Here is a 115,343-nt window from a genome sequence, read left to right as displayed (position 1 = left end):
TGTACAACAAGTGGTTGCATCAATGAAGTATTATAAAGCAACTGATGCAATGGTTATTACTAATAACTATTATAGCCAAAATGCAATTAATCTTGCAAAAGTTAATAATGTTAGATTATGGGATAGGGGAGATGTTATAAAATTAATAAAAAATGGAGAGTGTCCTAAATGTGGGGCAGATTTATTAGTAAGAAAAGGACCATATAGTGAGTTTTTAGGATGTTCAAATTATCCTAGATGTAAATATACAGAAAAAATTAATTAAGGAGAGAAAAATGGAAGTGAAAGTTTTTTTGATAGGAAGAGTAGATCCAATAATATATAAAGCTGATAGAATTGATGTTTTAGATTTTGAACTTAATGGAATTAAATATAAACAGATAAGATGTTTTAAAGGAGGATTTAGCAAAAGTGAATTGTTAAAATCAGACCTTATTAAAGAAATAAAGTAGTTTATAAGCAAATTTTACTAAAAAAGTTACCAAAAAGTAATATCTTAAGAAAGTTTTAATAAATTTCTTCGGTAAAAGTATGAAATCTCTAGTAGAATAAAATTACAGGAATTGTTAAGAGGTGAGAGAATGAGAAAAAAAGTGTCGATATTATTTATGTTTCTATTTATTTTTTCTATATTAATACCTTACAAAGCTGTAAAGGCTGCAAAAGGTGAAGAGGAAGTAATAACAGTTAAACCTACATTTGGAGTTGATGGCGTTTATAAATCATATAGAGAGATGCCTATAACTTTAGAGGTGGAAAGTTTAGGGAAAGACATACAGGGAGAGCTAGACGTTATTTACCCAATACAAGATGGAAGAGGAATGGATATTTCTCAAGAAATTAGTATTGCTTCTGGTGATAAAAAGACGTTAGTTTTAAGTATTCCAGTATGGGATAGCCTAAATAAGATAGTGGTGAAAATAAATCAAAATGATAAGGTTATATATGAACAAGAGTTTCAATTAGGCAATAGTAGAAGAATTTCAGAAAATAAGCTTATAGTAGGAGCCTTATCTGAAGATAGCGAAAGTTTGTCCTACATGAACTCATTAAGTCTAAGTCAGAGTCAAAATAATGCTTCTAAAGTTAGTGGGATTAATTTTGAGACTACAGTTATGGCGGTTCCAGTGGAATTTTTGAAGGAAAATTCTAAGATATTAGATATTTATGATGTAATAGTAATTGATAACTTTGATACTTCTAAATTATCTAAGGGACAGATTACCGCAATAAAGCAATGGGTAGAAAAAGGAAAATTACTTATTGTAGGAACTGGAGTGTATAGTAACAAAACCTTATCCATGTTCAAGGACGGTTATCTAGGAGTAAGTACAGATACCCTAAAAACTATAAATGGTTATCAACTTTTACCTTTTACTATGAAAAATGGGGAAAAAATTATTGATGATCAAGGATATTTTCAAAAAGAAACTAAAAACTCTGGAGCTATAGTAATTTCTTCATATGCCTTAGGTTCAGAACCATTTAAAACTCAAATAGGTAAAAGTAGTATTACTAAAGTTCTTGAAGACTCAGTAAGTTCAGCTATGTTAGAGGCAAATTATCAATATGGAGAGATGGATCATAGAGTTCAAACTATGGTTGGTAACGTAGTTGATATTAAGTTGCCTAATCTAAAAGTACTCTTTGGTTTATTGATACTTTATGCATTAATAGTTGGACCAATAATGTTTATAATATTTAAGAAATTAAAAAAGAGTAGTGGATTATGGATTGCTATTCCAGTTATGGGACTAGTATTTACGGTGATTATATCATTGGTAGGAGGAACTACGAGACTTAGAAATCCTATAATGAACATAAAAAACTTTATACAAGTAGATGATGCTGGAGAAGGTAAACTGAACTCTGTAGTTGGAATTATGTTTCCTTATAAAGGTGATTTATCTGTTGAAGAACCAGAAAACTCTAAACTTGATACTTTACTTATGAATCAATGGTATGGACAGGGAGATCAGGATTCATTTAAGAAAAATATAGCTCAAAAAGTATCTTACGTTGATGGTAAAAGAATATATAAAAATAATGGTATGTCTCCATTTTCACCAGCTTATTTTTCACTAGCAGGAGAAAATAAGAAAATAGGTAAAATAGATAGTAATATTTATTTTAGAGAAGGGAAAATAGAAGGGAACCTAAAAAATACTTTAGACTTTCAACTTGAAAGTAGCTATTTATTAACTGCTTCTGGAATTTATGATTTAGGGAATTTAGAAAAGGGGCAGTCTATAAATTTATCTGAAGTAAAAGATAAGTATAAGAATCTTAATGACTTTAATTCCGCTATTAATAATTTTAGTGGTGCTCAAACACCAGAAGATATGGAAGAAAGATTAAGAAATAATATAAAATATTCAGATTTAGAATACTTTACTAATAAGTATCTAAAAATCTATGGAGGTAATAATATAACCATAGGAAAGAACTACCTAATTGGATATATTGATGGAGTAATGGCTGAGAACTTAAATATCGGTGTAGCTAAAGTTGATAAAAAAGAGAAGACATTAGTAGCTATTCCAATAAATTTAAGTTATGAGAATAATGGAGTTATAGAGTATCCATTTGGATTAATTGCTCCAGAACTTAATTCAAAAAGCACTGTACGTGGATTTGATAGTTATAACGGATATATTTATGAAAATGGAGATGCTTATCTCGATTATACTGTGGAAAAGAATTTAAATGTTGAAAGCATATATTTTATGCAAGATACTAGTTCAAATAATAATTATGGAGGAAATCTTCAAAAAGTAAGTAAATTTGAAGTTTATAATTATAAAACTAATTCTTATGAGGAACTTAATATAGATTTAGGAAAAGTAGAAGTAAAGGGAGACTCTTATTCAAAAGATGGTAAAATAATGACTAAGGCAACTGTAAATAATGCTAATAATGGACCAGTAGCTACACCTCAAATAGCAGTTAAGGGGAGGGCTAAATAATGTTAGAAATTAAAGATTTAGAAAAATCATATGGTAAGTTCAAAGCTCTAAATGGTCTTAGTATGGAGATAAATAGAGGAGAAATATTTGGATTTGTTGGACCTAATGGAGCAGGGAAAACAACTACCATGAAGATAATATCAGGACTTTTATATCCAGATAGTGGTGATGTTTTTTTAGATGGTGTGGATGCAGTAAAAAATAATAAGTTATTAAAAGATAAGATTGGATATATGCCTGATTTCTTTGGAGTTTATGATAATTTATCTGCAATAGAATATTTAGAGTTTTATGCTTCTATTTATGGAATATTAGGTGATAAAGGAAGAAAGCTTGGTTATGACTTACTTGAATTAGTTAACTTAAGTGATAAAAGTGATTCAAATGTAAATGGTCTTTCTAGAGGAATGAAGCAAAGGCTTTGCTTAGCAAGGTGTCTTGTTCATAATCCAGATTTATTAATATTAGATGAACCAGCCTCAGGAATGGACCCAAGAGCTCGTTTTGAAATGAAAAATATTTTAAAAAATCTTAAAGATATGGGAAAAACAATATTAATATCATCTCATATACTACCTGAATTAGCTGAGTTATGTACTAATTTAGCTATTGTAGAAAGAGGCAGGGTAATAGTTCAGGGAACTGTAGATGAAATCATGGTTAATATGAATCATGCAAGGCCAATAAAGGTAAGGGTACTTACTAAGGTAGAAGAAGCTTTAAGAGTTTTAGGAGAAATACCAGGATTAGATAAACCAATATTAAATGAAAAAGAATTGGTATTTGGATTTAGTGGTAGTGAAGAAGAATCTCATGGTATATTAAGGACGTTAATTGAAAAGAAAATAGATGTAGTTTCATTTACCCAAGGTAGTGGAAATTTAGAAGAAGTATTTATGAAAATTACTGAAATGAGTGGAGGAGGAGAAAAAAATGAAAATTAATCCAGTGTGGAGAAAAGAACTAATGCTGTCTATGAGAAGTATTAGATTTCCGTTGACTCTATCCATTTCAATAGGTGTTTTAAGTGGGTTACTTATACTAGTTTTTGATGGTATTTTATCAAGTGTAAGATATGGAGGAAATTTAAGTGGGCTTGTAGGGCTTTATTTTACAGTTACTTTAATAGAATTCATATTGATAGGTATGATTAGTCCTACACTTACAGCTTCAGCTATATGTGGGGAAAGAGAAAGAGGTACATTAGATATATTATTATCTACTAAAATGTCACCTTTATCTATAATATTAGGTAAACTGTTGGCGTCTTTAAGTAAAGTAGTGTTACTAATAATTGCATCTACACCTGTATTTGCAATAACTCTATCTTTAGGTGGAGTTAGTATAGTAAATATAATTCAAATGATACTTTTATATATAATGACAGCTATATTTTGTGGCAGTGTGGGATTATTTTTTTCATCAGTCCTAAAAAGCACAAAATCTTCTACAGCAGCATCCTATGGATTATTGATATTTTTAGCTATAGGAACCTTGATTATAACTGTTTTATACTATTCTATTAAATCAAGAGCTGCTAGTATGGCAGGACAAATGTTTGAACCTAATATACCTTTTTGGTTATATCTAAATCCTGGACTTGGATATGGATCGGTAGTTTATAATCAGTTAGGAATAGGAACAACAAGTATAATAAATGGATTAAACCAATTTAAAGCTATAGGAAGCGCTTGGATATATAATATAGCTGTTGAAATTGTGCTAACTATATTACTTTTATGGGGTGCGGCAGTTAAGCTAAATCCATTAAAGAAAAGGAGAAAGAAAAAATAATGGAAGATAAAGAAAGGCAGATATTAGGGTATATAAAAAAAGCAGGCAAAAGAATTAAAGTACAAATACTTATTGATAAGACTTTACTTGGAATTTTTGTAGGCGCTCTTTTAGGAGCAATTCTAACTTTATTATCCCTTTTTACGCCTTTTTATGAAGGTATCTTCTTAGGTATATTTTTTCTGACAGCAGGTTTAGTAGGAGGGCTAGTTATAGCCCTTTTTACATTTCCTAATATAAAAAAGCAGGCTTTAATATTAGATTCAAAGGGGCTAAATGAAAGAGTTACTACTTCTTTAGAACTTATGGGTCAAGAAGATGGATATGGAAAGCTTCAAAGAGAAGATACATTAGAAGAGCTAAAAAAGTTAGACTTCAAAAAAGCATTTCCTATAAAAGTGAATAAAAAAATGATAACATACCTATTAATCGTGTTAACTTTATTTTCTTTGGGGGTATTTTTACCTACAAGTGCAAAGAGCCAAGGTAAGGAATTATGGAATTTGAAAAAAGAACAAAAGGAATTAACTAAAAAGATAGAAGAAGAAAAAAAGAAGGTTGAAGAAAATAAAAAACTAACAGAAGAAGAAAAGACAAAACTTAAAGAAATTTTAGAGAAAAATAAGATGGAAATAGCTAAAGCTCAGAATAAAGAAGAGCTTAAAAAAACTATGGAAAGGATAGACAAAAAATTATCTCAAGAAAAAAAGGAAAGTAAAAATGAAGAGGTTAAAAAAAGTCTAGACTCCATAAGAAACTCTCTAAATCCTAAAGCAGAAGAAGAGCGAAAAAAGAATAATGAAAAAGACTTAGAAGCATTAAAAGATGCTTTAAATAAAAATAAAGATACAAAAGAACTTGCAAAGGCGTTAGAAAGTAAAAACCAAGAGGATATAGATAATGAACTAAACAAATTAAGCGACGCACTAAAGAACATGGGGGATTTAGAAAGAGGAGAAATTTCTAATACCTTAGGTGAAGCTAGTTCAGAAGTATCTGATGAGGATTTGAAAGAGTTACTAGAAAATTTATCGAATGAAGCTAGACAAGGACAGCTAAGTGATAAAAACAAAAAGGCTACTGCAAAAGCTATTAAGGATGCTCAGGATGGAAGCTTATCTGAATCTAATGGTTCTTCAGAAGGTGAAGGAGAAGGTAGCGGGAACGGACAGGGAAATGGTCAAGGAAACGGTTCAGGATCAGGGCAAGGGTCAGGAAGTGGTTCTGGAGCTGGTCAGGGCTCAGGGTCAGGTCAAGGATGGAATTATGGAAGTAAAAATGGGAATCAGGGAGATTCATCAGATAAATCTGGAGAGCAGGTATATATACCAGGCAGAAATGAGGGAGGAGATGAAAATCTCACTGGAGAAAAGGGTCAAACAGGAAACTCTCAAACAGGATATTCTAATAATGGAATTAATGAAAGAGGTGGATCTGTAAACTTAGATAGTATAATAGGGGATTATTCTAAGGAAGCAATAGAAGGCTTAGAAGGAAATTCTATACCTGACTATTTAAAAGACATAATAAAAGAGTATTTTGAAGAATTACAGTAGTGGAGGGTAAATATGGACGTAGATAACATAAAAGATGTTTTAGAAAAAATAAATGAGTGTAAAAGAGAAATAGGTAAAGGAATAGTTGGCCAAAAAGATATAATAGATGGAGTTTTAATGGGGATATTTGCAGGTGGAAATATCCTTTTAGAAGGAGTACCTGGACTTGGAAAAACCCAGTTAGTTAAGACTTTATCTAAAGTTTTAAATCTTTCTTTCTCAAGAATACAGTTTACTCCTGATTTGATGCCAGCAGATGTTGTTGGAACAAATATCATAGTTAATGAAGAAGGAGTAAATAAATTCAAATTTGAAAAAGGACCTGTTTTTACAAATCTTTTATTAGCAGACGAAATAAATAGAGCAACTCCTAAAACTCAGTCTGCGCTATTAGAAGCTATGCAGGAGAGGACAGTAACTGTTGGTAATAATACCTATAAGCTTTCAGAGCCATTTATGGTTTTAGCAACTCAAAATCCTATAGAAATGGAGGGTACTTATCCTCTACCTGAAGCACAGTTAGATAGATTTTTATTTAAACTACAAGTGAAGTTTCCAAACCTTGATGAGCTTATGCAGATAATGGATATAACAGTAACAAACAAAAAAGTGGAGTTAACTGAGATAATATCCGGTGAAGATATATTAAATATAAGAAGTTTAGTTAAGGATTTACCTATGGCAGAAGGGGTTAAGGAGTATGCCCTAAAGCTTGTACTTGCCACTCATCCAGAGTTAGAGGATTCTCCAGAAATAACTAAAAAGTATGTGGCTATAGGTTCAAGTCCAAGAGGAGCTCAAGGGATATTTAATGCATCTAGAGTTAGGGCTTTGATGGAAGGAAGATATAATGTAAGTTTTGATGATATTAAAAACGTAGCTTATCCAATTTTAAGACATAGGATACTCCTTAACTTTGAAGGAGTTTCAGAAGGTATAACTCCAGATTATATAATAGATAAAATTATAGAAGAAATTAAGGTCATATAGTTATGCAGGAGAAAATTTTTGACAAAGATTTTTTTAATCAGCTTAAAAATCTAAAAATTATCATGAAAACTCCTATTAATTCTGCTTATGCAGGTGGAAGAAGGTCAAAAGAAAAAGGAGTTAGTGTAGAGTTTTCTGATTTTAGAGAGTATAGCCCAGGTGATGACTTTAGAAGAGTGGATTGGAATGCTTATGGAAGGTTTAATAAGTTATATCTTAAGATATTTATGGAGGAAAGAGAAGCCTTATTTAATATTTTTATAGATACAAGTAAATCTATGCACTTTGGTGCTCATAATAAAGGGATTTTTTCTTTAAGATTAGCAGGAGCTATAAGTCATATTGTATTAAATGGAAATGATAGAGTTAAATTATTCCCTTTTAATAGTGAAGAAAATAAAGAAGGTATAACTATTTCAGGAAGAGCAGGTATAAACAGAATACTTAAATACTTAGAAGCTATAGAATTTAATGGGACTACTAATTTAGGTAGAAATATTAAAACTTTGCCTATCAAGGGAAAAGGCATTAGCGTAATTTTATCTGATTTTTATAATTTAGAGGAATTAAAAGAAACTTTGATTTTTTTAAAACATAAGGGTCAGGAAATAATATTAGTTCAAGTATTGAGTCAAGAGGAGCTTGAACCAACCTTAAGAGGTGATTTAAAGCTAAATGATATAGAAGAAGATAATAAAATGGATATAAGTCTCTATGGAAAAGCAATGGAAATATATAAAGATAAACTTGATGAGTTTATTAAAGATATAAAAACCTTGAGTAGAAAATATGGAGCTACTTATATTTTGGCTAATACTAAAGATAATTTAGAAAAAATAATATTCAAAGAATTTACCTCTAGAGGAATAATTAATAGAAAATAAGGAGGAGAATATGAGCTTTGTAAGACTATGGCCATTGTTATTTTCTCTAAGTATAGCAGGCGTTATATTATTATACATGCTAAAACAGAAGAGAAAAAATGAAGATGTTCCCTCCTTAGTTCTTTGGAGGGAAGTATTTAGAGATGTAAAAGCAAAAACCCCTTGGGAAAAACTAAGGAAAAATATTCTTATGTTTCTGCAAATTTTAATATTAATCTTTTTAATATTTTCTTTTTTAGAACCACTAACTCTTTTTGGAGGCAGAGAATTTAGGAATTTAATTTTAGTATTTGATACTACTGGCAGTATGAAAGGGAAAATAGGAGAGCTAACAAAGTTTGAACGAGGAAGAGAAGAGATAAAAAAGCTTATTAATTCAACTAAAGAAGGAGCAAATATCACTATAATAACTTCAGGAAAAGAAAGTAAAGTTGAACTTTCAAATGGAAGAGATAAAAATGAAATTATAAAGAAGATAGATGATCTTAAAGTTACAGATAGCTCGGGTAATATAGAAGATTCATTATCTTTAGTAAGAAGTCTAAGTAATTCAGGAGAAGGTAGTGAGGCTATCTTCGTAACTGATAAAGAATTTTCTTTAGAGGATATTAAAGGCAGTATATATAATTTAGCCAAGAAAGGGAAAAATGCAGCGATTGATTTAGTAAGCTATAAGTTAGAAAAAGATAATATTTCTGTTGTTGCTAGGATTAGTAATAGGGGAGCAGAAAGTTATGAGGGAGACTTCTCACTTTATGGAGATAATAAAATTCTTGAAGTAAAGTCTTTAAACTTATCTTCAGGAGAAAGCATCAATATTTCCTTTAAGGTTACGGATAGAAATATATCTATATTTAAGGGAGAACTATCAGAAAAAGATGACCTTATGGAAGACAATATATATTATTCATTGGTTAGAACTGAGAAAAGTCAAAAGATATTATTGCTTTCAGAAAAGAATATTTTCATGGAGAAAGCATTAGCTACTGTCCAAGGAATAGAGGTATTTAAAGTTAATTCTTTAGATAATTATAATGAAAAAGATGAATATGATATTTATATATTTGATGGAATTGTTCCTGATTCACTACCTGCAAAAGGAAATTTAATATTTATAAATACCCCTACAAATGATTTGTTTACAGTAGGAGAAGATATTGAAGGTGGAGAAGGTAATGTAACAGAAAGTAACACTATAACAGAGAATATAAAAAATATTAAATTTGGGGTTAGAAGTTTTAAGGATATACAAAAAGTAAGTTATTTAAAAAGCTTTCTAAACATAGGTGAAAAAGAAGCAGCCTTTTATGGTGAAAAGGATGGAAGAAAATTAATAGTACTTCCATTTAAGTTAAATGACAGTGATATAGTATTAAAACCTCAGTTTCCTATTATGGTTCACAATATGATTAATTACTTAAGTCTTAGTGGGATATTAGAAAAAGGAGATTATATAGCAGGAGAAGAAGTGGAGCTTACTCCTAATATTAACGGAGAAAATATAAGAATATATACTCCTGACAACGAGGAAAAAGTAATGGCACTAAGATTTCCTATGAAAAATTATGATGGCACATTAAATACTGGGATATATACAGTTAAACAAAAGGTTTTGGAAGAAGAAAAAGAAGAAATTTTAGCTGTAAACTTCCCTTCTCAACTAGAGTCTGATATGAAGGAAGAGGGCGTAACAGCTGAAGGTAAAGAAGAATTTAAAATTAAAGGTGGAAGAAATCTGACACCTATACTTATTATTCTATCCATTATAATTCTCATGGTAGAATGGTATATCTACGGGAAAAGGAGCTGAGGTAATTAATTATGAGTATAGAGTTTTTAGCACCGTTATATCTTTTATTAATACCTTTGTGTCTGATTTTCGTTATATATTTTAGTAAAAACATAGGAGAGACAAAGGATAGAAAACTTTTAATTGTTATAACAAGATGTTTAGTTGTACTATTTTTAATATTATCTTTAGTTAATATTAGAATAAGTAAGATTACAAAGGACACCGCCACAGTTTTTCTTTTAGATTTATCTTATTCTAATGATGAATTTAAAGATAGTGGAGAAACTTTTATAAAAGATGCACTTAAAGAAATGGGAACAAGAGATTATTCTGGAGTAGTTGTTTTTGGTGAAGATGCTAAGGTTGAAAAATTTATTTCGAACAGTAAAGGGATAAATTCAATAGAGTCAAAACCAAAGGCTGTTGCAACTAATATTCAAAATGCAATAAATACCTCACTTTCCCTTTTCCCAGCAGATAAGGGAAAAAGAATTGTTCTTATAACTGATGGAGAAGAGAATCTAGGAGAGATAGAGAAGACTGTTCCATCAATAATAGAACAAAACATAGATATGAAAATATTTAAGGTTGAAAAGGCTGTGAAAAATGAGGTTTATGTAGATGCTTTAAAACTTCCTGAGAAAATAACTATGGGTGATGAATTTTCTATAGGAGTTAACATATACTCGAATATTCAAACTAAATCTAAGGTGTTTTTATATGCTGGAAGAAATCTTAAAGGAGAAACAGAAGTAAATCTTCAAAAAGGTAACAATAGCTTTGTATTTAAAGATGTGCAAACTACAGGTGGTTTTAAAAATTATAGAGTAGTAATACAACCAGAAGAAGATACAGAGCTTAAAAACAATGAGTATATAGGGTTTACTAACGTTGTATCAAAAGAAAAAGTATTTATAGCTGAAGGAACTAAAGGAGAAGCTGATAATTTAGTTAATATGTTATCGTCTTTAGGTTATAGTTATGATAGAGGGTTAGCCAGTGAAGCTCCAAGTGACTTAAAAGAGATGTTAGAGTATAAAGGTATAATATCTGTTAACTCACATGTGGACGACATTCCTAAAGGATTTAAAAATTCCCTAGAAACATATGTTAAGGAGTATGGGGGGGCTTTTATAACCACAGGTGGAGAGAACTCCTATGCATTAGGAGGTTACATGGACACTCCACTAGAGAATGTTCTTCCTGTATACATGGATATGAGAGGGAAAAAGGAAATCCCTAAGATGAGTATAACACTTGTCATAGATCACTCTGGTAGTATGAGTGGGGGAAATGGTCAAGTTTCTAAGCTTACTCTTGCAAAAGAAGCAGCTCAAAAGGCTGTTGACACTATTAGAGAAGGGGATGAAATAAACGTTATAGCCTTTGATGATAAATATGAGTGGGTGGTTAAAGGTGGTAGTGGATCTAATAAAGAAGAAGTTAAAGAAAAGATAAGTGGAATTCAAATACAAGGTGGAACAAGTATATATCCGGCATTAAAGGAAGCTTATGAATATGAAAAAACAGCTGATGCGAAAATAAAACATATTATATTATTAACAGATGGGCAAGACGGATTTAGAGAGTATACAGATATATTAAGTGGTCTTGAAGAAAATAAGATAACTTTGTCAACTGTATCTGTTGGTGAAGATGCAGATAGAAGTCTGCTTCAAAGATTAGCTGAGGTAGGTAAAGGAAGAAGCTACCATACTGATATTTATACAGATATACCTAGAATATTTGCCAAGGAAATATTTATGGCAGCAAGGGTATATGTTAATAATAGAGAATTTACTCCAAAACTTGTAAGCTCTCATGAGGTTGTAGATGGAGTATTTAATGATAATACAGCTCCAAATCTTCTTGGATATATAGGAACATCCCAGAAGGAGCAAGCAACGGTAATTCTTAATTCTGATGAGGATGATCCAATTTTAGCCCTATGGCAGTATGGACTTGGAAGAACTGTAGCATGGACTCCAGACGTTTCAGGCAAATGGGATGGAAATTATACTAGTTGGGAAGGATACAAAAAGCTCTGGAATAATATTCTTAACTGGAGCCTTGAAGATTATTCCTCTGAAGGTGGAAACTTAAATATAGCTGTAAGTGGAAATGAAGCTAAAATTGAGTATAAAACTAAAGAGCTTCCTGATAGTAGCAAGGTAACAGGAATATATACAAAAGAAGATGGCACTCAAGGAGAGTTTGAACTTGAAATTAAGGCTCCAGGAGTATATGAAAAGACTGCTAACTTAGATGAAACTGGATTCTATTCAATAAGTGTTAGAGAAGAGCTTGATGGAAAAATAAATGCAACTAAAAATGGAGTTATAGCACTTCAATATCCAATAGAATATAAACTTGTTGAAGATAGTAGTGTATTAGAGAGATATGTTGATGAAACATCGGGAACCTTCATAAAACTTCCTAAAGAAGTATTTACAGGAGAAGTTAAAAAGGTAATGGGAGGAGTAAATTTATCACTGCCATTATCAATATTAGCGATGTTGTTATTATTATTTGAAATAGCTTATAGAAGACTAGATTTTAATATAAATATTAATTTCTTAAAAAAGTTTATAAATAAAAAATCAACAAAAAACACACCTTTGGTAAAGAAGGAAGTTAAGATAAAAGAAGAGGTTTCTAAGGAATTGCCCCCAGAACCAAAAAAGAAAGCAATTCCTAAAAAGGAAAAAAGTAAAGAGAAGGATAAAAAGGATGTTCTTGATACCTCCTCATTATTAAAGAAAAAACAAGATAGAAACAATAATAAATTTTAAAAATAACAGCAGATAGGATTACAAGACCTATCTGCTGTTATTTTAAGATAATTTAAAAGTATTAACTCTATTAATCATTTCTTGAGTTATTTCAGTTAGTTTTTGTGAGGATAAAGCAACTTCATAAGAAGACTTATTCATTTCACTAATTGAAGCTGATATTTCTTCAGCTGAGGCAGAGTTTTCTTCAGATATTGATGAAGCTGAGTCTACATTTGTAATTATTGAGTTTCTTTCTGTATCTATAATAGAAGCTTGATTAGCTACGCTTTTAATTTCAGGTAGCATATTTGAAAAAGAATCAATTATAGACTTAAAAGAATCAGTTGATTTTTTTACTATAGTTAATTGTTCCTTTAAAGTTGAATTAACATTGTTTGTTGTATTAATTACTAAATCCGCTTCATTAGAGACTGAACCAACTAAGTCATTAATATCTTTAGAAGAAGTTTTAGTTTGTTCAGCAAGTTTTCGAATTTCATCAGCTACCACTGCAAATCCTCTTCCTGCCTCACCTGCTCTTGCAGATTCTATCATGGCATTTAGTGATAAAAGATTAGTTTGATCTGCTATATCTTGGATAATGTCCGTAATTTTGTTTATTTGACTAATATCATTACCTAAAGTAAGAATTTTTTTGGATACCTCATTAAATTCAAAAGTAATTTTATGTATGGAATTTAGTAAAATACTTAGGTCTTCATTACTGAGTGAAATCTCTTTGTTTATTACAGAGGCCTTTTCATCTACGTTATGAATAGAAGTTAAAATAGAATTCATATTGTTTGAAAAATTATTTAAAAGTTCTGAGGTATTCATAAGCTCCTGAGATTGATTAGTTGCACCATCTGCAACCCCTTCTATTGCTGATGATACCTGTTCTGCTGAAGAGTTCATCTCTTCAGAGATAGCTGATAGAGAACTGCTTTGGTCAAAAACCTCACTTGAGATAGCTTTTATTTTATTTAACATTTGAGATATAGCTTCTATTGATTTGTGAAGCTCTCTACTAACTAACCCAAATTCATTATTAGAGTGTGTATCAAATTGAACTGTAAAATCTCCACTAGATAAAATCTTTACTTTTTCATATATATTTCTAGACATATGTTGTACTAGTTTTCTAAAAACTACTGTTGTTAAATATCCAATGATTACAATTATTACAAGTAAAATTAAATAAGCGTTTGAAGTTCTTTTATATGTACTTTCTCCGTTTTTATTAAGTTCGTCAGCTGAATTAATTTCATAATTTTTAAGATTTTTAATATTTTCAAGTATGTTATCTTCGGCTGATGTAATTTGAGTAATTTCATCTTGATTTAATTCTTTAGAGTTTTTTAATTTACTAACTGAATTATTTATTGATAAAAAATAAATATCTATTGATTGAGTTAAGCCTACATATAATTTATTTTCTGTTTCATCTATTTTAATATTTTTTGAGAAAGTATCCATATTTTTAGTTATATTTGATTGAAGAGTAGAGAGTTCTGATTCTTTAACAATAGTATAATTACTTAAGATTTCTTTTGACGCTATCTTAGCTTTTAAAATGGAACTTTCAATATTTTGTATGGAGGTAATAGGAATTAGGTTGTTGTTATATATTTCATTTTGATATTTATTAATTTTTTGAATATTAGTGTATCCTATAAATCCTATAATAAGTATAAAAATTACAGCAATTGTTGAGATACTTCTTAATATGGTTTTTATGCTAAGGATTTCTAAAGAGTTGTAAAATTTATTTTCTTTAGTTTTAATAAGATGGCTTGTACTGTTTTTAGATTTTTCAAATTTATCTTTTTTATTAGATATTTTATTCTTATTTCTCATTTTTTCTCCTTAATTTATATTGTAAATATTTCTATTTTTTTATATAAAGCAAAACTGGTAATAAATCCAAATTATATCAACAGTATAATTAAATAAATATCTTTATGTCAAGCTTCATTAGGATATTTAATCTAGTTTTAATAAAGTTATAAAGTTGAAGTAAAAAACAAATTGAATAAAATACATATTAGTGTAGAAACTACATTTTAGATACTTGATGGAGGTGAGATTATGGCTAAAAAGGATCAACAATCTTCATGGAATAGTAAGAGGTTTGAAACACCTAAAAAGAACACTGTAGAACCAGTTCCAGAAATTCAAAACAAAAGAAATAAACACTAAAATAAAAACTGGGAACTATTCTCAGTTTTTTTGTGTTATAATAGGAATTAATGAAAGGAAGAGTGAAATGTCAGGAATAAATTTAGAAAATATAATAATATTATTAGTTGCAATTATATTATTATATATAGCTGTAAAATTTATTAAAGGAATTATAAAATTTATTATATTAGTTATACTTATATTGACTCTAGGGGTTAGCGCGTACAATATACTAATTACTAAAAAATCTATAAGCTATGAAATCAATAGATATAAGGTGGACTATGGATATTTTAAAAATATAACTTCAATATCTAAAGAATCAATAAATCTTGTAAATGATATTAAAGAAGGTAAAAACGTTAAAGAAAATACAGATAGATTAGTAGAAATTAAAAGTGAGGTCGGAAAATTAGAACATAGCAGTGAAATAAATCTTATAAATGATAGATATTTAAATGCATTAGATACAGCAATAATAGTTGGAAAAGGTTATGAGACAGCCAATAATGTAAAAGAACAAACTAAAAAATTAGATGAGGTTACAAAATCTCTTGACTTAAGTTTGAAAGATATATTAAATTAATACTTGATTAAAAGCAGATATGAATGTATAATTAACGAAAAGTAATAGTTTTGAGATAGAGGCGCGATGTTTAATAGTATCATTATGGAGGTAAGCACTGAGAAGTAATGAGAAAGGAACCATCGCCGAAGTATGTAACCTACGCTTTAAGGGTTATATCGCTGGTCTTGCATAAAATATATGTAAGATTGTCACAATTTTTTGTGGAGAGCTATCCAATGGATTTTATTCTTATTTTGTATGAGTAAGAAGCCTTGGATTTTTTCCAGGGCTTTATTTATTTTAAATTTAATTTAATGCTTTAGGAGGGTAATATATTATGTCATTAAGAGGAGTATTTGTTCCATTAATCACGCCATTTAAAAACGATGAGGTGGATTTTAATTCTTATAAAAAAATGGTGGACAACTATTTAACAAAAGGAATTCATGGATTCATACCACTTGGAACTACTGGTGAAAGTCCAGTAATATCAGATAGAGAATATGAAGAGATAGTTGAAAAAACTATGGAATATGTAGATGGAAAAGTTCCTGTTTATATAGGATTAGGCGGTAATAATACTAAGAAGTTAATTGAAAAACTTAAAGTTGTTGAAAAATATAAAGTAGATGGGATATTATCAGTATCTCCATATTATTCAAGACCAGATCAAAGAGGGATATATGAGCATTTTAGAACTATATCTGAAGCAACTTATTTAGATATAATCTTATATAATATACCATATAGAACAGGAAGAAATATCGAAAATGAAACTATTCACAAGTTAGCAGAACTTAAAAATATAGTAGCTATTAAAGACTCGTGTGGTGATATGAAACAAAGTACAGATTTATTATTAGATCCTCCGAAAGATTTATCTATATTAACAGGAGAAGATGCTTCTTTCTTCTCAACTCTTGCATTAGGTGGAGATGGAGGAATATTAGCTTCTTCACATATGAGAACGGAAGAATTTGTTAAAGTATATAATGATATTAAAAACAATGATCATTTAGCTGCTTTAGAAACGTGGAAAGAATTATATAGTTTTGTTCCGCTTTTATTTAAGGAACCAAACCCAACACCTTTAAAATATTGCTTATATAAATTAGGTCTAATAGAGTCGTCAGAAGTGAGACTTCCACTACTTGAAATAACAGATGAACTTAAAAAAGAATTAGATAAAGTTTTTAAATTTTAATAAAAGCTACAAAACTAGTTGATGATTAGTTTTGTAGCTTTTTTGTTAAAAAAATACATACTTAATATATTATCTCTTAATTACCTGTAAAAAAGTATTATGAATAACTTTAAAAAGCTCACAATAATTGTAGGAGGTGAAGTAATGAAAAAATTAATTTCTTTAATTATGAGTGCTATGCTTTTAGGTTTGCCTTTATATGGATGTAATAAAGCTAATAATCCTAATGATGTTACAGAAGAGACAACACCAGAAACTATAGAAAATCCAACTAATGAAAATGCAACTGAAGTACCTGGAACACCAGATTCTAATCTACCTGCTCCTGGAGTGACAGGTGACGGAACAGCAGCACCAGGAACGGGAACAACTACTCCAGGAACTGGTACAGCAACACCAGGAACCGGTACAACACAACCATCAACAAATAATAATACGCAAACTCCAGCTGCTGGGGACACTAATAAGGATGTAAATCAAGCATCAGGAGATCTTGTAACAGACATATTAAACAGCACTAATGCAGAGAGACAAAAACAAGGGCTTCAACCATTAAAGTTAAATAGTGAGGTATCTAAGCTTGCAGCTATGAAATCCAAGGATATGCATGACAAAAATTATTTTTCACATACATCTCCAACCTATGGAGATCCAGGAAAAATGTTAACTGATAATGGTTTAAGATATTCTGCAATGGGAGAGAATATATATACGTCAACAGGAATGACTCCTACTGGTGCATATACAGTTAATCAATGGATGAACTCACCAGGACATAGAGCTAATATACTTTCTAATAATTATGATGAAATAGGTATAGGAGTCTACTATAATAATGGAAAGTATTACGCTACACAAATATTTTATAAAGCTTAATTATAAAGCTTAATTTTTGGAGGTTTTTTTATCTATGAAAGAAGGAACAATAAAATGGTTTAATTCAGAAAAAGGTTTTGGATTTATTGAAATTGAGGGTGGAAAAGATGTATTTGTACATTTTTCTGCAATTAAAGGAGATGGCTACAAAACTCTTCAAGAAGGTCAAAGAGTAAGTTTTGACGTGGTTGAAGGAAACAGAGGACCACAAGCTGAGAATGTATCTATAATGTAAAAATGCAACAAAAAAGCTGTTAGGTTACTAACAGCTTTTTTGTTGCATTTAATTATACACTGAACTACATAAAAGAGTATTAGCTTCTTCTTCAGTTAGACCTTTAGCTAAAGAAATTTCGCTAAGTAAAAGTTTTTTTGCACTGTTTAACATTTGTTTTTCACTGCTATTAAGTGCTTTCCCTTTTTCTAAAATCATTAAATCATGGATAACTTCTGAACTTTGAATAAGATCACCAGATTTAATTTTGGTCATATTAATAGTGTATCTTTCTTTGTATGTAAGAGATTCGTTTGTATATAAATCAACACTACGAAGATTTGAAAGTACAGTTTCTAAGGTGTTAGAATCAGTTACAAAGCGTATCCCTATAGCAGATATTTTCTCGGATGGTATCATAATTTGCATATTATTAAGTAAGTTTATTATATAATAGTTCTGTTTTTCTCCGAATAAGTCCTTTTCTTCTATAGCAGTTACAGTACCAGCACCTTGCATTGGATAAACAATATTATCACCAATCTTAAACAAATAATCACGCTCCAATTGTATAATTTATATATAGTATACCACATATCGATAAAAATAACAAATTTATAGAATAACATAGACTTTATAGAGGTGTCAATATAAAAATACAGAAAAATAGGGATAAGGTAATGAGTTTTAAGTTATGGTATAATAATTTTAATTTAGTTGGGGAGGAAAACATATGAGTACTATAATTGATACAAAATTTGATGATTTTAAATTAAGATTTGCAGAAGAAAAGGATACAGAAATAATATTAGGTTTTATTAAAGAACTAGCAGAGTATGAAAATTTATTAAATGAGGTTTTGGCTACAGAGGAGATATTAAAGAAATCTATTTTTGAGCGTAAAGTTGCTGAGGTTGTTATTGGAGAATATCAGGGTAAAGCAGTTGGATTCATATTGTTTTTCTATAACTTCTCTACGTTTATTGGAAAACCAGGAATATACTTAGAAGATTTATATATACAGCCACATATGAGGGGAAAGGGCTTTGGAAAAGTATTTTTAAGCTTTTTAGCAAAGTTAGCAGTAGAAAGAGATTGTGGTAGACTTGAATGGTCTTGTCTTGATTGGAATGAACCTTCTATTAAGTTTTATAAAAGCTTAGGAGCTATTCCGATGGATGAGTGGACAGTTTATAGATTGCATAAAGATTCTCTTAATTCTTTGGCAGAAAAGTTTTAGTAATTAAATGTCCGAACATTCGAATGTTCGGACATTTAGCATAATAAGGATTTTATTTAGTAATTTTAAGTTATTTTCTTATAATTCTCAAATATTAAGTTAAAACTAAATAAAATAAATATAGAACACTGGTACAGAGTTTTTGAGATAGAGTATTCTTGGGAAATATTATGATAATTATGCTATAATATATTAAAGTTTAAATATTAGCAAAGTGAAAAAATAACATATATTAAAAAAACTACTTTTTAAGTAGTTTTTTATTACATAGGAGATAGGATGATAAATAATCTGGTAAAAATAAAGTTTACTCCTGTTAGGATATTAGCAATTGGATTTGGATTAATAATATTAAGTGGAGCAATGCTACTTACCCTTCCAATAGCATCAGCTTTAGGAGAAAAGACTCCGTTTATAGATGCATTATTTATGTCAGCCTCTGCTGTATGTGTAACTGGATTAACTACACTTGATACAGGAGTATATTGGAGCTATTTTGGTAAGACGGTTATAATAGTACTTATTCAGATAGGCGGCTTAGGATTTATGTCTTTTGCTACCTTAATTGCCGTAATGTTAGGGAAAAAAATAACCTTAAGAGAGCGCTTGGTTATGCAGGAGGCTATGAGCTCTTTTGGACTTCAAGGATTAATTAAACTTGCACGATATATAATAATTTTTACATTTGTAATAGAAGGTATAGGAGCAACACTTTTAGCTACAAGATTTATACCTGAATTTGGTTTTAAAAAAGGTGTTTATTATAGTATATTTCATGCTATAGCAGCTTTTTGTAACTCAGGAATAGATTTATTGGGTGATTTTAAAAGTTTGATGCCTTATTATGATGATATTACAATAATATTGACTATAAGTGTTCTTATAATTGTTGGAGGACTTGGATTCCCTGTATGGCATGAGATATATGTTAATAAGAGATTAAAAAGAATGTCTTTACATAGTAAGGTAGCTTTACTTACTACTGTGACTCTTATTGTTTTGGGAACTATTCTTATATTTTTATTTGAATATAATAATTTAGGTACTATGGGAAGTATGAATATTAAAGACAAACTACTGTCATCATTTTTCTCATCTGTAAGCTTAAGAACTGCCGGATATAGTTCCATTTCTGTTAGAGATATGACTATGGCTGGGATATTTTTAACAACTATTTTGATGTTTATTGGAGGATCGCCGGGATCAACTGCTGGAGGAATAAAAACTACAACATTAGCAACTATATTATTTACTATAGTTAGCTTTATCAAAGGAAAAGATGATACTGAAATTTTAAAGAAAAGAGTAGCTAAAGATTCTGTTCATAAAGCTTTTATAGTTTCTATATTAGGTTTTATATTAGTAACTGTTGTAACCATGATACTTTCCTTGACAGAAAAAGGTGTTTCTTTTCAATATCTGCTTTATGAAGCTACTTCAGCATTTGGAACTACTGGATTAACTTTAGGATTAACTACAGAATTATCCTTTATAGGCAAGTGTATTATATTGATTACTATGTATTTAGGAAGACTTGGACCAATAATGGTGGTTTTATCAGTTGCTAGAAACACAAAAGCAAACCCTATAAAATATCCTGAGGATAAAATATTGATTGGATAACATGGTTTTCGCCTAATTGTAATGAATAGTAGATTTTGATATAATTTTGATTGGATAGGGTTTATAAATGACGTTATTATAGAGGAATTATAAAGGGGGATTAATATAGTGGAGTATGAAAATAATTATAGAAATGATGACTATATTAATATAGAAAATTTCTCTAGAAAAATAGGAGAAAAGATTGGCATAGGAACCTCTATAGTTAAGGACTATATATTGGCTAAAGTAAGTATAGGTTTAGCTTCTAGTAGTGATGCAAGAGTTAAGATAGATGAAATATATAATAAAGATAACGATAAATATTATGGTGCTTCAATAAAATCTTCAACTATAAATTATATTTTGATGAATCAAGGTGATTTAGAAGAAGAGATATACGCAAGAAAAGTTCTTGGTATTTTATTAATAGCTGAATATGATTTTAACCTAAGAAACAGCATTATAAAGATTTTGAGGATTTACTATCCAGAAGTCTTTAATTCAGTTAAAAAGGTAGACAAGAAAAAATTAGTTAACAAGTATTCAAAGATGGATAAGATAACCAGAGAAATTGAGGCTAAATTAGATTCAGCAGTATATTTTTACATAACCATATATAAATCCCCAAATTGGTTAGATGAGGGATTTATAACAGCTATTATAGATGACATAATGAATTTTGAGTTTGAGGACTTTATTTCAGTAGATATCCAAGAAGAGATAAGAACTAAAAGCAATAAAATTTATAAAATTAAAGAAGAATTTTATAAAAAATATGGTGAGATTAATGACTATAAGGATTTTATAGCTTTTATTAATAAATATGATGAAGAAAAGTTAAGTATTTTAAAGAATATATTTAAAGTAAATAAATTAGATATAGATTATTTATTTAAGAATGATGAGTTTAACATTGATAAAATAATTTTAGCTTACATAAAAGTAGATAAAGCAGCATTTAAGTTAGAAGATATTCTTATAAATAGTGTTATAATGCAGCTTTTAATTGATAAATATAAAGAATCTAAGGAAATTTATTTTAATAACAATGAGGAGACGGTAAATTTCAAGTTAAAGGATTTAAAAAGTATAGTAAATGAGGTTAGGGATAAAAACATAAATTTAAATCTTGAGGTTAAAGATCTTGAAGAATATAAAAATCAAACAGAAAATATACTACATAATGAAAGAAATAAATTAATCAAAGAACATAATATAGAAATAAATTATCTTAAAAATAGAATAAAAGAGCTAGAAAATAATCTATATGAAGAACAAAAGTATAAAATTGAATTGAATGCTTTAAGAGAGTATGTATTTGAAAAAGATAATAACTATATACCAGAAGAAGAGGATAAAAGTTTAGTTGATCATATAAATGGTAAAAAGATCATAATCATTGGTGGAGCTAAAGAGTGGAGAAGAAAATTTAGAGAAAAGTACCCAGAAATAAGAAGTCTTAATGGGTTTAATGAAAACTTTGATGTTACAGTTTTAGGTATGGTTGATTATATATTCTTTTTTACTGGACATATGAGTCATGCAACTTATTATAAAGCTATAAACTATATAAGATTAAATCAGATCCCTTTTGGTTATATAGGTAAAACTAATTTGGATTTAGTTGAACTTGAGCTTATAGATGAACTAGAAAAATATAAAGCTTAGAGGAGAACCGTATGGTAAATGAGTTTAATGTAGAAAAATTCCTAGATACATATCCAACTATTGAAGAGGAAATAAAAGAGTATGATATTGATACAAATATTTTAAAAGATATATATGAGGATTATGTTTTATATGTAGATACCTATGAAACACAATCAGAGTTTATATCAACCATTCTTAGAACCCATTCTAAAGTTCATTCTGTTAAGTCTAGGGTAAAAAGACCATATAGGCTAATAGAAAAGATTATAAGGAAAACACCTGAGAGAAGAGAGATATATGGGGAGAGTTTTAGATTTTCTCTAGAAAATTATAGAGATGAAATAAATGACCTTATAGGTATTCGAGCTATTCATATTTTTAAACAGGATTGGGAGAGTATTCATGAATTTATATTAAATACTTGGAAAGTGGTTGAAATTACAGCTAATGTAAGAGATGGGGACGATACTAGACGATTTGAAGAGCTTGATATACAGATTAAGTCAAGAAAATCAGGATATAGGTCAGTGCATTATTTAATAGAATTTTATCCAACAAGCCAGAAGGTTATAGCAGAAATACAGGTTAGAACAATTTTTGAAGAAGGTTATGGAGAAATAGATCATCAGCTTAGATATTCTCATAATAAAATACCAGAGGTATTAGAGTCTAATTTATTATTATTTAATAGAATATCAGGAAGTGCAGATGAAATGGCATCATTGATACATCTTCTTAATAAAAATCTTTGTGATATGGAAAGTAAGTATAAAGAAATAATAGAACAAAAAGATGAAGAGATTAAAAGACTAAAAGAGAATATTAGATAAATTTTAAACCTAGATGCATTGGTTCATCTAGGTTTTCTAAGCTGTAAAGGTTCTGAAATGATTTGTAATAGTTTTGTTAGTAACGATATAGAAGGTGCTTGTGGTAAAATTTATGATATTGAATGTTTTCTATAAACAAGGAGGGAATATTATGGATGCTAGAATAATAATTGTTTTAGTGATGAATTTTATAATTTCTTTAATCGGTACTTTAGCTTATTCTGTGAGACTTGTTGGGGTTAGAACTGGTAAGATAGCAATATCTTTTGCTTTATTTAACGTACTTATGCTTGTATCTAGATTGGCAGTTACTATACAAAATCCTATATTATCAAAGTTTGTAGAAACAGGTGCTGAAAATATAAATATAGTTAATTCCTTTAATTTAATTATAATAATTTCAGGGGTAGCTTCTATAGTGGGAGCCTTTCTTATTCCATCTTTTCAAAGAATATTAGGAAAAGGGGTAGAATCTTTTTCAGAAGAAAGGTCTTTTCAAAAATTAATTATTCATAGTTTCTCTAAATCTGGAATAAAGTATGTTAAAAATTCTATAGCTATTCCAGTAAAAGAAAGTATTACATCTATAGATTTTAGAAAATTTCCAAAGAGAATAATAGTACTTAATATAATAATTGTAGCTGCATCTACGGTAGGGGCACTTGCACCTATATATGCAGGAAGCCTACAACCAGACTTAGGGAAAACATGCATGTCTTTATCAGCATTAATAAATGGGGTAGCTACAATATTAATGACCTTAGTAACAGATCCTCAGTTATCTATGATGACGGATGATGTCATGGAAGGAAAGTGTACAGAAGAAGATTTTAGAACTTGTGTTATTGGTATGGTTGGAAGTAAAGCAATAGGAACATTTTTAGCATTATTTCTATTAATACCAGCGTCTTATATAATAATATTTGTAGCTAAGATAATATAAATTTAGATTTGAGGTAGTAGAATGAAATTTTGCATAGTTTCAGATATACATGGAAATCTTAGGGCTTTAGAGTATATAATTAATTATGCCGACAAAGAAAATATTAAAACCATTCTTAATTTAGGAGATATCTTTGGAGGGGAAAACGATAAAGAGGTTTTCTTAAAGATAATAAATGATAAAAGATTTATAAATATAAGAGGGAATCATGATGACAATATATTAGAGTATATTGATGATAATCTTCTTAAAGAATGTATACTTATGTATAAAAATATTCCTATAAAACGAGTAGTAACTCTTGAGGAGAGAAAGTTTCTTATGGTACATTCAAGAGAAACTTCAAACAGAGATATTCCTATTATTTATAATGGAGGTTCCATAGAAGAGTTTATAGATGATTATTCTGAGGAGGTTGATTATGTTTTGATGGGACATACTCATCTTCAAATGTTGTTAACTTATTATGGGAAAAAGACTATAATAAATCCAGGATCTTTGGGATTATATTACGATAACTCAATATCTTTTTGTGTAGGATATATAACCGATGATGAAGTGAGTTTTGGTTTTAAGAAAATTAATTTAAACTCTTAGAATTTTTTAACAAAAAATTACTCATACTAAAAGTGAAATATTTAGTAGAAGGAGTGATTTTTTTGAAAAAAATATTTATAGCAGTTATTATAGCAGGTATGGCAATATCTAAACCTGTATTTGCGACAGAAATTAATGTTTTGACTAGAAGTGAAATAACAATACAAGCTGATGAAGGACAAGATAAATTTAAAGAATTCAAAGAGGCAAATAAGGCTGATTTTGAAGAGGTATTAAGTGAAAAAAGAGCAATTAGGAAAGAAATGCAACAGCTTTATGAAAAAAGACTAGGAATGAAAAAAGAATCTAAAGATGAAATGCGAACTTTTATAAAAGATATAAAAGATAGAGTTGACAAAGGTGAATTAACTAAAGAAGAAGGAATTCAGATAATTAAAGATAAGAGAATAAGTGATCAAGAGTATTTAAAGAATTTTAGCGAAGAAGGCAAAAAAGAGCTAAAAGCTATAGATGAAAAGATTAATGAACATTCTCAAGAGGTAAAGAAATTAAAAAAGGAATTAGAATCAAGTATAGAGGAAAAAGACTCAAAGAAAATGGAGTCAGCTAAGAAAAAGTATATTGATGCTATGAAAGACCATAATAAACTTCTAAAGCAAAAATTGGAGGTTATAAAGAAGTATTCAAAGAAATAGAAATGTTAAAAGAGGGAGAGGTTAATATTGAATATTAGAGAGAAAATCAAAAAGTTACCTAAAGTTGAACTTCATCTTCATTTAGATGGAAGTGTTAGAGAAGAGACTGTTTGGGAGTTATTAAATAAACAGGGAGAAAACACTAATTATAAATCATTTGAAGAGTTTTCAAAAATATTAAGTGTTGATGGTAAATGTGAATCACTTAAAGAATACTTAAAGGCTTTTGATTATCCAATTATGGTAATGCAAAATAAAGAAAATTTAAGAAGAATCTCTAGAGAACTTATAGAGGATTTAAGCATAGAAGGAGTAGTATATGGGGAAATACGATTTGCGCCTATATTACACACCTCTAAAGGATTAACAATTGAAGAGGTTATAGAGGCTGTTATCGATGGTATAAACGAAGGCGAGAAGTTATATGGAGTAAAGAGTAATTTAATTTTATGTGCAATGAGAGGATTTCCTTTAGAAAATAATATAAATGTTATTAAAAAAGGAGCAATATATTTAAACAAAGGTGTAGTTTCAGCAGATTTAGCTGGAAATGAACATGACTTTCCTCCGGAGGAAAGTAAAGAGGTTTTTGATTTAGCTAAGTCATTAGGTTATCACATAACCATTCATGCAGGTGAAACTGGGAGAGAAGAGAATATAATTAAATCTATAGATATAACACATGCTGAACGTATAGGTCATGGAATGTATGCTTACAAAAATCCTAAGATATATGATATACTTAAGGAGAAAAATATTACCCTTGAAATGTGTCCTACTAGTAACCTAAACACCAGTGCTGTTGATAGACTTGAGGATCATCCTATAAGGAAGTATTTTGATGAAGGAATTAAAGTAACTGTAAACACTGATAATATGACAGTATCAAGAATTACTTTAGAGGAAGAATTATATAATTTAAATGAAAAATTAGGATTTTCATATGAAGAGATTGTAGAATTAATGCAAAATGCTATTGAAGCATCTTTTTGTGACGATGAAACTAAAAAGTGGATAAAAAATAAATTTTAAAAACCTAATATTAGTAGTATAAATGAATGAAGAATAGATGATACTATCAGGGAAATTAAAAACAGAGTTTTGCCATAACCCTTTATAAGTATCCTCAAAAAACTCCTATATTATAGGGGTTTTTTATTTATGGATTTTAAGATAATATATTAATATAAGAAAATAAAAGAATAGGAGAAGAATTATGGAAGAACTTAAAAGCGCAGAAAATGTTGAAGAATCTTTAGGGTTTATGGTCTATTCGAGTAAAGAACAATTACAAGATGAAAAAGATGTTATAGCTAATTTATCAAATATATCAGCTATAATTAAATTTTACTTAGATAGATGTAACTGGGCAGGATTTTATTTAATGAAGGATGGAGAATTGGTTTTAGGACCATTTCAAGGACTACCAGCTTGTATTAGAATACCTTTAGGAAAAGGTGTGTGTGGTAATGCTGCAGCTGAAAAAAAGATTCTTAGAGTAGATAATGTTCATGAATTTCCAGGACATATAGCTTGTGATGGAGCATCAAATTCTGAGATAGTAATACCTATAATAAAAGATGGTGAAGTTTATGGTGTGCTTGATATAGACAGTCCAGAGCTTTCTAGATTTACAGAAGTGGAAGAGAAATATTTAACTGAAGTTGTTAAGTATATAGAAGCTTCAATATAATAATTAAAACCACCCTAAAATAAGGGTGGTTTTAATTAGACAAAGGAGGTGTAATGTCTAATTCAGCTTTAATTAAAATGAAATCAATTCAGGTATATTGCCTAGAAGAATTATGATTAAATAATTCTAAAGAGGATAGATTAATAGTAATTTTATATAATCCAGTATCTTTCAAATAATCCTTTAAAGGTTCCCCATTAATATCCTTTAAAAGAAACGTTGCATTTGAAGGAATTGGTATATAAAATTGCTATTAATTACTGCAAAATGATCTCAAGTAAGTGCACTTACAATAATATAATATTGAATAATTGAATGTATTGTTACAATTATTTGAAAAAATAAGTAGGTATTTAGGAGGAAATTTATGAACAGGGAAGAAATATTTAATAGAGATGTTTTTATACTTATAAGTATTGTGAATATGAAACTTAGAGATTCTTATGGAAGCTTAGAGGATTATTGTTATGAGGAGGAAGTTGATAGGGATGCCCTTGTAGAAAGATTTAGTGAAGAGGGGTATGTTTATAATAGTGAAACTAATTCATTTACAAAAGCTTAGTTGGTAATTATAATTAAAATATATTATTGGCGTTATTTACTATATGATAGGAGTGAGTGAGATGAAACCAATAGGTAAAGGGAGAATTGCTGTAGTACTAGTAGCAACTGCGGCTTTAGTAGCAAGTATAATAAAAGATAAAAAAGATAAATAAAAATATAATTAGAATAGAGGGCGTACTATTATCCACGTGGAGGGAGCATTTTGAAAAGTAGGGTTGTAATTATTAGGGGAATAATAGCAATAGGCGTTATATTAGCTATAAATGTTTATGCAAGATACAGTACATATGGGAATGTCATAAGTAATGTTTTATTAGTAGGGATAAGTGCGTTCTATTTAAAACTATATCTTGAAAAAGAGGCGTTTAAAAGTAAAAATGAGGTTTTAGAATCTGAACAAAAAACGTTAAAAGATAAAGAATCGGCACTAGATGAAATTGAACGTAGACATAAATTAGCTATAGAAGGTTCAATAGATACTATTAAAGAAAAAGAATTGAAGATAAGATATATGAGTTATTATGATTCCGTAACGGGATTATATAACAGACATTATTTAAAAAAATCAATAAATAAATACATTGAGATTCACAAAAAAGAAAAAAATAGAGCCGCATTGATTTTTATAGATTTAGACAATTTTAAGTATATAAATGATTCTTTTGGACATGAGTATGGAGATATACTTTTAAAAACATTGTCTGATAAATTAAAAAAAACAATCAACGAAAAAGATTTGTTAGGTAGATTTGGCGGCGATGAATTTATAATATTTTTACCTAATATTGAAAAGATATCACAAGTTGAGGATGTATTAAAAGGGGTAACGAATGTATTTAAGTATCCAAAAAACATATTAGGAAACTATATATATACTTCAGGAAGTGTAGGTATATCAATGTTTCCAGACGATGCAGCTGACTTTGCTACGCTTCTAAAAAATGCTGATGCAGCTATGTATAGAGCTAAGAGCAATGGTAAAGATACATATCAATTTTTTAATGATCAGATTGCAAATGAGATAATAAGACTATATGAAATAGAAGAAGGCCTTAGGGAAGCTTTGGATAATAATGAACTTTATGTGGAGTTCCAACCCAAGGTTGTGTTAACAGACAACAAAATTATGGGATTTGAAGCTTTAGCTAGATGGAAAAATAAGAGGTTAGGATTTGTCTCGCCAGCAGAATTTATTCCTATAGCTGAAAATAATAGGATGATATTAAAAATAGGAAGTTTTGTTTTAGAAGAAATATTTATTAAATGTAAGCAGTTTATAGAATTAGGGCATGATAATTTTAAAATAGCTGTAAATTTATCAGAAGTACAGTTAAGAGAAGGCGATATTGTTGAGGAGTTTAAACAACTAATTGCACAATACGAGATATCTCCTAAATTTATAGAAATAGAGATAACCGAGAGTATGTTAATGAAGTCATTTGATAATAATATAAAAATACTTATGGCTTTAAAAGATTTAGATGTTAGTATAGCACTAGATGATTTTGGAACCGGTTATTCTTCTTTAAATTATCTAACTAAGCTGCCTATAGATATATTAAAAATAGATAGAAGTTTTTTATTAGATATAATGGAGAATAGTAAAAGTAAATTTGTAGTAGAAAATATAATCCAGCTTTCACACAAATTAGGAATAGAAGTTGTAGCTGAAGGGGTGGAAGTAAAGGAACAAGTTGATTATCTAAGAAGTATATTCTGTGATTTTGTTCAAGGATATTATTTTTCTAGACCACAAAGCTTTGAAAATGCAGCTATTATGATGAAAGATAGATATATAGCTGTTTAGTTTATTAAATAATATAGTTAAGGATGTTTACTAAAAAATTAGCTATAGTAATTGTATAGCTAGAAAGTAAATATCCTTTTTATTAGTTCTGGAGGACAGGTTTTGAATAAAAATATAGATTTAACAAAAGGAAAAATATTAAGTGTATTATTGAAGTTAGCGCTCCCTATAATGGGGACATCATTTATTCAGATGTTTTATAATATGGTAGATATGTTATGGATAGGAAGGCTTGGAAGTGGAGCAGTAGCAGCTATAGGAACAGCAGGTTTTTTTAGCTGGTTTGGAGGATCTTTTATTTTAATATCTAAGGTTGGTGCAGAAGTTGGAGTTGCTCAATCTGTTGGACTGAAGGATGATGAAGGTGTCAAAAAATACATATCAAATAGTATAATAATCAACATCATACTTGCTTTTGTATATGGAATAGTATTGATTATTTTTAGAAACCAAATAATAGACTTCTTTGATTTAGGAGATGAAGGAATAGTAAGGGATGCAATTATATATTTAGTTATTATAGCATTAGGAACTGCTTTTAACTTTATAAACCCTATATTTACTTCTATATTTAACGGAACTGGAGATTCAAAAACACCATTTATAATAAATACAGTAGGATTAGTGTTTAACATAGTATTTGACCCTGTATTAATATTTGGCTTTGGACCATTTCCTGCTTTAGGTGTAGCAGGAGCAGCAATAGCTACAGTACTTGCACAAGTTGTGGTAACATTAATATTTATATATCATATATTTAAAATGAATCACTATTATTTCAGATTTAATTATTTTAAATATTGGGATAAAGAGTACGTATATAAGATTAGTAAAATGGGATTTCCAGTGGCAGTTCAAAATGGACTTTTTTCCTTTTTCTCTATGGTATTAGCAAAAATAATAGCTGGTTTTGGACCTACGCCTATAGCAGTACAAAAGGTAGGCTCCCAGATAGAAGCAATTTCATGGATGACAGCTGGAGGGTTTTCTACAGCAATAGGAACTTTTATAGGGCAAAATTATGGAGCAAAAAAGTGGGATAGAATAAAAAAAGGTTATATAGCGGTTATGGGAATGGCAATAATAACGGGCTTAGCTGCAACAATATTATTAGTGTTTTTAGGAGGGGAGATTTTTTCATTATTTTTACCTAATGAAGATGCTATAAGACTAGGGGAAACCTATTTAAAAATATTAGGTTACTCTCAGTTATTTATGTGCGTAGAAATAACTGCTGCAGGAGCCTTTAATGGATTTGGGAAAACTACAATTCCATCTGTAGTAAGTATTGTTTTTACAGCTCTTAGAATTCCATTAGCATTATTTTTATCTAAATCAACAGCATTAGGTTTAGATGGAGTATGGTGGAGTATTAGTTTAAGTTCTGTTGTTAAAGGTATATTAGTAACTTTTCTGTTTTGGCTTTTAATTCTAAGACCTGTGATAAATAACCAAATATCAAAATATAAATAATTATTGACAACAATTTGTATATAGTATAATATTATATAAAATAAAGATATATAATAATCCTGTGATAAGGAAGAGTAGTTTTAGATGTATGGTTCTAGAGAGTTGAGAATGGTGGGATCTCAATACCAAAGTTTATTATGAATGGGCCTTTGAGGAATAAAGTGAAATCTTTTTGGAGAGTAGCCTAATCGTAAATCCCACGTTATAGGGATAAAGATATGTTAGTATCTTTAAGAGTGGCGTATTTACGCAATTTAGGTGGCACCACGGATTATAGTCTCCGTCCTATTATTTTATAATAGGACGGAGTTTTTATTTTACCTTAAAATAGTAAGTTTATTTCTTTAATAAGGGGGCAGAACCATGAAATGAAAGGCAGCTTTAGAAAATCCATAGAAAATATATAAAAAATATAAAAACTTAGGGGGCAATTTATTATGAAAACAAAAAAATTAGTATTAAACTCAATATTATTAGCGATAGGACTTATGTTACATCAATTTACACCAGCATTAGGTTTTCCAATGCAACCAGATTTTGCACTTGCAACATTATTTATCATTATGATTTTAAATAAAGATTACAAAACTGTTTTAATAGCAGGGATAGTTACAGGAATATTTACAGCAATGACAACTAAATTCCCGGGTGGACAAATTCCTAATATAATAGATAAAATAGTTACTGTTACTATAGTTTATGGAATTTTATATATAATAAGAGAGAGATTGAATAAGAACGTTGTTTTAGGAATAATACTTCCTATAGGAACTTTAATAAGTGGAACAATATTTTTAGGATCTGCGTCTATACTTGTAGGGCTTCCGGGGGGAGCATCATTTGGGGTATTATTTATGGGAGTTGTTTTACCAGCGGTTATAATCAATTTAATTGCAGGTTTCGCATTATTTAAAGTATTTGAAACATCTTTAAGAAGAAGTGGTCTAACAAGAGATTTTAATATATAGTTAAAAAGTCATGAGAAAATTTTCTCATGACTTTTTATTAAAGTAGTCCATAATTTTGGGAACATGATAATCTTCTGTCAAAACAACCATAAAATCTCCTGGAATCAGTTCAGTGGTACCATTAGGAATTATTTCTTTTCCTTTACGATTAATAGAAACTAGAAGAGCCTCCTTTGGTATAGAAAGGTCTTTTATTAGATAGTTATCCATTGAAGATCCCAGCCTAACAGGAATTTCTAGTAAAACTTTTTCTCCATTACCTAAGTCACTATCTTCATTTTTGCTTAACATGTTATTAAGCAGCATTTCATAAACAGGTTCGCCATTTAATAAATCAGAGATTATATAAGAAGTTATACAAACAACACTTAAGGACAGTAGATGATTAAAAGAACCTGTCATTTCTGATATTAGTATTATACCTGTAATAGGTGATTTAACCACTGATGTAAAATATCCTGCCATTGATAAAAGTACTAAGTTATGAGTGAATTTAGGATCTAATCCTAAAAAGTTAGTAAATATTATTCCAAGTATACAACCAGTAATTGAACCTATAGATAATAGTGGAAGAAATATACCCCCAGGGGTAGAAGATGAATAAGAAACTATAGTAAATAGAAATTTTATTATTAGTAATAAAAATAGAAAGCCTAAAGTAAAGCTATTATTCATCAAGGATATAATTAAACTATGACCTCCTCCTAAAAGTTCAGGGATAGTTAGTCCTATAATTCCGCAAAATAAAAAAGGGATTATAGGCTTAAACTCTATAGGAATATTAAAGAGTTTATCATACTTATTCATAAAGGATAATATAGACTTGTTAAATAATACTCCAAGACAACCTAAAACAACTCCCAATAAAATAAGATAAAAGTAATTATTTAATGGGATTATATTAGAGATAGAGAAATCTAAAACTGGAGTCATACCAAAAAAATTCTTTGATATAAAATCAGCAGATATAGCAGATGCCATTACACTTAAAAGTAACAAAGGAGAAAAACTTTTATGAATTTCCTCTAAGGCAAACATAACTCCAGCTAGCGGAGAGTTAAATGCAGCAGCTAGTCCACCAGAAGAACCACAAGTAACTAAAAATCTTTCTTGAGTCTTGTTGTTTTTGAAAAATTTTGATATACCTAATCCAGTAGCCGATCCTATTTGGACAGAAGGACCTTCTCTACCCAAAGAAAGACCTGCTCCTAAGGTTATAATTCCACCTAAAAATTTTAAAACTATTACCCTAAGCCAATTCATATTAAATTTTCCTATAAGGTATCCTTGAACTTGAGGAATACCGCTCCCTTTAATCATAGGATCCATTTTTACTAGTAATCCTACAATATATCCAAGAAAAGCTAATACTATAAATAATATTATTATTTTAAATGGTGCTTCTTTAGCTTCTTCATATAGTGGAAAAGTATATTTAGTTACTATTTCAAGCATAAATCTATAAAATACTATTATTATTCCACCAAACAATCCTGTTAGTATACTTTGAAGAATTAGGGAAAGTTTAATTTTTGAGAAGCTGTGTATTAAGTTTTTTGTTTCAGAAATATTTTGTTTTTTCATATAAGCCTCCTTACAAATTAGTATTATACACCTATTTATTTTATTTGTAACTTATGTTACTGATAAAAATTTGAGAATGAATTATACTATGATTAAAGAAGTCAAGGAAAGAGGTTGAATAGAATGAGTTTATTTTTAGGAAAAGTTCATTTTTGGTTATTTAATAAAATAGTTTGGTTTGAAGGTTTAGAAAAAGAAGTAGAAAAGGTAATAGAAGAAAAAAATCTTCCTTTAAATAGTTGGAGAGAAGATATATATAACAAATATGGAAAACCAACAGAAGATAAACCTTTAGAAGATATGATAGATACATCTAATATTCATGGCTGGTTACAAGGGAAAATAGCTTCAGCAGAAGGAAGACAGGCAGCTTTTATTACTAAGGGAGTAAATGAATTAGGGGAAGGGTTCCTAGATTCCATAAAAGTAACGTATAAAGAACAAGGTGATAAAGCAGCTAAAGAATATTTAGAAAGTGGGGCTAGTGTAGAAGACCCAGCAGAAATATTTACAGCATTGAATAACTATATTTTAGATGGGATGCCTTGTGATAGAGCTAATGAAATATTAGAAAACTCAGAAGTAAAACTATCATGGGAAACAACTCTAGATGTTCATGAAGATTATTGGAACGCAGAAGGTGGAAATGTGCAATGGTTTTATGATGCAAGAGATTTCTGGATAGAAGCTTTTGTAAGTGGATTAAATGAAGCTTTTGGATTTAGAAAGACAGCTGACAATGTAAGAGAAATTTATAGAAGATAGGTGATAAGTATGAATGCTATTGATATTATGGTAGATGAACATAAAAATATCAAAAAGATGCTTGTTATAACAAGAAAGTATTGTAGAATGCTTTTAAATAATGAGGATTTTGATTTAGATGTATTTAATGAAATAATAGATTTCATTAGAAACTATGCAGATAAACATCATCACGGAAAAGAAGAAGAAATGCTATTTAATAAGATGGAAGAAGAATGTGTGGAAGCTATTAAAAAAACAATTAGATATGGTATGTTAGTAGAGCATGATATGGGAAGAATGTATGTTAGAGATTTAGAAGAGGCACTTAAGAGATACAAAGATGGTGACGAAGATGCTAAACTTGATATAATAGCTAATGCTATATCATACACACATCTTTTACAAAGGCATATTGATAAAGAGGATAACATATTATATAAATACGCTATAAACAATTTATCCAAGGATACTTTAGATAAATTAAATAAAGAATCTTTAGAGTTTGAAGAAAATGCTAAAAAGAATGGTACACAGGATAAATATATTAAGTTAATTGAAAAATTATCTTAAAAAGGTAGATTAAAAGATTAATAAATCTTTTAATCTACCTTTAATTTATTAGATATATATTCTCATAAAATACATATTTAATAAAAAATATTCTGGATTAATTTTTTTGTTAATAGCATCAATACTATGTTGTGTTATTAGAGGTTCTCGTCTAGTTGTGAAAGATGTGATTATAGCTGAATGGAAAACATGTCCGTTTTTGTGTTGAAAAAATACTAAATCCCCAATTTCTATTGAATCATCATTAATAAGTACTCCTTTAGGACCTTGGTGTAAATACTCTAAATTCTCTCTTAAAAGCCAAAATAGACTGTGTGCAGTAGACCACGAAACTGAATAATCTTTATCAGATTTATAGTACCAATAAGGAGAAATATATCTCATAGGAGCACCAGCAAAATGTATTATCTGAGATATAAAATTGGAACAATCATTTCCACCTGTGCTTTTAGACCCTAAATAAACATATTTATCATTTGGAATTAAAGCATATTTATATGCGTAATCTACCATTTTATTTCTACTTAATTCCTTCATTTAAATAACACTCAATTTATTGATTTATTTAATTATATGGAACTGTTCTTTGGTTTGTTCATCTATAGTTTTGAAAGTATATCCCTTTTCTTTATAGTATTTAATAATATAAGGAAGTGCTTTTACTGTATTTTTATGTTTATTACTACAATGAAGTAATAAGATGATTGAATCTTTTTCACTAATTGAATTTTTAAATATTTTATTTGGTTCAAGATTATAATTAGCGCCATCTCCACTATCTTGAGTCCAGTCATAAATTTTTAAGTTTTCTTCATGTAATAATTCAACCATAGAATTATTAATTTTATAGCTAATATTATTGCAACCAAAAGGAAATCTTAATATATTTGTTTCTAGACCTATTAAGTCCTTGATTTCAGACTGAGTTTTTTTCATTTCTGATAAAAAAGAAGCTTTACTTAAATAAAGGTTTTCTCTTTTATGAGTATAAGAGTGTAAACCTATACTATGACCATCGTTGTTCATACGTATGAGGGTTTCTTTATTGTCTTTAATTTGTTCTCCGATAACAAAGAAGGTAGCTTTAACATTTTCTTCTTTTAAAATGTCTAAGATATCATTCGATAGTTTAGTAGGGCCATCATCAAATGTTAAGTATATGGTTTTTTGAGGATTTTCTTTGGATAATTCTTCTGCAAATACTATATTAGAATTTAAAAGTAGAGCAACTATGAATAATATTAGAAACTTTATTTTTGACATCTCAATTACCTCCATTTCATTTTTATAGTATGTACTATTGAGTAAAAAATATTAAATATTAAAATTAGTAAATAAAACTATAAGAAGTTTTAATATTAATTTATAATAAAACAATATAGACACTTTAGAAATTATAAAAAGTAACGAAATATTAATTAGAGTAATAAAGAATAAATGCAATTGGTGGTGCTTACGTGGGTAGAATTAATTTTAGAAGTGCATTTATAGGTTTTTGTATATTATTTTCTATTATAATAACTTATATTTATAAAAAAAGTATGTTTAATAGCATATTAATGATAGTGATTTTAGGGTTTGTATTTTTCGAAATATATAAATTGTTAGTGAAAAAAACTTATAATTTAAATAATGAGAAAGATCAATATTATTATAGGTTTAAGACAACCCTAGATTCTTTAAATGCAATGTTAATAGAGGTTTATGAATCAAATAAAGTATTATATATTTCAGAAATTATAAAGAAAGAATGGCTTATTAGTGAGGATATAAATTATAAAACTTTATTATCAATGTTTTCAGATGAGTATAAAGAAGCTTTGCAGTACGTTTTAGATGATTATATTTTATATAAAAAACAAGAAGAATTTAGCTTGTTTAGTGAGTTATATACTAAAGATAACAAAAAGAAATATTTATCCATAAAAGGCAAAGGTCAAAAGAATAGTCATGGTGAATATCATATAAGTGTGGTTATTTTTGATATAACCCATGAAAAAGAGCAAGAAACCAAGATAGAATATATAAAACTACATGATGAAATAACAGGTTTACCAAATAGACATCATTTCAAGCAAAAAGCTAATAGTATTATTATGGAGATAAAAGATACTTACGAAAATATAGCATTAATATTTATAGATATAGATAATTTTAAGTATATTAATGATGCATTTGGAAGTGAAATTGGTAATAAAGTACTGAGAAAAATAGGAAGTTTATTAAAGGAAAATGGAGATGCTGATAGTTTTGTATCCCGTTATGCCGGAGATGAATTTATAATATTAAAAAGAAATATTTTAGACTTAAATATATTAAATACCTATTTGAAAAAATTAATAGAGGACTTAGGGAATTGCATAAGAGTCGGAGATAAAGAGATTTACACAACTATTAGCATGGGAGTAGCGTTATATCCTAAAGATGGTGAGGATTTAGAAACCTTATTAAAGAGGGTAGACGTGGCTATGTATAGTGCTAAAAATGAAGGTAAAAACACATATAGATATTTCAATATGGACATACTCAACTCTATAAACAGGCAATATTTAATTGAAAAAGGTTTGAGAAATGCTATAAAAAATAAAGAATTGTATTTAGTAATGCAACCTAAAGTTAGAAGTAATGATGAGAGCATAGAAGGTTTTGAATGTTTAGTAAGATGGAATAGCGAAGAATTAGGAGTAGTTTCTCCAGCAGAGTTTATACCAATAGCTGAAAGTTCCAGTATAATTATTGAATTAGGGAAGTATATTATAAAAGAAGCCATGGAAAGATGTAGAACCATGATAAATGAAACCAATAAAAAATTTAAGCTATCAATAAATTTATCAGAAGTTCAATTAAGAGACGAGTCATTATTAGAATTTATAAATCTTGAAGCTAGTAAGTGGGATATAGATCCTTCTTATATAGAATTTGAAATAACAGAAACGGTATTAATTCAATCGGCTGAAAGAAATGTAACTATTCTCGAGAGATTAAAAGAAAGAGGTTTCTCTATAGCTCTAGATGATTTTGGAACAGGATATTCCTCATTAAATTATTTAAATATACTGCCTATCGATATCTTGAAAATAGATAGATCTTTTATAGTAGGTATTGGAGTAGATAAAAAAAGCGAATACATCATAAGAACCATAATAAATCTTTCTCACGATTTAGAAATAAAGGTAGTCGCAGAAGGAGTAGAAACAAAAGAGCAGTTAGAATTCCTTAAAAATTGCAAATGTGATATTATACAAGGATATTTTTTCTCTAAACCACAAATGTATAATAAAGCTCTGTTTATGCTAAGAGAAGGTGTAGTTGGAGTAGCTGAATAAATAAGTACCATGTAGATAAAGGTTTTTAAAAACCATGAAATGTGATATAATAATTATATAAATAATAAGAAAAGGATGATCTATATGGGAAGAGGTTTTAGTAATATTGTCTATATAATACTAACTATAGTTGTAATATTAGGAGTAATAAACCTTCTGGCTGTATTTCTTCCATACATAATCATTATTATAGCTGTTTTATGGTTATATAGACTTATAAAAGGAAAGAAATATAGTAAGAGAGAAAGAAATTCAAGTAACTATAGATATAATAGTAATCAAGCTAATGACATTCAACATAATGAAGATGGGGATGTTGTTGACGTAGAGTATGAAGAAATAAACAAATAATTAAATAAAAAAATGCTGTACTTTTATATAGTACGGCATTTTTTTATCGCCAATTTTAGACACCAAAGCTGTAGTTTAATCATAATATGTAGGGAAAGTAAACCTAAGGAGGAATTAAAATGAGTCACAATCATCAAGACGGATACTATAATATATACGATGGATACAGTCCATGTGAGGAAACAGTTAATAGCTGTGAGGACACAAATGATACAATACCAAATCCATGCCCAGTTCCACCAACAAGAAGAGGAACTATAACTGTATTTTCTAAACTTGGAACTCAAGATGGAGAACCTTTAGAAGGCGTTAAAGTAAATCTTTATAGGCTTGGAGATTGCCCTAAATTAGTTCAATGTGAAGTAACAGATTGTCAAGGGAAAGTAGTTTTTAATAATTTAGAAGAAGGATCATATAGAGTTATCCAAATAATTGATAGAAACTATTTCCAAAAACCATGCTATATTCCTTGGAATGAAGTAAATATAGATGGAAATACAAGAAATTCAACTATTACAGTAGTAAATAGACTTAACCCATCAGTAATAAATAGACACAGATGTAATTGTAATAATAACTGTGATGACGGTTTAGGATGGCTAGCATTAATACTTTTATTTGGCTTCTGTGGATTTGGCTTCTTCTGGTAATAATTTTATACTATATTGAAATAAGCGCAGTTTTAAACTGTGCTTATTTTATTGAATAAAAAGCTTTTTTAATATACAATTTTATATGTATTTTAATGAAAAGAGGTATATGATATGGAAAATAATATTGATGTATATATTAAGCTAGGAGAGAATGGGGTTATACCTAAATATGGGTCTATTAATGCAGCAGGTTGTGATTTATACGCAGCTAGTGACTTAGTAATAAGACCAGGAGAAATTAAGGTGTTATCACTGGATTTTATTATGGCAATACCAGAGGATTGTGAAGCGCAAGTGAGGCCAAGAAGCGGTTTATCATTAAAAACAACACTTAGGATTCCTAACTCACCTGGAACTATAGATGCTGATTATAGAGATAATGTTGGGGTAATAATAGAAAATAACTATAGTATAGAAAACTTGCCTTATGAAATAATGAAATCTCCTGAATTAATAGAGGTTTTAGAGAAAGAATATAGAGAAGTAAGTTTATCAGAGATAGTTAAGAGTAATAGCAATTGTAGTATTTTAAATAACAAAATTTATTTAGATAAAAATGATAATCCTTATGGAAGTATATACATAAAAAAGGGAGAAAGAATTGCTCAGATGATTTTCTGTAAATATAAGAGAGCAAATTTTATAGAGCATGAAAACCCTAAAGCTATAGGTGAAAATCGTGGTGGCGGTTTTGGACATACTGGAATATAAAGAAAGCAGGAATATATCCTGCTTTTCTAATCTTCTACAAGAGTTTCCCATTCCTCATAAAGAGAGGATATCTTATCTTGAGTTTCAGAAATTTCTTTATTGATTTTTACAATTTCATCACCATTAGAAAACACTTCAGGCAAACATTGCTTTTCCTGCAAAGCTAATAGCAATTCCTCAGCTTGACTTATTTCTTTTTCAATGGTCTGCAGCCTTACTTTTATAGCTTTAGATTCTTTTTCTATTTCCTTTTTCTTTTTTCTTTCTTCTCTTATTTGGGTTTTAGTTTTTCCTTGAGAATCTTCAAGTATAGACTCGAATCTATTAGGATTACTTTTCTTTTCACTATAATAAGTATAGTTACCCAAATACTCCTTTATTCCATCTTCCTTCAACTCATAAATTTTAGTTATGACTTTATTTAAGAAATATCTGTCATGAGATATAACCATAAGAGTACCATCATAAGTTAAGATAGCATCTTCTAAGGCCTCTCTAGAAACTATATCTAAGTGATTGGTAGGTTCATCTAGAAGAAGGAAATTGTCCTTAGCTAGCATAAGTTTAAGTAAATTAATTCTACATTTTTCTCCACCACTTAAGAGATGGATTTTCTTAAAGGCATCCTCTCCTTTAAAAAGGAATGCAGCTAAAGCGCCTCTTACTTCCGAAGTAGTAAGCTCTGGAAATTCACTCCATACTTCATCTAGAATTGTATTATCAAGGTTAAGGTCGGATTGTTCTTGATCATAATATCCGATCTCTACATTCCTACCTATTACTTTAACTCCAGTATCAGCTTTTATTTTCTCTAAGATTATCTTAAATAAAGTAGTTTTACCTCTTCCATTTTCTCCGATTAAGGCAACCTTATCTCCTCTTCTTAAATCCATTGAAAGGTTATTGAACAAAACCTTATCGCCATAAGCTTTTTTCAAGTTTTCAATATGAATTACATCATTACCACTTTTTACTTTAGTTTCAAAACTAATTTTAGAGGCTTCTTTTTCTTTTTCAGGAGCATCAAGTAGTTCGATCTTATCTAAAGCCTTTTCTCTACTTTCAGCAGCTCTTATGCTTTTTTCTCTATTAAAAGAACGAAATCTATCTATTATTTCTTTTTGTCTTTTAATTTCTGCTTGTTGAAGATTATAGGCTTTGGCTCTAGCTTCTTGATCTTTTTTTCTAAGTTCTAAAAACTTAGTATAGGATGCATTATAGCAATATATAGTGCCCTGAATTACTTCAAAGGTGGAAGCAGTTACTTTATCTAAAAAGAATCTATCATGGGATATAACTAAAATAGTGCCTTTATATGTAGATAGGTATTCTTCTAACCATTCTATTGCATCTAAATCTAAATGATTTGTAGGTTCATCTAAGAGTAATATGTCTGGGTTTCTTAAAAGCAGTTTTACTAAAGCAATTCTGGTCTTTTGTCCACCGCTTAAAGTAGAAATATATTTATTAAAATCATTTTCTGTGAAGCCTAATCCTTTTAAAATTCTCGAGATTTCACCTTTATATGTATATCCACCCCTATGAGAGTAAATATCTTGTAGAGTTGTATAGTCATTAATTAATTTGTCATGATAAGAAGAGTTAGATTCATCATAGGGTTCTTTTAACCTTTCTTCTAAGGTTAGAAGTCTTTCTTCTATATTTAATAGTTCTTGAAAAACTGTTAAAGTCTCATCATAAATTGTGTTTTCTTCAGAAAGTTCTAGATGCTGAGAAAGATAACCAAGGGTTTTGTTTTTATCTAAAAAGACATCACCTGAATCGGCAGAAAGTTGACCAGTTAAAATCTTAAATAGAGTAGATTTACCTTCACCATTTCCACCTATAATACCTATTTTATCCCCTTCATTTATAGAAAAACTTATTTTATTTAAAACAACCTTCGTTCCATAACTTTTTTCAAGATTTTTACAACCTAAAATAATCATAGTTAATACTCCTTTATGGAAAATAAAAATACTTATACCATTATACTATCCTCACATGATTTAATCAAACAACACAATATGAGTAGATAAAAAAATTAAGCATCCAATAAAAAGAATATTGGGTGCTTAATTTATAAAAAACTTTATTATGTTCTTAGAAGTTTATTTCTATGTTTATTTTTCTTCAAAATAATTAATAAGTGATTTATTATGATGTTCCAATGTTATTGAAATTATTTTTTTAGTAAATAACTTAATCATATGATCAGGCATTTTATAGGATCTAAAATTAGAAATAATACTTTGATAGTCATTTTCTATTATATCAAAAACTGTATCAGTTTCTTTTGAGTTATCTTGACGAAAATCTAAGTCATCATCTTCATCTAAACTTCTTATTAATGAAAAAGTATTAGGAATATCAGTTACTATAGTATTTGGGGCAGAGCTTGAGAATACTTTGCCATTAAACTCTCCTATTAAATCTTTAGATTTTGTTATGGTAGAAGAAAACCCTTTGGAAAACATCATTAAACTTAATGGATCTCTAAACACTTCAAAAACAAGGTCATCACTCATATATTTATCTGCTGGAACCATTGTATACCTCCTTAGAAACTTATTTTATTATTAAAGATTATGAAATTAATTTATTTATTAGAACTTTTAATTCAACAAAAGTTTTTCATAAGAATATGATGTTTATAAGGAGGTAATGAGCATGTATCCTGAAGATAAAAGAATAAGAGAAACCTTTATTGGTATAGAGGAAACAGTAAAAATAAACAATGGAAAATTCACAAAATCAATAAATTTTGATAATGCAGCTACCACTCCTGCTTTTAAAAAAGTTCTAGAAAGTGTAAATAATTTTATACCTTATTACGGAAGCGTTTCTAGAGGGGAAGGGTTTAAATCTAAAGTAAGCACAGATATATATGAAAAGTCTCGAGAAAAAATTCTTGAATTATTTTCTTTATCAGGTAGGACAGATTATGAAGTAATATATGTAAAAAATGCAACAGAAGGACTAAATAAGTTATCAAATAGATTGATAACTTCCCCAAATGATTTAGTTATAAGCACTAGAATGGAACATCATTCAAATGATTTGCCATGGAGAGGAAAATGCAGATTAGATTATATTGAGGTGGATGAATACGGAAGATTATCAGTAGATGATATAGAAAAAAAGCTTAAAGAAAATGAAGGACAATTTAAATATTTAACTATTACTGGAGCATCAAATGTAACTGGATATGTAAATCCGGTTAATAAGATAGCTAAATTAGTTCACAAATACGGTGGTAAAATCATAGTTGATGGAGCTCAACTTATTCCGCATGAAAAAGTTAATATGGCAGGATTAGAGCCTGGGGAAGAGATAGATTACTTGGTATTTTCAGCTCATAAAATGTATGCACCTTTTGGAATAGGCGTTATTGTAGCTTTGAAGGAAGGGCTTATACATGGAGAGCCTGATTATAAGGGTGGCGGAACTGTAAATTTTGTAACTGATGATAATGTTATTTGGGGGGAAGGATCTAGTAGAGATGAAGCTGGAACTCCAAATCTTTTAGGTGTAATAGCTTTACTTGCTGCAATTGATGAAATTAATAAAATTAGTTACAGGACAATAGAAAAAAGAGAAGAGTGGCTAACAAGAGAACTATTAAGAGGATTAAATAATATTGGTAATATTGATATATATGGATATCCATATTATGATGGCAATAGATTAGGAATAGGGGCTTTTAATGTAAGAGGTTTATGGCATGGGCACGTAGCTAGTCTTTTATCTGAGCTTGGAGGAATTAGTGTCAGAAATGGATGTTTTTGCGCTCAGCCATATGTCCAAAGATTATTAAATATAGATAATGAAACTATTGAAGAACATTTTAGAAATCCTCATAGAATAAAGGAAGGTATGGTAAGAGTAAGCTTTGGAGTTTATAATACCTTAGATGAAGTATGGAGGTTTTTAAATACACTAGAGTATATTGCAAAAAATTATAGGTAAAGGTGATGGATTAATCCATCACCTTTTAAAGTGGGTTTATTTGTTAAAAGCTTTATACTTTGGAAGACTATTCTCAAAGTGTAAAGAAGGATTACCTGAAATCAAAGGATTTAAATAGTCTAGGGCTTTTTCAGTTACATGATTTCCAGCCTCATTAATCCATTCACTTGGGAAATACTTAACTTTATTAGCAACTTTAGTAGTCTCTATAGGGAAAGTTGAGTATTCGTAAGGAGTGTTAGACTCTCTTTTTATAGCAACCATCATACCTGTTAAGCCCTCTAGAGCATACTTTAATGCATCATAGCCTACTTGGTAAGCTTCGTCAATATCAAGGTCAGAAGCTGAATGCATAGAGCATCTTTGAAGTATTCCAAGCTCTAATGCTTTAACTCTAGTTGTTATACCAGCATCAACAATGGTGGATTTTAAGTAATTTCCTACACCACCTAACTGAGCATGTCCAAAGTTATCATGTAAGCCAAGTGGGTTAATTTGAGCTAAAAAGTCACCTTGTTCATTTATTAAACCTTCGGATGCAACCACATAAACTCTGTTCTTTTCCTTAAAACGAGTGTTAACATCTTCTAGAAATTTTCCTACAACGAAAGGTTTTTCAGGTAAATATATAAAATCAGCAGCTGAAGAACCATTCTCTTTAGCTAAAGCAGCAGAAGCAGCTAGCCATCCAGTATCTCTTCCCATGGTTTCTAAAATGAATATTCCGTTATTCATATAAACAGAAGCATCATAATTTGTTTCTAAAACTGTAGTAGAGATAAACTTTGCAGCAGAACCAAATCCAGGGGTATGATCAGTATACATTAAATCATTATCTATAGTTTTAGGAATACCTATAAACTTTATATCTATATTATATTCTTTTCCATAGGCGCTTAATTTTGAAATTGTGTCCATAGAATCATTTCCACCTACGTAGAAAAAGGCCTTTATATCTAATTCTTTAAATATTTCCATTAATTTTTCATATTCTTCAAGGGATTCTGTGTGACTTTTTAATTTATATCTACAAGAACCTAAGCCAGAAGATGGGGTGTACTTAAATATATCTAATTTACTTTGTGATACATCACTTAAGTTAATAAATTTTTTATTTAAGATACCTTCAATTCCATGTAGTCCTCCATAAACAGTATCAAATGCATTTAAATTATGGTTTGCTTCAACTAAACCTACAACACTAGAATTTATTACTGACGTTGGTCCGCCAGATTGTGCAATAATACAATTAGCCATTTTTTCCTCCCTATATTAAATGGTATATCACTCTAAATGTGCTATACTATTTCTTTTAAATGTTATCCTATTATATGATATATGTATTATTATAATATGTCAAAGGAATTTTGTTGAAAAAACTCAGAATTTACATAGTTAATATAAGAAAAAGAGTTAAATGTGCTATACTATATAAATTTAATAGAAATTAAAAATATTAAAAATTTCGAGAATAATTATGTTAATGTGAAATATTATATAAAGATAGTATTAATGAGGAGATTAGACGGAAATGGAGAAGGTTTTAATTATTGCATTAGCTCTAGCAATGGATGCGTTTGGAGTTTCTCTTAGTATAGGTATAAATTGTGCAGTAAAAAGAAAAAATAAATTTTATTTTGCATTATCATTTGGAGTGTTTCAGTTTTTATTATCATTAATGGGAGCTGTAGGGGGATACTTCTTCAATAATTATGTAGCAGACATACCTAATATATTAGGAGGAGGGGTTATCGCTATAGTTGGTGTTATGATGATAAAGGAGGGAATGGAAAGTAAGGATGAGTGTATTTTATTAAATCCTAAAATGTATATAATATTAGGACTGTCTGTAAGTATAGATGCATTAGTAGTAGGATTCACAGCACTACATGATATAATAAATCCTGTGCTTATACTTATGGATACACTAGTTATAGGAGGGGTAACATTAATACTTTGTCTCTTTTCTTTTTACTTATCTAGATATGCTAAAAGGATAAGCTTTGTAGCTAAATATGCAGATTATTTAGGTGGAATAATATTAATGTTTTTTGGAATGAAAATGATGTTTAATATGTAATCATAATAATAAAAATTTGAATACAATGACATATACTTATGATATAATGAAAAGAAAAGTAACAATAGAGGGAACGTATGAATTGGGAGAATTTATTAAAAGATAAAAAAATAAAAGTTACTAGAGCTAGAATAGATATTTTAAAAATACTACAAGAATGCCAAAAAAGTATAACAGCAGAACATATCTACTCTATATTTTGTGAGCATAATAAAGATGTAAACATATCGACTATATATAGAAGTCTAGAATTATTTGAGGAAAAAAATATTGTAGACAAAGTGTTCCTTCCAGAAGGTGTTAATGGTTTTTCATTAAAGAAGGATGATCACAAACATAGATTAAAATGTGAAATTTGTAATAAGGAAATATTAGTTCATTGCCCATTTAAACAAATAGAAGAACTAATTAACTCAGAAGCAAATTTTAAGATAACAGATCATTCTATAACCCTAAAAGGAATATGTGAAGACTGTAATGATAAAAACAATAAAGGAAAACATAACTAAAGGCACAAAATTATTTTGTGCCTTTAACTATTATATAAGTACTTGTTGAGTATATATTGTATTTTTAAAATCATTTATAGTATAAAGATTAGCACAGCAGTCTTTAACGTTTATTATATGAGTAGAATAAGCTAAAGCTTTAGAAATATTATGTTCAACAGAAAGAATTGTAATCCCTTTTTCTTTATTCAAAGTTCTAAGTAGTTCATAAAGTTCTTGTTGAGTTTTAGCATCTAATCCTGAAGAAAGCTCATCTAGCGCAAGTAGTCCTGGATTACCTAATAAAGCTCTTCCTATAAAAATTCTTTGTTGCTGTCCTCCAGATAAGGAACCTATGAGACTATTTTTAAAAGCGGTCATATTAACATATCTTAAAACTTCATCTATGGCTTTATTATCTTTAATACCTAGAGTTTTAGCGTGAACTTTTAATAGTTCTTTTACAGTAATAGGGAAACTGCTATTAAAGCTGTCCATTCGCTGAGGAACATAACCTACAGAGTAATTAGAAGTATTTATAATACCTTTAATAGGTTTTAGTAGTCCTAATACTAACTTGAGTAAAGTAGTTTTTGCACTACCGTTTTCACCTATTATAGATAAAAATCCACCTTGGGGAATGTTAAGATTAACGTTATTTAATATATAAGGATCTTTTCCAGTATAAGAAAAGAAAAGTTCTTTAACTTCTAGCAAAATTTATCAGCTCCTGTATTTATAATTATATATTAAATTATATAACTAAATGCGAATTGTTTGCAACAATAAAAAGTTAATCCACGGAAGCAATATTTTCTAGTTTCCAATATTTTTTTTCAGTTTTAGATAAAGAGACTCGATAAGTTAAATATTTATGAGGTGATTTATCATCTAAACCTGAGGCAATAACAACAGCAGTTTTATCATCTGAATAAAGTACATTCATTTCCTTAACTCGTAGGAGCCTGTTATCTTTAGAGTAAGAGGATGTCATGTAGTAATCTATAGAATAATAGATGTCCTTGCATTTATTTCTTATATATAAAGCTTTAAATGTAACAAATAGAGTAATTAACATTATTGAAGTTATTAATATTTTTAATAATCTTCTTTGAAGTCTAATTTTTTTATATTTATGAAACTTATAAATCCTTTTTTTCTTTCTAAGTTTTTTTGAATATTTTCTTTGGACTTGAACTTGAGAATTTAACATAATATCCACCTCCTCTAAATATATTACCAAATAATGGAATAAAAATAAATGAATAAATCTTAAATATTCCAATAATTGTAAAATAAAAATACAGTTGTTGCATAGAAGTGGCAAAAAACAATATAATAGAATCATAACATTTGTGAAAGGTAGGTATTTGAAGATGGATTTTTCGGCATTAGTATTAATGGAAAAAGATAAAGATACAGGTCACCTTATAAAAGAGATAGGAAGTTATGCAGTTAATGAAGGTGCTGTGTATGTTAATAAACTATATGTAATAGATGGAGAAGTAAACTTATATTTTCAGGTAAATAAAGATGTAGAGGATTGGGAATACTCAGCAGTATATGATCTTTTTGATGTTGAGGCTTTTGAAACCTTAGGATATGACATTGAAGAAGTTGATGATGAGTTTAATCCAACTTGGATGATATCATTTCCTTTTGATGAGGAGCATGAAGAAGTAAGAGCTATATTAAATGAATTATGTACTTTAATTAAGGATAATATAGAAAAAGTTTTTGAAAATATACAAGATAAAAAAGCAGAATATGAAGAATAATAACTAAGAGGTGAAATTTATGAGTGAAACAAAAAAAGTTAAACTTAGAGAAGAAATTCCTAGTGAATATAAATGGAAAATAGAAAAGGTTTATGAAGATACCACAGCTTGGGAAAATAACTTCAAATCTTTAAAGGAAGAGGGAATTAAGCTTAAAGAGTTTTCTGGGAAGTTAACTACGGGAGAAAAGATATTAGAATATTTAAAGTTAAATGAAGTAATATCTAGAAAAGCAGAGAAATTATTAATTTATGCTCACTTAAGAAGTGATGAAAATACAGCTAATTCGGAGTTTCAAGTTTTAAAAGATAAGATAGATACATATCTTTCAGAACTTGGTAGCTATGGAGCTTTTTTTGTACCAGAGATATTAGAATTATCAGAAGAGTTTTTAATGGGAGAAATAAATAAAATCCCAGAACTAAAAGTATATGAGTTTTTATTTAAAGATATACTTAAGGAGAAACCACATACTCTTACAAAGGAAATGGAAGAGTTAATGGCTTCAGTTTCTGATTGTTTAGATGCGCCATATAATATCCACAATATGCTTACAAATGCAGATATGACCTTTGGAAACATAAAAGATGAGGATGGTCATGATGTTGAGTTAACAGAAGGTAACTATTCTTCTTTCGTTAGAAGTAAAAATAGAGAGGTAAGGGAAACTGCTTTTAAAACTTTATATACTTCATATAAAGGACTTCAAAATACTTTAGCAACAAGTTTAAGTGCATCCTTAAAAAACTTTATATTTGGTTCTAAAACTAGAAACTATAAAAATTCTCTAGAATATGCTCTAAAACCTAACGACATTCCATTAGAGGTTTATCATAATGCAATAAATACAATCAATAAGAACTTACCATTACTTCATAGATATATAGGACTTAAAAAGAAGTTACTTGGATTAGATGAAATGCATATGTATGATTTATATGTTCCTGCTATAGAGGTTCCAAAGGAACACATAGAATATAAGGCTGGAATAGATATAATATTAGAAGGATTAAAACCATTAGGTGAGGAATACTTAAGCATTTTTAAAGAAGGAATAAATAATGGCTGGATTGATGTATATGAGAATAAAGGAAAAAGAGGCGGAGCTTACTCTTGGGGTGCATATGATACAATGCCTTATGTACTTTTAAACTACAACTATGACATTAATGATGTATCAACTTTAGCTCATGAAATGGGTCACTCTATACATTCATATTATTCAAGAAAATATCAACCACACTTTTATTCCTCATATACAATTTTTTGTGCAGAGGTTGCTTCAACTACCAATGAAGCTTTATTAATACATCATCTTATAAACAAAGAAACTGATAAAAATAAAAAATTATATCTGATTAATCAAGAACTTGAGCAAATAAGAACAACAGTGTTTAGACAATTAATGTTTGGAGAATTTGAGCTTATAACGCATGAAAGTATAGAAAAAGGAGAACCTCTATCATCAGAAAGTCTTAATAAGATATGGTTAGATTTAAACAAGAAATACCACGGAGAGCATATGGTGGTTGACAATGAAATAGAAAGTGAATGGAGTAGAATTCCGCACTTCTATACTGACTTCTATGTATATCAATATGCTACAGGTTATGCAGCGGCATCTGCTTTTGCTAATTCTATACTAGATGGAGAAAAGGATGCAGTAGAAAAGTATATAGGCTTCTTAAAGAGCGGTGGATCAGATTATCCAATTAATATACTTAAAAAAGCTGGAGTTGATATGACTACACCAGAACCTATAGATGCTACTATGGAAAGATTTAAAGAATTATTAGATATGCTTGAAAATGAAATCAAATAAGAATTTTAGGTGCTGCATAATTTGCAGCACTTGTTTTTTATAAAAAATATCTATAAACTTAATTTAATGATAGAATGAGGTTAAGTAAAACAGTCTATAAGAAGTTGAAAGGAATTTATTAGATGAAGAATTTTGAAAAAAGATTATTTGATACTTTAGTAAACCAATATAATTTCTACATAAAAGAGATTGAAAATGAACACTTAAAGTGGGTAGCAAAATTAAAAATTGATAATGGGGAACTTGCTGTAGGAGTAGTAGATAAAACTTATAAGGATTTAGAAATAGCTGTAGAGGAAGGTTTTTTTATTAGGGTTATATATGGAAGTTATGATGGAGAACCTTTAAAACAAGGAGATATATACTTTTCTCCAGAAGAAAAAAGAGTAGTAGCTGCTTGGAATAATGAGACTCCATTTATACAGATGATAGATTCTATTTATAAAAAGACATCTCGAGATTCAGAAGATAAAAATTCTACTATAACCTTTGGACTTATAGCAATTAATGTTATAGTGTTTTTAATATCAGCTTATTTTTCAAAAAGTATAGTTAATATAGATTATAGTGTTCTTTATATAATGGGGGCCAAATTTAATTATGCAATATTAAACTATGGAGAGTATTGGAGACTTATAACATCAGCTTTTTTACATGGAGGGATTGTACACATAGCTGTGAATATGTATTCTCTATATTATGCTGGAAACCAAGTAAGTAGGATATATGGTAATAAAAAGTATCTACTTATGTATTTATTAAGTGCTGTAGGCGCCTCAACTTTATCTATGGTGAATAGCCAGTCACTTTCAGTAGGGGCTTCTGGTGCTATTTTTGGGTTGCTTGGAGCAATAGCTGCTTTTGCATTTAAAGAGAGAAGTAGAATAGGTAAAGGGTATTTAACGAATCTGATATCTGTTATAGCAACCAATCTAGTAATAGGATTTATGCTTCCAAATATAGATAACTTAGGACATTTAGGTGGATTAATTGTTGGTGTCTTATTAGGGTTTGCATTATATAAAAATCAAACAAGGAAGTAAAGAATTTAAGCACCAAAGAACTTAAGAAGCAAAGAACTTAAGTTCCGAAGAATTAAAGAATTCTCCTAAGAAGCATGCAAAGACTTGGTAGAAAAGTAAAAAATGCAGAAGAACTCTCTGTACAAAAATTCTTCTGCATTTTATTTAAGCCATAGCAACTAAATCATCGTAGTAAATAGTTTCTTCTTTTAGTAGCATTCTAGCTATCTTATCAAGCTGATCCATGTTTTCATTAAGTAAAAGTTTTGTATCCTCGTAAAGCTCTTCTAAAAGGGTTTTAGCTTCTTCAATTACTACATTTCCATAGGAAGTAGAAAGTGAACCTAAAGAGGACATTTTTAATAAGCCTAAGTTTTGTCCCATTCCATACTCAGATATCATAGACATAACTATCTCAGTTGATGAATTTAAATCTCCATATGCTCCTGTAGTAATATTATCTTTCCCAAAGATTAATTCTTCAGCAGCACGTCCAGCTAGTAAAACCATTATTTTATTTTTTAAATTTGTAATAGTTTGATAAGCTTTATCCTTAGGAACTGTTAAAGTATATCCTCCGGCACCTTTTGTGGTGGGGATAATAGTAACCTTTGATACCTTATCTTCAGGCGTTTTTAATAAAGAACAAAGAGCATGTCCAGCTTCGTGATAAGCTGTTATTTTTTTCTCTAAATCAGTTATATGAGATCTATTTTTTTTCTCATAACCTGCAATTACTATATCGTAAGCTGAATTTATATGCTCATTAGTTAAAAATTCTGTTTCTTCCTTTGCTGCTAATATAGCTGCTTCGTTAGTTAAACTTTCAAGTTTAGCACCAGAAAAATAAGCTGTTTTTTCAGCTATATCCTTAATATTTAAATCTTTATAAGGTTTATTTTTTAGATGTAGATTAAGTATATGCTCTCTGGCAGTTATATCTGGAAGAGAGACTTCTATATGTCTATCAAATCTTCCAGGTCTTAATAGTGCAGGATCTAATATATCTAATCTGTTCGTTGCAGCGATAACTACAATACCTTCTTTTTCAGTAAATCCAGACATCTCAGTTAATAAGGCGTTTAATGTTTGATCTCTTTCATCTGTACCAGAAGAGTTTTTAGAACCATCTCTTTTTTTACCGATAGCATCAATCTCATCTATAAATATTAAAGCTTTTCCTTTATCCCTTGCTTTTTTAAATACAGAACGTACTCTTGAAGCGCCCACACCTACATACATTTGCATAAAGTCTGAACCACTCATAGCATAAAAGGGAACATTACTTTCTCCAGCAACTGCTTTTGCAAGTAGTGTTTTACCTGTTCCGGGTTCACCATATAAAATGACTCCTTTAGGAATTCTAGCTCCATAACGTGCGTATTTGTCAGGGTTTTTTAGAAAATCTACCACATCTTGAAGACTTTCTTTAGCTTCATCGTTTCCAGCAACTTTTGAAAAATCATATTTTGTCTTCATATCAGTTGAAACATCTTCAGGAGAAAATGAAGATCCTATAGGTAATCTCTTAGTATTAACAGAATATAATACTATAAAAAGTATTGAAGCAACTAAAGTTAAAGCAGGGATAGTCTTAACCAAGGGGGTGCTACTTTGTCTTTTTACTATAACTCCGTTACTTAGAAGTTCTTCCTGAAAATCAGGGCTTTGAGGGTTAGTTGTTATATATTTTTCACCAGAGTTTAAAATTACAAGGATATTATCTGTGTTATTTAATTCAACTTTTTGAATATTTCTACTTTGAAAGTCTTCCTTAAAGTTTAAATAGGATTTTTTTTCATAAGAGTTAAAGCCTAAATCTACATATATAAGAGAAACTATAGAAAGTAAGGCTGTTATTAATGGTATTATAAGTATTTTCTTCTTTAGTTTATTCATAATTGCCCCCCAGTTTTTAGAATATTAACGATTATATACTTTAAATTATATATTTTTAATAGATATTGTCTAATGAATTACATAAGTTTTGGTAATGTAAGTTATGGATAATTGACCAAATATGAGTTATACTTAATTAAGTTAAAATGTGTAATTGTAGGGGGAACCATGAACATATCAGAAGTAAAAGTAAAACTTACAAAAGAGGATTTGTTAGATTTATTAAGAGAGGTAATTGATTTAAAAGGATTGATTATAAACTCAATAGAGCTAGATAATAAAATAGGAATAAAAGGTACATATAAAAAATTATTTAATATAAAATTTTCGATTTTCTTTAATATAGTGGAAGTAAGGGAGCAGGATTTAGTTATAAAGTTATCAGAATTAAAAGCTCTTGGAATTCCAGCAATAAAGCCAGTAAGAAAGTTGATCCTTAGAAAAATACTTACTGATTTTAAAAAGTTAGGAATCGAAGTTGAAAATGATACTGTAATTATACACTTAAATGAGTTAATTAAAGATTTTAAATTCTTAAGATTAGGTTCATTAAATATAGTTCAAGACAAAGATAGCTTAGCAGTAAATTTATATAACTCAAAAATTGAAGTAAAGAAGTTAATGGATAAAAGTCTTGTAGAGAAATCAGAAGTTATAGAGGAAATATCTGAAGTAAGAGAAGAAGTGAAAACTTTAGAAGAGACTGAGAAAATTGAAGAGAAAGTGGGGGTTGTTTCTACTGAAGTTATAGTAGAAAAGACAAAGGATTACTATAGTGAGGGAAGAGATTATGTAGAGAATAAGATTCCTGAAAGGTTTAAGTCTGTTGAGGATTACATATTATTAGTTCCAGATATACTTGCATTAATAGTAAGGCTTATGAAAGACAACAGAATTAATAATCAAACAAAGATAGCAGTTGCAGCATCAATTGGTTATATTGTTGTTCCTAAAGATATTATTTTTGATAAAATACCTATAGTGGGAAGTATAGATGATATGGCTGTAGTATTATTTGCATTAAATAAGTTAATAAATGATGTTCCACTAGAGATTATATTAGAGAATTGGGCAGGTAATGAAAAGAATATAATAGTTTTGAAAAATGCTTTAGAGTACGTAAAGAGATTTACTAAAGCAAATAACTTGGATAAATTTTATTCAGTAGTTGAGGCTTTGACTTAGTAAGGAGGATAAAATGGGAAAGTTTTATGCTGTAGCACAAGGTAAGAGTAATTTACCTCTTATTCTTGAGAGCTGGGATGAATGTAAAAAAGAAGTTATAGGGTGTAAAGGAGCTATTTATAAAAGTTTTGGAAATAGAAAAGAAGCAGAAAATTTCATAGCACTTCATCTAGGGGATAAGGTTGAGGGTGAAGAGCCTGAAAATGGAGTTTTGATATATGTTGATGGTAGCTTTATGGAAGCTAAAAATAATTATTCTTATGGATTAGTAGTTGTAAAAGATGGGGAAGTAATTCATAAGGATAAGGGTGTAGGTTATAAAAAAGAAGATATTTCTCTAAGAAATGTTGCGGGAGAAGTTATGGGTTCCATGAAGGCAGTTGAATATGCCATTAACAATGATTATAAGGAAATTACAATATGCTATGATTATCAAGGAATCGAGTGTTGGGCTAAAGGAACTTGGCAGAGGAATAAGGATTTAACTAAATATTATCATGAATTTATGAAAAAAAATATGCACCTTATTAATGTGTCGTTCAAAAAAATCAAAGGTCACAGTGGCGATAAATATAATGATTTAGCAGATAAACTTGCAAAGGAAGCACTAGATAATACAAACAATTAATCCAAAATTTTCAGTGAGTATTAAATTTATTACTGCATATACTATAATCGACAAAAAAAAATAAAATATTACAGTGAGGTGCAGTAGTATGGGAAAATTTGTGAGCGGAATAACTACAGGGGCAATAGTAGGAGCAGCTTTCGGTATGATGGTCCTACCACAACTAGATAGAAAAACACAAAAAGCTTTTAGAAAAGCTGGCAAAAAAGTCATGAATGCGGCAGGCGATACCTACGGAGACATGATGGGATGGATGAAATAGTTCGAGAGATTCTCTCGAACTTTTTTTTTGACAGAATTAAATCTTTTTCATAGAATTTTGTAGAAAATTTAAATTTTAACAGGTAATTTTTTTATAAAATATATTAAAAAATAAGGTTATATGGTATAATTTAAATAAATTTTTAGAATAAATTTAATATTTTCGTAATGCTATAGCAATGATATAAGAGAAGGAAGAGTGATTTATGGAAATTCTTTCATTAGGGGAAAAAATTAAAAGAAAAAGAAAAGAGTTAAATATGACTCTAAAAGATTTGGCAGGGGATAGAATAACTCCAGGACAGATATCTTTAGTTGAATCTGGGCGTTCAAATCCATCAATGGATCTTTTAGAATATTTAGCAGATGCTTTAAAAACCTCTGTAGAGTACTTAATGGAATCTGAGGAAACTCAAGCAGAGAAGATATGTATGTATTATGAGCAGGTAGCTGAAGCATATATACTATCTGGAGATTATTTTATGGGAGAGAAGTATATAGAAAATGGATTATACTATTCTGAAAAGTATAATCTTGAATATAGAAAAGCTAGAATATTATTTTTAACAGGCAAAATTCATATGTTGAAAGATGAACTGGTTGCAGCTCAACAATATTTCTTGTCTTCTAATGTAATCTTTATAAAAAATAATAATTTTGAAGAGGTAGTTAAGACATTTCTTTGTTTAGGAAAAATAACACTAAAGTTAAAAGCATACCATTCTACAAGCTCCTATTTAAAACAAGCAGAAAAAGTTTATATAGATAATAATATAGGTAATGATCAGTTGCTTGGAGAAATATATTATTATATGGCAAATTCGTTTTTTAAGACGGATAATATTAAGCAGTCAATAGATTACGCTTTTTTAGCTAAGGAAAAATTCCAAAAGATATATAACAAAAAAGATTATGCTAGAACACTTTTATTGCTTTCAGATGAATATAGTGAAAGTGGAGACCTTATTAATGCTATTAAATATTCTAAAAAAGCTTTAGAAGTATATCAAGAGTTAGAAGACATATCCAGTATAGCAGAAATAGAAAATAGCTTGGGAAGGCTATTTTATGAATTCGAAAATATTGAAGAATCCTTTATTCATTATAACTTGGCTAAAGGCATCAGACTTAGTAATAATGATGAGAAACTTGTTAATACACTTCTTAACATATGCGAAAACTATTTAAAGATAAAAGATGTGGAGAAATGTGAAGAGGGTATAAAAGAGATATATAAACATATTAGAGATGATGACCATGAAAATAGAATAGAATGTAATTTATTACAGTATAGAGTTAACTTAATTAAAGACATTCAAAATGAAGCTGAAAACATACTTATAGATACATATAAATATGCAATTAATAATGATTGCAATAAGAGAGCAGGACAAATTGCTATAATGTTAGGGAAATTCTATATGGATAGTAAAAGGGAAAAGGAAGCTGCTAAATATTTGGATTATGGGATTGATATATTTAATAGTATTGGGTTATTAAGAAATTAATGGCAGATGGGTGGTAAGTAATGGAGATACTTTCAACAGGAGAAAAAATAAAACGTGCTAGGATATATAAGGGGATTACCTTAAAGGAACTTTGCGGAGATAAAATATCTATATCAAAGATGAGTTGTATTGAGAATGAGAAGATAAAAGCAGAAATTGAAATCCTAGAATATGTTTCATCTAAACTCTTAATTGATGTAGATTATTTATTAAAAGATGTTAGGGAGCAGTTAATTTCTAATTTAGAATTATTGAAGGATGGTCTTTTCTCAGATAAGGACATAGAAAGTAAGATAAAGTATAATCTGGATTTTGCGCAAGCATATAAATATTATGATCTTGCTTTCGATTTAATGCACTTATTATTTAATTATTACTTGGAAGAAGGGAAATATGAAAATATACAAATAATAGTATCTCAATATTATTTCCTTCATCAAAATAATAAAAATTCTGAGAAAGTAATTGAGTATTTTTATGATATGGCTAAATATTTCTTTAATAACAAAGAGTATATGGAAGCTTTATCATACTATTCAAGGCTTAAAGAAATTCTAAAAGAGAATGGATTAAATGATAAAGGTGAATATGCATATGCACTTTACAGTGAAGGGTTATGCTACTATAAACTAAAAGATAATAATCAAGCTTTTGAAAATATGAAAGAAGTAGTTCAATATATAGATTATGTTGAAGACAATATAAGTAAAGGGAAAATATATAATCTGCTAGCAACACTTTGTATTAAATTAAGAAAACCAGAAGCAGGAGAGTTTATAGAAAAAGCTTATGAATATCAAAAGGATAATCCAGTTTATTTAGCTTTGTCTAAAGGTAATTATGGAGAATGTTATTTTGAAATAGGTGAAAAAGAGAAAGCTAAAGCTGAGTTTAATGAAGGTTTAAATATTTTTCCTAAATTCAACAAGGTTAGATATGTTGAATTTATGAATAATTTCATCAAGCTTTTTATAGAGAATGGTGAATATGATGAAGCTTATAAGGTTTCAGATGAATCTTTAAATTTAGCAATAGATTGTAATAATATAAGATTAATTGAGCAATCATATTACTTAAAGGGAAGTATTTTACAAAAGCAAGGTAAATATAAAGAAGCTGAAATGTATATGAATCTTTCTTTGGACTCATTATTTAAGTTTGGAAGTAAAGAAGAAAGATATAATAGATATATAGATATGGCAAATATGTATTATCATTTGGGAGATATAAGAGATGCATTAAAATATTTCTCATTAGCATTTGCATTAGAAAAAAATTTATAGAATATTTAAAAGGGAGCATATTAGGTGTACTGATTAGCTCCCTTTTGGGCAAGTATTAAAATATAAACGTTATAGAGAAGAGGAAGGAATTTGAATAAAAAGATGATGTTTTTAGTTGTGGCAGCAATGCTTATTGTGTATACATTACTGAACTATTACATAGGAATAAGAGGTTTAGAATTAGTAGGGATTTTTAATAAAGACATTAATAGGGTAATATATTGGGTTATATTTTACTTATTTGCTTTTAGTTACATTGTTAGTAAGCTTTTAGAGAGATATATGCCTAATAAGATTTCAGGGGTGTTTAATTATTTAGGTTCCTATTATATGGCTGTACTTTTATATTCAATTATAATAATTGTAATAGTAGATTTATTTAGGTTGGTTAATTGGAAATTTAATATTTTAGGAGTAAATGATACCTTTAAAACCTATATGGGGATAGTAATAGTTTGTATATTAGCCTTTGTACTTATATATGGAACTTGGAGTGGATCAAGTACAGTAATAAATAAATATACCTTAAGTGTTGATAAAACTGCAGGAGATATGAAAAAGTTAAATATAATAATGGCTTCAGATATACATATAGGAAGTGTAGGTTATAGAAATAGAATGGAGAAGTTAGTTGAATTAACTAATTCAGTTAAGCCAGATATTGTTTTATTAGCTGGAGATATTATAGATGACAGGGTAGAGCCCTTTATAGAAGGAAATGTTGGAGAATATTTTAAACAAATTGAAGCTCCATTAGGCATTTATGCTGTAACTGGTAATCACGAATATATAAGTGGAAAAGTTGATGAGTTTGTAAAAATTTTAGAAGAGAATAATGTTAAAGTTCTTAGAGATGATTATTCAGAGATTAAGGGAAGTTTTTATGTTGTTGGAAGAGATGATGTTTCTGGAGGAAGTTATCAGGAAACAAAGAGAAAAGATTTAAGTGACATAACAAAAAACATCAATAAAGACTTACCTATAATAGTTATGGATCATCAGCCGAAGTATCTTCAAGAGGCTGTAGATGCAGGGGTAGATTTGCAAGTATCAGGACATACTCATAGAGGACAGTTATCTCCTAGTAATCTAATAACTAAAAGATTATTTGAAATAGACTGGGGATATCTTAAAAAAGAAAATTTAAATGTTATAGTTTCATCAGGATTTGGAACTTGGGGGCCACCAATAAGGATTGGAAGTAGATCTGAATTAGTAAATATAATACTTGAATTTAAATCAAGTGAAACTTGATTCAGGTGGGGTTTGATCTCCATCTGAATCTTAGTTGAACTTATCTAGGGTCGTGCCACTGCTAACTCCCATTCACACAGCGTGTGGGAGTGGTACAGTGGCTAGACATCAGATAAAAAAAGCTTTAGCTGCATTAAGTGGCTAAAGCTTTTTTATAAAATATATAATTTAAGTTTAATTAATATCTTTTGCTAATTAAGTCAAAGGTTAATTGGAATAAACTTAACTTAGGACTAAATGAACTTAATTTAACTGATTTAAACATGTTTTTTAGTGTTTTCATAAATCCACACTCACTTTCTTACTTCTTGTATCTATTATATTTCTAATCATTATAAAAATCATTGATAGTTATGATGAATTATAGGTACAATTAAGAGGTTTTAACTTATTTATAATTAATAAAAAAACAAAAAAACACCTTATTTAAGGTGTTTCTGTACTTTTTTTATTAAAATAAGTTGAGCTCCATAACCTTTTAGTTTCGGTAATAGATTTAGGATTGTACTTTTATTGTTATATATAAAATTTATACCTGGGAAGGATGCTTTGTGAAGTATCTCACGTTCTTCCTTATTTAATCTATTTGGTTTTCCCATACCAAGCCAATAGTTATAAGAAGAACCTATTTTTTCATTAATCATATAAGTGGTAACTTGGTTAGCACTATTTATATTAACTATATTTAAAGAAATCTTTTTTTCAGTAGTATTTTTTATTCCTCTTCTTTTTTCTAGAGTTTCAGAACTTATTAAATAATCAAGTTCTTCTCCATAGTTATATAATAATATTTGGAATTCATCATCGCTTCTAGTAACTATATAACCATCACCTTTTTGAACTAAAACATCTCCAAGTTTACTTAGAAGATAAAAGGCGTAATAAGAAGGCTTTTTTATTCCCATATCATTAACTAAACCAGAAGAGCCAAAAAACACTTCGTTTGTAAGCATAACTTCTTTCTCTAAAACATCAAAAGCCCTTATAAAGTTCAGCGGAGTTTTGTAGTTTATCACTTGATGAATAATGTAAGGTATCATATAAGCTGTATCATATATTTTATTTATTTCTAAATGATTGCCTTCATAATCATCACTAAAATAATCTAAACCAGCATCTTCTAAAATCTCAATTATAGAAGCTTTGAATGCTTTATCAAGAGAATTTTTAAACTGATATTTAGTATTAAAAAAATCTACAGTTTCGATTTCAGAGAAATATTCTATATAACTTTTTAAAGCATTTATAAACTCTTCTTGCGATAAATCCCCTTGATCTATAAGTATAAGTGCTTTAAGTTCTATATACTGCATAAATTCTAAAACTGTTTTAGTCTTATTCCAGTTGTAAAATTGACTGCCAGGGAAAATACCCATGTCTCTATCAAACAAATTAAATATTCTTCCATACTCAAAAGAGATTTCTTCTTGAAGTTCTTCTAAATTATCCTTATTTTCTTCTATAAGTAAATCAAAAGCATCTCCAACGTTTATTACTTCTTTAAACCTATGAGTCCATTCAGAAGACTCCTCATCCATATTTATATTGATTTTATGAATTTTATTTTCATAATTAAATCTGTCGTAATCCTCTAAGTAAGGGTATAGATATTTTAAAGAATCATTAATTTCTAATTGGGTAACTTTTTTAGCTTTTTCATAAGCTTTTTCATCTAACTTAAATCTCTTTCTGTATTGAAGAGGAGTTAGTTTATAGTAAAATTTAAAGTTTTTATTATAATATCTAGCATGAGAAAAACCAACCTCATCTGATATTTCAGAAATACTTAAATCGCTATCCAAAAGTAATTTTATTGATTCTTCTACCCTTGTAAGATTAAGAAGATCCGTAAAACTATAACCAGTAGCATTTTTTATCTCATGAGAGAGATAATCTGCACTTAAAAATTCCTTTTTAGCAATTTCCTGAAGACTTATCTTGTTGTTATAGTTATTAAAGATATATTTTGCTATTCTGTGATAACGCTCTAATTGTTCTTCATTTTCCCTAAGCTCTTCCTTTTCATATATTAAATAATGGAAGTTATTAATTAAGTGATACAACAAATCGATTAAATTATCTTCAATTTCCTCATCATAATCTTCTCTTTTTTGAATTGCCTCGCAAAGAATTATTGATAAAAATATTCTAAAATCATCGTATTCTTCACTTTCTTGGGCACCTTCATCAGATGTATTTACATAGAAAAACATGTTTTCTATATCGCTATAGTATTTTTCAAAAAAGCTAGGGTCAATATGAAACATAAGAACCCTGTTATCTGGATCATCAGAATAAATTCTATGTGCTTCATCTATATTTATTATCTCAAGTTCTTTTTCTTCAATTTCATAGGTATCTGAATCTATAGTAATGTTTACTGTACCTTTAAGTACAAATATTATCTCTATAGCATTATGCCAGTGGATAGGATATTCCTTAATGGAACTGTAGGAAATAGAAACTGGCATATCTAAGGGATAACTAATGTGTTCTCTTCTCAAAATCTCACCTCATTCTCATATCTCCTAATATATATTATATCATATAATATATATTATAATAAAAAGAAAAAATACACTTTGACTTTCTTTGACCTTTGTATTATTATTTTAGTAGAGTAAAAAATAAGAAAAAAGCTAAGAGGTGGTTATATGAATATTGATAAAATGACTAAAAGAGTGCAGCAAAGCTTAAATGATGCCCATGTAGCTGCTGTTAAATTTAATCATCAAAATTTAGATGTTATTCATCTATTTTATGCGCTTGTAAATGACAATGATGGATTAGTTCCTAACTTATTAGAAAAAATGAATGTAAATATCAATTTATTGAGAAATGAATTAGAAAAAGTAATAGATAAAATGCCTAAAGTTTTAGGTAGTGGAGCGTCTACTTCAGGAGTATATGCAACAAGAAAAATAGAAGAGGTTCTTATTAAAGCAGAAGAATATGCTGATGAATTTAAGGATTCTTATATAAGTGTTGAACATGTTATGCTGGGTATTATGCAGATAGAAGCTAAAGGGCAAATAGGAGAAATTCTTAAGAATTTTAATATAGATAAAAATAGTTTTTTAAAGGTATTAAAAGAAATACGAGGAAGCCAAAGGGTGGAATCACAAGATCCAGAGGGAACTTATGATGCCTTATCAAAATATGGAACTAATTTAGTAGACTTAGCTAAAAAACATAAGTTAGATCCTGTAATAGGAAGAGATGAAGAAATAAGAAGAACAGTAAGGATTTTATCTAGAAGAACAAAAAATAATCCTGTACTTATAGGTGAACCAGGTGTAGGTAAAACTGCCATAGTAGAAGGATTAGCAGACAGAATCGTTAAAGGAGATGTTCCAGAAGGATTAAAAGATAAAATAATATTCTCTCTAGATATGGGTGCATTAATTGCTGGAGCAAAGTACAGAGGTGAATTTGAAGAAAGACTAAAAGCTGTTCTAAAAGAGGTTCAAACTTCTGAAGGAAGAATAATATTATTTATAGATGAAATTCATACTATTGTAGGTGCAGGTAAAACAGAAGGGGCTATGGATGCTGGGAACTTGATTAAGCCTTTATTAGCAAGAGGAGAGCTTCATTGTATTGGAGCCACTACTTTTGATGAATATAGACAGTATATTGAAAAAGATAAGGCCTTAGAGAGAAGATTCCAACCTGTAATTATTGATGAACCTACAGTTGAAGATACTATTTCAATTCTTAGAGGATTAAAGGAAAGATTTGAAATACATCATGGAATTAGAATACATGATTCAGCTATAGTTGCAGCAACTAAGCTATCTCATAGATATATCCAAGATAGATTTCTTCCAGACAAAGCAATTGACTTAATAGATGAAGCTGGAGCTATGATAAGAAGTGAAATAGATTCTCTGCCAACAGAACTAGATATGATAAGAAGAAAGATATTTTTATTAGAAACAGAAAAAGAGGCCTTAGGTAGAGAAAAAGATGCTGCATCACAAGCTAGGGCAAAATCTATAGAGGATGAGCTTAAGGAATTAAAAAGTAAAAATGACGAAATGACTGCTAAATATGAAAAAGAAAAAGATCATATTACTGAAATAAGAAACTTAAAGAAAGAACTTGAGGATGTAAGAGGAAAAATTGAAAAATATGAAAGAGAATATGATTTAAATAAGGTAGCAGAATTAAGATATGGATTAGTTCCAAATCTTGAAAAGAGAATAGAAGAAAAAGAAGCTCAGATGAAAGAAAACTATAAGGGAGCCTTATTAAAAGAAGAGGTTACTGAAAATGAGATTTCAGATATTGTTTCGAAGTGGACTGGAATACCTGTAACTAGATTAGTTGAAGGGGAAAAACAAAAACTGTTGAGACTTGAAGAGGAGCTTGGAACTAGAGTAGTAGGTCAAGAAGAAGCAATAAAATCAGTTACAAATGCCGTAATAAGGGCAAGGGCTGGTTTAAAAGATGAAAATAAGCCAATAGGTTCATTTATATTTTTAGGACCAACAGGAGTAGGTAAAACTGAGCTAGCTAAAACATTAGCAAGAACTTTATTTGATTCTGAGGAGAATATAATAAGAATAGATATGTCAGAGTATATGGAGAAGTATTCAGTATCTAGATTAATAGGAGCCCCTCCAGGATATGTAGGTTATGATGAAGGGGGACAATTAACAGAAGCTGTAAGAAGAAAACCTTATTCAGTTATATTATTTGATGAAATAGAAAAGGCCCATGAGGAGGTATTTAATATATTTCTTCAAATTCTAGATGATGGAAGACTTACAGATAATAAAGGAAAAACTGTAGATTTTAAAAACACCATAATAATAATGACATCTAATATAGGAAGTTCTTATATACTTGAAAATGGAGAGAACATTGTAACTAAAGAAGCAAAAGAGAAAGTTATGATGGAAATGAAAGCTAGGTTTAAACCAGAGTTTTTAAATAGAGTTGATGATATAATAACCTTTAATCCATTATCATCAGATAGCATAAAGCATATAATAGATATCTTCTTAGAAAAGGTTAGAAATAAGTTAACAGAAAGAAATATACACCTAGAAATAACTGATAAAGGAAAAGAAATTATAGCTAATGAAGGATATGATCCTATATATGGTGCTAGACCTCTAAAAAGATATATAGAAAACACTCTTGAAACGAATTTAGCTAGAAAGATAATAAGCGGGGAAGTATATGACGGCGTTAAGGTTGTTATTGATGGAGAAGATGATAATTTAAAGTTCACAGTAGTTTAAAGAAACAGGGTTAATTATTTTATTAAAATAATTAACCCTGTTTAAGTATGTCAGACATATAATAGAATTTTTTTGCTTTTTCCTCATTTTCTTGAAGTTCAGATATTCTCCCAATCAGATGATATATTTCCCAATTTTGATTATCTATAGTTAGCGCTTTATTTAAAACTTCTTCAGCTTTTGGGTAATCCTCTTCTTCTATGAGTTTTTTAGCCAAAGTTATATAAGAATTTAAATCTTTTTTTAATGTATCTTTTCTTAATACTTCCTCTAAAACCGCCTTGACTCTTTTAGTCGTAAATGGTTTTTGTAAGTAAGCAGCAGCACCGTACTTAGTACATTCTACAGCGTTTTTTATAGTTCCAAAGGCAGTCATAACTATAATTGTCACAAAGCGATTATTTTTCTTTATTTGCTTTAATAACTCTGTTCCTGAAACATTTGGAAGTTTTATATCTGTAAATATTAAATCTATATTTTCAGTGTTAAATATATTTAAAGCTTCTTCAGCATTTTTTGCCTCAAAAACAGTAAAACCCTCCATCTCCAAAAATGTTTTTAACATTTCTCTAATATTTTTTGTATCATCTACTACTAAAATCTTTTTCATAAATTTCCTCCTGTAATTGGTATGTTTACCTCAAATATACTACCTTCTCCTAGTTTACTTTCACATGTGATAGTTCCGTTATGTAATTCAATTATTTGTTTGGATAATGGGAGACCTAGACCCGTTCCATTAGAAAGTTCATTTTCTCTATAAAATTTATCAAATATTTTTGGTATACTTTCAGGACTAATTCCTATACCAAAGTCCTTTATTGTAAGAATTACAACTTTTTTTCTATATTTTAATTTTATAATAATCTCTCCATATTGAAGAGAATATTTAATGGCATTGGAAAGTAAGTTATTTATAACCCAAAAGAACTTTTCCCTATCAATATTTAATAGAGGAATATTTTTATCTTTTTCAAAAACTATCTTTATATTTTTTGAAAGTGCAATAGTTATAAAGTTTCTTATAGAATTATTTATTATTTCAGATATGTCGGTTGCTTCTAAGTTTAAGTAATTTTGTTCATTTTCAAGTTCAGTTAATCTTAGAAGATTATCAATCATATCTAAAAGTTTCTGCGAGTCTTCTTGAAGTGTTTCAATTATTTTTCCACTTTCTTCTTCGTTTTTTATGATACTGTCTTCTTCTAACATGGAAGCTCCCATCATAATAGAAGTAAGCGGTGTTTTAAGTTCATGAGATAAAGTGCTTATAAAATCAAATTTAACATGGTCAAGTTTTTTGATTTTAGTTATATCTTGAAAATATATAATGATTCCGTTTAAATCAGAATTCATGCTTATAATTGTAGATATTGATATGTTAAAGACATATTTTTCTTCATCAAAACTCATGATCTTAGTTTTTCCTTGAACCCTTTCTTTTTTTGATTCATATATAAAATCATATAAATCCTTATTAGGGATAAAATTTAAAATGTGCTCTCCAAGTATATTTTGTTCCTCAATATTGAAATAATTTTCACATGAGTTATTTACTAAAATACATTTAAAATTACTATCTAATACTATTAAAGGGTTTGATATACTTTTAACAATTGAAAGAGATTTGTTTTTCTCTTCAACTAACTGACCTAAGGTTGAATTTTTAAATTCAACTATTTTATCGGACATATTTTTGAACTCCTTATATAATTCACCTATTTCATCTTCTGAATATACTTGTGATTCAAAGGAAAAGTTACCATCTTTAAAACTCTTTATAGCTTTATGCAAAGTGGATAAAGGAAGTAAAAGCTTATTTAAATATCTGTTTGATACTATTAGACTAAAAACAACTGTAAATAAACATATAAAAAGTAATAAATTAAATGACAAACGAATTTCTTCTTGTGCATGAGTCATTTTAATAGTGAGAGCGTTTTTATTTATATCATATAAATCTTTTAAATGATCTTTTAACTTTATGTAATTAACTTGTATTTTATCATAATAATCTGTTAAATGTACACTAACGATTTCAGAAGTTTCTTTAGAGAAAATATCATCACATGAATTTAAATAAATTCTATAACTATTATATATTTCTTTTGTTATTTCTGGCTCTCCAGTTTCTTTTGCTCTACTTATTTGAAATTCGTAGCTATTAATAAAAGAATCCTCCATATTATAAAAATCCATTTTGTAAGAAGGATTTTGAGTAGCTATGTAATTTAATAAAGCTATATTTTGTTTTTCACTATAGTTTATCATATCGTTTATAGCAATTATGCTTTCAAAGTTATAAGTCATAAGTTCGTCCACAGATTTTCTTATATTAAATAATTTAAATATAGATAGAAAAATCATTAATCCATTTATTGCAATTAATGAAAATAAGAGAATTTTAAATTTATATTTTAAATTTTTCTTCAATATAACAGCTCCTTAAGGAAAGATTATTTCTATACTATTATAAGATAGAAAGATAAAATAAAAAAGGTGTTTTCCAATTGGAAAACACCTTAAAATTTATTATTGGATTGATTTTTCGTATTGTTCAACCATTCTCTTAACCATTTCTCCACCGATTGATCCGGCTTGTTTTGAAGTTAAGTCTCCGTTGTAGTCTTTTAATTGAACACCTAATTCACTTGCTACCTCATTTTTGAACTTAGAAAGTCCGTTTCTTGCCTCTGGTATTAAAGTTTTATTGTTTCTTGCCATAATAGTTTCCTCCTTTTATCCTTTATAGGATTTATAATTTTTTTGTTTTTGCTAAGCTTTATTTGCTTTGCACTATTATTGTGTGCACAGATTAAATAAATAATCTATATAACTAAAGGCAATGGAGGAAAAGTGTACATGTATACCCAAAAAACTGGAAAGTTCTTTTTAATTAATAATTTCTATTAATAATTTTTTGTTTTTAAATCTTTAAAGGAAGCTATTCCGTGTAGTGTATCAGCTTCTTTTATAGCTCTGACTATAGCTTTTTCCATAACTTTTGCAGCAAGTAAACCTACAACATTAATATCAGCTTCAATCTTATTTGTGCATAAAGAGAAGATTGTATCACCATCAAACATGGTGTGAGCTGGTCTTATAGCTCTACCAAAACCATTTTGAGCCATTGTAGCTATTTTATTAGCTTGAGCTTTATTTAATTTAGCATTTGTAACTATAGCTCCAATAGTAGTGTTACCTGAAAAAACATTTTTTTGATTATCATATTGTGAAATCATAATATTCTCTGTATTGTCTAAACTTAATTTATCATCAGCTAAAACCCCTGCTATAAAGGAGTTTTTTTCGTTATCTAAAATATCACCTAAAGCATTAACTGCGACCATTGCTCCTACTTGAAGCTCTCCAACTTGAAGAGCATAGGTTCCAAGACCACCTTTCATAGAAAATGAAGGTCCTTTAATCTTACCTACAGTAGCACCCATACCGGCACCTATATTACCATTTATATCATCAAGATTTTGTTCAGAGTTTATACAAGCCTCATATCCCATAGTTTTGTCAGGGCGAATACTAGAATCACCTATAACTAAATCAAAAAGTACAGCGCTGCAGACTATTGGAACTTTTGTAACACCTACATCAAACCCAATATTATTCTCCTCTAAATATTTCATCACACCAGCAGAAGCATCTAAACCAAAAGCACTGCCTCCAGATAAGACAACCCCATGAACCTTATCTACAAATTCAACAGGATTCAAAAGATCAGTTTCTCTAGTTCCAGGCGAGCCTCCACGTACATCTACACCACCAGAAGCACCTTCAGGACATATAATTACTGAACAACCAGTAGCAGCATCTTTATTGTGAGCGTGACCTAATTTAATACCATCTATATCATTAAATTTAATTTCAAACATATAAATCTCCTTATTACAAAGGCATCCAAGTATACATAACCTTGGATGCCATAAATTTTATATTAAGTTTACATTCTAATTTTTTTTAAGGTAGTTATTACAGGGATAGCGATTAATGCAGAAATTATAGCTTCTGGAATACCATTAATAACTCCTGTAGTTAATAATACTTTTCCAACTGTATCAGGATTTATACCAACTGCCTCAGCAAACTTTGCTGCATACAATATATAGGCTAGTCCTAAAACTAAGATAGTGTTAGTTAAAGTTCCAGCTAAAGCGGCAACACCTATACTAAGCTTAGGGAATTTCTTTTTAACTAAAGTATATACATAATAAGCAACTAAGCCAATTAATACTCTAGGTACTATTGCAATAATAGGATTCCAAAATAAAAATGATGTTGGAAGTGGATTTGCAAAAGCTTGATACATAGAAAATAATCCAAAACATAGTCCGACAGCAGCGCCAACAAGTGGTCCTTCAATAATTGCACCTATTATTACTGGTATGTGCATGATAGTTGCTTTTACAGGTGGAATAGCTATAAAGCCAAGTCCTGTAAGTCCCATAAAGATAGTAATGCCTGTTAGCATTCCTGTTACTACAAGCTTTCTTACATTCATAGTAGTAGTTTTTCCTCTTTCCATTGATAAACCTCCGTTCTTATTCCTTTTATAGATATAATTCGGTTAAAGGAATTGAAATAAATTTAGTTCAGTTTCAAAATGAATACCGACAATTAAATTTTATCATCTTTATTCAGAAGTTCAAGAGAAAAATTGTTAAAAATTTATCTAAGTTATTATTTTTCTGCTGAAACCTAGTAAATAAGAGATGTAGAAGCAATAAAGAATATATATTCTGAAAATTTAAATATTATAAAATATCCTAGTTAAGTAATTGCTTTTTACATAAGGTTGGAATAAAATATTTAAGATGAATGATTTTAGTAGGTGAAAAGATGAAAGAAGAATTAGTTCCAATATATAAAAAAATAGCCTTAGACATTGCAAGTAAAATAGTAAAGGGAGAAATCCAAACAGATAAGAAAATTAGTGGGCGTTCTACTTTAGCTGGACTATACAATGTATCTCCAGAAACAATCAGAAGAGCAATAGCCCTTTTAGAAGGTATGGAAGTAGTTAAAGCTAACCCAGGAAGCGGAATTCAAATATTATCAGTTACAAATGCAGAAAGGTTTATTTCTTCAAACCAAGATAGAAAGTACATATCATCAATAAGAGAAGATATAGTAGAAATAATAAATACAAGAAATGACTTAGATAGAAGATTAGAAGAAAACTTGAATGAAATATATGACTATTTAGAAAGATTTAAAAGTATATCTCCATTTTTGCTTATTGAGATACCTATAAAGAATACATGTAAATTTTTAGAAAAAAGTGTTAATGATAGTAGGTTTTGGCAAAATACTGGGGCAACAATAGTAGCCTATAGAAGAAATAAAGAAATAATAGTATCTCCTGGTCCAAATTACACTTTTATAGAAGGGGATATTATAGTAGTAATAGGAAAAGATGATGTTTTTGAAAAGGTAAATGAATTCCTGTATGAGTAAAAATAACATAGTGATGTAAGGCAAAAAAGCTGTTAGATTTTATTGAAAAAATAAAATTTAACAGCTTTTTACATTTGAAAAGGAGATATAGTGATTTGCAAAAGAAACAACTTTATGATATCATAGAGTTGCTAGTTGGAGACAACTTACATTTATAAAAAAGTTGTCAGTTTAAAAGGGGGAAGAATATATGCTAGAATTTAAAAATGTTTCCAAAAGCTACGGGAAAACAAAAGTACTAAAGAATATAGATCTAACCATAAACACAGGCGAGTTGATGGTGCTAATTGGTCCTAGTGGATGTGGAAAAACAACTTTATTAAAGATGATTAATAAATTAATACCAACATCTGAAGGAGAAATATTGCTAAATAATACAGCAATTAAGGATATAGATACCATAGCTTTAAGAAGGAATATGGGGTACGTAATACAGCAAACTGGATTATTTCCTCATATGACAGTAGGTGAAAATATAGCTTTAGTTCCAAAGTTATTAAAATGGGATGAAGAGAAAATAAAAGCTAGAACTGAAGAGCTATTAAATATGGTAGGACTAGAGCCAGAAAAATATATAGATAGATATCCAAGAGATTTAAGTGGTGGTCAGCAGCAAAGGGTAGGAGTAGCAAGAGCCTTTGCAACAAATCCAGAAGTAATACTTATGGACGAACCATTTAGTGCACTTGACCCTATTACAAGAGCACAATTACAGGAAGAGCTTTTTAATATACAACAAGAGTTTAAAAAGACAATAGTGTTTGTTACTCATGATATGGATGAGGCAATAAAAATAGGAGACAGAATCTGCATAATGAAGGATGGAGACATACTGCAGTTAGATAAACCAGAAAATATTATTAAAAATCCAGCAGAAGGATTTGTAGAAGAGTTTATAGGAAAAAGCAGAATTTGGAACAATCCTGAGATGATAAAGGCTACAGATATAATGATAGAAGAGCCTGTAGTATCTAATAAAGCAAGAACTCTATTCCAAGCGCTTGAGTTAATGAGAGGTAAAAAAGTAGATTCTCTACTACTAGTAAATAAAGAGAGAGAGCTTGAAGGTATAATAACCATGAAATCCATAAGAATAAATCAAGATAAAGAATTTGTGGAAGAAGTTATGGAAAAGGATATAATATCAGTATCTAAGGATGCCTCAATAATAGAGATATTAGAAACTATGAATGAAAAATCTATTGGGTATGTACCAGTAGTTGAAAATAAAAAGTTATTAGGATTAATAACCAAATCAACATTGGTATCAGTACTATCGAATCAATATTTAGAGTAGGGGGAATATCTTATGAAGGCATTTATAGATTTTGTAATAAGTAGAAAAGATCAAATTATAAGTTTAGTAATTGAGCATATACAGCTTACTTTTATAGCAGTTCTTTTAGCTATAATAATAGGTGTACCATTAGGAATATTTATAACTAGAAAGCGTTCTTTGGCAAAGCCTATAATTGGATTTGCTAATTTAGTTCAAGCAGTACCAAGCTTAGCACTATTAGGATTTTTAATTCCTATACTTGGGATTGGATCTAAGCCTGCTATATTAATGGTACTACTATATTCACTTTTACCTATACTTAAAAACACCTATGCAGCAATAAATAACTTAAACAAAGATACTATGGAAGCTGCAAGAGCAATGGGAATGACCAAAACAGAAATGTTATTAAAGGTTGAATTACCACTATCACTTCCCTTAATAATGGCAGGTATTAGAATATCAGCAGTTACAGCTGTAGGTTTAATGACTATAGCAGCCTTTGTTGGAGGTGGAGGTCTTGGATACCTAGTATTTTCAGGTGTACAAACTGTTAATTCAAATATGATTTTAGCAGGTGCAATTCCAGCCTGTATACTTGCTTTAGTCATAGATTTCTTAATAGGTAAGATAGAAGATGTTGTTACTCCAGAAGGAATAGCTGTAGATAATACTATTAAAAATAGAAAGCTAACTAAAAGAATATTGGCTGTTACATGCGGAGTATTGACTTTAGTTATATTATTTAATTTTTCAAAAACAATGTTTGTAAATAAAGATAAAATTGTAATAGGTTCTAAAAACTTTAATGAGCAGTTAATATTAGGTAACATGGTAGCAACTCTTATTGAAGAAAATACAGATATAGAAGTAGAAAGAAAAATGAATTTAGGAGGTTCATCTATAGCATTTAATGCCTTAAAAGCTGGTGGAATTGATATGTATGTAGAATATACAGGAACAGCCTTAGTTAATATACTTGGGATGGAAAGTACAAGCGATAAGGATATAGCTTATAATACAGTTAAAGATGAATTTGAGAAGAACTATGGGTCAACTTGGCTTGAACCATTAGGTTTTAATAATACTTATACACTTGCAGTTAAACAAGAAACAGCAGACAAATATAATCTTAATTCCTTCTCTGATTTAGCTAAAGTAAGTGGTGAACTTAGGTTAGGTTCAACTATGGAATTCTTAAATAGAGAAGATGGTTATTTAGGACTTCAAAAGACATATAACATGAACTTTAAAGATACAAAGGGAATAGATGGAGGTTTAAGATATACCTCTATACAATCAAATGAATCAGACGTAATAGATGCTTTCTCAACTGATGGATTACTGGAAGGCTTTAAGTTAAAAGTTTTAGAAGATGATAAACACTTTTTCCCACCATATGATGCAGTTCCAGTTGTAAGAGAAGATACTTTAGAAAAATACCCAGAGCTAAAACCATTAATAAATAAGTTAGCAGGGGTGTTAACAGAGGAAAAAATGAGAAGTTTAAATTATAAAGTTGATGAAGAGAATATGGATCCAGATGCAGTTGCAAGAGAGTTCTTAAAAGAAAATAATTTAATTTAGATGAAAAGTTGTAGAACTAGTTATATAATAGTTCTGCAACTTTTTTTTGCTTTTTGAGCCATTGAATACAGCTAAAGAGCTTAGGTAATAATAAGAATAAAGAATATTAAATTAGTGAGAGGTAAATATGGACAATAAAGAAGTGTTTAATAAAATTGAAAAATATCTTTTGGAAGAAGAAAGACCATCAAATAAGCTTAATGAATTAATTGCATCTAAAGAAACAGATGACACATCATTTAGTATAATACGAGAACTAATGGATATACCTCAAGAACCTAAATATCATCCAGAGGGAAATGTGTGGAACCATGTTATGCTGGTTGTAGATGAGGCGGCTCTGCTTAGAGAAAAGAGTACAGATAAAAGAGCCTTTATGTGGGGAGCTTTGTTACATGATATAGGCAAGGTTAAAACAACTGTCAAGAGAAAAGGGAGATGGACGTCTTATGACCATGATACAGTAGGTGCAGAGATGGTTATAAGATTATTAAGAGAAGTTGAGGATGACCAGGATTTTATAGATAAAGTTAGTAAGTTAGTAAAATATCATATGCATTATCTTTATGTTGAAAAAAATCTTCCTTTTGGGAACCCAAGAAAACTTGTTGAAGAAACTTCTGTAGAAGAGATTGCCTTATTATCTTATGCAGATAGATGTGGTAGAGGAAACTTATCAAAAAAAGATAGAGAAGAAACAAAAGAGGCTATAGACCGATTTAGAGATAAACTAAACAACATGTGGAGTTTATGTTAATATATTAAATTATAAAACAAGCATTTACATATAAAGTTATAAGATGTATAATGTACCAAAATAGAATAATTTTTTGCTAGGGGTGCCTTTTGGCTGAGAGGAATTGATATTCTAACTCTAAGAACCTGACGTGGTTAGTACCACCGTAGGGAAGCAGATTTATAAGTGTATACACATAGTATCTACTTTTAGAAAACTTTAGGCTTCCTTCGGGAAGTCTTTTTTTTATGATAATTTGACCGGTCAAGTAGTCAACCGGTCAGGTTCAAGATATATAAATAAAGTTAGAGGAGGTGATAAAATGCAGGTTAATGGAAAAGAATATGCACTTAAAGAGCGTAGAAGTTTAATTGACTTACTTAGAGATCTTAAGGTAGATCCAAATAGAATTGTAGTAGAAATTAATTATGAAATAGTTAATAGAGAAGACATTGAAGGCAGATTATTAAATGAAGATGATTCTATAGAAATAATTAGTTTTATGGGCGGAGGCTCAAAATAAAATTATTAAATGAGGAGTTTTAAAATGGATAAGTTAGTTATAGCAGGTAAAGAATTAGATAGCAGATTATTAATTGGAACAGGAAAATATTCATCAAACAAATTAATACCAGAAGTAGTTAAAGCATCAGGTGCAGAGGTTATTACGTTAGCTATAAGAAGGGTAGATTTTGATAACAAAGAGGAAAACATACTAGAACATATTCCTAAAGATATGGTATTACTTCCTAACACTTCAGGAGCAAGAAATGCTGAGGAAGCAATAAGAATAGCTAGGATAGCTAAGGCTATGGGCTGTGGAAATTGGATAAAAATCGAAGTTATATCAGATTCAAAATATTTAATGCCAGATAACCTTGAAACCTTAAAGGCTACAGAAGTTTTAGCTAAAGAGGGATTTGTAGTTTTACCATACATGAATCCAGATATATATTTTGGAAAAATGATGATTGAAGCAGGAGCTGCAGCTGTAATGCCTCTAGGTGCACCAATAGGATCAAATAGAGGCATTAAAACAAAAGAAATAATAAAAATAATGATAGAAGAAATAAATGCCCCAATTATAGTAGATGCTGGTATAGGGAAGCCATCTCATGCAGCAGAAGCAATGGAAATGGGAGCAGCAGCCTGTTTAGTTAATACAGGAATAGCTTCATCAGATGACCCAGTACTTATGGGAGAAGCTTTTAAGTTAGCTATTAAAGCAGGAAGATTATCTTACTTAGCTGGAGCTGGACATGTAGCAGATTTTGCAAAGGCATCATCCCCATTAACAGGTTTTTTAAAGGTAGGCGATAGAAATGAATAATTATAGTAGCTATGAAGAGGTAGTAGATAGTTATAAAGATTTTGATTTTGATGAATACTTTTCTAAGGTGACTATAGAAGATGTTAGAAAAAGCATTTATAAGGATAATTTATCACCAAAGGATCTTTTAAATCTTCTTTCACCTAAGGCTGTAGAAGTCTTAGAAGAAATAGCTCAAAGAGCTAATAAATTGACTAAACAGTATTTTGGAGGGGCAGTTTTACTTTACACTCCTTTATATTTAGCTAACTACTGTGTTAATTTATGTGCTTACTGTGGCTATAGTGCTAAAAATAAAATAAAAAGAAGAAAGCTAACTATGGAAGAAATAGAGGTTGAAGCTAAAGTTATATCAAGTCAAGGGTTTAAGCATATATTGATTCTTACGGGGGAAAGCGAGTACCATAATCCAACTGAATATATAGTAGAGGCTACAAAGATTTTAAAGAAATACTTCCCATCTGTATCTATAGAAATATATCCAATGAATGAAGAGAGTTACAGAAAAGTAGTAGAAGCAGGAGTAGATGGACTTACAGTATATCAAGAAGTTTATAATAAAGAAATTTATAAAAAGGTGCATATAAAAGGACCTAAAAGCAATTACAGCTTTAGAATAGATGCTCCAGAAAGAGGGGCAAAAGCTGGAATGAGAACTTTAGGAATAGGTGCACTACTTGGACTAGAGGACTTTAGAAAAGAAGCATTTTTTACAGGGTTACACGGAGATTATTTACTTAAAAAATATCCAGAGGTAGACATAGCTTATTCCTTTCCTAGGATAAGACCTTGTGTTGGTGGATATGATGATATTCTTCCTTTAAGTGATGTGGATTTAGTACAAGCTATATTAGCCATGAGAATATTTAAACCTACAGCTTCCTTAAATATTTCCACAAGAGAAAGTGGAGAGCTAAGGGAACACTTAATACCTTTAGGGGTTAATAAGATATCAGCAGGCGTTTCTACTCATGTTGGAGGACATTCCTCTGATGTAGAAGTTGGTGAAGAACAGTTTGAGATATCGGATGGAAGATCTGCATTAGAAATAAAAAATATGCTTATAAATAAAGGTTATCAACCAATATTTAAGGATTGGGAAACTATATAAATTTTTAGGAGGGCGTATATATGAACTACACTACTCAAATGGATGCAGCAAAAAAAGGAATCATAACAAAAGAGATGGAAATAGTAGCGGAAAAAGAGAAAATGAATGTTGAGGAGCTAAGAAGATTAGTTTCTGAAGGTAAGGTAGCAATACCAGCTAATAAAAATCATAAGAACATATCTCCAGAAGGTGTAGGACAAGGACTTAGAACTAAGATAAATGTTAATTTAGGTATATCAAAGGACTGTTGTGATTTTGATCAAGAGTTAGAAAAGGTTAGAATTGCAATTGATATGAAGGCTGAAGCTATAATGGATCTTTCTAACTATGGAAAAACAGAGGGGCTTAGAAGAAGAATAGTAGAAATGTCTCCAGCTATGATAGGGACAGTGCCTATTTATGATGCAGTAGGATTTTATGACAAAGAACTTAAGGATATAACAGTTGATGAATTTTTTAGAGTTGTAGAGAAACATGGAGAGGATGGAGTTGACTTCATTACAATTCATGCTGGATTAAATAGAGAATCAGCTAATACTTTTAAGAGGAATAAAAGATTAACCCATATAGTTTCAAGAGGAGGTTCTTTATTATTTGCATGGATGGAACTAAATAATAAAGAAAATCCCTTCTATGAACATTATGATAGGTTATTAGATATATGTGAAAAATATGATATGACCATATCCCTAGGAGATGCATTAAGACCAGGGTCAATAAATGATGCTACAGATGCTTCTCAAATTAAAGAATTAATAACTTTAGGAGAATTAACAAAAAGGGCTTGGGAGAGAAATGTACAAATCATTGTAGAAGGTCCAGGACATATGGCTATTAATGAAATTGAAGCTAACATGCTACTACAGAAAAAGTTATGTCATGGAGCTCCATTTTATGTTTTAGGGCCATTGGTTACTGATGTAGCGCCAGGATATGATCATATAACTTCAGCTATAGGAGGAGCTATTGCAGCAACCTATGGAGCAGACTTTTTATGTTATGTAACTCCAGCAGAACATCTAAGACTTCCAAATCTTGAAGATATGAAAGAAGGAATTGTAGCTTCAAAAATAGCTGCACATGCGGCAGACATTGCAAAAGGTATAAAAGGGGCTAGGGAATGGGATAACAAAATGAGTAAGGCAAGAGCTGATATAGATTGGGAAGAGATGTTCAATTTAGCTTTAGAGCCAGAAAAGCCTAGAAGATACAGAGAAGAATCTATGCCAGAACATTCAGATTCCTGTACAATGTGTGGGAAAATGTGTTCTATGAGAAATATGAAAAGAATTCTTGAAGGTAAGGATATAAATATTTTGAGAGAAGATGCTTAAATTATGAAAATATATTTAATAACTAATAGAAAACTCGTAAGTAATGAAGAGGAGTTCTTACAAGTAATTAAAGAATGCTCAGAAAATGCAGTAGATAATATAATACTAAGAGAAAAAGATTTAGGTTTGGATGATTTAGTTAAGTTAGGGAATAAGATAAAAGAAGTTATAGATGAAAATAAGACAAAACTTATATTAAACTCAAATATAGAGGGTGGAATAAAACTTAAGGCTTACGGAATCCATCTACCTTTTCAAGAGTTTATAAGGGTAGATAATAAGCAGATTTATAGTTTTAAAGAAGTAGGTGTTTCAGTTCATAGTTTAGAAGAGGCTATTAAAGCTGATAAAAAAGGGGCTAGTTATGTTTTGGTTTCTCATATATTTAACACTGAATGTAAAAAGGGACTAGAGCCAAAAGGAGTAGACTTTATTAGTGAGGTTAAAAAAGAGGTTTCTTGTAAAGTTATAGCTTTAGGAGGAATATTGCCAAGCAATGTTAAAGAAGTTAAAAATACAGGGTGTGAGGGAATAGCTGTAATGAGTACTTTGATGAAGAGTAAAGATATAAAAGGTACTTTAAAAGAATATAGAGTATAGATACAAAACAACCTGGAATTGTTGATAAAGATAACAATCCTAGGTTGTTTTATTTAAGGCTTCTAAATAAAATAAGCTGTGATTACTTTTTAATACCAAACATATTTCTCAAAAGAGATACTCTCCTAAAAACTTCATAAGTAATCATAGTTAATATGAAGCTTCCTAAAATTATAAAAATAACTTGAGTAAAGGTTGAGGAAAATATTTTTAGGGAGTAATAACCTACTAATATTACATAAGATTGATGAAAAATATAAATAGGAAAAGAAGCTTTAGAAAAATACTTAGTAATGTTATTTGAGAAATTTAAATAATGTTTTCCCATACCGATAATTCCTAAGATTCCAATCCAAGCAATAATTCTAATAAAAACATCATGAAGTATTCCAATATTAACCTTCCAAAGGTATATAATTAATAGATTTAATGTTGTTAATATAATAAAGCTTATAAATAAAATAAACCTATTGTTTTCAAGTTTTTCTTGAATGCTATCTTCAGATAAGACCATATATCCTAAGAGAAATAAAGCCAAAAATTCTCCTATACTTTTACCACCTATATCTAAGAGTAGTGACATAAATAAAGGAAATATAAAGAGAGGAATCAATCTAATAACTGATAGATTAGCAATTTTCAACCTAATATTGCTTTTATCATATTTAGTCACAATAGGAATAGCTAAAAGTGAAATGATGAATAAATAGAAAATAAACCATAAATGAGCAGGAGTAAAACCACCAGTATATCCACTTAGGTCAGTTGACTTTGTGAAAAATAATATATATTGGTAAAAATAACTTCCTGTATATCCATTATGAAATTTCTCAGCAAAAAAGGTTTGAATAGGAACTATAAATAAAATTCCATAAAGAAGAGGATTTAATAATTTTGCTCTTCTTTCATTTATAAACTCTTTAGGAGTTCTTTTCTTAAGTGCATAGTTAGAACTTATTCCCGCTATAACAAATAATAAAGGCATAAACCAAGGAGAAGTACCTTGGATAAAGGCACTTAAAATAGATACACCAGAACTTTTAACATAAAAGTTTTCACCCCAGTTATTATAAATCATGAAAGTGTGATAGGGAAAAAGCAATAGAATGCTTATCCACCTAATATTATCTAAAAAGAATTTTCTCATGTATTTCCTCCTTGTTATGTGAATAAGTTTTATGCAGGTAGATTGTTTTTTGATAGATTATCTTTGTTTTTTAACTTAGTACCAAGATAAATTGCATAAGCTGCATATAGTATATCTAGGACTATAAGAGTAGGGGTTTCATCAATATTAGTATTTGTCATCATAGCTAATGCATCATATATAAAGTGGAAAGCGATAAGTGGAATAATATTAAACTCAATAGCTATAAGTTCTGATAAAATAAGACCAATTAGAAATGCATTTATTACTTGAAGTATAACATTTAGTATATTAACATTGCTAAATGCATTTGCCATATGAAGAATTCCAAAAAGTACTGAAGAGAAAACTATATAAAAGCTTGTACTTTTTGATTTTAACTTTTCTTTAATAATGCCTCTAAATAAGGATTCTTCAGTAAATCCAACAAAAAAAGTAAATACTATTATAGTTAGTATGTCCATTAAAGTTAATTTAAAATTAAGACCACCCATTATTGGTTGAACTAATGCAATAATTAATAGAGGAATGTAATATAGTACCTTTCCTGTGTTAGAAATATTGAGTTTCTTAAATCCAAACAATTTTAAAGACTTTTCTTTACTTGTCATATTAATTATAAGTATAATACCCATTATTAAATATGCGCTTGTTTGAGTAATTCTTGTAGCAATATCACTAAGTTCAAGAATTACTGATATTGCTGACGCAACACTAACCAGGAAGGTTAATGCGACTCCCCATATAATTGAAGATAAGATAGGTTTTCCTGCTGATTTTTTTTGTTTCATAAAATTAAGTCTCCTTGTAATATATATTTTTTTATAATTTAACTATATAATTTAGTGCTTACTTATTTGAAAATCTTCCCATTATAACTGTATTATGATATTTTCCATCCTTATGTATACGGTCATTTATAAGCAATCCTTCTATAGTAAAACCAAATTGTTTATACATTTGAATTGCTTTTTCATTTGATTCAACAACAGTTAGGTTGATTTTCCTAACTTCCGAAGCGTCCATGCATTTAAGCATATTTTCCATTAATATTTTACCTATCCCATAACCCCAGTAATTTTTTAATATACATATTCCAAACTCTGCTTTATGTCTAAACCTTGACAAGGTATTTCCAGCGCATCTTAAAAACCCTACAATTTGTCCTTCAACTTCTGCAAGTAAAAATAAACTTGTATTAGAGGAGTTGTCTTCAGCAATTATTTTTTCAAAGTCATCTTTAGTAAGTAAGTTTTCCCCAGCTTCTCTATCGAGATATTCAGTTTCTCCATCTATTTTAACTCTTAAAGTGGATAGCTTTTCGGCATCTGATATTCTTGGACAACGAAGAGTCCAAGTCAAATTTTTATTAGTAATTAATTTATTCTCAATAAACATCATAAGCCTCCTAATTATTAGAAAATAGTATCTAGTTTGTCGGAATAAAATGATATGGCTTTTTTATAACTTTTAATATTTTCATCAGAAAAAGTCTCAGCCAAATTTTCTAATAAAATTTTCATAGCTTCTGAATGTTCATTTAAATTATATAAAGTCATAGAGTAAAAGATTTGAATACTTCTGTCATGAGGGAATTTATCTAAACCCATCTTAAGAATAGCTTTAGATTTTTCATACTCTCCTATAGTTCTATAGGTACTGCCTAAACCTAAAATTGCGCCTTGTAAATCTTCCCCTTCAAGACCAAGTGATATGGCATTTTCGTAATATTTTACAGCTTCTTTTTCTAATTCTAAAACATCGAAGCTCCAAGCACATTGATAATTTATAGTAGGATTATCTGGATAAGAATTAACAAGAAGAATTAAAAGTTCGTTTGACTCTTGTAGTTTACCTTGTTTTCTTAATTCAATTGCAATATCTAAATCTCTCATATGCATCATACCTTTCTATGACTATAGATCAGCAAATATCTCATGAATATTTCCATCAGGATCTGAAAATAAGGCTGTTCTTTGATTCCAAGGCATATTTTCTGGTTCATGTATAGGTGTTGCGCCAAGAGAAATTAATTTCTTAAAAGATTCATCAACATCAGTAGGGTTATCACATGGAAAAGCTAACTCAAAAGACTGACCAGTAGCTTTCTCTTTATATTTGCTGCTATGACTAAACATAACTTCTCTAGTACAAATAGCAAATCGTGCTCCTGGATTTTCAAATTCTACATAGCTATCAAGTTCATTTTTAATTTTAAAACCAAGAACTTCGTTGTAAAAATTTTTCATTTCTTTAAAGTTATCTGTCCAAATTGTAATAAGATTAATTTCTGATTTCATAACAGACCTCCTATATTAATTAATATACAAATTGTACCATACACTGTGATACTGTAGAAGAATTTTTAAGTTTCATTAAAATTATTTTAAAATCTACTTTCATCTATAAAACTATATATCTATATAACTATATATAGTTTCCATGCGGGTTAAGCCCAATTTATCTAGATTTTTAGTAAATCTGTTGAGAAAATTTTGGTAGAATGATATAAGTAGCTATGACAATTTCGTATATAGGGTAAAAGGAGGGGATAGTGTGGAGGATAAGGAAATAGTCCAAAAGATTATTGAAAAAGACCCTAAGGCTATAGAAGATTTAATAAATAAATATGGGAAACTAATTTTTGGTGTAATTAATAAGATTCTAAACTCTTCTAATGAAAGATGGGAGATTGAAGAATGTTTTAATGATATTCTTATGACTTTGTGGAAGAATATGTATCTTTATAAAGAGGAAAAAGGTAAACTTATTAACTTTATTATTTCAGTTGCTAAGTTTAAAGCTATAGATTATAAAAGAAAGATTCAGAAAAAAAATAATGTTATAGAACTTAAAGAAGAGGTATTAAGGAAAGAAGAGTTTCAAGATGAGATTGATATAAAAGATCAAGAGGGATTTTATAACTTAATAAAAGAGTTAAAGGAAAAGGATAAAGAGATATTTATAAGAAGATATCTTTTAGATGAATCTATGGAGAAGATATCAAAAGATTTAAACCTATCGAAAGAGTATATTTATAATAAACTTTCCAGAGGAAGAAAGAAAATCAAAGAAAGATTGGAGGGGATTTAGATGTTAGAAGCGGAATTAATAAATGAACTTAATGGAATAGAGTATAGCAATGAAGAAATAGATGATTATTTAAATTGGGCAGAAATAAGTGAAGATGAGCTTAATAAAATAAGTGGAGATGTACAGACTAAACTTGCTAGAAGAGCGCTTAGAGAATGTGGTGAATTTATTGAAAGCACTATGGAAAAAGGTGAATACACAGAAGCGGTAATAAAAGGAAGCGATAGAGATGCTATAGTGTACTCTGCTTTTTTAGGTATGTTTATGCCAGGAGCTTTCTTGCTTTCAGGTGACTATTCTTTTGGATATATTATGTTTATTACTAATAAAAGATTAATAGTAGTAAATTCTAATTATTTTAACAAAGCTTTGGGAACTAGAATTTATACAAGGGAAGAAATGAAAAATATAAGATTTAAAAGAGTTTTGGATAGATCAAAAAAAGGCTTAATTAAAAATTTCTTTAAAAATATAGTCTCAACGCCTGGAGGATTTGTTTCTATGGCATTTGGTCTTGGAGTATTTTCAAATAGATTTTTTGAGGCATATGATTTTGATATAGGTTTTGAGGGAAAGATTATTTTTAGAGTTGTTGCATTAATAGCACTAATAATAAGTGGAATAGAACCAGATTTAGAAACCGAAGCTATAATAACAATGAGAGATGGAAAGAAATATGATTTTCTTGTAAGAAACGCAAATTATAAAGAGATTTTACGATATCTTAAAAAGCTTTCTAATAATATAAGAATGTAGAATGTTTACAAATAAAAAACACTTGTATTCTATGAGGGGACAGGGTATAATTTTTTTAACGTAATTGTTATATCATGTAAACTTGGGGTGATTAAATGTTATTTAAAAGTACAAGAGGATTAGAAAGTAATTTATCCTCATCAGAGGCTATATTAAAAGGAATTGCAAGGGATGGAGGGCTATTTGTTCCTGAGAGTTTTCCAGAGGTTTATTCAAAGTTAAAGGGGAAAACAAATTATAATTATGAAGAATTAGCTGAAATAATTATAGGGCAATATTTTACTGACATAACGAGTGAAGATTTAAAAGAGGCTATTAAAGATGCGTATACTGGTAGATTTAATGTTGAAGTTAAAAATGGGTTTTTAGAATTATATCATGGACCAACTTCTGCTTTTAAGGATGCAGCACTTTTGTTTCTTCCTCAAATAATGAAAAAAGCTAAAAAAGTAATTAATTTTAATAAGGATATAGTAATTTTAACTGCTACATCAGGAGATACTGGTAAAGCTGCTTTAGAAGGCTTTAAGGATGTAGACGGGTTTAAAGTAGTTGTATATTATCCAAAAGATGGAGTCTCAGAGGTTCAAGAAAAGCAAATGAGAACTCAAAAAGGGGATAATGTTTATGTAGTAGCTATAGAAGGTAATTTTGATGATGCACAAAGAGGAGTAAAAACTATATTCAGTAATAGTGAATTAAAGGAAGAATTAGATATAAATAATATAGCACTTTCTTCTGCAAATTCTATAAATATAGGTAGACTAGTACCACAAATAGTTTATTACTTTTATGGGTATTTTAAACTTATAGAGCAGGGCGAGATAAAAGAAGGAGAACAAATTAATGTAGTTGTACCTACAGGAAACTTCGGAAATATTTTAGCTGCTTACTATGGAAAACAGATGGGACTTCCTATAGATAAGTTTATATGTGCATCTAACGAAAATAATGTATTAACTGATTTCTTTAAGGAAGGGGTTTATGATAAAAATAGGGAACTTGTATTAACAGAATCTCCTTCAATGGATATTTTAGTGTCTTCAAATCTTGAAAGACTTCTATTTGAAATAGCTGATAGAGATAGCAGCTTAGTTAAAAGCTTGATGGATTCGCTGCAGAAGGATGGAAAGTATTCTATAACTGAGTCTATGGAAGAAAAACTTAAAGATTTCTATGGAGATTTTTCAGATATAGAAGAAGTATATAAAGTAATAAAAGAAGTTTATGAAAAAGATAATTATCTAATGGACACCCACACAGCAGTTGCTTATAGTGTTTACAAAAAATATGCACAAACTACCGGTGATGATAAAAAAGTATTAATTGCATCTACTGCAAGTCCATTTAAGTTTAATAGGAGTATAATCAATGCTTTGGGAATAGAAGCTGGAGATAAGGACGATTTAGAACTGTTAAATACTTTATCAGAAAAAACCTCATTAGAGATACCAAGTGCTCTAAAAGAGCTTAGAGAGCTTACAGTGGTGCATGACTTAGAGTGTGAAGCTGATAAAATGGAAGATATCCTTAAGAAGATATTAAAAGTAGGTGAGTAGTATGGTTAAGGTTAAAGTACCTGCCACTTCTGCAAACCTTGGGGCTGGATTCGATTGTATGGGGTTAGCCTTCGAACTTTTTAATGTGTTTGAATTTCAAGAGATTAAAGAAGGCTTAGAGTTTGAGGGAGTAAAAGAAGAATACTGCAATAAAGATAATATTATATATGAAGCTATGATGTTATGCTTTAATAGAGCTGAATATAAACCTACTGGACTTAAGATAAGTATTTTAGAAGAGAATATTCCGATTTCAAGAGGGCTTGGAAGCAGCTCTAGTTGTATAGTAGGAGGTCTTTTAGGGGCAAATGAACTTATGGGTTCTCCCTTTAACTTAGAGGAACTTTTCAATATGTCTGTAGAAATAGAAGGGCATCCAGATAATGTAGCACCAGCCTTTTTTGGCGGAATTGTAGTTTCTTCAATGGAAGATGGGAAAGCTTATTATAATAAGGTGGATATAAAAGAGGGAATAGAATTTTTATCATTTATTCCAAGTTTTACTTTATCTACAGAGAAGGCAAGAAAAGCACTTCCAGCTACAATACCATTTAAGGATGGGGTTTATAATGTTGGAAAAGCTGCTCTTACTTTAAGTTGTTTCTATTTAGGCAATTATGATATGCTAAAGTATGCATGTAAGGATAAACTTCATGAACCATACAGAAGCAAGCTTATACCTAACTTTGAGGAGATAACTAAAGAAGTTTTGGATTTGGGAGCATTGTGTGTTTTTTTAAGCGGAGCAGGTCCAACTATTATGAGTATAGTTAAGAAAGAGGATGATACCGCTAAAGATAAAATAAAGGCTCATATGACTAAGTTTGAAAAAGAGTGGTCACTTGTAACACTTAAGGAAAACAATATAGGGGCCGAAATAATTAAAGGGTGAGTTAAGATGAATAGTAATTATATACTTGTGGATAAAAGGGTTTTGCCAGAAGTATTTGAAAAGGTATTAAAGGCAAAGAGATTATTAAAAGATGGGAAAGTTAAGGAAATAACTGAGGCTGCTAAGGTAGTTGGAATTAGTAGAAGTGTATATTATAAATATAAGGATTATGTTTTTGAATTTGCAGAAAGTAGTCATGGAAGAAAGTTTACTTTTAATATGATTATTTCTCATAAAAAAGGAGTTCTTTCAAGTTTATTGAATTTTTTAACTGAAAAAGGTGGAAATATATTAACTATAGATCAAGGAATTCCTATAAATAATCTAGCAAATGTAAGTATTACCATGGATATAACTTCTTTAGAAGGGGATGCAACAGACCTTTTAGAAGATTTATACTTGGTAGATGGAGTAGAAAAGGTAGATTTTGTCGCAATGGAGTAAAGTGAAACTTAGCTTCAGAGGGAGTTTTAATCTCCCGCTGAAGGTTAGTTGAACTTATCTAGGGTCGTGCCACTGTTATCTCCAACTTTAATAGGGGTTGGAGAGTTACAGTGGCTAGACATCAGATAAATTTAAGAACTAATTAAGAATTTAAGCAGATATATTTAAGAAAAGTACGATAATATATAATCATAAACTTAAAACGGAGGACTATCAATGAAAAATATATTAAAAAATCATTGGGGAAAACTTCTTACAGCTATGATTCTTATTGTACTTTCTTTTTATGGATTTATTTATAGAGAGAGTTTAGCTCAAGCAATAAACTTAATGAAAGATCCGAAAGCAATTAGTTTATATATAGAGAGTTATGGTCACTTTGGGGTGATAATGTTTATTTTACTTCAAGTCACTCAAGTAGTTATATTCTTTATACCAGGGGAAGTCACCCAGGCAGCTGGAGGATATATTTTTGGAACCTTTTTAGGAACACTATATTCTATTATAGGAATAAATTTAGGTTCAGCAGTATTATTTTTTGGAACAAGAAAGTTTGGGAATTCTTTAGTGGATAAAGTTGTACCTGAAAAGTTAAAACGACCATTTGAAAAGCTTTTAAATGCTAAAAAGATAAACTTAATAGTATTTTTAATATATTTAATTCCAGGAATACCTAAGGATAGTTCAGTATTTTTATGTGCTCTATCTAGAATCAGTTTTAAAGATTTTCTAATCTACTCAACACTTGGAAGAATGCCAGCATTAGTTATATCTTCTTTTTATGGAGCTAATATAGCTACAGGGAACATGCACATTATAATAATTTTATCCGTTATAATGGTAGTAGGTTTAGGAATATGTATGATGTTAAAGAAATTTTTTATGGAAAAACTAGCAAAAATAAGTTAAATAGATTAATTAAAAATCCATTATGATATATTCATAGTGGATTTTACCTATTTTAAATGAAACTTACCTTTGACATAATGAAGGTTTTTAATTAATCTTGTATTAGAGTCTTTTTAAGGAAGAGAGTAATATAGAGAAAGGGTGATAGGAGTGAGTATATATTTTGATAACGCAGCAACTACTCCACCTACAGAAGAAGTTATAGAATCAGTAGTAGTAGGAATGAAAGAATATTATGGAAATCCATCTTCTCTTCATAAGTTAGGGTTAAATGCAGAAAGAATGTTATTAACTAGTAGAGAAGAGTTAGCTAAAACTATAAATGCAACCTCTGATGAAATATTTTTTACTTCAGGAGGAAGTGAAGGAAATAATTTTATATTAAAAGGAATTGGAAAATCAGGGAATAATATTATTACAACTAAATTTGAACATCCCTCAGTTTTAAATGCTTTAAATGAGCTAAGAGAACAGGGAATAATAGTTCATGAATTATCTCTTAATGAAAATGGTGAAGTTGATTTAGAAGAACTAAAGGGTTTTATAGATAAAAATACTGTATTAGTATCCATAATGCATGTTAATAATGAGATCGGAACTATTCAGCCTATTGAAGAAATAGGGAAAATAATTAAAGATAATTCTACTAGAGCAAAATTTCATGTAGACGGAGTTCAAAGTTATGGTAAAATAGCTATTGATGTTAAAAAAGCTAATATAGATTATTTAACTGTAAGTTCTCATAAATTTCATGGACCTAAGGGAGTAGGTTTTTGTTATATAAGAAAAGGTCTAAGACTAAAAGCTCTAATTTCAGGTGGTGGACAAGAGTCTGGTTTTAGAAGTGGAACTGAAAACTTACCTGGAGTAATGGGAATGGTTGTAGCAGCAAAGATGGCACAAGCCTCAATTAAAGAAAGTTATAAAAAAGTTTGGGAAATAAAAGAACATTTTATAGAAAAACTTAAAGGAATAGAAAATATAAAAATAAATTCTCCTCAAAAGGAAAACATAAGTCCATACATATTAAATGTTTCTTTTACTGGTATAAGAGGAGAGGTTCTTTTACATGCCCTTGAGGAAAATGGTATATTTGTATCCACAGGTTCTGCTTGTTCATCAAGAGGTGGCAAAGAGAGTCATGTATTAAAAGCTTTAGGGTTAGATTATAAAGACATAGATGGTGCTATAAGATTTTCTTTTTCAAGATTTAATACATTAGAAGAAGTGGATTTATCCAATGAAGCACTTAAGAAATCATTGTTATTTTTAAGGAGAGTTAGAAAATGAAAAAATTATTACTTATAAAAAGTGCCCCTGAGATATTTTTAAAGGGACTAAACAGAAACAAATTTGAAAGATTATTAAAAAAGAATATAGCTAAAAAACTTGAAGGAATAGAATATGAATTCATCACAGACATGGGAAGATGGTTCGTATATTCAGAGGATTTAGAAGAAGCTTGCAGTAGAGTTAGAAAAGTATTTGGAGTAACTCAGGTTTGTATAGTAACTCAAATAGAAAGAGATTATGAAGAAATTAAAAAACTAGCTTTAAGTAAGGTAATAGAAGCTAAAGCATCAAACTTCAAAATAGAAACTAATAGAGCTAATAAAGAATTCCCTAAAAACTCTATGGAAGTTTCAAGAGAAGTTGGAGGATATGTTTTAACTAACTATGAAGGTGAGCTTTCAGTTAAAATAAATGATCCTGAATGTTTAGTTAAGGTTGAAATAAGAGATAAGGCGTATCTATATACTAAGTTAGACATAGTAAAAGGAGAAGGTGGTCTTCCTTACGGAGTTAATGGAAGCACTATGCTTATGTTATCTGGTGGAATAGATTCACCTGTAGCTGGATATATGATGGCAAGAAGAGGGGTAGAACTTCACTGTGTATATTATCACTCTCACCCATATACTTCAGAAAGAGCTAAAGATAAGGTTAAGGATTTAGCAAAAGTATTAGCAAGTTATACAGAAAAAGTTAATTTATATGTAGTTCCATTTACAGAGATTCAAATGGGCATAATAGAGAAATGTAGAGAAGATGAGCTTACAATAATCATGAGGAGATTTATGATGAGAGTAGCTTGTGAATTGGCTGAACAAAAAGGAATTCAATCAGTATCTACAGGTGAAAGTATAGGTCAAGTAGCATCTCAAACTATGGAAGGTTTAATAGTTTCAACAGATGTAGCAGATAGACCAGTATTTAGACCATTAATATCTATGGATAAAGAAGACATCATGGATATATCAAGAAGAATAGGAACTTATGATATATCTATAAGACCATATGAAGACTGCTGTACAATATTTGTACCTAAACATCCTAAAACAAAACCACAAGTAGAGCCAATAAGAAAATCAGAAGAAGCTTTAGATATCGAGGCTTTAGTTAAAGAAGCTGTAGATAATATTGAAGTGTATAGATTCTAGAATTTAATATAATAGTGAATAGTCCTACTTTTGTAGGGCTATTTTTATTTACTTTAAAGGAAATTAAAATTACATGTAGAAATACTAATATAATAGTGTAAATGGGATTGGTGGAATGATTATGAAGAGATTTATAACCTTTATGATTTCAGTAGGATTAATTTTTATTATAGCTTTTAATTTATATAAACTATATTCTAAATCTGATGTACCTTATGAAATACCCAAAGTTCATTTTAAATATAAGAGTAAAAAAATAACCTCATCTCAAGGTGAGCATAATTGGATAAACGGAGAAGGTGGAAATAGTTATCTAGCAGGATCTTCATATGAAATTGGTGAAAAGTTAGAGGTTATAAAGTGTATTGCAAGTGGTTATATGGATATAACTTTTAAGACTAAGCCTATAAATTGTCCACCTCAAAAGCTTATAGTTTCAGTATGGAAAGATAAGGATAATAGAGAGGTATATCAAGAAATTAGAGGGGATATTTTAAATTCAGTAACAATATTGCTTCCTGAAAAAGAAGGAGAATATATTTTTGAGATTAATGCTTACTGGAACGATAAGCATAACACCTCAAATATCTTAAAGATATTAATAGAATAGGGTAAGAATAGATAAGGAAATAAGCACCAAGTAGCATACAAAATACTTGGTGCTTATTTCCTTTTATAATTAGTTATTTGAATCTATTATCTCTTTTAAAGTAACATTTTCATTTATAAATCTAGAATCACTTTTTTGATTTTTTAGTTTAATAGCTTTTTTAGGGCAGTTTTGAATACAAGCTAAACAATGTTGACAGTTACCATTAAATTTAGGTTTAGTGGCAACCGTTATGTTGTTAACTGGGCATACTTTTTCACAAATTTTGCAACTTATACAACTGTCATCAACTATAAATTTTTTATCAAAATTCGGGTCATATAATTTTTCATTAAGAGATCTTACAATTTCAGAAACCTTGGAGTGTTTTTTCAAGTAAATTTTATTTGAAGCTACATCTTCAATAATTTTATTAAGATTGCCTTCGATATTTTTTTTGGATTGAGTTTTTATCTGTTTGTCCATGTCAAACCCAGGAAGATAGTTATCTACCATTATTAATTCATTTACGTAAGAAAATTTTATCCCGTTTCTTTCACCTATTTTTAATAGATGTATTGTAGATGCTCCTGCATACATTCCGTAAGTAGCTATTCCAAAAAAATAATTACTTTTAAGTTTAGCTTTATCCAAAAACTCTTCAACTATCTTCGGTACGCCGCTATGATATACTGGGAAAACTATACCTATTTTATCATCTTCAAAATTAAGGTTATTTTCTTTTAATAGTTTTGGGATAGAGTAATACTCAGCTTCAAAGCTTTTTGCTACATATAAATTATTACCTGTTGCTGTAAAATAAAAAATTTTCATAGGTTCCTCCTCTTAGTAGTGTTACAATTGTAACGCTATATTGGATATAGTATAATATAAGAAAATAGCGAAAATCAATATCTTAAGATGGAAGTGTTACAAAAGAGAGGGATTTGTTTATGGGAAATAATAATTCGCAAAATCTAATTACGAAAGAGAGTATTTTCACAGCTTTAATGATTTTAATGGAGAAAAAGAATTTTAAGGAAATATCAATAACAGAATTAACTAAAAAAGCTGGGGTATCACGAATGGCTTTTTATAGAAATTATAATAATTTAGAAGATATTATAACTGACTATTTAGATGAATTTTTTGAGGAGTCATATAAAGAGTTAGTTATATGCGAAAAAAATGATAATAATGAAATTCTAATAAGATTTTTTTCATATTTTAGAGAACATAAAAAATTAATCGACAACTTAATTAAAGCTAGTCTAGCTAACTTAATACTAGAAAGATGTACTAACATATTCTATTCCTTATCTAAAGAAGTAGTATGTTCTAATCCTCATCCAGAAGAAGTTCAAAGATTTATAATTGAATTTGTTTCAGGAGGACTATATAAAATTTTAATAGAATGGGCTAAAAACGGAATGAAAGAAAGTGATGAAAAAATGGGAAGTATTATACATTCATTAATGACTGGAGCTTCGGTAAAGACCATAATATCATATTAAGTAAATACCAGATTATTTAAAACAAGAAGTATCTTAATTTTAAGAACTTCTTTTTATTTTACAAAAAATCTCAAGAACATATTGACAGAAGATTGAATAAGATGTACTATAAATACATATTAACAAATTGATAATATCAAAAAGAAAATAAGTATTCAAAAAGAATATTAAGTTTTAGGAGGATTAGAAAATGATTTATTTTAATAATGAAAAAATAGATATAAAAAAGTTTCCTAATGGTGAGGCACTTATTCATGGTAGTGATTTAAATATAAAAGATAATAATGAGATTAAGGTTAAGTTTGAAAACAATGAGGATATAACTAATTTAATATTTTTAAAGGGATATTTAGATGAGCTAAGAGTAAAGTGTAGTTTACTACTCCCATACATGCCTTACAGTAGAATGGATAGAACTGAAGGTGTAACAGTATTTACTTTAAAGTATTTGTGTAAGTTAATTAATAGTTTGGACTTCGAAAAAGTAACAATTTATGAACCACATTCTGAAGTATCTGTTGCTCTAATAGATAGAGTTAAAGTAGTAAATATGTCTAAGAGACTTACAGAGCAATTGATAGAAGAATTAAATGATGAAAATGTGTATCTAGTTTATCCAGATGCTGGAGCCTCAAAGAGATATGCTCATCAGATAGCTTATGAAAAGATATTAACTGCAAATAAGGAACGTGATTTTAAAACAGGATTTATAAACAAGTTAGAAATCAATGGGGATGTAAAAAGTAAAAACTTTAAAGCGATTATAGTAGATGATTTATGTTCAAAAGGAGGAACCTTTGAACTTACCGCTTCTAAACTTAAAGAAATGGGAGCAGGAGAAATATATCTTGTAGTTACCCATTGTGAAAATACAATATTTGAAGGTAAGCTATTAGATAGCGATTTAATAACAGGAATATATACAACTAATAGTATTTTGAGTAAAGAGCATAAAAAAATTAAGGTATATGAGATTTAAAATAAGGGAGGAATTTAAGATGAAAAAGTTATTAGTAGTTATTGATTATCAAAAGGATTTTGTAGATGGAACTTTAGGGTTTAAAAAGGCTGAAACTCTAGAATCAGGAATATATGATAAGGTTAAAAAGTATTTAGAAAATGGAGATAGGGTTTTATTTACCTATGATACTCATTATGAGGAATATTTAGAAACTAGAGAAGGTAAAAACTTACCTGTAGTTCACTGTATTAAAGGAACTAATGGGCACGAGCTTTATGGAAGACTTAATGAATTTTTGGGGAAAGAAAATACCCTACATTATGAAAAAGAAGGTTTTGGTTTGGCTCCAAAAGATGTGATTAGACTCGCAGAAGAACTAGGAGAGGAAATTAATGAGATAGAGCTTGTAGGTGTTGTTACTAATATATGTGTAATAAGTAATGTGGTAATGCTTCAATCACAATATAGAAATGCAGAGATATTAATAGATGCAAGCCTTTGTGCAAGTTTTGATGATTCACTTCATGATAAAGCATTAGATGTAGCAGAAGGAATACACATAAAAGTAGTAAATAGGGGGAATTAAGCATGATAAGTCCATTTTTGTTAACAGATTTTTACAAAACAATACATCATATGTGTTATGCAGAAGGAATGACGAAGCTAGTAAGTTACTGGACACCAAGAATGTCTAGAAAAGAAGATATGCACAAGGTAGTTATGTTTGGCCTTCAACCTTTTTTAAAGAAGTATTTAATTGAGTATTTTAATGATAATTTCTTTTCAAGAGATAAAGAAGAAGTTATATCAGAGTATAAGAGAGTAATATCAAAAACCATGGGAGATATAGCTTCTGATACAAAGCATATTGAAGCACTTCACGATTTAGGATATCTTCCTATACAAATTAAAGCTGTTGAAGAAGGATCAAGGGTAAACATCAAAACCCCTATGATTGAGATAACTAACACTCATGAAGATTTTCCTTGGCTTGTAAACTATCTAGAAACTTTCATGAGCTGTAATATATGGCAGCCTATGACTAGCGCAACTATTGCCTATAGATATAGAGAGATAGTGGAAAAATATTTTGATCTTACTGTAGATAATGGAGAGGTTAAAAGAGCTTGTGGAGACTTTAGTATGAGAGGTTTCAGCTCAATAGAAAGTGCAGAAATAAGTGCCTCAGCGCATCTCTTATCCTTTGTAGGTACTGCAACTATACCTGCTATAACCTACTTAGAAGAGTATTATAATGCTAACTTAGATGAAGAGGTAATAGGAGTTGGAACTCCATCCACAGAGCACAGCGTAATGTGCAGCTATGGAGAAGATGAGTTCTCAGCTTATAAGAGATTAATAACTGAAGTCTTTCCAAAAGGACCATTAAGTATAGTATCTGATACCTATGACTACTGGAATGTTATAACATCAATACTTCCAAGACTTAAAGAAGAGATTTTAAATAGGGATGGAAAGGTAATTATAAGAGGGGATAGCGGAGATCCAGTGAAAATAATCTGTGGAGACAAAAATGCAGAAAAAGGCAGTGATGAGTATAAAGGAACTGTGGAACTTTTATGGGATATATTTGGAGGAGAAGTTAATTCAAAGGGCTATAAGGTTTTAAATCCTAAAATAGGAACCATATATGGTGACAGCATAACTGTAGAAAGATGTGAAGATATTTGCAAAGGCTTAGAAGAGAAGGGTTTTGCAGTAAATAATTGCACTTTTGGAATAGGTTCTTATACCTACCAGTACAACACAAGAGATACCTTTGGATTTGCATTAAAAGCAACTCATGCAGTAATAAATAATGAAGAAAAATTCATCTTTAAGGCTCCTAAGACTGACAAAGATAACTTCAAAAAATCTCAAAAAGGTATGTGTTATGTTTATAAAGATGGGGAGGATATTTTATATAAAGATGAACTAACTATAGAAGAGCAGGCAGCATATAAAGACAATTTGCTAGAACTTGTATTTAAGGATGGAAAGTTAATAAAAGATTATTCGTTAGAGGAAATAAGAAATAGACTACATGGGAACTTTTAAATAAGGAGGGGTAGAATATGAGAGGAATTTTTAAGGTGGAAAAGGTATGTGAAGAAATCAAAAATTGGATTAGAGAATATTTTGAAAAACAACCTAATGCTAAAGGTGCTATTATTGGAATCAGCGGAGGAAAAGACAGCACCATAACCTCAAAACTTTTAGTAGAAGCTTTAGGAAAGGAAAGTGTATTTGGAGTATTAATGCCAAACGGAGAACAAAAAGATATAGAAGATAGCCTGAAGGTTGTAGATCTATTAGGAATTAATTATAAGGTAGTAAATATAGAGAAGGCATATAAGGGATTATTAGAGGGAATTGATGAAGAGAGTTTATCAAAAGATGGAAAAATAAATATTCCACCAAGACTTAGAATGACTACTTTGTATGCTATAGGCTCCTCCATGCACTACAGAGTATGTGGTACAGGAAATAAGTCAGAAGGTTTCGTAGGATATACTACAAAGTGGGGAGATAATGCCTATGACTTTAATCCTATAGGTGACTTAACAACTGAGGAGGTAATAGCTGTAGGTGATTATTTAGGATTACCTTATGAGCTGGTTCATAAAACTCCAAGTGATGGATTGACAGGGGAATCTGATGAGGAAAAACTAGGTTTTACCTATAAACAAATTAATGATTATATAGAAAAAGGAACTAGCGGAGATAAAGAAGTAGATGATAAAATAAAAGCTAAACATGACTATAATAAGCACAAAGGGATTTTGCCGCCTAAATATGAGCTGCAATAGGTAGAGACTATGGAAGAGATTAAAAATAAGCAAGGATTAACAGAAGAAGAGTTTTTAAAAAAATATAATGATGATATATATAAGAAACCATCTTTTACAGTAGATATGCTTATATTTACTGTAATGGATAAAGAAAAAGAAAATTATAGAAAGCTTCCTGAAAAAGCTTTAAAAGTTCTATTAGTAAAAAGAGGAGATCATCCTTATATAGGCAAATGGGCTCTTCCTGGAGGTTTTGTAGGAATTGAAGAGAGTCTAGATGAAGCTGCTTTACGTGTATTAGAAGCAGAAACAGGAATAGAAGATATCTATATGGAACAGTTATATACTTGGGGAGAAGTAAGTAGAGATCCAAGAACAAGAGTGGTAAGTTCTTCTTATATGGCACTAGTTGATAGTAAATCTTTAAATATTACAGCTGGTGAAGACGAAACAGACGCCAGTTGGTTTAACGTTAGTTATGATATATTAGAAGAAAAGAAAACGTCAGTAGAAAATGGATATATATACGAGCAATTAGTAGAAATAAAACTTTGGAATGAAGTAGAGACATTATCAGCTAAAATAAAAACTACAGAAAATCTAGAAGGAAAAATAAAAAGAGAACTTATTGAAAATGAAGGATTAGCCTTTGACCATGGAAAGTTTATAGAATATGCAATTGAGAGATTAAGAAATAAAATAGAATATACCAGCCTAGCTTTTAATCTTATGCCAGAATTATTTACATTAACAGAACTTCAACGAGTTTATGAAATAATTCAAGGCAAAGAACTTTTAGCAGCTGCCTTTAGAAGAAAGATAGCAAACATGGTAGTTGAAACAAATGAATACACAAAAGATGCTGGACATAGACCTTCAAAACTTTTTAGATATAACTCAGGGTGGAAAAGGGGAATATAAGGATTATTGTTAGAGAACGTTTTATTGGTAAAAATGCCCTGAAGCCGCATAAACACTATATATAGTTATATAGCTATATAGATATATAGAAAAAAATATATATAGTTATATTCTTGGTAATGATAGTATAATTTTATTGGTGGAAGAGCTAAAGTATTAAGGTGCACTTCTATTCTGTAGAAGCGGTTTTCAGCTTCTATCTAATCATTTTTTGTGTAAGAAACTAATGAATTTAATGCAGCTACTGAGTAGCATGCTACAGTATTAAGTGAGAATGATTTGATGAGGCTTTAAAAGAAGCCTCTATAGTATTAAGTTGTATAAAGGATTAATGTGAACTCATGAGATTAGATAAATTTTTAGCACAATCAGGTATTGGAAATAGTAAAACTGTAAGAATATATATACAAGATGGAAAAGTAAAAGTTAATGGACAGGTTGTCATAAAGCCTGCAATAACAATTAATGAAAATGAGGACTTAGTTGAATACCTTGATGAAAAAATTTCTTATATGGGAAAAGCTTATTATATGTTTAATAAACCTTCAGGGTGCGTTACAGCAAGAAGAGATAATAAATACAAAACCGTATTTGATTTCTTCAAAGAGGAAAATATGAATGGTGTATCTCATGTTGGAAGATTAGATAAAGATACAGAAGGGTTACTATTACTTACAAATGACGGTGAGCTTAATAATAAGTTGATGAGCCCACTAAAACATGTTAATAAAAAATATTTTTTTATAGCATTAGGATCTTTAGATCAAGAGAGTATTGCTAGATTAGAGCAAGGTGTATCTATAGGAGTTGATGAAGAGATAACAAAACCATCAAAGCTAGAAAAAGTAACCAATGGAATTTATAAAGATTTTGAGAATGAAAGTGAACTTATAAAAGTTTATAATGATTCATCAAATTACTATAAACAGCCAGCAGTATCAGGATATCTCACAATTTCAGAAGGACGTAAGCATCAAGTAAAACGAATGCTTAAAGCAGTAGGTTGCCATGTCATATATTTAAAAAGAATCTCAATCGGGGAGCTAGTGCTTGATGAATCACTGGGAAAAGGACAATATAGAAGTTTAGAAAAAGATGAAATAAAAAAATTATTAGGGAAATTCGATGTGAGTTAGATTAATTATCTAGCTCACTTTTTTTAGCATTTTGCTTATAATAAAAAGTGGTGCTTCGAGAGAAGCTAGAGGAAGAAAATAAGGGATAACCTTTGAGAATATGGCTTTATATAAATATTTTATTATGCTAAAATTATCATAAATATAAAATGTACAAGAGCATTTATTATATGAAATGGGAAGAAGTAATAAAGACTTACCCTATTCAATTTATAAAGCCTATATTGAAGAGGATGAGGAGAGGATATTTTGGCAGCAAAGGGAATAACATATCAAGCTAAGGACGTGCTTTTTAAATCAATGAGTTCCATATATAAAGACAAGGCGCTAAACGTATATGGATTAAATTATCCAAAGATAGTTGAAATGATACCATCAGACTTACCAGAGGTTAAGGCGGATGAAAAGCGAGCTGACAGTATATTTTTACTAGAAGATGGATCTATATTATTGCTAGAATATGAAAGTAATAAGAGAGTAGAAGAAAATATGTTTAAGTATCTAGACTATGCTGTAAGGATCTTAAGAAGGTATTTTGAAGAAACTAAAGACTTTCCGCGAATTCATATAGCTGTAGTTTATACTGCAGAAGTAAAGGAAGCTAAATCAACAGTTACTTTTGGAGATATCATAATAAACTCACAAAGTGTATTTATGAGTAACTTTGATGGAGATAGTATTTTTGAAGAGGTAAAGAAAAGGATACAAAATAAAGAGAAGCTAACTTCAGAAGATAAAATGAAGATTGTACTGTTGCCTCTTATGAACACTAGTAGGCATAAACAGAATATAATAGAAGAAAGCATAGAGCTAGTTAAATTTATAGATAGCGAAGAAGAACAATTAGCATTAATAGCAGGAATACTTACTGCTACTGACAAGTTTATCGAAAAAAATTATGCTAAGAAAGTGAGGGAATGGTTAACTATGACTAAGGTAGATAAAATTTATCAAGAGGAAAAAGAAAAAGCTATAGAAGAGGCAAAAAAAGAAGTTAGAAGAAAAGAAAAGTTAGAATTAGCAAAAAATTTAATGGATGTACTTTCAGTAGAAATGATAGCAAAGAAAACAGGATTATCAATAGAAGAGGTTGAAAAATTAAGAGAAAGTAAGTAAGGAATGTAACTGAATGGGAATATAATTAAAGTTTTGTGTGGTTAAATATAGAAGTTTAGAAAAAGATGAAATAAAAAAATTATTAGGGAAATTCGATGTGAGTTAGATTAATTATCTAGCTCACTTTTTTTAATTAAAAAATAGGTCAAATTCTAAACCTCTGTTAACTATCTATGAAAATATTGTGTCTCGAAAAAGCAATTATACATCTGTACAACTGTACGATTGTACAAAAGTACAATTTTTAAAAATACCAAAAGAATATTTGTACACTTGTACAAGTGTACAAAGTTTTTGGAAATATAAGTTCATTAGCTAATTGATTGCTTAATAGGGTTTTTACAATATTATTTCTTAAATTATAGCTTTGTTTGTTGACAAATTTCTATAATCTAGTATAATTTAATCTAAATACTTCATCAATTTATCAGAATAAAGTGATGAAGCGAAGTGATTGGGGGCTAGAATTGTGGCGGTGAAAAATTTCTTACCTGAGGGGTCTAGAGATTTAATCTCAGAGGACTGTTACAAGAAAGAGGAAATCAAGAGGATTCTTGAGAAGAAAATGGAGATTTGGGGCTATGAACAGATAATAACACCTACCTTAGAATATTATGATATCTTTAATTCTCATCCAGAAGGTTTTAAACAGGAAGACATGTATAAGTTCTTTGATAACAAAGGAAAAATTCTTGTCTTAAGACCAGATATGACTATTCCAATAGCAAGAGTTGTTAGTACAAAATTAAAAGAATATGAGAGGCCTATTAGAATAAGGTATACTTCAAATATTTATAGAGTAAATGAAGCTTTTGGGGGAAAGGCAAATGAAATAACTCACTGTGGGGTTGAGTTAATAGGAAAAGAAACCCTAGAGGGTGATTTGGAGGTTATATTTCTTGCTATAAACTCACTAAAAGCTTTAGGTCTTAAAGGCTTTAAAATAGAGCTTGGTCATATGGGGATAATAACTTCTATATTTAATGAAATAGATATATCTGAAGAGTTAAAAGAAAAAATAGCGGTTTTAATAGAGAAAAAGAGGCTTGGAGAGCTTGAAAATATATTAGAAGAAATAAGCTTAGAAGAATCTAAAAAAGAGTTTCTTAAAAAGCTTCCTTGGCTATTTGGAAGTGAAGAGATACTAAAATCAGTTAAAGAGTTAGAGATATATTCACAGATAAAAGATTCTATAGAATATTTAGAAAATCTTTTAGAGGCAATTAAAAAATTAAACCTAAAAGAGTATGTATCCTTAGACATGGGTATGATTCCTAAAATTAATTATTATACAGGCGTAATAATGAGAGGATATGTACAAGGAGTTGGAAAGTATGTGCTTCAAGGTGGGAGATATGATAACTTAATCAAATCCTTTGGGGTTGATAATGGGGCAATAGGGTTTGCAATAGACATTGATTCCTTAGGGGATGTTTATGAAATTAAAGAAAAACTTGTAGAGAAAAAAATTTATTTTTCAAGTGAAAAATTTCTAAAAGCATTAGAAAAAGCAGAGGAATTAACCATTAGTGGATATAAGGTTGAATTGATTCCTATAAATGGAGATATAGAAATAGGTGAAAATGAAATAGTGCTTTAGTATGGAGGGGTATCGTGGCAATAAATATAGCTTTAACTAAGGGGAGATTAGAGAAAGAAAGTATCAAAATATTTGATAAGGCAGGGTTTGATGTATCAGCTTTAAAGGATAAAGGGAGAAAACTTATATTTAAGGACAACAAAATGGATTATAACTATTTTTTAGTTAAAAGTGCAGATGCTATAACCTATGTTGAGCATGGTGTAGCTGATATCGGAATAGTTGGGAAAGACACCTTAATAGAAAGTAATTCTAACTATTACGAAATGCTGGATTTAAAAATAGGGGAATGTAAGTTTATAGTAGCATCACTTCCAGATTCAAAGTTATTTAAATCCTACAGTAATATAAAAATAGGGACAAAGTATCCAAATGTAGCTAAAAAGTATTTTTATGAAAAGGGAATGGATGTTGAAATAATAAAAATTGAAGGTTCTGTGGAGCTTGCACCAATACTTGGGTTATGTGATGGAATTGTGGATATTATGGAGACTGGGATAACTTTAAAGGAAAATGGACTTATAGTGAAAGATGAAATATGTGACATTAGTGCAAGGGTTATAGTTAATAACACCGCATTTAAGCTAAAAGAAAAAGAAATAAAAGAATTTTTATTTAAGGTTAGCGAGGTAATATAGAAAAAAAGAGGGGGCTATATATGTTAAGAATTTTTAAATTCAACGAGGAAAACAGAAATTTAGTAATAAAAGAGCTAAAGGACAGGGAAGGAAAAGAAGACAAAAAAATTCTTAATTCTGTTGAAGAAATAATAAGTAAGGTAAGAAATGAAAAGGATAAGGCGCTTAAAGATTTAACTAAAAGCTTTGATGGGGTAGAGCTAGAGGATTTAAGGGTATCTAGTGAAGAGATAGAAGAAGCCTTTAGTTTAGTTGAAGATGATTTTATAGAATCTCTTCAAAAAGCTAAAAAAAATATCTATAAATTCCATGAGATGCAAAAGGGGAATTCATGGATAAATACTGAAGCTAATGGAGTATATATGGGGCAAAGAATTATTCCATTAGATAAGGTAGGAGTTTATGTTCCAGGAGGAACGGCAGCATATCCATCCTCTGTACTTATGAATACAATTCCAGCTAAAGTTGCAGGAGTAAATAAAATAGTTATGACAACACCACCTTCTAAAAATGGAAAGGTGAATCCATATATTTTAGTTGCTGCTAAAATTGCAGAGGTAGATGAAGTTTATAAAGTTGGGGGAGCTCAAGCTATAGCTGCCTTAGCTTATGGAACTGAAAGTATAGAAAAGGTGGATAAGATAGTAGGACCAGGAAATATTTATGTGGCTACTGCTAAAAAACTTGTTTTTGGTAGTGTTGATATAGATATGATAGCAGGACCTTCTGAAATCTTGGTTATAAGTGATGAAACTAGCAAAAAGGAATATATAGCAGCAGACTTATTGTCTCAAGCTGAACATGATGTTTTAGCCTCTTCAATATTTTTAACAACATCAGAAGAGTTATTAAATGGTGTTTGTGAAGAGATGGAGAAGCAAACTGAGGAGCTTAGTAGAAAAGAGATTATAACAAAGTCTATGAGTAAATACGGTATAGGAATACTTTGTGAAAGTATAGAGCAGTGTATAGAACTTTCAAATATAATATCACCAGAGCATTTAGAACTTATGGTAGCTAATCCTATGGAGCTACTTGGAAAAGTTAAAAATGCAGGAAGTGTATTCTTAGGACCATATACTCCAGAACCAGTTGGGGATTATTTTGGAGGACCTAATCATGTATTGCCAACCTCAGGAACAGCAAGATTTTTTTCAGCTTTATCAACAGATAGCTTTATCAAAAAATCTTCATATATATATTATTCAAAGGAAGCCTTCTATGAGGCATCTAAAGACATAATTAATCTAGCTAGTAAGGAGGGGTTAACAGCCCATGCAAATTCAATAAAAGTGAGGTTGAAGTAATATGAAAAAGATAAATTCTTATAAATCAATGGATAGATCAAAACCAATAAGGCTTAATTCTAATGAAATATCTACTAATATGTATAGGGATTCCATATTCTCAATGACTTCAATATTATCAACTATTCAGTTCAATAGATACCCTGAGGATAATCCTTTAGCTTTAAAGAAAGCTTATGGAAAATATGCAGGTGTAAGTGAAAAGAACATAATAGTTGGTAATGGCTCTGACGAGATGATAAATCTTATGATTACTTCAACTATATCAAAGGGAAAAAAACTATTAACCTTAGATCCAGATTTTTCTATGTTTGAGTTTTACACTTCCCTACAAGACGGAAAGCTTATAAAAGTAGACATTAATAAAGCTGGGAAAGTAGATATAGGCAAGCTTATTAAAAAAGGTAAAGCTGAAGAAGTAAGTTTGATTATAGTATCTAATCCTAATAATCCTTCTGGAATAGTTTTATCTAATGAAGACATAATCAGGGTCTGTGAGGCTTTTGATGATATCCCTATAGTAATTGATGAAGCTTATTATGAGTTTTATGGAGAAACTATGATTGGATATATAAATAAATATAAGAATTTAATTATTACTAGAACCTTATCTAAAGCATGGGGGTTATCTTCTTTAAGAGTTGGATTTTTAATAGCCTGTGAAGAAAAAGTCAATGAACTTATAAAATATAAGGCACCATACAATGTTAATAGTATTTCTCAGGCTTTAGCGGTAATAGCTTTAGGTTATGTTGAGCTAGTTAGGCAAAATACTGCAACAGTTATCGAAGAAAGAGAAAATCTTATAGAAGAGCTAAAGAGAATAGAAAAAGAAAGTTGTATGGATATAGTTTTTTATCCTTCTAAGGCAAACTTTATCTTTGGAAGAACTTCTTATAAGGAAGCTCTTATAAATGGACTTAAAAATAAGAACATATTAATAAGAGATTTTGAAGATGATGATAGCTTTAGGATTACTATTGGAACTTATCAAGAAAACAAAAAGCTAGTGGAAGCCTTGGAAAGTATATTAATTTATCAAGGAGATTACGGATATGAAGTTGAGAGCATCTAATAAAGAAAGAAAAACCAAGGAAACGGAAATTAAAATTGAAATAAATTTAGATGGAAAAGGAAATGCAGAAATTAATACTGGAGTAGGTTTTTTTGATCATATGTTAACCTTATTTGCTTTTCATAGCTCCTTTGATTTAAAGGTTGAAGCTAAAGGAGACTTATATGTAGATGATCATCACTTAGTTGAAGATACAGGAATCTTACTTGGGCAGGCAATAAAGGAAGCTTTAGGAGATAAAAAGGGGATAAAAAGATATGGAACCTTTTTTCTTCCTATGGATGAAGCTCTAGCTATGGTGTCTTTAGATATATCAGGAAGAGGATTTCTACATTTTGAAGGTGGGTTTAATAGAGAAAGTATAGGGAATTTCTCAACTGAAATGGTTAAGGAGTTTTTTAGAGCTTTAGCTATGAATGGAGAAATAACCTTACATGGAAGAATTCTTTATGGGGAGAATGACCATCACAAGATTGAAGGTTTATTTAAAGCCTTAGGAAGAGCACTAAAAGAAGCAGTAACTATTGATGAAGATAACAAAGATAAGATTCCATCATCAAAGGGGACTCTCTAGGAGGAAGTAGTATGATAAGTATTATAGATTATGGCATGGGTAATCTTAAAAGTGTAGAAAATGCTTTTAAGTTTTTAGGAATAGAGGCGGTTATTACAAGAGATGAAAAAGAAATAAAAAATTCTAAAGGGATACTTCTACCTGGAGTTGGGGCATTTCCAGATGCTATGAAAAATTTAAGAGAATATAATCTTGATAGCATAATTAAAGAAGAAGTAAAGAATGGAAAACCTCTGCTTGGGGTATGTCTTGGTATGCAGCTTCTTTTTTCTAAAAGTTATGAAGGTGAAGAGTGTGAGGGGTTAGACCTAATTACAGGAAGTGTTAAAAAGCTTCAAGGAGATATAAAAATACCTCATATAGGATGGAATTCTTTAGAGTTTAATAGGGAAGATAAACTTATAGATGAATTAAAAGAGGAAAGCTATGTGTATTTTGTTCACTCCTTTTTTGCAACCGAGATTAAGGAAGAAGATTTACTTGCCTATAGTGGTTATGGAGATAATAAAATACCTGCCTTAGTTAATAGAGGCAATGTATATGGAGCACAATTTCACCCAGAAAAAAGTGGAGATGTGGGGCTTAAGATTCTAGAAAATTTTTGGGGGATGATTAAATGATAATATTACCTGCAATAGATATAAGAGGGGGCAAAGCTGTTAGATTATATCAAGGAGACTACACAAAGGAAGAAGTGGTAGCTAAGGATATATACGAGCAAGCAAAAGAGTTTCAAAGACTAGGCGCTACTCACCTTCATTTAGTGGATTTAGACGGAGCTAAACAAGGATCAGGAATTAATGAAGAAATAATATTAAAGCTTGCAAAAACTGTTGATATGTCCATTGAAGTTGGTGGAGGAATAAGAACTCTAGATAGAATTGATAAGCTATTAGGAAATGGAATAGATAAGGTTATATTGGGTACGGCTGCCATGGAGCAAGAGGATTTAGTGAAAGCTGCATTAGCTAAATATGCAGAGCGTATTATTGTAGGTGTAGATGCTAGAAATGGCAAGGTGTGTGGAAATGGATGGCTTAGTGAAAGTGATTTAGATTATATTGATTTTACTAAGAAAATGGCTGACCTTGGAGTAGACAATGTAATAGTTACTGATATAAGTAGAGATGGAACCCTTCAAGGGGCTAATATTGAGATGTTAAAAACTCTTAGTGAAAAGGTAGATATAAAAATAACTGCTTCTGGCGGGGTAAAAGATATTGAGGATATTAAGAAGCTTAAAGAAGCAGGAATATATGCAGCTATAACAGGAAAAGCCATTTATTCAGGAGAACTTTCCTTAAAGGAAGCTTTAGAGGTAGGTGGAGAATATGCATACTAAAAGAATAATACCTTGTTTAGATGTAGCTGAAGGTAAGGTTGTTAAAGGCATAAACTTTAAAAGTTTAGTAAATGTAGGAGATCCTGTAGAGCTTGCAGATTATTATAGCAAGGAAGGGGCAGATGAATTAGTTTTCCTAGATATTAAAGCTACCCATGAAGGTAGAGGAATCATGGAAGACATGGTAAGAAGAACTGCTGAAAAAGTATTTATTCCTTTTACTGTAGGTGGGGGACTCGGTTCTTTAGAGGATATAAAGAGAATATTAAGAGCTGGAGCAGATAAGGTATCTCTTAATTCCGCTGCTGTAAAGAATAAGGAACTTATAAAAGAAGGAGCCTACTATTTTGGCTCTCAATGTATAGTTTTAGCTGTAGATGCTAAAAGAAGAGAAACAAAAGATGGTTGGAATGTTTATGTTCATGGTGGAAGAATAGATACAGGTATTGACGTTCTTAAATGGATAGAAGAGGGTGTTAAGCTTGGAGCAGGTGAAATTCTTTTAACGTCTATGGATAGAGACGGAACTAAAGAAGGATTTGACAATGAGCTTTTAGCCAAGGTTAATGATATAGTAAATGTCCCAGTAATAGCGTCTGGAGGCTGTGGGAGCCTAGAACACTTCTATGATACCTTTAATGAAGGAAAGGCTGATGCGGCCTTAGCAGCTTCTTTATTTCACTATGGTGAACTTACGATAAATGAAGTTAAGGATTATTTAAGAGGAAGAGATATACCAATAAGGAAATAGAGGTTAGAGATATGTTTGATATTGAAAATTTAGATTTTAATAAAGGGAATTCTTTAATACCAGCTATAGTTCAGGACTTTAATACAAAAGAAGTTTTAATGCTTGCTTATATGAACAAAGAAAGTTTAAAAAGAACTATAGAAGAAGGTACTACATGGTTTTACTCTAGAAGCAGAAATGAATATTGGAATAAAGGGGCAACCTCTGGTAACATGCAATACGTTAAAGAAATGTATTATGATTGTGATGGCGATACAATACTTATTTTAGTAGAACCAAAGGGGCCAGCTTGTCACACAGGTAAGGTAAGCTGCTTTTTCAATAAAATTGAGAGGTAATTAATTATGGAGAATGTAATAGAGAATTTATATAAAATAATTTTAAGTAGAAAAGAAGAGGGAGAAGAGGGGTCTTATACCAAATATCTTTTTGATAAAGGATTAGATAAGATATTAAAAAAGGTAGGGGAAGAAGCTACAGAAGTCATTATAGCAGCTAAGGGAGATAATAAAGAAGAACAAGTAGCTGAAATATGTGATTTAACCTATCATCTTTTAGTTTTAATGGCAGAGCTTAATATACCTATAGAAGAGGTTAGCGAGGAACTTAACAAAAGAGCTAAAAAGATAGGGAATTTAAAAGAAGAGAGAAAAGAGATAGAAAAATTATAAGGCTAAAGTAGAACTGATAGTGAATCTGTTCTACTTTAGCCTTTAAGCTTTATGAACTTGAGGTATGTGTTGTTTTTTGAATATTATCATTTTATTTATAACAAAACCTAAAGAACCCGTTATAATTGAAGAAAATACAGCTGCAAAATTTGCACATAAATTAAGTTGAAGTTTAAGTGGGTTCATATCATTTAATAACATTAATAACTTCGCATCAAAAATTCCAAGAACAAATAGTAAAGAAACATACCTAAAATATGATTTGTTGGAAGCTTTTGCTTTAAAAGTGAACTTTCTATTTAAAAAGTAACCAGAGGTTGAATAAACAAGTATTGATATAAATTTAAAGAAATAATTTATGTTCCCTGAATATAAACCAGTTAAATGCCATAATATGTTTAATACTATAACATCTATAATGATATTAGATGTACCTATTAAAGCGTAACACGCTAATTGAAGAAATGTTTTTATTTTAGATAAACTTTTAAGCAAAATGTGTACCTCCACAATTTTTCTATTTTATTAATTCATAAGGCCATTCACTAATACCTTCATATAAATGATATATGTTTTCATATTCAAATTCTTTCATAGTGTCTATAGCTAAATGACTTCTTCTACCTGTTCTACAATAAACTAAAATTGGATCTTTTCTATTTGGAGAGAAATCTTCTAAGTCATATTCTAGTTCCTCATAAGCTATGTTTACAGCACCAGATACATGTCCCTCTTTAAATTCTGAATAGCTTCTAACATCTAAAATTTTAAGATTAGGATTTGATTCTATAAGTTTTTTTGTTTGGGTATATGTTAAGTTAGTTATCTTGCTTTCCATTATAATTCTCCTTCTTTATACAAACACAAAGATATTCTATCATAATAAATTAAGTTTGTACTGAAATTATTATAAATTTAAGAATTATTCTGTAGAAGACTCCAAAGGAGGCTCATCAAGTTTATTTTATGTTTATGAGTGGTATAATTAGAAATATACAGAAAAATTGGAGGAGTTTATAGTTGTCGGAAAATATTAAAGAGTTTAAGCTTTTAAATAGTGAGCAAAAGCAAGTTGTAGAGAATCTAGAAGATAATATAGCCCTTCTTGCTCCAGCAGGTACAGGGAAAACAAATACCTTAGCTTTAAGGGTAGCAAATATAATTCATAATAATAAATGTAAACCAGAGGAGGTTTTGTGTCTAACCTTCACTAATAAAGCTGCTAAAGAGATGAAAGATAGAATAAGCAAGCTTATAGATAATGACTTAGGGGATAGGGTAGAGGTTTTCACCTTTCATTCCTTTTGTTTCAATTTATTAAAAAGTAGAGGAAGGAATCTACAGGAAATTTCTTTGGATTTTATAGTTTATGATGAAGAGGATTGCAAGGATATAATAAAAGAAATTCATCCTAAAGAATTTAAATATGGAGAAAAAGAAATATATTCTTTCATAAATCTTATCAAAGGATTGAAGGATTTTAATGAAAGTTATGAAGATACTCTAAACAGAGTAATTAATACCTCAGAGAAGGATGGCATAACAGAACTTCATAAGATATCATCATCAGGAAGATATTTTGATTATGAGCTTTTTAACTTCTACAAGGAACATGCAATAAAGATATTAAGAAAGTATGATAAAAAGTTATTAGAATACCATGGAATGGACTTTAATGATTTAATAATAAATACAATAAATTTATTTCAAGAGGAAGGTTTCTATGAAACTTTAAATTTAAGCTATAAATACATTCATATAGATGAGGTACAAGACACTAATTTAAGAGAATATGGGGTGCTGAAAAAGCTTTTTAAAAGTAATAAGATAATGCTTTGTGGAGATACTCTTCAAACCATATACAGATGGAGAGGAGCCACTGGAGGAGCTATATTTAGAAAGTTTATGAAAGAAGAAAAAGCTGTACTTATAAAGCTTAGGACTAATTATAGAAGCACTGAAAACTTGCTTTTAGGGGCAGCCTCCTTTGTTAAAAACGTACTTCCAAATCCTCAAGGATATGGATATGATTTAATCGCTAACAGCGAGAATAAAGGAGAAAATATAAAGATAACTTCCTATGAAACACTTCAAAAAGAAGCTTTAGGGGTTTATGAAAAGATACTTTCATTAGGCGATATTAATTACTCTAAAGTAGCCATACTCACAAGAAATAATTATCAAAACCAGGAGTTATCAAATATATTAAGAAAAATAAAAGAGACTATGCCAAAAGAAAAACAGTTAGAGTTTATGCTTGTAGATGAATTTAAATTCTTTAAAAGAAGTGAGATAAAAGATTTATTAGCTGTTTTTAAGTTTTTAGTCAATAGCTACGATAACAGTTCTTTAAAAAGAATGGTAAAGAAGTTTGGAAAAGGTATAGGAAATATAACCATTGAAAGCCTTGAGAAAGGCGAAGAATTAAATATAGGAATAAGATTTATGGATTTAGTTCAAGAAGAAACCTTTAACTATGGGGAACCTTTTAGACTACTAAATGATAGTATAAACAGCGGTAATGTAGTAGTAATGGATGTTGAAAGTACTGGAATAGATACGTCAAATGATGAAATTGTTCAAATAGCAGCTATTAAAATCAATCTTTTGGGTGCAGTTATTGAAAGTTTTGAGAGGTTTTTAATACCTAAAAAGGAGCTTGGCTCTTCAGAAAAGGTTCATGGTTTTTCTAAAGAGTTTTTATTAGAAAATGGAGTGGAAAGTATTAGGGGCTTAGAGGAATTTGTTGATTTCTCTAAAGGCTGTGTAATAGTAGGTCACAATATTAACTACGATCTTACAATAATGAAATCGCAGATAGCTAGAGAAGGAGCCAGAGAGTTAGATATTGCAGGAGTTTTTGATACTCTTGATATAGCTAGAAGATTTTATCCGGAGTTTGAAAATCATAAATTAGAGACTTTAAGTAAAAAGTTTAAGGTTGAAAATCCATCTACTCATAATGCTATGGATGATATTTTGGCAACAAAAGATATATTAATGGAGATGGTTAGGCAAAAGATAATTCCAACTTCCTATGATAGAGCCAATTTTTATTCACCATATCTCAATAAGTTTAAGGATATCAAAGATAATATAAATAACTTAAAAGAACTATCAGAAAAGCTTTCTCCAGAAGAACTTTTAGAAGAAGTTATTAATATGTTTAACGTATATGAACTGTATGACAAGATAAAGATTGAAAACATAAAAGAGCTATATGAAATAGTTAAGAATTTTTCAAGAGAGTTAAAAGGGAATATTAATGATAAACTAACTGAAATATTGAAGATAACAGCCCTATCTAATTCTGAACTAGACACTCTTATAGAAAAGTTTCCGAAGATACCTATACTAACAATTCATGGAGCTAAAGGTCTTGAGTTTGATTATGTTTTTATGCCGTATTTAACAGAAGGAAGTTTTCCATCCTTTAGAGCTATTAAAGAAGATAAATTACTTGAAGAAAAAAGTATTTTTTATGTAGGATTAACCCGTGCTAAAAAAGAACTTTTCCTTAGTTATCACAAGCTAAATGGAAGTAAAATAAGAAATAGAAGTCAGTTTATAGACAATATAGATGTAACGTTTGTAGAACACATAAATTAAAAGGCACTCAAAGAGTGCCTTTTATATTTTCATTATTCTATTTTCAAAATGTACTTCCTTAAGACCTATTGAATCTACAAATTCATGTGCTATTTTAAAGTTAATGCCTATTGCAGTTTTCCCGTGGGCATCAGAGCCTAGGGTAACATACTTTCCGCCTAATTCTTTATACCTAGTGTATATTTTGTGAAGGGAAGCATATCTTTTTTTATCAGCAATAGTTCTAGTATTAAGCTCTAATATTTTACCTTTATTAAGAAGTTCAATAAATATTCTATCTATATACTCTTTATAGACTTCTAAATGGATTTCTTTATCTTCGTAAGGTGCATATCTGCAAGGATAATCTATATGTCCTAATGCATCAAAACAATCAAAGTCTTTAACATCCTTTTCCATTGTCTCGAAGTATTTTAGATATAAAGCGTGTTTATCTGAACCAACTTTAAAAAAGTCCAAAGACATATCGTGTCCATCAATGCTATGAACTGACCCTATAACAAAGTCAAAGTTATTAGAATTTACAACTCTAGTATATTCTTGTAAAAAATCTGAATTCATACCTATCTCTATACCAAGACCTAAAGTAGGACAACGATAAGATTCATAGGTTTTAAAATAATTTTGAACATCTAATCTAAACATATCTGGATCAGGAAAATCTAAATCAAGGTGTTCTGTAAGTACGATACCAAGATTTTGTTTTTTACTTTCCTCAAGAACTTCTTCGATTTTCATAGTAGAATCACTAGAAAAAATAGTATGCATATGATTATCAAAAATCATCTTTATCCTCCTAAATTTTAAAGATATAAGTTATAACTAGATTATATCATAAAACTCAATGAGATTATATGAGGAAAATCCCCTTAAAAAGAGCATAAGAGCCTTGAGAGGGGACTCAAAACTCTTATTATAATAGGGAAGAATAAATCTTCTATTTCATTATACATAAATTACCTTATTAAAAAATTACAAATAGCTTAAAAGTTATTAAAAAATACTTAAGAATATATTAAGTTCGTAAGGATTTGTGGTATTATTAGTTTCAAGAAAGAAATTATCAGTAAGAAAGGTTGCTAAAGAATATGTTATTATTTAAAATTGATGGAGTTAGTTTTTATAAAGAGGATTTTCAAGATGATTTTCATGAATATCAGGATATTATTCCTATAATAGAGGAGTTTCAAGATGCATTAAACATAGAAAAAATAACTTGTGCAGATTTAAACGACTGCTGCGAGCAAACAAAAGAGAATTATTTTGCTCAGATACAAGGTTTTATTAATGAAGAAGATGAATTTTTACTTATAGATGAAGTTGAAGAAGGAAAAGAGCATTTAGACTTATTTGTTATAAGAATATATAAATGTATGAGCTGTAATAAATGGATGATTGACATCTTGGAGTAATTTAAATGGGGGGATGTTAGTGAAGGATAAATTTTTAAAACTTTTAGAAAAACTAGTAGTGTACTGTAAAAAAAATATTAAGATTATAATACCTATTATTTTAATCATTTCCTTAGCTGTAGGTTATGGAATAGGGTATGTAAGAAGTACAAAAAGGTATTTTTTTAATAACCTGACCAAGGCAGTAAACAAAGAAGACACAAAAAGATTATCTAAACTTATCTCTTATAAAGGAGATAAAAACGATCTTATACCATTAGTTGAATATTTAAAGATTGATAATAATAAAAATAGTTTTCTACAATCTATTAAAAACAATGAGAAATATAATAACTTTACTTTAATTCAAGACAAGGGACTTTTATTTAATAAATATAAATTAGAAGTAAAGCCAGTAGAAATACATATTGGGGTTAATTATCCATCGGAAATTTACATAAACGATTTAGAGTCTGGTAAAGTCGATGCAAATAACAAGCTTAGTATAACTAAAGCTATTCCAGGTTTATATAAAATAGAAGGAAAAGCTGTAAATGAATATGGTGAAGTTAAGGCAGATAAGGAAGTTTCAATTTTTAAAGATACAGATGTATCCTTAGAACTTAAAGGTAACTCCTTAACTATAAATTCTCCTTATTCTAATGGAAAAGTTTATATAAATGGTGAAGATATAGATAAAAAGGTAAGTGATATTAAAGATTTCAGCTTTTTTTCTTCCGATGAAAAAAACAAGGTATCTTTTGATTACGATTTTCCATGGGGAACTATAAAAAGTGAAGAAGTTTCTATAGGTAAGTATCCAGAGGTAGCCCCTAAAATTAATATAGTAAATGATAAACTTAAAGAAGATATAAATAGTACTATAAAAAGTTTTTACGATAGCGTATTAGCCTCTCTAAATAAGGAAGATATGAACCTTATTAAAGAAGTACCAGAGGATTTAAGATTTTCGATTTATTCTGATTTAACTAAAAAGTATTTTCTTCTTAAAAATACCTACACATTAAAAGACCTAGAAATAAATATGGAAGAAGATTCTTTTAAATACGGTGAAGGTAATAAATATACAGGTAAAGCCTTAGTTAAATTAAGTTATTCTACTTCAAAAAATATTGCAGGTTTAGTTTTTGGAGAAAATAAAGAAGAGAAATCTTTTATAACCGCCTGTGAGTATATTGATGGAAAATGGAAGATTGTTTCATTAAACAAAAATTAATTAATATAAAAAATAAAACATTATATAAATAGTAGTAAGAAATATTTGGGAGATGTAAATATGAAAAAATCCTTAGGAATTTTAAGTATTTTCTTTATCTTAATAATATCCTTACTACTATTTTTTGTATTAAGTTATAGGGAGAGGCCAAGTAATATTAATAAGGAATTATGGAGTTATGGAAAAAAGGTTACTAAAAGTTTAAACAATTCTATTGAAGATTTAGCTAAAACTAATATACGTGATGATAGCGTTTTTTTAAATAATTCAAATAAAGCTAAATTCTTTTTAATAAAAGATGAACAAAAATTTAGAAAGTTGATTTTTAGGCAAGGAAAAGACTTAGTAGATGAGGGGAAAGTAGTTACTAGCGAAGAAAAAACACTTTATAAGGCGGTAATAGATTATTACATACAAATGGAGAAGGTTGACGAACTCATCAATGAACATGATGGAGTTGCATTAAAGAATTTAGCAGAAGAAAATAAGGACAACTCAACAGGGGAAGCTAAAAAAACAGAGATAATAAATGAACTTGTGGTATTAAATAATTACAACAAAGCCATAAAAAATATATATGGATATGATGAAGAAAGCAAAATTAACAAAATAATAAAAAAGTTAAAAGCTTTTAAAAGTTAATAATACAGGACATGAAAAAATTCTATAATCATAAAAATTAACCATTCTAATGTGAATATTTTCAAAACAATCTTAAATATAATTAAAAATTCAGTTATATTGTTAAAAATAATTGATTTTACTGTTATAATGTTGAAAGAAGATATTTTGTGGGGGTATGGAATGGTAAAGAAAAGTATAATAGTTATTATGAGTATCTTTTTTTCATTGACTTTATTTCCTGTAAATGAAGTTAAAGCCGAAAATTCAGATCAGATTAAGAATCAGATTGAAAATAATCAAGATAAAATAGACGGACTAAATAATCAAAAAAATAAACTTAATCAAGAGAAGAAAAGTAATGAAAGCGAACTAGACAAGCTTCAAGAAACAATTGATGAAAAAAATAAAGAGCTTTTATCATCACAACAAAATGTTTCTAAATATCAAAAAGAAATAGATGCACTGCAAGCAGATATAAATTCTGTACAAGCTGAGCTAGATTCCTTGGAGAAAGATATAAAAGACAAAGAGCAAGAGATTATTAAAAAAGAAAAAGATAGGGAAGAAAAGGAAGAATTATTAGGGAAAAGATTAAGAAGCATATATAAGACTAGTTATGAAGAAGAACTTATATTTATGCTATTAAACAGTCGAAGTTTTGGAGATTTTATTTCTAAAATGTCGATGGTATCAAGAGTTATAAAAACAGATAAGGATATGATAGAAGAAGTAAAAAAAGCTAAAAAGGAAGTTGAAGAAGGAAAAGCTTCTTTAGAAAAAAAGGTTTCTTACTTAAACACTGAGAAAAATCAGATAGCACTTATGCAGGAGGATGTAAAAGCCTCACAAAAAAGTTACATAGAAGAGCAAAACAAAATTAATGCTCAAGTTAGCTCTTTAAAGACTTTAGAGTTACAAAAACAAGGGGTAATAAGCAATATAGCTTCTAAAGAGCAACAGTTACAGGGTGAAATAGAGGATTTAAATTCTTATAATAAAGATTTACAAAATCAATTAGATCAAATATTTAAGGATATAAACAATAATAACAACAATTCGAATAATGGTGGACAATCTAACAATTCAGGTTCAGAAAGTTTTATAAGACCTTCTACAGGAAGAGTTACTAGTGTATATGGAGCAAGAGTAAATCCCGTTACAGGAGTAAATGGCTTTCATACGGGGATAGATTTAGGAGCACCAATGGGGGCACCTATAAAAGCATCAAAAAGCGGTAAAGTTGTTACTGCATCATACATATCAGGATATGGAAACACAGTTATATTAGATCATGGAAGTGGAATTCAAACACTATACGCTCATTCAAGTTCTTTGGCTGTATCGGTTGGACAAACAGTTAGTCAAGGACAGGTAATAGCTTATGTAGGTTCTACAGGTAATAGTACAGGACCACATTTACACTTTGAAATTAGAGTTAATGGACAACATCAAAATCCAACAAATTATCTTAGTTTTTAATAAGGTATCTCTTTAAAAAAGTAAAATATATATAAATTTATTAAAAAGTTATTTATTACATAGAATTATATTATATAATCTATTACATAAGTAAAAAATAATGTTAAATTATATAGAATAGCTTTTTAAGGAGGAAAAAATGATAAGAATAGAAAAGCCATCTTTATTAAAAAATACACCAGAGTATGAAGATGCGGGAGATAATGTTGTTGTACTTTCTGCAAAGGAAAGAGAAGAACTTGGATATGATAGAGGTTGTTGTGCTAACGGTAATCCTTGCTGTAAGGATAAAAAATAACCTATAAATATTATAAAGAAAAGAATAAATAAGTACCTTACATAAATGTAAGGTTAAAAAGGGAAATGTAAGCCTAAGTTATGGCTGTACATTTCTTTTTTTATTACAATTAATGTATAGTCAAATCAATTAATTGGAGGAAGTTTTATGAAATTATTAGAGGTAAATAATTTAAAAAAGATATACACAACTAGATTTGGAGGTAACCAAGTTCAGGCTCTTAGCAATGTAACATTTTCTGTAGAAGAGGGTGAATATGTTGCTATAATGGGGGAATCTGGTTCTGGAAAAACCACTTTACTTAATATACTTGCATCCTTAGATAAACCTACCAGTGGAGAGATTTTACTTCAAGGTAAAAACGTAGTTTCTATTAAAGAAAGTGAAATAGTTGCATTTCGTAGGGAAAATTTAGGATTCGTATTTCAAGATTTTAACTTACTTGATACCTTCTCTTTAAAGGATAATATATTTCTACCACTTGTTTTATCAAGAAAGTCCTATGATGAAATGGAGAAAAGATTAACTCCAATTGCTGCGAAATTAGGCATAAAGGATATATTAAATAAATTTCCGTATGAAGTATCTGGTGGACAAAAACAACGAGCAGCAGTAGCTAGAGCTTTGATTACGAATCCGCAGCTTATTTTAGCAGATGAACCAACAGGGGCTCTTGATTCTAAGGCTACAGATCATCTTTTGAAGTTATTTTCTGACATCAATAAAGAAGGTCAAACAATACTTATGGTTACCCATAGTACAAAGGCGGCAAGTCATGCTGGAAGAGTTCTTTTCATTAAAGATGGGGAAGTATTTAATCAGCTTTATAAAGGTT

General features: G+C 29.4%; 115 protein-coding genes, 2 riboswitches and 1 other annotated feature (2 of these 118 cut by a window edge). Of the genes, 89 read left to right on the top strand and 26 right to left on the bottom strand.

The features are described 5' to 3' along the window. The 10 genes from L1S49_RS06475 to L1S49_RS06430 form a co-directional block, all read left to right on the top strand. Window positions 1-265: the 3' portion of a restriction endonuclease gene (locus tag L1S49_RS06475; protein WP_238903190.1), read on the top strand. 377 nt of this gene lie to the left of the window's left edge; only the last 265 of its 642 coding nucleotides appear in the window; its start codon lies beyond the left edge, outside the window; it ends in the stop codon at window positions 263-265. Window positions 266-275: 10 nt separating this feature from the next. Continuing rightward, complete coding sequence (locus L1S49_RS06470; protein ID WP_238903189.1) at window positions 276-452, top strand: hypothetical protein; 177 nt, start codon at window positions 276-278, stop codon at window positions 450-452. Between the two features lie 129 nt (window positions 453-581). After that, window positions 582-2,966 carry a hypothetical protein gene (locus tag L1S49_RS06465; protein WP_238903188.1) on the top strand — a complete coding sequence of 795 codons (2,385 nt, stop codon included), beginning with the start codon at window positions 582-584 and terminating at the stop codon, window positions 2,964-2,966. Next, on the top strand, window positions 2,966-3,910 hold the full coding sequence (locus L1S49_RS06460; RefSeq protein ID WP_021802990.1) for an ABC transporter ATP-binding protein: 945 nt from the start codon (window positions 2,966-2,968) through the stop codon (window positions 3,908-3,910). Before L1S49_RS06465 ends, L1S49_RS06460 begins: the two co-directional genes overlap by 1 nt. Next, a complete protein-coding gene (locus tag L1S49_RS06455) occupies window positions 3,900-4,760 on the top strand; it encodes an ABC transporter permease subunit (RefSeq protein ID WP_073020943.1) in 861 nt (286 codons plus the stop codon). Before L1S49_RS06460 ends, L1S49_RS06455 begins: the two co-directional genes overlap by 11 nt. Next, window positions 4,760-6,316 carry a pectinesterase gene (locus L1S49_RS06450; RefSeq protein WP_238903187.1) on the top strand — a complete coding sequence of 519 codons (1,557 nt, stop codon included), beginning with the start codon at window positions 4,760-4,762 and terminating at the stop codon, window positions 6,314-6,316. Before L1S49_RS06455 ends, L1S49_RS06450 begins: the two co-directional genes overlap by 1 nt. Window positions 6,317-6,328: 12 nt before the next feature. After that, complete coding sequence (locus L1S49_RS06445; protein ID WP_073020947.1) at window positions 6,329-7,306, top strand: MoxR family ATPase; 978 nt, start codon at window positions 6,329-6,331, stop codon at window positions 7,304-7,306. 2 nt (window positions 7,307-7,308) lie between these two features. Beyond that, on the top strand, window positions 7,309-8,190 hold the full coding sequence (locus L1S49_RS06440; RefSeq protein WP_238903185.1) for a DUF58 domain-containing protein: 882 nt from the start codon (window positions 7,309-7,311) through the stop codon (window positions 8,188-8,190). A gap of 10 nt (window positions 8,191-8,200) precedes the next feature. Then, window positions 8,201-10,000, top strand: a complete 1,800-nt coding sequence (locus tag L1S49_RS06435) for a BatA and WFA domain-containing protein (RefSeq protein ID WP_238903184.1) — start codon at window positions 8,201-8,203, stop codon at window positions 9,998-10,000. A gap of 11 nt (window positions 10,001-10,011) precedes the next feature. Continuing rightward, window positions 10,012-12,774 (top strand): VWA domain-containing protein, encoded by a 2,763-nt coding sequence (locus L1S49_RS06430; RefSeq protein WP_238903183.1) that lies wholly within the window; start codon window positions 10,012-10,014, stop codon window positions 12,772-12,774. A 42-nt stretch (window positions 12,775-12,816) separates the two neighbouring features. Here the strand turns inward: L1S49_RS06430 and L1S49_RS06425 are convergent, their stop codons facing one another. After that, entirely contained in the window at window positions 12,817-14,613 is a 1,797-nt protein-coding gene (locus tag L1S49_RS06425; RefSeq protein WP_238903182.1) for a methyl-accepting chemotaxis protein, read from the bottom strand. Window positions 14,614-15,022: 409 nt separating this feature from the next. On the opposite strand from L1S49_RS06425, the gene L1S49_RS06420 reads away from it, so the two are divergent. The 4 genes from L1S49_RS06420 to L1S49_RS06405 all read left to right on the top strand — a co-directional run bounded on the left by L1S49_RS06420 (window position 15,023) and on the right by L1S49_RS06405 (window position 17,820). Further along, window positions 15,023-15,523 (top strand): hypothetical protein, encoded by a 501-nt coding sequence (locus L1S49_RS06420; RefSeq protein ID WP_238903180.1) that lies wholly within the window; start codon window positions 15,023-15,025, stop codon window positions 15,521-15,523. A gap of 48 nt (window positions 15,524-15,571) precedes the next feature. Continuing rightward, window positions 15,572-15,745, top strand: a riboswitch (Lysine riboswitch). A 97-nt stretch (window positions 15,746-15,842) separates the two neighbouring features. Beyond that, on the top strand, window positions 15,843-16,709 hold the full coding sequence (gene dapA / locus L1S49_RS06415; protein WP_238903178.1) for a 4-hydroxy-tetrahydrodipicolinate synthase: 867 nt from the start codon (window positions 15,843-15,845) through the stop codon (window positions 16,707-16,709). Window positions 16,710-16,853: 144 nt separating this feature from the next. Next, on the top strand, window positions 16,854-17,585 hold the full coding sequence (locus L1S49_RS06410; RefSeq protein WP_238903176.1) for a CAP domain-containing protein: 732 nt from the start codon (window positions 16,854-16,856) through the stop codon (window positions 17,583-17,585). 34 nt (window positions 17,586-17,619) lie between these two features. Beyond that, window positions 17,620-17,820 carry a cold-shock protein gene (locus tag L1S49_RS06405; RefSeq protein WP_021802977.1) on the top strand — a complete coding sequence of 67 codons (201 nt, stop codon included), beginning with the start codon at window positions 17,620-17,622 and terminating at the stop codon, window positions 17,818-17,820. A 48-nt stretch (window positions 17,821-17,868) separates the two neighbouring features. On the opposite strand, the gene L1S49_RS06400 is transcribed toward L1S49_RS06405, so the two are convergent. Continuing rightward, entirely contained in the window at window positions 17,869-18,351 is a 483-nt protein-coding gene (locus tag L1S49_RS06400) for a CarD family transcriptional regulator (protein WP_207650354.1), read from the bottom strand. A 181-nt stretch (window positions 18,352-18,532) separates the two neighbouring features. Between L1S49_RS06400 and L1S49_RS06395 the strand changes: the two genes are divergently transcribed. From L1S49_RS06395 to L1S49_RS06335, 13 genes are all read left to right on the top strand, one after another. Then, window positions 18,533-19,039, top strand: coding sequence for a GNAT family N-acetyltransferase (locus L1S49_RS06395; protein WP_073020970.1), 507 nt, complete (start codon window positions 18,533-18,535; stop codon window positions 19,037-19,039). Between the two features lie 279 nt (window positions 19,040-19,318). Then, entirely contained in the window at window positions 19,319-20,662 is a 1,344-nt protein-coding gene (locus tag L1S49_RS06390; RefSeq protein WP_238903174.1) for a TrkH family potassium uptake protein, read from the top strand. A 108-nt stretch (window positions 20,663-20,770) separates the two neighbouring features. Then, window positions 20,771-22,312, top strand: coding sequence for a hypothetical protein (locus L1S49_RS06385; RefSeq protein ID WP_238903172.1), 1,542 nt, complete (start codon window positions 20,771-20,773; stop codon window positions 22,310-22,312). A gap of 11 nt (window positions 22,313-22,323) precedes the next feature. Next, window positions 22,324-23,124, top strand: a complete 801-nt coding sequence (locus L1S49_RS06380; RefSeq protein ID WP_238903171.1) for a RelA/SpoT domain-containing protein — start codon at window positions 22,324-22,326, stop codon at window positions 23,122-23,124. Between the two features lie 151 nt (window positions 23,125-23,275). Continuing rightward, entirely contained in the window at window positions 23,276-24,067 is a 792-nt protein-coding gene (locus tag L1S49_RS06375; RefSeq protein WP_238903167.1) for a lipid II flippase Amj family protein, read from the top strand. A 21-nt stretch (window positions 24,068-24,088) separates the two neighbouring features. Then, window positions 24,089-24,664: a metallophosphoesterase family protein gene (locus L1S49_RS06370; protein WP_238903166.1), complete on the top strand. Its 576-nt coding sequence runs from the start codon at window positions 24,089-24,091 to the stop codon at window positions 24,662-24,664. Between the two features lie 62 nt (window positions 24,665-24,726). Then, window positions 24,727-25,320 carry a hypothetical protein gene (locus tag L1S49_RS06365; RefSeq protein ID WP_238903162.1) on the top strand — a complete coding sequence of 198 codons (594 nt, stop codon included), beginning with the start codon at window positions 24,727-24,729 and terminating at the stop codon, window positions 25,318-25,320. 27 nt (window positions 25,321-25,347) lie between these two features. Next, a complete protein-coding gene (add, locus tag L1S49_RS06360; RefSeq protein ID WP_238903160.1) occupies window positions 25,348-26,352 on the top strand; it encodes an adenosine deaminase in 1,005 nt (334 codons plus the stop codon). Between the two features lie 232 nt (window positions 26,353-26,584). Next, window positions 26,585-27,013 (top strand): GAF domain-containing protein, encoded by a 429-nt coding sequence (locus L1S49_RS06355; RefSeq protein WP_238903206.1) that lies wholly within the window; start codon window positions 26,585-26,587, stop codon window positions 27,011-27,013. Window positions 27,014-27,380: 367 nt separating this feature from the next. After that, window positions 27,381-27,575, top strand: a complete 195-nt coding sequence (locus L1S49_RS06350) for a DUF4250 domain-containing protein (protein ID WP_073020998.1) — start codon at window positions 27,381-27,383, stop codon at window positions 27,573-27,575. A gap of 204 nt (window positions 27,576-27,779) precedes the next feature. Beyond that, window positions 27,780-29,384 (top strand): bifunctional diguanylate cyclase/phosphodiesterase, encoded by a 1,605-nt coding sequence (locus tag L1S49_RS06345; RefSeq protein ID WP_073021000.1) that lies wholly within the window; start codon window positions 27,780-27,782, stop codon window positions 29,382-29,384. A 102-nt stretch (window positions 29,385-29,486) separates the two neighbouring features. Further along, window positions 29,487-30,857: an MATE family efflux transporter gene (locus tag L1S49_RS06340; RefSeq protein WP_238903159.1), complete on the top strand. Its 1,371-nt coding sequence runs from the start codon at window positions 29,487-29,489 to the stop codon at window positions 30,855-30,857. Between the two features lie 52 nt (window positions 30,858-30,909). Further along, window positions 30,910-31,148, top strand: a binding site (T-box leader). Between the two features lie 146 nt (window positions 31,149-31,294). Further along, window positions 31,295-31,825: a tryptophan transporter gene (locus tag L1S49_RS06335; protein ID WP_238903157.1), complete on the top strand. Its 531-nt coding sequence runs from the start codon at window positions 31,295-31,297 to the stop codon at window positions 31,823-31,825. Between the two features lie 24 nt (window positions 31,826-31,849). Here L1S49_RS06335 and L1S49_RS06330 read toward each other — a convergent pair whose 3' ends face one another. Further along, window positions 31,850-33,409, bottom strand: a complete 1,560-nt coding sequence (locus tag L1S49_RS06330; RefSeq protein WP_238903155.1) for a ClC family H(+)/Cl(-) exchange transporter — start codon at window positions 33,407-33,409, stop codon at window positions 31,850-31,852. 123 nt (window positions 33,410-33,532) lie between these two features. Between L1S49_RS06330 and L1S49_RS06325 the strand changes: the two genes are divergently transcribed. Then, window positions 33,533-34,174 (top strand): hypothetical protein, encoded by a 642-nt coding sequence (locus L1S49_RS06325; protein ID WP_238903153.1) that lies wholly within the window; start codon window positions 33,533-33,535, stop codon window positions 34,172-34,174. 9 nt (window positions 34,175-34,183) lie between these two features. Further along, the gene (locus L1S49_RS06320) at window positions 34,184-34,726 is read left to right on the top strand and encodes a hemerythrin domain-containing protein (RefSeq protein WP_238903151.1); all 543 of its coding nucleotides are present in this window, start codon (window positions 34,184-34,186) and stop codon (window positions 34,724-34,726) included. A 48-nt stretch (window positions 34,727-34,774) separates the two neighbouring features. Here L1S49_RS06320 and L1S49_RS06315 read toward each other — a convergent pair whose 3' ends face one another. Together L1S49_RS06315 and L1S49_RS06310 are read right to left on the bottom strand one after the other, a co-directional pair. Then, on the bottom strand, window positions 34,775-35,263 hold the full coding sequence (locus L1S49_RS06315) for an amidase domain-containing protein (RefSeq protein WP_073017980.1): 489 nt from the start codon (window positions 35,261-35,263) through the stop codon (window positions 34,775-34,777). A gap of 24 nt (window positions 35,264-35,287) precedes the next feature. After that, complete coding sequence (locus L1S49_RS06310) at window positions 35,288-35,989, bottom strand: polysaccharide deacetylase family protein (RefSeq protein ID WP_238903149.1); 702 nt, start codon at window positions 35,987-35,989, stop codon at window positions 35,288-35,290. 194 nt (window positions 35,990-36,183) lie between these two features. Between L1S49_RS06310 and L1S49_RS06305 the strand changes: the two genes are divergently transcribed. The 4 genes from L1S49_RS06305 (at window position 36,184) to L1S49_RS06290 (ending at window position 39,767) form a co-directional block, all read left to right on the top strand. Next, window positions 36,184-38,052, top strand: coding sequence for a bifunctional diguanylate cyclase/phosphodiesterase (locus L1S49_RS06305; protein ID WP_238903147.1), 1,869 nt, complete (start codon window positions 36,184-36,186; stop codon window positions 38,050-38,052). 84 nt (window positions 38,053-38,136) lie between these two features. After that, entirely contained in the window at window positions 38,137-38,403 is a 267-nt protein-coding gene (locus tag L1S49_RS06300) for a hypothetical protein (RefSeq protein ID WP_238903145.1), read from the top strand. 119 nt (window positions 38,404-38,522) lie between these two features. Continuing rightward, on the top strand, window positions 38,523-39,053 hold the full coding sequence (locus L1S49_RS06295) for a prealbumin-like fold domain-containing protein (RefSeq protein WP_021802958.1): 531 nt from the start codon (window positions 38,523-38,525) through the stop codon (window positions 39,051-39,053). A 114-nt stretch (window positions 39,054-39,167) separates the two neighbouring features. After that, window positions 39,168-39,767 carry an aminotransferase gene (locus L1S49_RS06290; protein ID WP_073017973.1) on the top strand — a complete coding sequence of 200 codons (600 nt, stop codon included), beginning with the start codon at window positions 39,168-39,170 and terminating at the stop codon, window positions 39,765-39,767. Between the two features lie 26 nt (window positions 39,768-39,793). On the opposite strand, the gene L1S49_RS06285 is transcribed toward L1S49_RS06290, so the two are convergent. Then, complete coding sequence (locus L1S49_RS06285) at window positions 39,794-41,716, bottom strand: ABC-F family ATP-binding cassette domain-containing protein (RefSeq protein ID WP_238903143.1); 1,923 nt, start codon at window positions 41,714-41,716, stop codon at window positions 39,794-39,796. A gap of 174 nt (window positions 41,717-41,890) precedes the next feature. Further along, window positions 41,891-42,316 carry a hypothetical protein gene (locus L1S49_RS06280; protein WP_073017967.1) on the bottom strand — a complete coding sequence of 142 codons (426 nt, stop codon included), beginning with the start codon at window positions 42,314-42,316 and terminating at the stop codon, window positions 41,891-41,893. A 121-nt stretch (window positions 42,317-42,437) separates the two neighbouring features. Here L1S49_RS06280 and L1S49_RS06275 point away from each other — a divergent pair, with 121 nt between their 5' ends. Further along, window positions 42,438-43,736: an aminotransferase class V-fold PLP-dependent enzyme gene (locus L1S49_RS06275; RefSeq protein WP_238903141.1), complete on the top strand. Its 1,299-nt coding sequence runs from the start codon at window positions 42,438-42,440 to the stop codon at window positions 43,734-43,736. Between the two features lie 36 nt (window positions 43,737-43,772). Here L1S49_RS06275 and L1S49_RS06270 read toward each other — a convergent pair whose 3' ends face one another. Next, on the bottom strand, window positions 43,773-44,993 hold the full coding sequence (locus L1S49_RS06270) for a 6-phosphofructokinase (RefSeq protein WP_021802954.1): 1,221 nt from the start codon (window positions 44,991-44,993) through the stop codon (window positions 43,773-43,775). A gap of 274 nt (window positions 44,994-45,267) precedes the next feature. Here L1S49_RS06270 and L1S49_RS06265 point away from each other — a divergent pair, with 274 nt between their 5' ends. Further along, the gene (locus L1S49_RS06265) at window positions 45,268-45,816 is read left to right on the top strand and encodes a manganese efflux pump MntP family protein (protein ID WP_073017963.1); all 549 of its coding nucleotides are present in this window, start codon (window positions 45,268-45,270) and stop codon (window positions 45,814-45,816) included. A 77-nt stretch (window positions 45,817-45,893) separates the two neighbouring features. Continuing rightward, window positions 45,894-46,325 (top strand): Fur family transcriptional regulator, encoded by a 432-nt coding sequence (locus tag L1S49_RS06260; protein ID WP_238903139.1) that lies wholly within the window; start codon window positions 45,894-45,896, stop codon window positions 46,323-46,325. A gap of 30 nt (window positions 46,326-46,355) precedes the next feature. Here L1S49_RS06260 and L1S49_RS06255 read toward each other — a convergent pair whose 3' ends face one another. Then, window positions 46,356-47,021 (bottom strand): metal ABC transporter ATP-binding protein, encoded by a 666-nt coding sequence (locus tag L1S49_RS06255; protein ID WP_073017958.1) that lies wholly within the window; start codon window positions 47,019-47,021, stop codon window positions 46,356-46,358. Between the two features lie 76 nt (window positions 47,022-47,097). Continuing rightward, window positions 47,098-47,517 (bottom strand): hypothetical protein, encoded by a 420-nt coding sequence (locus L1S49_RS06250; RefSeq protein WP_238903137.1) that lies wholly within the window; start codon window positions 47,515-47,517, stop codon window positions 47,098-47,100. 163 nt (window positions 47,518-47,680) lie between these two features. On the opposite strand from L1S49_RS06250, the gene L1S49_RS06245 reads away from it, so the two are divergent. From L1S49_RS06245 to L1S49_RS06235, 3 genes are all read left to right on the top strand, one after another. Further along, window positions 47,681-48,082: a DUF6762 family protein gene (locus tag L1S49_RS06245; protein WP_073017955.1), complete on the top strand. Its 402-nt coding sequence runs from the start codon at window positions 47,681-47,683 to the stop codon at window positions 48,080-48,082. Between the two features lie 19 nt (window positions 48,083-48,101). Continuing rightward, complete coding sequence (gene pepF, locus L1S49_RS06240) at window positions 48,102-49,904, top strand: oligoendopeptidase F (protein WP_238903136.1); 1,803 nt, start codon at window positions 48,102-48,104, stop codon at window positions 49,902-49,904. A 122-nt stretch (window positions 49,905-50,026) separates the two neighbouring features. Next, on the top strand, window positions 50,027-50,947 hold the full coding sequence (locus L1S49_RS06235) for a rhomboid family intramembrane serine protease (RefSeq protein WP_073017953.1): 921 nt from the start codon (window positions 50,027-50,029) through the stop codon (window positions 50,945-50,947). A 144-nt stretch (window positions 50,948-51,091) separates the two neighbouring features. Here the strand turns inward: L1S49_RS06235 and L1S49_RS06230 are convergent, their stop codons facing one another. Beyond that, window positions 51,092-52,825 (bottom strand): AAA family ATPase, encoded by a 1,734-nt coding sequence (locus L1S49_RS06230; protein WP_073017952.1) that lies wholly within the window; start codon window positions 52,823-52,825, stop codon window positions 51,092-51,094. 168 nt (window positions 52,826-52,993) lie between these two features. On the opposite strand from L1S49_RS06230, the gene L1S49_RS06225 reads away from it, so the two are divergent. From L1S49_RS06225 to L1S49_RS06200, 6 genes are all read left to right on the top strand, one after another. Further along, entirely contained in the window at window positions 52,994-54,010 is a 1,017-nt protein-coding gene (locus L1S49_RS06225) for a DUF1232 domain-containing protein (protein ID WP_238903134.1), read from the top strand. Window positions 54,011-54,023: 13 nt separating this feature from the next. Beyond that, the gene (locus tag L1S49_RS06220) at window positions 54,024-54,638 is read left to right on the top strand and encodes a ribonuclease H family protein (RefSeq protein ID WP_238903133.1); all 615 of its coding nucleotides are present in this window, start codon (window positions 54,024-54,026) and stop codon (window positions 54,636-54,638) included. An 88-nt stretch (window positions 54,639-54,726) separates the two neighbouring features. Beyond that, window positions 54,727-54,900, top strand: a complete 174-nt coding sequence (locus tag L1S49_RS06215; RefSeq protein WP_021802943.1) for a hypothetical protein — start codon at window positions 54,727-54,729, stop codon at window positions 54,898-54,900. Window positions 54,901-55,105: 205 nt separating this feature from the next. Then, window positions 55,106-56,407 carry a helix-turn-helix transcriptional regulator gene (locus L1S49_RS06210; RefSeq protein ID WP_021802942.1) on the top strand — a complete coding sequence of 434 codons (1,302 nt, stop codon included), beginning with the start codon at window positions 55,106-55,108 and terminating at the stop codon, window positions 56,405-56,407. Window positions 56,408-56,427: 20 nt separating this feature from the next. Beyond that, the gene (locus L1S49_RS06205; protein ID WP_238903131.1) at window positions 56,428-57,690 is read left to right on the top strand and encodes a tetratricopeptide repeat protein; all 1,263 of its coding nucleotides are present in this window, start codon (window positions 56,428-56,430) and stop codon (window positions 57,688-57,690) included. Window positions 57,691-57,780: 90 nt separating this feature from the next. Continuing rightward, window positions 57,781-58,944, top strand: a complete 1,164-nt coding sequence (locus L1S49_RS06200; protein WP_238903129.1) for a metallophosphoesterase — start codon at window positions 57,781-57,783, stop codon at window positions 58,942-58,944. Window positions 58,945-59,366: 422 nt separating this feature from the next. Here the strand turns inward: L1S49_RS06200 and L1S49_RS06195 are convergent, their stop codons facing one another. Further along, window positions 59,367-61,448, bottom strand: a complete 2,082-nt coding sequence (locus tag L1S49_RS06195; RefSeq protein WP_238903127.1) for a helix-turn-helix domain-containing protein — start codon at window positions 61,446-61,448, stop codon at window positions 59,367-59,369. Between the two features lie 150 nt (window positions 61,449-61,598). Here L1S49_RS06195 and clpB point away from each other — a divergent pair, with 150 nt between their 5' ends. Beyond that, the gene (clpB, locus tag L1S49_RS06190) at window positions 61,599-64,196 is read left to right on the top strand and encodes an ATP-dependent chaperone ClpB (RefSeq protein WP_238903125.1); all 2,598 of its coding nucleotides are present in this window, start codon (window positions 61,599-61,601) and stop codon (window positions 64,194-64,196) included. 31 nt (window positions 64,197-64,227) lie between these two features. On the opposite strand, the gene L1S49_RS06185 is transcribed toward clpB, so the two are convergent. From L1S49_RS06185 to L1S49_RS06165, 5 genes are all read right to left on the bottom strand, one after another. Further along, window positions 64,228-64,806, bottom strand: coding sequence for a response regulator (locus tag L1S49_RS06185; protein ID WP_073017945.1), 579 nt, complete (start codon window positions 64,804-64,806; stop codon window positions 64,228-64,230). Further along, a complete protein-coding gene (locus L1S49_RS06180) occupies window positions 64,803-66,629 on the bottom strand; it encodes an ATP-binding protein (protein ID WP_238903124.1) in 1,827 nt (608 codons plus the stop codon). The genes L1S49_RS06185 and L1S49_RS06180 overlap by 4 nt, the downstream gene beginning before the upstream one ends. A gap of 99 nt (window positions 66,630-66,728) precedes the next feature. Then, window positions 66,729-66,920, bottom strand: a complete 192-nt coding sequence (locus L1S49_RS06175) for an alpha/beta-type small acid-soluble spore protein (protein WP_073017941.1) — start codon at window positions 66,918-66,920, stop codon at window positions 66,729-66,731. Window positions 66,921-67,105: 185 nt separating this feature from the next. Next, window positions 67,106-68,083, bottom strand: a complete 978-nt coding sequence (locus L1S49_RS06170) for a P1 family peptidase (RefSeq protein ID WP_238903122.1) — start codon at window positions 68,081-68,083, stop codon at window positions 67,106-67,108. Between the two features lie 68 nt (window positions 68,084-68,151). Continuing rightward, the gene (locus L1S49_RS06165) at window positions 68,152-68,733 is read right to left on the bottom strand and encodes an ECF transporter S component (RefSeq protein ID WP_238903121.1); all 582 of its coding nucleotides are present in this window, start codon (window positions 68,731-68,733) and stop codon (window positions 68,152-68,154) included. Between the two features lie 293 nt (window positions 68,734-69,026). Between L1S49_RS06165 and L1S49_RS06160 the strand changes: the two genes are divergently transcribed. From L1S49_RS06160 to L1S49_RS06120, 9 genes are all read left to right on the top strand, one after another. After that, the gene (locus L1S49_RS06160) at window positions 69,027-69,665 is read left to right on the top strand and encodes a TrkA C-terminal domain-containing protein (protein ID WP_238903120.1); all 639 of its coding nucleotides are present in this window, start codon (window positions 69,027-69,029) and stop codon (window positions 69,663-69,665) included. A 190-nt stretch (window positions 69,666-69,855) separates the two neighbouring features. Further along, the gene (locus L1S49_RS06155; RefSeq protein WP_238903119.1) at window positions 69,856-70,962 is read left to right on the top strand and encodes an ABC transporter ATP-binding protein; all 1,107 of its coding nucleotides are present in this window, start codon (window positions 69,856-69,858) and stop codon (window positions 70,960-70,962) included. 12 nt (window positions 70,963-70,974) lie between these two features. Beyond that, window positions 70,975-72,531 carry a glycine betaine ABC transporter substrate-binding protein gene (locus L1S49_RS06150; protein ID WP_238903117.1) on the top strand — a complete coding sequence of 519 codons (1,557 nt, stop codon included), beginning with the start codon at window positions 70,975-70,977 and terminating at the stop codon, window positions 72,529-72,531. A gap of 127 nt (window positions 72,532-72,658) precedes the next feature. After that, entirely contained in the window at window positions 72,659-73,288 is a 630-nt protein-coding gene (locus tag L1S49_RS06145; RefSeq protein ID WP_238903115.1) for an HD domain-containing protein, read from the top strand. A gap of 68 nt (window positions 73,289-73,356) precedes the next feature. After that, window positions 73,357-73,457: riboswitch (TPP riboswitch) on the top strand. 132 nt (window positions 73,458-73,589) lie between these two features. Continuing rightward, window positions 73,590-73,790, top strand: a complete 201-nt coding sequence (gene thiS, locus L1S49_RS06140) for a sulfur carrier protein ThiS (RefSeq protein ID WP_238903113.1) — start codon at window positions 73,590-73,592, stop codon at window positions 73,788-73,790. 24 nt (window positions 73,791-73,814) lie between these two features. Then, window positions 73,815-74,597: a thiazole synthase gene (locus L1S49_RS06135; RefSeq protein ID WP_238903112.1), complete on the top strand. Its 783-nt coding sequence runs from the start codon at window positions 73,815-73,817 to the stop codon at window positions 74,595-74,597. After that, complete coding sequence (gene thiH, locus L1S49_RS06130; RefSeq protein ID WP_238903111.1) at window positions 74,590-75,708, top strand: 2-iminoacetate synthase ThiH; 1,119 nt, start codon at window positions 74,590-74,592, stop codon at window positions 75,706-75,708. Before L1S49_RS06135 ends, thiH begins: the two co-directional genes overlap by 8 nt. Before the next feature lie 20 nt (window positions 75,709-75,728). Next, entirely contained in the window at window positions 75,729-77,042 is a 1,314-nt protein-coding gene (gene thiC / locus L1S49_RS06125; RefSeq protein WP_238903110.1) for a phosphomethylpyrimidine synthase ThiC, read from the top strand. A 3-nt stretch (window positions 77,043-77,045) separates the two neighbouring features. Continuing rightward, window positions 77,046-77,642: a thiamine phosphate synthase gene (locus L1S49_RS06120; protein ID WP_238903108.1), complete on the top strand. Its 597-nt coding sequence runs from the start codon at window positions 77,046-77,048 to the stop codon at window positions 77,640-77,642. Window positions 77,643-77,724: 82 nt separating this feature from the next. Here the strand turns inward: L1S49_RS06120 and L1S49_RS06115 are convergent, their stop codons facing one another. The 5 genes from L1S49_RS06115 to L1S49_RS06095 are packed head-to-tail and all read right to left on the bottom strand — an operon-like array spanning window position 77,725 to window position 81,089. Next, a complete protein-coding gene (locus L1S49_RS06115) occupies window positions 77,725-78,789 on the bottom strand; it encodes an acyltransferase family protein (protein ID WP_238903106.1) in 1,065 nt (354 codons plus the stop codon). A gap of 29 nt (window positions 78,790-78,818) precedes the next feature. Further along, window positions 78,819-79,580, bottom strand: coding sequence for a CPBP family intramembrane glutamic endopeptidase (locus tag L1S49_RS06110; RefSeq protein WP_238903104.1), 762 nt, complete (start codon window positions 79,578-79,580; stop codon window positions 78,819-78,821). Window positions 79,581-79,638: 58 nt separating this feature from the next. Continuing rightward, window positions 79,639-80,187 (bottom strand): GNAT family N-acetyltransferase, encoded by a 549-nt coding sequence (locus tag L1S49_RS06105; RefSeq protein WP_238903102.1) that lies wholly within the window; start codon window positions 80,185-80,187, stop codon window positions 79,639-79,641. 17 nt (window positions 80,188-80,204) lie between these two features. Then, a complete protein-coding gene (locus tag L1S49_RS06100; protein WP_238903100.1) occupies window positions 80,205-80,684 on the bottom strand; it encodes a tetratricopeptide repeat protein in 480 nt (159 codons plus the stop codon). A 21-nt stretch (window positions 80,685-80,705) separates the two neighbouring features. Next, entirely contained in the window at window positions 80,706-81,089 is a 384-nt protein-coding gene (locus L1S49_RS06095; protein ID WP_238903098.1) for a VOC family protein, read from the bottom strand. A 256-nt stretch (window positions 81,090-81,345) separates the two neighbouring features. On the opposite strand from L1S49_RS06095, the gene L1S49_RS06090 reads away from it, so the two are divergent. The 9 genes from L1S49_RS06090 (at window position 81,346) to L1S49_RS06050 (ending at window position 89,493) form a co-directional block, all read left to right on the top strand. Beyond that, the gene (locus tag L1S49_RS06090; protein ID WP_238903096.1) at window positions 81,346-81,882 is read left to right on the top strand and encodes a sigma-70 family RNA polymerase sigma factor; all 537 of its coding nucleotides are present in this window, start codon (window positions 81,346-81,348) and stop codon (window positions 81,880-81,882) included. Then, the gene (locus L1S49_RS06085) at window positions 81,883-82,638 is read left to right on the top strand and encodes a hypothetical protein (RefSeq protein WP_238903094.1); all 756 of its coding nucleotides are present in this window, start codon (window positions 81,883-81,885) and stop codon (window positions 82,636-82,638) included. Window positions 82,639-82,733: 95 nt separating this feature from the next. Continuing rightward, the gene (thrC, locus tag L1S49_RS06080; RefSeq protein WP_238903092.1) at window positions 82,734-84,197 is read left to right on the top strand and encodes a threonine synthase; all 1,464 of its coding nucleotides are present in this window, start codon (window positions 82,734-82,736) and stop codon (window positions 84,195-84,197) included. 1 nt (window position 84,198) lies between these two features. Continuing rightward, on the top strand, window positions 84,199-85,089 hold the full coding sequence (gene thrB / locus L1S49_RS06075; RefSeq protein ID WP_238903089.1) for a homoserine kinase: 891 nt from the start codon (window positions 84,199-84,201) through the stop codon (window positions 85,087-85,089). Window positions 85,090-85,095: 6 nt separating this feature from the next. Further along, a complete protein-coding gene (locus tag L1S49_RS06070; RefSeq protein ID WP_238903086.1) occupies window positions 85,096-85,533 on the top strand; it encodes an ACT domain-containing protein in 438 nt (145 codons plus the stop codon). A gap of 216 nt (window positions 85,534-85,749) precedes the next feature. After that, window positions 85,750-86,442, top strand: a complete 693-nt coding sequence (locus L1S49_RS06065; protein WP_238903084.1) for a TVP38/TMEM64 family protein — start codon at window positions 85,750-85,752, stop codon at window positions 86,440-86,442. A 150-nt stretch (window positions 86,443-86,592) separates the two neighbouring features. Further along, window positions 86,593-87,732: a cysteine desulfurase family protein gene (locus L1S49_RS06060; RefSeq protein WP_238903082.1), complete on the top strand. Its 1,140-nt coding sequence runs from the start codon at window positions 86,593-86,595 to the stop codon at window positions 87,730-87,732. Continuing rightward, the gene (gene thiI, locus L1S49_RS06055) at window positions 87,729-88,883 is read left to right on the top strand and encodes a tRNA uracil 4-sulfurtransferase ThiI (protein WP_238903080.1); all 1,155 of its coding nucleotides are present in this window, start codon (window positions 87,729-87,731) and stop codon (window positions 88,881-88,883) included. Before L1S49_RS06060 ends, thiI begins: the two co-directional genes overlap by 4 nt. A 121-nt stretch (window positions 88,884-89,004) precedes the next feature. Then, complete coding sequence (locus L1S49_RS06050; RefSeq protein ID WP_238903079.1) at window positions 89,005-89,493, top strand: hypothetical protein; 489 nt, start codon at window positions 89,005-89,007, stop codon at window positions 89,491-89,493. A 69-nt stretch (window positions 89,494-89,562) separates the two neighbouring features. Here L1S49_RS06050 and L1S49_RS06045 read toward each other — a convergent pair whose 3' ends face one another. Beyond that, a complete protein-coding gene (locus L1S49_RS06045) occupies window positions 89,563-90,306 on the bottom strand; it encodes an EFR1 family ferrodoxin (RefSeq protein WP_238903077.1) in 744 nt (247 codons plus the stop codon). A 119-nt stretch (window positions 90,307-90,425) separates the two neighbouring features. Between L1S49_RS06045 and L1S49_RS06040 the strand changes: the two genes are divergently transcribed. The 18 genes from L1S49_RS06040 to hisE all read left to right on the top strand — a co-directional run bounded on the left by L1S49_RS06040 (window position 90,426) and on the right by hisE (window position 105,870). Continuing rightward, a complete protein-coding gene (locus L1S49_RS06040; RefSeq protein WP_238903075.1) occupies window positions 90,426-90,986 on the top strand; it encodes a TetR/AcrR family transcriptional regulator in 561 nt (186 codons plus the stop codon). 190 nt (window positions 90,987-91,176) lie between these two features. After that, a complete protein-coding gene (locus L1S49_RS06035; protein ID WP_238903073.1) occupies window positions 91,177-91,965 on the top strand; it encodes a ribose-phosphate pyrophosphokinase in 789 nt (262 codons plus the stop codon). Between the two features lie 19 nt (window positions 91,966-91,984). Next, the gene (locus L1S49_RS06030) at window positions 91,985-92,533 is read left to right on the top strand and encodes an isochorismatase family cysteine hydrolase (RefSeq protein WP_238903071.1); all 549 of its coding nucleotides are present in this window, start codon (window positions 91,985-91,987) and stop codon (window positions 92,531-92,533) included. A gap of 2 nt (window positions 92,534-92,535) precedes the next feature. Next, complete coding sequence (locus tag L1S49_RS06025; RefSeq protein WP_238903070.1) at window positions 92,536-94,005, top strand: nicotinate phosphoribosyltransferase; 1,470 nt, start codon at window positions 92,536-92,538, stop codon at window positions 94,003-94,005. Between the two features lie 17 nt (window positions 94,006-94,022). After that, window positions 94,023-94,757 (top strand): NAD(+) synthase, encoded by a 735-nt coding sequence (nadE, locus tag L1S49_RS06020; RefSeq protein ID WP_238903068.1) that lies wholly within the window; start codon window positions 94,023-94,025, stop codon window positions 94,755-94,757. Window positions 94,758-94,766: 9 nt separating this feature from the next. Continuing rightward, window positions 94,767-95,660 carry an NUDIX domain-containing protein gene (locus L1S49_RS06015; protein WP_238903067.1) on the top strand — a complete coding sequence of 298 codons (894 nt, stop codon included), beginning with the start codon at window positions 94,767-94,769 and terminating at the stop codon, window positions 95,658-95,660. Between the two features lie 341 nt (window positions 95,661-96,001). After that, entirely contained in the window at window positions 96,002-96,796 is a 795-nt protein-coding gene (locus L1S49_RS06010; protein ID WP_238903066.1) for a pseudouridine synthase, read from the top strand. Window positions 96,797-97,045: 249 nt separating this feature from the next. Further along, complete coding sequence (locus L1S49_RS06005) at window positions 97,046-97,912, top strand: transcriptional regulator (protein WP_238903065.1); 867 nt, start codon at window positions 97,046-97,048, stop codon at window positions 97,910-97,912. Between the two features lie 469 nt (window positions 97,913-98,381). Then, window positions 98,382-99,512 (top strand): ATP phosphoribosyltransferase regulatory subunit, encoded by a 1,131-nt coding sequence (gene hisZ, locus L1S49_RS06000; protein WP_238903063.1) that lies wholly within the window; start codon window positions 98,382-98,384, stop codon window positions 99,510-99,512. A gap of 14 nt (window positions 99,513-99,526) precedes the next feature. Then, a complete protein-coding gene (hisG, locus tag L1S49_RS05995; RefSeq protein ID WP_021802899.1) occupies window positions 99,527-100,150 on the top strand; it encodes an ATP phosphoribosyltransferase in 624 nt (207 codons plus the stop codon). A 20-nt stretch (window positions 100,151-100,170) separates the two neighbouring features. Next, window positions 100,171-101,457, top strand: a complete 1,287-nt coding sequence (gene hisD, locus L1S49_RS05990) for a histidinol dehydrogenase (RefSeq protein ID WP_238903061.1) — start codon at window positions 100,171-100,173, stop codon at window positions 101,455-101,457. A 1-nt stretch (window position 101,458) separates the two neighbouring features. Beyond that, on the top strand, window positions 101,459-102,532 hold the full coding sequence (gene hisC / locus L1S49_RS05985; RefSeq protein ID WP_238903060.1) for a histidinol-phosphate transaminase: 1,074 nt from the start codon (window positions 101,459-101,461) through the stop codon (window positions 102,530-102,532). Further along, window positions 102,513-103,106 carry an imidazoleglycerol-phosphate dehydratase HisB gene (hisB, locus tag L1S49_RS05980; RefSeq protein ID WP_275299536.1) on the top strand — a complete coding sequence of 198 codons (594 nt, stop codon included), beginning with the start codon at window positions 102,513-102,515 and terminating at the stop codon, window positions 103,104-103,106. Before hisC ends, hisB begins: the two co-directional genes overlap by 20 nt. Window positions 103,107-103,117: 11 nt before the next feature. Beyond that, window positions 103,118-103,726 (top strand): imidazole glycerol phosphate synthase subunit HisH, encoded by a 609-nt coding sequence (gene hisH, locus L1S49_RS05975; RefSeq protein ID WP_238903058.1) that lies wholly within the window; start codon window positions 103,118-103,120, stop codon window positions 103,724-103,726. Further along, a complete protein-coding gene (hisA, locus tag L1S49_RS05970) occupies window positions 103,723-104,448 on the top strand; it encodes a 1-(5-phosphoribosyl)-5-[(5-phosphoribosylamino)methylideneamino]imidazole-4-carboxamide isomerase (protein ID WP_238903056.1) in 726 nt (241 codons plus the stop codon). The genes hisH and hisA overlap by 4 nt, the downstream gene beginning before the upstream one ends. After that, on the top strand, window positions 104,438-105,199 hold the full coding sequence (hisF, locus tag L1S49_RS05965) for an imidazole glycerol phosphate synthase subunit HisF (RefSeq protein ID WP_238903054.1): 762 nt from the start codon (window positions 104,438-104,440) through the stop codon (window positions 105,197-105,199). The genes hisA and hisF overlap by 11 nt, the downstream gene beginning before the upstream one ends. Before the next feature lie 11 nt (window positions 105,200-105,210). After that, entirely contained in the window at window positions 105,211-105,537 is a 327-nt protein-coding gene (gene hisI, locus L1S49_RS05960) for a phosphoribosyl-AMP cyclohydrolase (RefSeq protein WP_073017857.1), read from the top strand. A gap of 6 nt (window positions 105,538-105,543) precedes the next feature. Then, the gene (gene hisE, locus L1S49_RS05955) at window positions 105,544-105,870 is read left to right on the top strand and encodes a phosphoribosyl-ATP diphosphatase (protein ID WP_021802893.1); all 327 of its coding nucleotides are present in this window, start codon (window positions 105,544-105,546) and stop codon (window positions 105,868-105,870) included. Window positions 105,871-105,912: 42 nt separating this feature from the next. Here hisE and L1S49_RS05950 read toward each other — a convergent pair whose 3' ends face one another. Beyond that, window positions 105,913-106,365, bottom strand: coding sequence for a GtrA family protein (locus L1S49_RS05950; protein WP_238903051.1), 453 nt, complete (start codon window positions 106,363-106,365; stop codon window positions 105,913-105,915). A 22-nt stretch (window positions 106,366-106,387) separates the two neighbouring features. Continuing rightward, the gene (locus L1S49_RS05945) at window positions 106,388-106,708 is read right to left on the bottom strand and encodes a rhodanese-like domain-containing protein (protein ID WP_238903049.1); all 321 of its coding nucleotides are present in this window, start codon (window positions 106,706-106,708) and stop codon (window positions 106,388-106,390) included. A 182-nt stretch (window positions 106,709-106,890) separates the two neighbouring features. Between L1S49_RS05945 and L1S49_RS05940 the strand changes: the two genes are divergently transcribed. Next, window positions 106,891-109,479, top strand: a complete 2,589-nt coding sequence (locus L1S49_RS05940; protein WP_238903048.1) for a 3'-5' exonuclease — start codon at window positions 106,891-106,893, stop codon at window positions 109,477-109,479. A 21-nt stretch (window positions 109,480-109,500) separates the two neighbouring features. On the opposite strand, the gene L1S49_RS05935 is transcribed toward L1S49_RS05940, so the two are convergent. Further along, the gene (locus L1S49_RS05935) at window positions 109,501-110,265 is read right to left on the bottom strand and encodes a histidinol-phosphatase HisJ family protein (RefSeq protein WP_238903047.1); all 765 of its coding nucleotides are present in this window, start codon (window positions 110,263-110,265) and stop codon (window positions 109,501-109,503) included. Between the two features lie 302 nt (window positions 110,266-110,567). Here L1S49_RS05935 and L1S49_RS05930 point away from each other — a divergent pair, with 302 nt between their 5' ends. From L1S49_RS05930 to L1S49_RS05905, 6 genes are all read left to right on the top strand, one after another. After that, window positions 110,568-110,891, top strand: a complete 324-nt coding sequence (locus tag L1S49_RS05930; protein ID WP_073017847.1) for a hypothetical protein — start codon at window positions 110,568-110,570, stop codon at window positions 110,889-110,891. Window positions 110,892-110,910: 19 nt separating this feature from the next. Continuing rightward, window positions 110,911-112,107: a hypothetical protein gene (locus tag L1S49_RS05925; RefSeq protein WP_238903046.1), complete on the top strand. Its 1,197-nt coding sequence runs from the start codon at window positions 110,911-110,913 to the stop codon at window positions 112,105-112,107. Between the two features lie 60 nt (window positions 112,108-112,167). Next, a complete protein-coding gene (locus L1S49_RS05920; protein WP_238903044.1) occupies window positions 112,168-112,749 on the top strand; it encodes a hypothetical protein in 582 nt (193 codons plus the stop codon). A 162-nt stretch (window positions 112,750-112,911) separates the two neighbouring features. Continuing rightward, on the top strand, window positions 112,912-114,210 hold the full coding sequence (locus L1S49_RS05915; RefSeq protein WP_238903043.1) for a M23 family metallopeptidase: 1,299 nt from the start codon (window positions 112,912-112,914) through the stop codon (window positions 114,208-114,210). A gap of 139 nt (window positions 114,211-114,349) precedes the next feature. After that, a complete protein-coding gene (locus L1S49_RS05910; RefSeq protein ID WP_156337859.1) occupies window positions 114,350-114,508 on the top strand; it encodes a hypothetical protein in 159 nt (52 codons plus the stop codon). 147 nt (window positions 114,509-114,655) lie between these two features. Next, a protein-coding gene (locus L1S49_RS05905) for an ABC transporter ATP-binding protein (RefSeq protein ID WP_238903040.1) crosses the window boundary here: on the top strand, window positions 114,656-115,343 show its 5' portion. It continues 80 nt past the right edge of the window; 688 of the gene's 768 nt are visible here — the first part of the coding sequence; it begins with the start codon at window positions 114,656-114,658; the stop codon falls past the right edge of the window.

It is taken from the genome of Clostridium sp. YIM B02506 (assembly GCF_022324845.1).
GTDB lineage: Bacteria > Bacillota > Clostridia > Clostridiales > Clostridiaceae > Clostridium_T > Clostridium_T intestinale.
Note: the sequence above shows the minus strand (reverse complement) of the source record. Positions and strands in the feature narration are given on the sequence as shown.

What these genes read in the sequence shown, in the direction of transcription:
- L1S49_RS06470 (WP_238903189.1), top strand. Translation starts at nt 276, where the DNA reads ATGGAAGTGAAAGTTTTTTTGATAGGAAGAGTAGATCCAATAATATAT.
- L1S49_RS06465 (WP_238903188.1), top strand. Translation starts at nt 582, where the DNA reads ATGAGAAAAAAAGTGTCGATATTATTTATGTTTCTATTTATTTTTTCT.
- L1S49_RS06460 (WP_021802990.1), top strand. Translation starts at nt 2,966, where the DNA reads ATGTTAGAAATTAAAGATTTAGAAAAATCATATGGTAAGTTCAAAGCT.
- L1S49_RS06455 (WP_073020943.1), top strand. Translation starts at nt 3,900, where the DNA reads ATGAAAATTAATCCAGTGTGGAGAAAAGAACTAATGCTGTCTATGAGA.
- L1S49_RS06450 (WP_238903187.1), top strand. Translation starts at nt 4,760, where the DNA reads ATGGAAGATAAAGAAAGGCAGATATTAGGGTATATAAAAAAAGCAGGC.
- L1S49_RS06445 (WP_073020947.1), top strand. Translation starts at nt 6,329, where the DNA reads ATGGACGTAGATAACATAAAAGATGTTTTAGAAAAAATAAATGAGTGT.
- L1S49_RS06440 (WP_238903185.1), top strand. Translation starts at nt 7,309, where the DNA reads ATGCAGGAGAAAATTTTTGACAAAGATTTTTTTAATCAGCTTAAAAAT.
- L1S49_RS06435 (WP_238903184.1), top strand. Translation starts at nt 8,201, where the DNA reads ATGAGCTTTGTAAGACTATGGCCATTGTTATTTTCTCTAAGTATAGCA.
- L1S49_RS06430 (WP_238903183.1), top strand. Translation starts at nt 10,012, where the DNA reads ATGAGTATAGAGTTTTTAGCACCGTTATATCTTTTATTAATACCTTTG.
- L1S49_RS06425 (WP_238903182.1), bottom strand. Translation starts at nt 14,613, where the DNA reads ATGAGAAATAAGAATAAAATATCTAATAAAAAAGATAAATTTGAAAAA.
- L1S49_RS06420 (WP_238903180.1), top strand. Translation starts at nt 15,023, where the DNA reads ATGTCAGGAATAAATTTAGAAAATATAATAATATTATTAGTTGCAATT.
- dapA (WP_238903178.1), top strand. Translation starts at nt 15,843, where the DNA reads ATGTCATTAAGAGGAGTATTTGTTCCATTAATCACGCCATTTAAAAAC.
- L1S49_RS06410 (WP_238903176.1), top strand. Translation starts at nt 16,854, where the DNA reads ATGAAAAAATTAATTTCTTTAATTATGAGTGCTATGCTTTTAGGTTTG.
- L1S49_RS06405 (WP_021802977.1), top strand. Translation starts at nt 17,620, where the DNA reads ATGAAAGAAGGAACAATAAAATGGTTTAATTCAGAAAAAGGTTTTGGA.
- L1S49_RS06395 (WP_073020970.1), top strand. Translation starts at nt 18,533, where the DNA reads ATGAGTACTATAATTGATACAAAATTTGATGATTTTAAATTAAGATTT.
- L1S49_RS06390 (WP_238903174.1), top strand. Translation starts at nt 19,319, where the DNA reads ATGATAAATAATCTGGTAAAAATAAAGTTTACTCCTGTTAGGATATTA.
- L1S49_RS06380 (WP_238903171.1), top strand. Translation starts at nt 22,324, where the DNA reads ATGGTAAATGAGTTTAATGTAGAAAAATTCCTAGATACATATCCAACT.
- L1S49_RS06375 (WP_238903167.1), top strand. Translation starts at nt 23,276, where the DNA reads ATGGATGCTAGAATAATAATTGTTTTAGTGATGAATTTTATAATTTCT.
- L1S49_RS06370 (WP_238903166.1), top strand. Translation starts at nt 24,089, where the DNA reads ATGAAATTTTGCATAGTTTCAGATATACATGGAAATCTTAGGGCTTTA.
- L1S49_RS06355 (WP_238903206.1), top strand. Translation starts at nt 26,585, where the DNA reads ATGGTCTATTCGAGTAAAGAACAATTACAAGATGAAAAAGATGTTATA.
- L1S49_RS06350 (WP_073020998.1), top strand. Translation starts at nt 27,381, where the DNA reads ATGAACAGGGAAGAAATATTTAATAGAGATGTTTTTATACTTATAAGT.
- L1S49_RS06335 (WP_238903157.1), top strand. Translation starts at nt 31,295, where the DNA reads ATGAAAACAAAAAAATTAGTATTAAACTCAATATTATTAGCGATAGGA.
- L1S49_RS06330 (WP_238903155.1), bottom strand. Translation starts at nt 33,409, where the DNA reads ATGAAAAAACAAAATATTTCTGAAACAAAAAACTTAATACACAGCTTC.
- L1S49_RS06325 (WP_238903153.1), top strand. Translation starts at nt 33,533, where the DNA reads ATGAGTTTATTTTTAGGAAAAGTTCATTTTTGGTTATTTAATAAAATA.
- L1S49_RS06320 (WP_238903151.1), top strand. Translation starts at nt 34,184, where the DNA reads ATGAATGCTATTGATATTATGGTAGATGAACATAAAAATATCAAAAAG.
- L1S49_RS06315 (WP_073017980.1), bottom strand. Translation starts at nt 35,263, where the DNA reads ATGAAGGAATTAAGTAGAAATAAAATGGTAGATTACGCATATAAATAT.
- L1S49_RS06310 (WP_238903149.1), bottom strand. Translation starts at nt 35,989, where the DNA reads ATGTCAAAAATAAAGTTTCTAATATTATTCATAGTTGCTCTACTTTTA.
- L1S49_RS06300 (WP_238903145.1), top strand. Translation starts at nt 38,137, where the DNA reads ATGGGAAGAGGTTTTAGTAATATTGTCTATATAATACTAACTATAGTT.
- L1S49_RS06295 (WP_021802958.1), top strand. Translation starts at nt 38,523, where the DNA reads ATGAGTCACAATCATCAAGACGGATACTATAATATATACGATGGATAC.
- L1S49_RS06290 (WP_073017973.1), top strand. Translation starts at nt 39,168, where the DNA reads ATGGAAAATAATATTGATGTATATATTAAGCTAGGAGAGAATGGGGTT.
- L1S49_RS06285 (WP_238903143.1), bottom strand. Translation starts at nt 41,716, where the DNA reads ATGATTATTTTAGGTTGTAAAAATCTTGAAAAAAGTTATGGAACGAAG.
- L1S49_RS06280 (WP_073017967.1), bottom strand. Translation starts at nt 42,316, where the DNA reads ATGGTTCCAGCAGATAAATATATGAGTGATGACCTTGTTTTTGAAGTG.
- L1S49_RS06275 (WP_238903141.1), top strand. Translation starts at nt 42,438, where the DNA reads ATGTATCCTGAAGATAAAAGAATAAGAGAAACCTTTATTGGTATAGAG.
- L1S49_RS06270 (WP_021802954.1), bottom strand. Translation starts at nt 44,993, where the DNA reads ATGGCTAATTGTATTATTGCACAATCTGGCGGACCAACGTCAGTAATA.
- L1S49_RS06265 (WP_073017963.1), top strand. Translation starts at nt 45,268, where the DNA reads ATGGAGAAGGTTTTAATTATTGCATTAGCTCTAGCAATGGATGCGTTT.
- L1S49_RS06260 (WP_238903139.1), top strand. Translation starts at nt 45,894, where the DNA reads ATGAATTGGGAGAATTTATTAAAAGATAAAAAAATAAAAGTTACTAGA.
- L1S49_RS06250 (WP_238903137.1), bottom strand. Translation starts at nt 47,517, where the DNA reads ATGTTAAATTCTCAAGTTCAAGTCCAAAGAAAATATTCAAAAAAACTT.
- L1S49_RS06245 (WP_073017955.1), top strand. Translation starts at nt 47,681, where the DNA reads ATGGATTTTTCGGCATTAGTATTAATGGAAAAAGATAAAGATACAGGT.
- pepF (WP_238903136.1), top strand. Translation starts at nt 48,102, where the DNA reads ATGAGTGAAACAAAAAAAGTTAAACTTAGAGAAGAAATTCCTAGTGAA.
- L1S49_RS06235 (WP_073017953.1), top strand. Translation starts at nt 50,027, where the DNA reads ATGAAGAATTTTGAAAAAAGATTATTTGATACTTTAGTAAACCAATAT.
- L1S49_RS06230 (WP_073017952.1), bottom strand. Translation starts at nt 52,825, where the DNA reads ATGAATAAACTAAAGAAGAAAATACTTATAATACCATTAATAACAGCC.
- L1S49_RS06225 (WP_238903134.1), top strand. Translation starts at nt 52,994, where the DNA reads ATGAACATATCAGAAGTAAAAGTAAAACTTACAAAAGAGGATTTGTTA.
- L1S49_RS06220 (WP_238903133.1), top strand. Translation starts at nt 54,024, where the DNA reads ATGGGAAAGTTTTATGCTGTAGCACAAGGTAAGAGTAATTTACCTCTT.
- L1S49_RS06215 (WP_021802943.1), top strand. Translation starts at nt 54,727, where the DNA reads ATGGGAAAATTTGTGAGCGGAATAACTACAGGGGCAATAGTAGGAGCA.
- L1S49_RS06210 (WP_021802942.1), top strand. Translation starts at nt 55,106, where the DNA reads ATGGAAATTCTTTCATTAGGGGAAAAAATTAAAAGAAAAAGAAAAGAG.
- L1S49_RS06205 (WP_238903131.1), top strand. Translation starts at nt 56,428, where the DNA reads ATGGAGATACTTTCAACAGGAGAAAAAATAAAACGTGCTAGGATATAT.
- clpB (WP_238903125.1), top strand. Translation starts at nt 61,599, where the DNA reads ATGAATATTGATAAAATGACTAAAAGAGTGCAGCAAAGCTTAAATGAT.
- L1S49_RS06185 (WP_073017945.1), bottom strand. Translation starts at nt 64,806, where the DNA reads ATGAAAAAGATTTTAGTAGTAGATGATACAAAAAATATTAGAGAAATG.
- L1S49_RS06175 (WP_073017941.1), bottom strand. Translation starts at nt 66,920, where the DNA reads ATGGCAAGAAACAATAAAACTTTAATACCAGAGGCAAGAAACGGACTT.
- L1S49_RS06170 (WP_238903122.1), bottom strand. Translation starts at nt 68,083, where the DNA reads ATGTTTGAAATTAAATTTAATGATATAGATGGTATTAAATTAGGTCAC.
- L1S49_RS06165 (WP_238903121.1), bottom strand. Translation starts at nt 68,733, where the DNA reads ATGGAAAGAGGAAAAACTACTACTATGAATGTAAGAAAGCTTGTAGTA.
- L1S49_RS06160 (WP_238903120.1), top strand. Translation starts at nt 69,027, where the DNA reads ATGATTTTAGTAGGTGAAAAGATGAAAGAAGAATTAGTTCCAATATAT.
- L1S49_RS06155 (WP_238903119.1), top strand. Translation starts at nt 69,856, where the DNA reads ATGCTAGAATTTAAAAATGTTTCCAAAAGCTACGGGAAAACAAAAGTA.
- L1S49_RS06150 (WP_238903117.1), top strand. Translation starts at nt 70,975, where the DNA reads ATGAAGGCATTTATAGATTTTGTAATAAGTAGAAAAGATCAAATTATA.
- L1S49_RS06145 (WP_238903115.1), top strand. Translation starts at nt 72,659, where the DNA reads ATGGACAATAAAGAAGTGTTTAATAAAATTGAAAAATATCTTTTGGAA.
- thiS (WP_238903113.1), top strand. Translation starts at nt 73,590, where the DNA reads ATGCAGGTTAATGGAAAAGAATATGCACTTAAAGAGCGTAGAAGTTTA.
- L1S49_RS06135 (WP_238903112.1), top strand. Translation starts at nt 73,815, where the DNA reads ATGGATAAGTTAGTTATAGCAGGTAAAGAATTAGATAGCAGATTATTA.
- thiH (WP_238903111.1), top strand. Translation starts at nt 74,590, where the DNA reads ATGAATAATTATAGTAGCTATGAAGAGGTAGTAGATAGTTATAAAGAT.
- thiC (WP_238903110.1), top strand. Translation starts at nt 75,729, where the DNA reads ATGAACTACACTACTCAAATGGATGCAGCAAAAAAAGGAATCATAACA.
- L1S49_RS06120 (WP_238903108.1), top strand. Translation starts at nt 77,046, where the DNA reads ATGAAAATATATTTAATAACTAATAGAAAACTCGTAAGTAATGAAGAG.
- L1S49_RS06115 (WP_238903106.1), bottom strand. Translation starts at nt 78,789, where the DNA reads ATGAGAAAATTCTTTTTAGATAATATTAGGTGGATAAGCATTCTATTG.
- L1S49_RS06110 (WP_238903104.1), bottom strand. Translation starts at nt 79,580, where the DNA reads ATGAAACAAAAAAAATCAGCAGGAAAACCTATCTTATCTTCAATTATA.
- L1S49_RS06105 (WP_238903102.1), bottom strand. Translation starts at nt 80,187, where the DNA reads ATGTTTATTGAGAATAAATTAATTACTAATAAAAATTTGACTTGGACT.
- L1S49_RS06100 (WP_238903100.1), bottom strand. Translation starts at nt 80,684, where the DNA reads ATGAGAGATTTAGATATTGCAATTGAATTAAGAAAACAAGGTAAACTA.
- L1S49_RS06095 (WP_238903098.1), bottom strand. Translation starts at nt 81,089, where the DNA reads ATGAAATCAGAAATTAATCTTATTACAATTTGGACAGATAACTTTAAA.
- L1S49_RS06085 (WP_238903094.1), top strand. Translation starts at nt 81,883, where the DNA reads ATGTTAGAAGCGGAATTAATAAATGAACTTAATGGAATAGAGTATAGC.
- thrC (WP_238903092.1), top strand. Translation starts at nt 82,734, where the DNA reads ATGTTATTTAAAAGTACAAGAGGATTAGAAAGTAATTTATCCTCATCA.
- thrB (WP_238903089.1), top strand. Translation starts at nt 84,199, where the DNA reads ATGGTTAAGGTTAAAGTACCTGCCACTTCTGCAAACCTTGGGGCTGGA.
- L1S49_RS06070 (WP_238903086.1), top strand. Translation starts at nt 85,096, where the DNA reads ATGAATAGTAATTATATACTTGTGGATAAAAGGGTTTTGCCAGAAGTA.
- L1S49_RS06065 (WP_238903084.1), top strand. Translation starts at nt 85,750, where the DNA reads ATGAAAAATATATTAAAAAATCATTGGGGAAAACTTCTTACAGCTATG.
- thiI (WP_238903080.1), top strand. Translation starts at nt 87,729, where the DNA reads ATGAAAAAATTATTACTTATAAAAAGTGCCCCTGAGATATTTTTAAAG.
- L1S49_RS06050 (WP_238903079.1), top strand. Translation starts at nt 89,005, where the DNA reads ATGAAGAGATTTATAACCTTTATGATTTCAGTAGGATTAATTTTTATT.
- L1S49_RS06045 (WP_238903077.1), bottom strand. Translation starts at nt 90,306, where the DNA reads ATGAAAATTTTTTATTTTACAGCAACAGGTAATAATTTATATGTAGCA.
- L1S49_RS06040 (WP_238903075.1), top strand. Translation starts at nt 90,426, where the DNA reads ATGGGAAATAATAATTCGCAAAATCTAATTACGAAAGAGAGTATTTTC.
- L1S49_RS06035 (WP_238903073.1), top strand. Translation starts at nt 91,177, where the DNA reads ATGATTTATTTTAATAATGAAAAAATAGATATAAAAAAGTTTCCTAAT.
- L1S49_RS06030 (WP_238903071.1), top strand. Translation starts at nt 91,985, where the DNA reads ATGAAAAAGTTATTAGTAGTTATTGATTATCAAAAGGATTTTGTAGAT.
- L1S49_RS06025 (WP_238903070.1), top strand. Translation starts at nt 92,536, where the DNA reads ATGATAAGTCCATTTTTGTTAACAGATTTTTACAAAACAATACATCAT.
- nadE (WP_238903068.1), top strand. Translation starts at nt 94,023, where the DNA reads ATGAGAGGAATTTTTAAGGTGGAAAAGGTATGTGAAGAAATCAAAAAT.
- L1S49_RS06015 (WP_238903067.1), top strand. Translation starts at nt 94,767, where the DNA reads ATGGAAGAGATTAAAAATAAGCAAGGATTAACAGAAGAAGAGTTTTTA.
- L1S49_RS06010 (WP_238903066.1), top strand. Translation starts at nt 96,002, where the DNA reads ATGAGATTAGATAAATTTTTAGCACAATCAGGTATTGGAAATAGTAAA.
- hisD (WP_238903061.1), top strand. Translation starts at nt 100,171, where the DNA reads ATGTTAAGAATTTTTAAATTCAACGAGGAAAACAGAAATTTAGTAATA.
- hisC (WP_238903060.1), top strand. Translation starts at nt 101,459, where the DNA reads ATGAAAAAGATAAATTCTTATAAATCAATGGATAGATCAAAACCAATA.
- hisB (WP_275299536.1), top strand. Translation starts at nt 102,513, where the DNA reads ATGAAGTTGAGAGCATCTAATAAAGAAAGAAAAACCAAGGAAACGGAA.
- hisH (WP_238903058.1), top strand. Translation starts at nt 103,118, where the DNA reads ATGATAAGTATTATAGATTATGGCATGGGTAATCTTAAAAGTGTAGAA.
- hisA (WP_238903056.1), top strand. Translation starts at nt 103,723, where the DNA reads ATGATAATATTACCTGCAATAGATATAAGAGGGGGCAAAGCTGTTAGA.
- hisF (WP_238903054.1), top strand. Translation starts at nt 104,438, where the DNA reads ATGCATACTAAAAGAATAATACCTTGTTTAGATGTAGCTGAAGGTAAG.
- hisI (WP_073017857.1), top strand. Translation starts at nt 105,211, where the DNA reads ATGTTTGATATTGAAAATTTAGATTTTAATAAAGGGAATTCTTTAATA.
- hisE (WP_021802893.1), top strand. Translation starts at nt 105,544, where the DNA reads ATGGAGAATGTAATAGAGAATTTATATAAAATAATTTTAAGTAGAAAA.
- L1S49_RS05945 (WP_238903049.1), bottom strand. Translation starts at nt 106,708, where the DNA reads ATGGAAAGCAAGATAACTAACTTAACATATACCCAAACAAAAAAACTT.
- L1S49_RS05935 (WP_238903047.1), bottom strand. Translation starts at nt 110,265, where the DNA reads ATGATTTTTGATAATCATATGCATACTATTTTTTCTAGTGATTCTACT.
- L1S49_RS05930 (WP_073017847.1), top strand. Translation starts at nt 110,568, where the DNA reads ATGTTATTATTTAAAATTGATGGAGTTAGTTTTTATAAAGAGGATTTT.
- L1S49_RS05920 (WP_238903044.1), top strand. Translation starts at nt 112,168, where the DNA reads ATGAAAAAATCCTTAGGAATTTTAAGTATTTTCTTTATCTTAATAATA.
- L1S49_RS05915 (WP_238903043.1), top strand. Translation starts at nt 112,912, where the DNA reads ATGGTAAAGAAAAGTATAATAGTTATTATGAGTATCTTTTTTTCATTG.
- L1S49_RS05910 (WP_156337859.1), top strand. Translation starts at nt 114,350, where the DNA reads ATGATAAGAATAGAAAAGCCATCTTTATTAAAAAATACACCAGAGTAT.